At 64.8% G+C, this 115,343-nt stretch carries 101 protein-coding genes and 1 tRNA gene (1 of these 102 running past the window's edge); 42 read left to right on the top strand and 60 right to left on the bottom strand.

The features are described from left to right. Positions 1-466: the 3' portion of a ligase-associated DNA damage response endonuclease PdeM gene (pdeM, locus tag G3I74_RS12425; protein ID WP_164211929.1), read on the top strand. The gene continues 197 nt to the left of window position 1, outside the view; only the last 466 of its 663 coding nucleotides appear in the window; its start codon lies beyond the left edge, outside the window; it ends in the stop codon at positions 464-466. 96 nt (positions 467-562) lie between these two features. Here pdeM and G3I74_RS12420 read toward each other — a convergent pair whose 3' ends face one another. Further along, positions 563-1,729: a hypothetical protein gene (locus G3I74_RS12420; RefSeq protein ID WP_164211928.1), complete on the bottom strand. Its 1,167-nt coding sequence runs from the start codon at positions 1,727-1,729 to the stop codon at positions 563-565. Between the two features lie 154 nt (positions 1,730-1,883). After that, a complete protein-coding gene (locus G3I74_RS12415; protein ID WP_164211927.1) occupies positions 1,884-2,711 on the bottom strand; it encodes an alpha/beta hydrolase in 828 nt (275 codons plus the stop codon). A gap of 76 nt (positions 2,712-2,787) precedes the next feature. On the opposite strand from G3I74_RS12415, the gene G3I74_RS12410 reads away from it, so the two are divergent. Continuing rightward, positions 2,788-2,862 (top strand) — tRNA-Val (locus tag G3I74_RS12410). 14 nt (positions 2,863-2,876) lie between these two features. Here the strand turns inward: G3I74_RS12410 and G3I74_RS12405 are convergent. Continuing rightward, positions 2,877-4,427: a Fic family protein gene (locus G3I74_RS12405; protein ID WP_164211926.1), complete on the bottom strand. Its 1,551-nt coding sequence runs from the start codon at positions 4,425-4,427 to the stop codon at positions 2,877-2,879. Between the two features lie 323 nt (positions 4,428-4,750). Here G3I74_RS12405 and G3I74_RS12400 point away from each other — a divergent pair, with 323 nt between their 5' ends. Continuing rightward, a complete protein-coding gene (locus G3I74_RS12400; RefSeq protein WP_164211925.1) occupies positions 4,751-6,709 on the top strand; it encodes a diguanylate cyclase in 1,959 nt (652 codons plus the stop codon). A gap of 23 nt (positions 6,710-6,732) precedes the next feature. Beyond that, entirely contained in the window at positions 6,733-7,575 is an 843-nt protein-coding gene (locus G3I74_RS12395; protein WP_164211924.1) for a methyltransferase domain-containing protein, read from the top strand. 38 nt (positions 7,576-7,613) lie between these two features. On the opposite strand, the gene G3I74_RS12390 is transcribed toward G3I74_RS12395, so the two are convergent. The 6 genes from G3I74_RS12390 to G3I74_RS12365 form a co-directional block, all read right to left on the bottom strand. Beyond that, a complete protein-coding gene (locus G3I74_RS12390; protein ID WP_164211923.1) occupies positions 7,614-8,261 on the bottom strand; it encodes a hypothetical protein in 648 nt (215 codons plus the stop codon). Next, entirely contained in the window at positions 8,258-8,638 is a 381-nt protein-coding gene (locus tag G3I74_RS12385; RefSeq protein ID WP_164211922.1) for a DUF6768 family protein, read from the bottom strand. The genes G3I74_RS12390 and G3I74_RS12385 overlap by 4 nt, the downstream gene beginning before the upstream one ends. Beyond that, positions 8,628-8,831 carry a sigma factor-like helix-turn-helix DNA-binding protein gene (locus G3I74_RS12380; RefSeq protein ID WP_164211921.1) on the bottom strand — a complete coding sequence of 68 codons (204 nt, stop codon included), beginning with the start codon at positions 8,829-8,831 and terminating at the stop codon, positions 8,628-8,630. The genes G3I74_RS12385 and G3I74_RS12380 overlap by 11 nt, the downstream gene beginning before the upstream one ends. Positions 8,832-8,973: 142 nt before the next feature. Next, a complete protein-coding gene (arsB, locus tag G3I74_RS12375; protein ID WP_164211920.1) occupies positions 8,974-10,197 on the bottom strand; it encodes an ACR3 family arsenite efflux transporter in 1,224 nt (407 codons plus the stop codon). Between the two features lie 131 nt (positions 10,198-10,328). Beyond that, positions 10,329-10,856 (bottom strand): inosine/xanthosine triphosphatase, encoded by a 528-nt coding sequence (gene yjjX, locus G3I74_RS12370; protein WP_203594728.1) that lies wholly within the window; start codon positions 10,854-10,856, stop codon positions 10,329-10,331. 93 nt (positions 10,857-10,949) lie between these two features. After that, positions 10,950-12,377 (bottom strand): hypothetical protein, encoded by a 1,428-nt coding sequence (locus tag G3I74_RS12365; protein WP_203594727.1) that lies wholly within the window; start codon positions 12,375-12,377, stop codon positions 10,950-10,952. Positions 12,378-12,611: 234 nt separating this feature from the next. Here G3I74_RS12365 and G3I74_RS12360 point away from each other — a divergent pair, with 234 nt between their 5' ends. After that, complete coding sequence (locus tag G3I74_RS12360; protein WP_164211917.1) at positions 12,612-14,483, top strand: winged helix-turn-helix domain-containing tetratricopeptide repeat protein; 1,872 nt, start codon at positions 12,612-12,614, stop codon at positions 14,481-14,483. A 38-nt stretch (positions 14,484-14,521) separates the two neighbouring features. Here the strand turns inward: G3I74_RS12360 and G3I74_RS12355 are convergent, their stop codons facing one another. The 3 genes from G3I74_RS12355 to G3I74_RS12345 form a co-directional block, all read right to left on the bottom strand. Further along, entirely contained in the window at positions 14,522-17,818 is a 3,297-nt protein-coding gene (locus tag G3I74_RS12355; protein WP_164211916.1) for a VPS10 domain-containing protein, read from the bottom strand. Between the two features lie 137 nt (positions 17,819-17,955). After that, positions 17,956-20,751: a TonB-dependent receptor domain-containing protein gene (locus G3I74_RS12350; protein WP_164211915.1), complete on the bottom strand. Its 2,796-nt coding sequence runs from the start codon at positions 20,749-20,751 to the stop codon at positions 17,956-17,958. Positions 20,752-20,888: 137 nt separating this feature from the next. Continuing rightward, positions 20,889-21,365, bottom strand: a complete 477-nt coding sequence (locus G3I74_RS12345; protein WP_164211914.1) for an arginase family protein — start codon at positions 21,363-21,365, stop codon at positions 20,889-20,891. Positions 21,366-21,453: 88 nt separating this feature from the next. Between G3I74_RS12345 and G3I74_RS12340 the strand changes: the two genes are divergently transcribed. After that, positions 21,454-23,394 carry a diguanylate cyclase domain-containing protein gene (locus G3I74_RS12340; RefSeq protein ID WP_164211913.1) on the top strand — a complete coding sequence of 647 codons (1,941 nt, stop codon included), beginning with the start codon at positions 21,454-21,456 and terminating at the stop codon, positions 23,392-23,394. Positions 23,395-23,445: 51 nt separating this feature from the next. On the opposite strand, the gene G3I74_RS12335 is transcribed toward G3I74_RS12340, so the two are convergent. After that, positions 23,446-24,447 (bottom strand): serine/threonine protein kinase, encoded by a 1,002-nt coding sequence (locus G3I74_RS12335; protein WP_164211912.1) that lies wholly within the window; start codon positions 24,445-24,447, stop codon positions 23,446-23,448. Between the two features lie 230 nt (positions 24,448-24,677). Between G3I74_RS12335 and G3I74_RS12330 the strand changes: the two genes are divergently transcribed. From G3I74_RS12330 to G3I74_RS12320, 3 genes are all read left to right on the top strand, one after another. Then, on the top strand, positions 24,678-24,872 hold the full coding sequence (locus tag G3I74_RS12330; protein ID WP_164211911.1) for a CsbD family protein: 195 nt from the start codon (positions 24,678-24,680) through the stop codon (positions 24,870-24,872). Between the two features lie 6 nt (positions 24,873-24,878). Then, complete coding sequence (locus G3I74_RS12325) at positions 24,879-25,064, top strand: hypothetical protein (RefSeq protein WP_164211910.1); 186 nt, start codon at positions 24,879-24,881, stop codon at positions 25,062-25,064. Positions 25,065-25,144: 80 nt separating this feature from the next. Continuing rightward, positions 25,145-25,951: an alpha/beta hydrolase family protein gene (locus G3I74_RS12320; protein WP_203594726.1), complete on the top strand. Its 807-nt coding sequence runs from the start codon at positions 25,145-25,147 to the stop codon at positions 25,949-25,951. Here G3I74_RS12320 and G3I74_RS12315 read toward each other — a convergent pair. After that, positions 25,948-27,816 (bottom strand): acetyl-CoA hydrolase/transferase C-terminal domain-containing protein, encoded by a 1,869-nt coding sequence (locus tag G3I74_RS12315; RefSeq protein ID WP_338063116.1) that lies wholly within the window; start codon positions 27,814-27,816, stop codon positions 25,948-25,950. The two genes, G3I74_RS12320 and G3I74_RS12315, sit on opposite strands and share 4 nt — an antisense overlap. A 112-nt stretch (positions 27,817-27,928) precedes the next feature. Between G3I74_RS12315 and G3I74_RS12310 the strand changes: the two genes are divergently transcribed. Then, on the top strand, positions 27,929-28,294 hold the full coding sequence (locus tag G3I74_RS12310) for a SirB2 family protein (RefSeq protein ID WP_164211908.1): 366 nt from the start codon (positions 27,929-27,931) through the stop codon (positions 28,292-28,294). A gap of 5 nt (positions 28,295-28,299) precedes the next feature. Here G3I74_RS12310 and G3I74_RS12305 read toward each other — a convergent pair whose 3' ends face one another. Beyond that, complete coding sequence (locus G3I74_RS12305; RefSeq protein ID WP_164211907.1) at positions 28,300-29,070, bottom strand: SDR family NAD(P)-dependent oxidoreductase; 771 nt, start codon at positions 29,068-29,070, stop codon at positions 28,300-28,302. A gap of 23 nt (positions 29,071-29,093) precedes the next feature. On the opposite strand from G3I74_RS12305, the gene G3I74_RS12300 reads away from it, so the two are divergent. The 3 genes from G3I74_RS12300 (at position 29,094) to G3I74_RS12290 (ending at position 30,649) form a co-directional block, all read left to right on the top strand. Beyond that, complete coding sequence (locus tag G3I74_RS12300) at positions 29,094-29,597, top strand: hypothetical protein (protein WP_164211906.1); 504 nt, start codon at positions 29,094-29,096, stop codon at positions 29,595-29,597. A gap of 19 nt (positions 29,598-29,616) precedes the next feature. Further along, the gene (locus G3I74_RS12295) at positions 29,617-29,991 is read left to right on the top strand and encodes an MAPEG family protein (RefSeq protein ID WP_164211905.1); all 375 of its coding nucleotides are present in this window, start codon (positions 29,617-29,619) and stop codon (positions 29,989-29,991) included. A 94-nt stretch (positions 29,992-30,085) separates the two neighbouring features. Further along, positions 30,086-30,649, top strand: coding sequence for a YkvA family protein (locus G3I74_RS12290; protein WP_164211904.1), 564 nt, complete (start codon positions 30,086-30,088; stop codon positions 30,647-30,649). Here the strand turns inward: G3I74_RS12290 and G3I74_RS12285 are convergent. Further along, positions 30,638-31,156 carry a GNAT family N-acetyltransferase gene (locus G3I74_RS12285; RefSeq protein ID WP_164211903.1) on the bottom strand — a complete coding sequence of 173 codons (519 nt, stop codon included), beginning with the start codon at positions 31,154-31,156 and terminating at the stop codon, positions 30,638-30,640. The two genes, G3I74_RS12290 and G3I74_RS12285, sit on opposite strands and share 12 nt — an antisense overlap. Here G3I74_RS12285 and G3I74_RS12280 point away from each other — a divergent pair. From G3I74_RS12280 to xth, 3 genes are all read left to right on the top strand, one after another. After that, positions 31,139-32,233 (top strand): hypothetical protein, encoded by a 1,095-nt coding sequence (locus G3I74_RS12280; protein ID WP_164211902.1) that lies wholly within the window; start codon positions 31,139-31,141, stop codon positions 32,231-32,233. The two genes, G3I74_RS12285 and G3I74_RS12280, sit on opposite strands and share 18 nt — an antisense overlap. Further along, complete coding sequence (locus G3I74_RS12275) at positions 32,230-32,601, top strand: SET domain-containing protein (RefSeq protein WP_164211901.1); 372 nt, start codon at positions 32,230-32,232, stop codon at positions 32,599-32,601. Before G3I74_RS12280 ends, G3I74_RS12275 begins: the two co-directional genes overlap by 4 nt. 69 nt (positions 32,602-32,670) lie before the next feature. Beyond that, entirely contained in the window at positions 32,671-33,441 is a 771-nt protein-coding gene (xth, locus tag G3I74_RS12270) for an exodeoxyribonuclease III (RefSeq protein WP_164211900.1), read from the top strand. A 16-nt stretch (positions 33,442-33,457) separates the two neighbouring features. Here the strand turns inward: xth and grxD are convergent, their stop codons facing one another. Beyond that, complete coding sequence (gene grxD, locus G3I74_RS16365; RefSeq protein WP_164211899.1) at positions 33,458-34,378, bottom strand: Grx4 family monothiol glutaredoxin; 921 nt, start codon at positions 34,376-34,378, stop codon at positions 33,458-33,460. A gap of 147 nt (positions 34,379-34,525) precedes the next feature. Here grxD and G3I74_RS12260 point away from each other — a divergent pair, with 147 nt between their 5' ends. Both G3I74_RS12260 and G3I74_RS12255 read left to right on the top strand, forming a co-directional pair. After that, a complete protein-coding gene (locus G3I74_RS12260; protein WP_164211898.1) occupies positions 34,526-35,785 on the top strand; it encodes an aminotransferase class I/II-fold pyridoxal phosphate-dependent enzyme in 1,260 nt (419 codons plus the stop codon). After that, on the top strand, positions 35,782-37,824 hold the full coding sequence (locus G3I74_RS12255) for a M3 family metallopeptidase (protein ID WP_164211897.1): 2,043 nt from the start codon (positions 35,782-35,784) through the stop codon (positions 37,822-37,824). Before G3I74_RS12260 ends, G3I74_RS12255 begins: the two co-directional genes overlap by 4 nt. A 16-nt stretch (positions 37,825-37,840) precedes the next feature. Here G3I74_RS12255 and G3I74_RS12250 read toward each other — a convergent pair whose 3' ends face one another. The 4 genes from G3I74_RS12250 to G3I74_RS12235 form a co-directional block, all read right to left on the bottom strand. Then, on the bottom strand, positions 37,841-39,112 hold the full coding sequence (locus G3I74_RS12250; protein WP_164211896.1) for a glutamate-5-semialdehyde dehydrogenase: 1,272 nt from the start codon (positions 39,110-39,112) through the stop codon (positions 37,841-37,843). Then, the gene (gene proB, locus G3I74_RS12245; RefSeq protein ID WP_164211895.1) at positions 39,109-40,248 is read right to left on the bottom strand and encodes a glutamate 5-kinase; all 1,140 of its coding nucleotides are present in this window, start codon (positions 40,246-40,248) and stop codon (positions 39,109-39,111) included. Before proB ends, G3I74_RS12250 begins: the two co-directional genes overlap by 4 nt. A 17-nt stretch (positions 40,249-40,265) precedes the next feature. Then, entirely contained in the window at positions 40,266-41,318 is a 1,053-nt protein-coding gene (locus G3I74_RS12240; RefSeq protein WP_164211894.1) for an aminopeptidase, read from the bottom strand. 80 nt (positions 41,319-41,398) lie between these two features. After that, entirely contained in the window at positions 41,399-42,700 is a 1,302-nt protein-coding gene (locus tag G3I74_RS12235) for an MFS transporter (protein ID WP_164211893.1), read from the bottom strand. Positions 42,701-42,770: 70 nt separating this feature from the next. Here G3I74_RS12235 and G3I74_RS12230 point away from each other — a divergent pair, with 70 nt between their 5' ends. From G3I74_RS12230 to modC, 7 genes are all read left to right on the top strand, one after another. Then, positions 42,771-43,256, top strand: coding sequence for a YiiD C-terminal domain-containing protein (locus G3I74_RS12230; protein WP_203594724.1), 486 nt, complete (start codon positions 42,771-42,773; stop codon positions 43,254-43,256). Between the two features lie 40 nt (positions 43,257-43,296). Then, the gene (locus G3I74_RS12225; RefSeq protein WP_203594723.1) at positions 43,297-43,686 is read left to right on the top strand and encodes a hypothetical protein; all 390 of its coding nucleotides are present in this window, start codon (positions 43,297-43,299) and stop codon (positions 43,684-43,686) included. Positions 43,687-43,730: 44 nt separating this feature from the next. Next, positions 43,731-44,417, top strand: a complete 687-nt coding sequence (locus tag G3I74_RS12220) for a ParA family protein (RefSeq protein ID WP_164211890.1) — start codon at positions 43,731-43,733, stop codon at positions 44,415-44,417. Positions 44,418-44,536: 119 nt separating this feature from the next. Then, complete coding sequence (locus tag G3I74_RS12215) at positions 44,537-45,355, top strand: TOBE domain-containing protein (protein ID WP_338063108.1); 819 nt, start codon at positions 44,537-44,539, stop codon at positions 45,353-45,355. A 15-nt stretch (positions 45,356-45,370) separates the two neighbouring features. Next, the gene (gene modA, locus G3I74_RS12210) at positions 45,371-46,156 is read left to right on the top strand and encodes a molybdate ABC transporter substrate-binding protein (RefSeq protein WP_164211889.1); all 786 of its coding nucleotides are present in this window, start codon (positions 45,371-45,373) and stop codon (positions 46,154-46,156) included. A 12-nt stretch (positions 46,157-46,168) separates the two neighbouring features. After that, positions 46,169-46,849 (top strand): molybdate ABC transporter permease subunit, encoded by a 681-nt coding sequence (gene modB / locus G3I74_RS12205; RefSeq protein WP_164211888.1) that lies wholly within the window; start codon positions 46,169-46,171, stop codon positions 46,847-46,849. Positions 46,850-46,862: 13 nt separating this feature from the next. Then, on the top strand, positions 46,863-47,930 hold the full coding sequence (gene modC, locus G3I74_RS12200) for a molybdenum ABC transporter ATP-binding protein (RefSeq protein ID WP_164211887.1): 1,068 nt from the start codon (positions 46,863-46,865) through the stop codon (positions 47,928-47,930). Here modC and folK read toward each other — a convergent pair. After that, positions 47,908-48,423, bottom strand: coding sequence for a 2-amino-4-hydroxy-6-hydroxymethyldihydropteridine diphosphokinase (gene folK / locus G3I74_RS12195; protein WP_164211886.1), 516 nt, complete (start codon positions 48,421-48,423; stop codon positions 47,908-47,910). The genes modC and folK overlap by 23 nt on opposite strands. Then, positions 48,420-49,688: a polynucleotide adenylyltransferase PcnB gene (gene pcnB, locus G3I74_RS12190; RefSeq protein ID WP_239056895.1), complete on the bottom strand. Its 1,269-nt coding sequence runs from the start codon at positions 49,686-49,688 to the stop codon at positions 48,420-48,422. Before pcnB ends, folK begins: the two co-directional genes overlap by 4 nt. Before the next feature lie 149 nt (positions 49,689-49,837). On the opposite strand from pcnB, the gene fdxA reads away from it, so the two are divergent. Next, positions 49,838-50,161 (top strand): ferredoxin FdxA, encoded by a 324-nt coding sequence (gene fdxA / locus G3I74_RS12185; RefSeq protein WP_164211885.1) that lies wholly within the window; start codon positions 49,838-49,840, stop codon positions 50,159-50,161. Positions 50,162-50,179: 18 nt separating this feature from the next. Here fdxA and G3I74_RS12180 read toward each other — a convergent pair whose 3' ends face one another. Beyond that, on the bottom strand, positions 50,180-50,800 hold the full coding sequence (locus tag G3I74_RS12180) for an outer membrane protein assembly factor BamC (protein ID WP_164211884.1): 621 nt from the start codon (positions 50,798-50,800) through the stop codon (positions 50,180-50,182). 229 nt (positions 50,801-51,029) lie between these two features. Between G3I74_RS12180 and G3I74_RS12175 the strand changes: the two genes are divergently transcribed. Both G3I74_RS12175 and G3I74_RS12170 read left to right on the top strand, forming a co-directional pair. Continuing rightward, positions 51,030-51,494 carry a peroxiredoxin gene (locus tag G3I74_RS12175; RefSeq protein ID WP_164211883.1) on the top strand — a complete coding sequence of 155 codons (465 nt, stop codon included), beginning with the start codon at positions 51,030-51,032 and terminating at the stop codon, positions 51,492-51,494. Between the two features lie 28 nt (positions 51,495-51,522). Next, on the top strand, positions 51,523-52,914 hold the full coding sequence (locus tag G3I74_RS12170; protein WP_164211882.1) for a PhoH family protein: 1,392 nt from the start codon (positions 51,523-51,525) through the stop codon (positions 52,912-52,914). 6 nt (positions 52,915-52,920) lie between these two features. Here G3I74_RS12170 and pmbA read toward each other — a convergent pair whose 3' ends face one another. The 11 genes from pmbA to leuS form a co-directional block, all read right to left on the bottom strand. Beyond that, positions 52,921-54,306 carry a metalloprotease PmbA gene (pmbA, locus tag G3I74_RS12165; RefSeq protein WP_338063107.1) on the bottom strand — a complete coding sequence of 462 codons (1,386 nt, stop codon included), beginning with the start codon at positions 54,304-54,306 and terminating at the stop codon, positions 52,921-52,923. Then, a complete protein-coding gene (tldD, locus tag G3I74_RS12160; protein WP_164211881.1) occupies positions 54,303-55,733 on the bottom strand; it encodes a metalloprotease TldD in 1,431 nt (476 codons plus the stop codon). The genes pmbA and tldD overlap by 4 nt, the downstream gene beginning before the upstream one ends. A 55-nt stretch (positions 55,734-55,788) precedes the next feature. Next, a complete protein-coding gene (locus G3I74_RS12155; RefSeq protein ID WP_164211880.1) occupies positions 55,789-59,535 on the bottom strand; it encodes a YhdP family phospholipid transporter in 3,747 nt (1,248 codons plus the stop codon). After that, on the bottom strand, positions 59,532-61,004 hold the full coding sequence (gene rng, locus G3I74_RS12150; RefSeq protein ID WP_164211879.1) for a ribonuclease G: 1,473 nt from the start codon (positions 61,002-61,004) through the stop codon (positions 59,532-59,534). Before rng ends, G3I74_RS12155 begins: the two co-directional genes overlap by 4 nt. Positions 61,005-61,103: 99 nt before the next feature. Continuing rightward, the gene (locus G3I74_RS12145; protein ID WP_164211878.1) at positions 61,104-61,682 is read right to left on the bottom strand and encodes a Maf family nucleotide pyrophosphatase; all 579 of its coding nucleotides are present in this window, start codon (positions 61,680-61,682) and stop codon (positions 61,104-61,106) included. Continuing rightward, positions 61,675-62,136, bottom strand: a complete 462-nt coding sequence (rlmH, locus tag G3I74_RS12140; protein ID WP_164211877.1) for a 23S rRNA (pseudouridine(1915)-N(3))-methyltransferase RlmH — start codon at positions 62,134-62,136, stop codon at positions 61,675-61,677. Before rlmH ends, G3I74_RS12145 begins: the two co-directional genes overlap by 8 nt. A gap of 19 nt (positions 62,137-62,155) precedes the next feature. Next, on the bottom strand, positions 62,156-62,527 hold the full coding sequence (gene rsfS / locus G3I74_RS12135; protein WP_239056894.1) for a ribosome silencing factor: 372 nt from the start codon (positions 62,525-62,527) through the stop codon (positions 62,156-62,158). A 59-nt stretch (positions 62,528-62,586) separates the two neighbouring features. Then, positions 62,587-63,267 (bottom strand): nicotinate-nucleotide adenylyltransferase, encoded by a 681-nt coding sequence (gene nadD / locus G3I74_RS12130; protein WP_164211875.1) that lies wholly within the window; start codon positions 63,265-63,267, stop codon positions 62,587-62,589. Then, on the bottom strand, positions 63,257-64,279 hold the full coding sequence (gene holA / locus G3I74_RS12125; RefSeq protein ID WP_164211874.1) for a DNA polymerase III subunit delta: 1,023 nt from the start codon (positions 64,277-64,279) through the stop codon (positions 63,257-63,259). The genes nadD and holA overlap by 11 nt, the downstream gene beginning before the upstream one ends. Continuing rightward, a complete protein-coding gene (locus G3I74_RS12120) occupies positions 64,276-64,779 on the bottom strand; it encodes an LPS-assembly lipoprotein LptE (protein WP_164211873.1) in 504 nt (167 codons plus the stop codon). The genes holA and G3I74_RS12120 overlap by 4 nt, the downstream gene beginning before the upstream one ends. Continuing rightward, positions 64,779-67,382, bottom strand: coding sequence for a leucine--tRNA ligase (gene leuS / locus G3I74_RS12115; RefSeq protein WP_164211872.1), 2,604 nt, complete (start codon positions 67,380-67,382; stop codon positions 64,779-64,781). Before leuS ends, G3I74_RS12120 begins: the two co-directional genes overlap by 1 nt. Positions 67,383-67,462: 80 nt before the next feature. Here leuS and G3I74_RS12110 point away from each other — a divergent pair, with 80 nt between their 5' ends. Continuing rightward, positions 67,463-68,047 carry a hypothetical protein gene (locus G3I74_RS12110; RefSeq protein ID WP_164211871.1) on the top strand — a complete coding sequence of 195 codons (585 nt, stop codon included), beginning with the start codon at positions 67,463-67,465 and terminating at the stop codon, positions 68,045-68,047. Positions 68,048-68,069: 22 nt separating this feature from the next. On the opposite strand, the gene G3I74_RS12105 is transcribed toward G3I74_RS12110, so the two are convergent. The 6 genes from G3I74_RS12105 to G3I74_RS12080 form a co-directional block, all read right to left on the bottom strand. Continuing rightward, complete coding sequence (locus tag G3I74_RS12105) at positions 68,070-68,705, bottom strand: response regulator transcription factor (protein ID WP_164211870.1); 636 nt, start codon at positions 68,703-68,705, stop codon at positions 68,070-68,072. Positions 68,706-68,786: 81 nt separating this feature from the next. Continuing rightward, entirely contained in the window at positions 68,787-69,473 is a 687-nt protein-coding gene (locus tag G3I74_RS12100; protein ID WP_164211869.1) for an HvfX family Cu-binding RiPP maturation protein, read from the bottom strand. An 82-nt stretch (positions 69,474-69,555) separates the two neighbouring features. Then, positions 69,556-70,347, bottom strand: a complete 792-nt coding sequence (locus tag G3I74_RS12095) for an HvfC family RiPP maturation protein (protein ID WP_164211868.1) — start codon at positions 70,345-70,347, stop codon at positions 69,556-69,558. Then, positions 70,310-71,161 carry an HvfB family MNIO-type RiPP peptide maturase gene (locus G3I74_RS12090; RefSeq protein ID WP_164211867.1) on the bottom strand — a complete coding sequence of 284 codons (852 nt, stop codon included), beginning with the start codon at positions 71,159-71,161 and terminating at the stop codon, positions 70,310-70,312. Before G3I74_RS12090 ends, G3I74_RS12095 begins: the two co-directional genes overlap by 38 nt. 18 nt (positions 71,162-71,179) lie before the next feature. After that, positions 71,180-71,488: an HvfA family oxazolone/thioamide-modified RiPP metallophore gene (locus G3I74_RS12085; protein WP_164211833.1), complete on the bottom strand. Its 309-nt coding sequence runs from the start codon at positions 71,486-71,488 to the stop codon at positions 71,180-71,182. 148 nt (positions 71,489-71,636) lie between these two features. Further along, on the bottom strand, positions 71,637-73,127 hold the full coding sequence (locus G3I74_RS12080) for a glucose-6-phosphate isomerase (RefSeq protein WP_164211866.1): 1,491 nt from the start codon (positions 73,125-73,127) through the stop codon (positions 71,637-71,639). Positions 73,128-73,588: 461 nt separating this feature from the next. Between G3I74_RS12080 and G3I74_RS12075 the strand changes: the two genes are divergently transcribed. The 4 genes from G3I74_RS12075 to G3I74_RS12060 are packed head-to-tail and all read left to right on the top strand — an operon-like array spanning position 73,589 to position 78,240. Further along, entirely contained in the window at positions 73,589-74,023 is a 435-nt protein-coding gene (locus G3I74_RS12075) for a DUF3429 family protein (RefSeq protein ID WP_164211865.1), read from the top strand. Beyond that, positions 74,016-74,687, top strand: a complete 672-nt coding sequence (locus G3I74_RS12070) for an ABC transporter ATP-binding protein (RefSeq protein WP_338063106.1) — start codon at positions 74,016-74,018, stop codon at positions 74,685-74,687. Before G3I74_RS12075 ends, G3I74_RS12070 begins: the two co-directional genes overlap by 8 nt. Beyond that, positions 74,687-77,119, top strand: coding sequence for an FtsX-like permease family protein (locus G3I74_RS12065; protein WP_164211863.1), 2,433 nt, complete (start codon positions 74,687-74,689; stop codon positions 77,117-77,119). Before G3I74_RS12070 ends, G3I74_RS12065 begins: the two co-directional genes overlap by 1 nt. Continuing rightward, the gene (locus tag G3I74_RS12060; RefSeq protein WP_239056893.1) at positions 77,119-78,240 is read left to right on the top strand and encodes a lipocalin-like domain-containing protein; all 1,122 of its coding nucleotides are present in this window, start codon (positions 77,119-77,121) and stop codon (positions 78,238-78,240) included. Before G3I74_RS12065 ends, G3I74_RS12060 begins: the two co-directional genes overlap by 1 nt. Positions 78,241-78,280: 40 nt before the next feature. Here G3I74_RS12060 and G3I74_RS12055 read toward each other — a convergent pair whose 3' ends face one another. From G3I74_RS12055 to erpA, 3 genes are read right to left on the bottom strand one after another with little or no spacing between them, the layout of a single operon-like run. After that, a complete protein-coding gene (locus tag G3I74_RS12055; RefSeq protein ID WP_164211862.1) occupies positions 78,281-79,567 on the bottom strand; it encodes a metal-dependent hydrolase family protein in 1,287 nt (428 codons plus the stop codon). A 49-nt stretch (positions 79,568-79,616) separates the two neighbouring features. Continuing rightward, positions 79,617-80,429 (bottom strand): hypothetical protein, encoded by an 813-nt coding sequence (locus G3I74_RS12050; protein WP_164211861.1) that lies wholly within the window; start codon positions 80,427-80,429, stop codon positions 79,617-79,619. Between the two features lie 60 nt (positions 80,430-80,489). Further along, the gene (erpA, locus tag G3I74_RS12045) at positions 80,490-80,834 is read right to left on the bottom strand and encodes an iron-sulfur cluster insertion protein ErpA (RefSeq protein WP_164211860.1); all 345 of its coding nucleotides are present in this window, start codon (positions 80,832-80,834) and stop codon (positions 80,490-80,492) included. Positions 80,835-81,120: 286 nt separating this feature from the next. Between erpA and G3I74_RS12040 the strand changes: the two genes are divergently transcribed. Further along, positions 81,121-81,540: a CopD family protein gene (locus G3I74_RS12040; RefSeq protein WP_164211859.1), complete on the top strand. Its 420-nt coding sequence runs from the start codon at positions 81,121-81,123 to the stop codon at positions 81,538-81,540. A gap of 126 nt (positions 81,541-81,666) precedes the next feature. Here G3I74_RS12040 and nudE read toward each other — a convergent pair whose 3' ends face one another. From nudE to gspG, 10 genes are read right to left on the bottom strand one after another with little or no spacing between them, the layout of a single operon-like run. Continuing rightward, positions 81,667-82,233, bottom strand: a complete 567-nt coding sequence (gene nudE / locus G3I74_RS12035) for an ADP compounds hydrolase NudE (protein WP_164211858.1) — start codon at positions 82,231-82,233, stop codon at positions 81,667-81,669. After that, positions 82,223-83,017: an inositol monophosphatase family protein gene (locus G3I74_RS12030; protein ID WP_239056892.1), complete on the bottom strand. Its 795-nt coding sequence runs from the start codon at positions 83,015-83,017 to the stop codon at positions 82,223-82,225. Before G3I74_RS12030 ends, nudE begins: the two co-directional genes overlap by 11 nt. A gap of 41 nt (positions 83,018-83,058) precedes the next feature. Beyond that, on the bottom strand, positions 83,059-83,775 hold the full coding sequence (gspN, locus tag G3I74_RS12025; protein WP_164211857.1) for a type II secretion system protein N: 717 nt from the start codon (positions 83,773-83,775) through the stop codon (positions 83,059-83,061). Next, on the bottom strand, positions 83,768-84,253 hold the full coding sequence (gene gspM / locus G3I74_RS12020) for a type II secretion system protein GspM (RefSeq protein WP_164211856.1): 486 nt from the start codon (positions 84,251-84,253) through the stop codon (positions 83,768-83,770). Before gspM ends, gspN begins: the two co-directional genes overlap by 8 nt. Further along, the gene (gspL, locus tag G3I74_RS12015; protein ID WP_164211855.1) at positions 84,250-85,422 is read right to left on the bottom strand and encodes a type II secretion system protein GspL; all 1,173 of its coding nucleotides are present in this window, start codon (positions 85,420-85,422) and stop codon (positions 84,250-84,252) included. The genes gspM and gspL overlap by 4 nt, the downstream gene beginning before the upstream one ends. Before the next feature lie 35 nt (positions 85,423-85,457). After that, a complete protein-coding gene (gene gspK, locus G3I74_RS12010) occupies positions 85,458-86,378 on the bottom strand; it encodes a type II secretion system minor pseudopilin GspK (protein ID WP_164211854.1) in 921 nt (306 codons plus the stop codon). Continuing rightward, positions 86,378-86,962 carry a type II secretion system minor pseudopilin GspJ gene (gspJ, locus tag G3I74_RS12005; RefSeq protein WP_164211853.1) on the bottom strand — a complete coding sequence of 195 codons (585 nt, stop codon included), beginning with the start codon at positions 86,960-86,962 and terminating at the stop codon, positions 86,378-86,380. The genes gspK and gspJ overlap by 1 nt, the downstream gene beginning before the upstream one ends. After that, positions 86,959-87,351 carry a type II secretion system minor pseudopilin GspI gene (gene gspI, locus G3I74_RS12000; protein ID WP_164211852.1) on the bottom strand — a complete coding sequence of 131 codons (393 nt, stop codon included), beginning with the start codon at positions 87,349-87,351 and terminating at the stop codon, positions 86,959-86,961. The genes gspJ and gspI overlap by 4 nt, the downstream gene beginning before the upstream one ends. 8 nt (positions 87,352-87,359) lie before the next feature. After that, complete coding sequence (locus G3I74_RS11995) at positions 87,360-87,845, bottom strand: GspH/FimT family pseudopilin (protein WP_164212139.1); 486 nt, start codon at positions 87,843-87,845, stop codon at positions 87,360-87,362. After that, a complete protein-coding gene (gspG, locus tag G3I74_RS11990) occupies positions 87,842-88,294 on the bottom strand; it encodes a type II secretion system major pseudopilin GspG (RefSeq protein WP_164211851.1) in 453 nt (150 codons plus the stop codon). Before gspG ends, G3I74_RS11995 begins: the two co-directional genes overlap by 4 nt. Positions 88,295-88,392: 98 nt before the next feature. Here gspG and G3I74_RS11985 point away from each other — a divergent pair, with 98 nt between their 5' ends. The 3 genes from G3I74_RS11985 to G3I74_RS11975 all read left to right on the top strand — a co-directional run bounded on the left by G3I74_RS11985 (position 88,393) and on the right by G3I74_RS11975 (position 92,217). Further along, a complete protein-coding gene (locus G3I74_RS11985) occupies positions 88,393-89,124 on the top strand; it encodes a 16S rRNA (uracil(1498)-N(3))-methyltransferase (protein WP_164211850.1) in 732 nt (243 codons plus the stop codon). Then, the gene (gene prmA / locus G3I74_RS11980; RefSeq protein WP_164211849.1) at positions 89,121-90,056 is read left to right on the top strand and encodes a 50S ribosomal protein L11 methyltransferase; all 936 of its coding nucleotides are present in this window, start codon (positions 89,121-89,123) and stop codon (positions 90,054-90,056) included. The genes G3I74_RS11985 and prmA overlap by 4 nt, the downstream gene beginning before the upstream one ends. A 139-nt stretch (positions 90,057-90,195) precedes the next feature. Further along, complete coding sequence (locus tag G3I74_RS11975) at positions 90,196-92,217, top strand: sodium-translocating pyrophosphatase (RefSeq protein WP_164211848.1); 2,022 nt, start codon at positions 90,196-90,198, stop codon at positions 92,215-92,217. A gap of 79 nt (positions 92,218-92,296) precedes the next feature. Here G3I74_RS11975 and G3I74_RS11970 read toward each other — a convergent pair whose 3' ends face one another. Both G3I74_RS11970 and G3I74_RS11965 read right to left on the bottom strand, forming a co-directional pair. After that, positions 92,297-93,469, bottom strand: a complete 1,173-nt coding sequence (locus G3I74_RS11970; protein ID WP_164211847.1) for a dicarboxylate/amino acid:cation symporter — start codon at positions 93,467-93,469, stop codon at positions 92,297-92,299. Between the two features lie 31 nt (positions 93,470-93,500). Next, positions 93,501-94,238, bottom strand: a complete 738-nt coding sequence (locus tag G3I74_RS11965; RefSeq protein WP_164211846.1) for a YgjP-like metallopeptidase domain-containing protein — start codon at positions 94,236-94,238, stop codon at positions 93,501-93,503. Between the two features lie 48 nt (positions 94,239-94,286). On the opposite strand from G3I74_RS11965, the gene G3I74_RS11960 reads away from it, so the two are divergent. From G3I74_RS11960 to G3I74_RS11950, 3 genes are all read left to right on the top strand, one after another. Then, positions 94,287-96,179 carry an ATP-binding cassette domain-containing protein gene (locus G3I74_RS11960; protein ID WP_164211845.1) on the top strand — a complete coding sequence of 631 codons (1,893 nt, stop codon included), beginning with the start codon at positions 94,287-94,289 and terminating at the stop codon, positions 96,177-96,179. A gap of 125 nt (positions 96,180-96,304) precedes the next feature. Next, the gene (locus G3I74_RS11955; protein WP_164211844.1) at positions 96,305-97,561 is read left to right on the top strand and encodes a metallophosphoesterase family protein; all 1,257 of its coding nucleotides are present in this window, start codon (positions 96,305-96,307) and stop codon (positions 97,559-97,561) included. Beyond that, complete coding sequence (locus G3I74_RS11950; RefSeq protein WP_164211843.1) at positions 97,558-101,016, top strand: ATP-binding protein; 3,459 nt, start codon at positions 97,558-97,560, stop codon at positions 101,014-101,016. The genes G3I74_RS11955 and G3I74_RS11950 overlap by 4 nt, the downstream gene beginning before the upstream one ends. A gap of 19 nt (positions 101,017-101,035) precedes the next feature. Here G3I74_RS11950 and speD read toward each other — a convergent pair whose 3' ends face one another. Beyond that, positions 101,036-101,827, bottom strand: coding sequence for an adenosylmethionine decarboxylase (gene speD, locus G3I74_RS11945; RefSeq protein WP_164211842.1), 792 nt, complete (start codon positions 101,825-101,827; stop codon positions 101,036-101,038). Between the two features lie 191 nt (positions 101,828-102,018). Here speD and G3I74_RS11940 point away from each other — a divergent pair, with 191 nt between their 5' ends. Then, on the top strand, positions 102,019-102,693 hold the full coding sequence (locus G3I74_RS11940; protein ID WP_203594721.1) for a cyclic nucleotide-binding domain-containing protein: 675 nt from the start codon (positions 102,019-102,021) through the stop codon (positions 102,691-102,693). Positions 102,694-102,714: 21 nt separating this feature from the next. Here G3I74_RS11940 and G3I74_RS11935 read toward each other — a convergent pair whose 3' ends face one another. Continuing rightward, a complete protein-coding gene (locus tag G3I74_RS11935) occupies positions 102,715-103,503 on the bottom strand; it encodes a PP2C family protein-serine/threonine phosphatase (protein ID WP_203594720.1) in 789 nt (262 codons plus the stop codon). A gap of 124 nt (positions 103,504-103,627) precedes the next feature. On the opposite strand from G3I74_RS11935, the gene G3I74_RS11930 reads away from it, so the two are divergent. Beyond that, the gene (locus tag G3I74_RS11930) at positions 103,628-106,246 is read left to right on the top strand and encodes a bifunctional aspartate kinase/diaminopimelate decarboxylase (RefSeq protein ID WP_164211840.1); all 2,619 of its coding nucleotides are present in this window, start codon (positions 103,628-103,630) and stop codon (positions 106,244-106,246) included. 25 nt (positions 106,247-106,271) lie between these two features. On the opposite strand, the gene G3I74_RS11925 is transcribed toward G3I74_RS11930, so the two are convergent. Together G3I74_RS11925 and G3I74_RS11920 are read right to left on the bottom strand one after the other, a co-directional pair. After that, complete coding sequence (locus G3I74_RS11925; RefSeq protein ID WP_164211839.1) at positions 106,272-110,066, bottom strand: M64 family metallopeptidase; 3,795 nt, start codon at positions 110,064-110,066, stop codon at positions 106,272-106,274. An 85-nt stretch (positions 110,067-110,151) separates the two neighbouring features. Beyond that, a complete protein-coding gene (locus tag G3I74_RS11920) occupies positions 110,152-114,993 on the bottom strand; it encodes a delta-60 repeat domain-containing protein (RefSeq protein WP_164211838.1) in 4,842 nt (1,613 codons plus the stop codon). Positions 114,994-115,343 lie beyond the last annotated feature (350 nt).

Genomic DNA, 115,343 nt, shown 5'->3' with positions numbered 1-115,343 from the left:
CACGGGTGCGACGCGCCTGATCATCCTCGGCGACCTGGTCCACGCCCCGCCCCGGCCCGGCGACCTGTGGCCGATGGAAATCGGCGCCTGGCGAGCGCAGCATCCGGCGCTGAGCGTTGGACTGGTGCAGGGCAACCACGACCGCGCGCTCAGCGCCTGGCTGGCGCAGTGGGAGATCGTCGATCACGGGCAATTGCTGGACCTTGACGGCCTGGCCCTGGTCCACGAGTGGCAGCCGGACCGGGCCTGTCCGGGGATTTCCGGCCACCTGCACCCGGGCGTGGCCGTCCACGCCGGCCATGAACGCGTGCGGCTGCCGGCGTTTTTGCTCGGCGCGGGTCACCTGGTGCTGCCCGCCTTCGGGCGCTTTACCGGCCTGATGGACCGACCCGCATTCCCGACCGAGCAGCGCTGGGTCATCGCCGGGGATCGCGTTTTGCGCCTGCCCCTGCCGATTCGTGCTTAAATACCTTGCCTGCCCCACGAGACCGCCGCGCTGCACGTCGTTACCATTGCCGGCTTAGCCCCGCCGGCGCTTTCGCTGCTGGAATCCGAAGTCGCGCTAATCGTCGGGATCGTCAGGATCCTCGATGACCTCGGGTACACCGCTTTCGCCCGGCGCTTCGACCGGAATCGGCTCATCCAGCGGCTCCAGCTTGAGCTCCCCGGCGTCCTCTCCCCAGTAGTCGTGCAGGCGCCGCTCGCGCGAGCGCTGATTTTCGAACTGAATCTCCAGGGTAAAAGTCAGGCGCCAGTCGGATCCACGCTGACCGCTGACCGGATCCAGCGGCCAGGCGTGTTCGGGCTGAATTTCGTAAAACAACCAGGGGCGGGCAAACTGGCGCCGGAAGCGCACCGCAAAGAAGTACTCCTCGGAATCGAACTGCGGTTGGGTATAGCCAAAAGCCCCGACTTCGGTCCGAATCGCCGTGCGCAGGTCAAGCTGGCGGAAGTCGGTCACGGATGTGCGCCAATCCACGCCGTCGGATGCCTCGGAGAACGTACCTCGTCCTGACCATCGCAGCAGGCGGTTTCGGTTCGGCAGCCATTCCCAGTCCAGGCGAGACGTTGTCCCCAGACCGTCATCACGCTCCCAGAATACCGTCTGCGTTGCACGCACCAGCGTATTGGCCGACAGGGCGCGAACGTTCCGGTAACGGCCTCGCAATCGCGGGTTGAGTCCGCCGCTGGTCACCCGGACGGTCCCATCCAGATCCAGCTGCGAGCGCTCACGCTGACTGGCAATGAAGCGCAATCCCAGCCGGGTTCGATCATCGCCATCGTCGGCCTCCGGTCCGTCGCTCAATTCCCCGCTGAGGTCATCGTCGCGGCTGACCAGCAGCCGGACGCGATCGGAAACGCGCGGGACCTCGATATTGGCCCGCACGCGCACACCCAGACTCCAGCCATCCGACTGATCCCACTCCAGGGCGTTGCGCAGGCGAATGAAGGTGCCGACCGGGGTCTCTTCCAGCGCCCGCGGATCGCCGAAAAAACCGTCGAACCAGGCCGCCGGCTCGCACAGGCGCCGGCTCATGTAGGCATGCGAACGATCCAGCCAGCTTTGGGGGCGATCCAGGTCGTCTCGACAGTGCATCTCCATCAGGCGCTCCTGCCGCTCCTCACGGTCTGCGATGCGCGGCTCTTCCTCCTGCGATTCATCCACAGCTGCAGCAGCGACGGGCAATGACAGGCCGAAGATCATCAACGGCCCCAGGCATCTGTTCATCCACAACTCTCTTTGACGGGCAGAAACATTCTGCCTGATAGCCTCAGACCGCGTCGGGAGAAGAAGGGTCAAAAGTCGATGCGCGATCGCGCCGTCACCGCAGTCAATCGTCCAGCAAGCAGCCGCTGGTCCGCTAGCATTCCGACCCCATGCCTTACCGCGAAGGCGAGATTACCTCGGCCAGAAAGTCGTCGAGGCCGGCACGGTAGTCCTCGGCGGAGTCGAGGAAGCCGGTATTGTGCGATCCGGCCAGGACCAGCAAGCGGCTCGGCTCCGGCGCAGCTTCGTGCAGGCGCTGACCGTGGCTGAAAGGCACGATTTCATCGTCGCGGCTGTGCACAATGAGTGTCGGCTGGTCGCTGTCGGACACAAACTCAAGCGTCGGCAGCCGGATTCGACTCAGCCGGCGCGCCGGCAGCCACCAGTAGATGTCCGCGGCAAGATCCGGCACCGAGGTAAAAGACGATTCGACGATCAACGCCGCAACTGGCCACTCGCCGGCCAGCCGGGCGGCGACCGCGCCCCCCATGGATCGCCCGAACAGCACGATATCGGCCGGATCAACGTCTGCCTGATCGACCAGCCAGCGCAATGCCGCCTTCCCGTCGCGGTAAATCCCCGCCTCACTCGGACGGCCACTGCTTTGGCCGTAGCCGCGGTAGTCGTAGATCAGGACACTCAGACCAAGCTCGTGGAAGATGCGCAGGCTGTCGAGGCGATGGGAAACATTGCCGGCATTGCCGTGGCTGAACAGCAAGGTCGCACGCGGCGCCGGATGCGGCAGCCACCACGCGTGCAGGGTCTGGCCATCCTCGGTCTCGATCTGCACGTCGCGGTAGCTCAAACCCAGGCGCTCCGGCGTGGCCATCAGCGCCCGCCCGGCCACGTCGGGCAGAAAAACCAGCCGCGCCTGGAACACGAACAGCACCAGCAGCAGGGCGCAATACACCGCGACCAGCATCAGCAATCCACGAACCAACATCCAGACCTCCGGAATCAAACAGATCAGTTTGCCAGCCGTTGAATTCCGGATTATCATACCCGGCCGGATCAAAGTCGGGCGATTAGCTCAGCGGGAGAGCACTGTCTTCACACGGCAGGGGTCGCTGGTTCGAACCCAGCATCGCCCACCATCCGACTCAGCGGCTCAGCGTCCTCCAGAACCGGCCCCATCAATCGACCATTTCACCCGGTCGGCAATGAAGCGTGCAAACGCTGCCAGATCGCCGTCAACGCTCGCCGACTCCAGAGTTGAAAGGTACTGATCACGGTCTTCAACGCGTATGACTGTCCACGGGTAGCCGCCCGATGCCAGCATCACGTTCATGAGAAATCGAGCCATGCGTCCGTTTCCGTCGGGATAGGGATGAATGTAGCCGAACAGCCAGTGGCCAAGTACTGCGCGAACCGACGGCTCCGGTTCATGGGCGATCAGATCGAATAAAGCCGGCATGGCATCGCGAACCGCTTCCGATCGTGGCGGCACGTGGCGGGATGCACGAAGGAATACGGCATCGCTTCGATAGCCCGCCAGAGCCTGGGCATTGGTAATCCCACCGGCGACACAAGGTTGGAACAGCGCTCGGTACCAGTCGCGATGGGTGCGCTGGACAATGTCGCCGGCCGATTCTCCGTTGAGCACTCTCTCGACATCCGCCTTGACCCGCAGGAAAGCTAGCCAATATCCTCTGGCTGCGAGTGCATCACGGCTATCGCGATCCGCGTGATCATGGTCGGGGTTCCACGCTCCTGTTCGAACCCGATCAATCAGGTCAGGCGTGACGCGATATCCTTCGATGGACAGGGAGTGGTATGCATCGGTGATGTAGATATCATCGACGGTCTTTAGATAGCCATCCCGACTGGCAGGCAGGCCCGGCGGCGCCGGAAAGAGCGCCTTGACAATGGAGCGGTTCTGTTCCCATAGCACTCTTATACGAGCAACGATCGGGGGCATCACGTCCACGGCATCTGTAAATTTGCGGTTGTCATCAAACGGATCACTTTCGCGGATGCTGAAACCGGCAGACTTCATGCCGGCTGCAAGATCCTCCGCCATCTCGTTTTTTCCAACTCGACGTAACGCGCCCACAAGGCGACCGGCCACCACCGAATGGCCGCCCTCAAGCAGCCGGCGAAGTATCTCGGTCGAGTCCGATAGACCTGCAAGAACCACCCGGGCCTCAACCGGAAATCGCCGATAGAAGGATTCGGGTACTTTGACCAGCGCGGCGGGAACTGCAATGACCCGAAGACCGTCGATCACCGCAATATCCTGGCGTGGCGGCATCGCTTTGTGCTTCAGGTCGTAGAGCGACGTATCAAATAGCAAGTCGATCGTATTGTTGCTGCCCTTGGGACTGTAGACAATCGCCTGCCGTGGGATCACGGTATTCCCGGCATGGAGGAGCATTGATTGTTCTGGCGACAGATGCCAGTCGTCGCCGTAGCGCTCCCGACAATAGTGGGAACAGAACTCCCAGAAAGACGCAAACCACGGTGTGCTGTCGCCAGCCCGCGTACCCGGGCTGGTGGAAATCAGCCAGCCTTTGATGACGGGCTGCAGAAAGCCGTTCTGCAGCAGTCGTTCGCGATGCGTCCGCCCGAACTCCCTGGACCGGAACACACGCCGTCCGTCTTCCTGAAGGGCTCTCAGGACGTTGAGCGAGTCTGCCAGTTTCGCCTGCGGCTGCGCCAATTCACCCTCGGGAACAATATGTGATCAAAAGTTTAGCAGTCTGAACGATCACAAGTATATAGCGATGCGTCATTACAAGTAAATTATGTTACGCGAGTGCAAGTAAATTCTGTTGCGGAACAGCAGGCATGGGCGAGTCAGCGTGACTGCTCGGGCATCGGGCGACAAGGGCTCATTCACCAACTCACGAAGAAAACGCTCGCCGAGCGCTGCCATCCTTTTCTGTTGCAGCGACCAGGTGGCCGGTATGAAAATCGGCATTTTTATGGCGCTGAAAAAAACCTGTAGTATGGAGGGTTATCAGTAAAGAGGGTTTTCGGGTCATGTCTGTACATTCGCGTTCAGACGACCAGCAGCTGGAGGAGACCGTCGAAGAACTGCGTCGCGCCGAACGCGTTCAGAAAGCGCTCTTTCAGATTTCGGATCTTGCCGGTGCCGACCTCGACACCGACGAGATTCTCAAGCGCCTGCATCAGATCATTGCCGATTTGATGTTCGCCGAGAACTTCTACATTTTCCTCTACAACGCCGAACAGGATACGGTTCGTTTCCGCTACTTTTCCGACTCGGCAACTCAGACGCAAGATGTCTCGCCCTATCTCGACGTGCAGGGCCAGAGCAGCGATATCACTCAGCCCGATATCCCGCTGAACAAGCTTGAGCACAGTCTGACCTGGTACGTGATTCGGCTCGGCCGACCCCTGCGCGGCGCGCTGGACGATATCGCGACCACGCTTCCCGGCCCGCTCAAAAGTCTCGGTGCCGTGTCTCGTGACTGGCTCGGTGTTCCCATGCTCGACGGAACGGCGGTAAAGGGTCTGCTGGTCGTGCAGAGCTACGAGCAGGACAATCTCTACAGCGAGGAAGACCAGCACCTGCTGAGCTTCGTGGCCAGCCATGTGCTGACCATGCTGCAACGACGCCAGACCCGCATGGACCTGGAAAAGGCAGTCATTGCCCGCACAGAAGAACTGGCCCTGGCCAATCAGAGCCTCAAGCAAGAAGTGGCGCAGAGACGACAAAGCGAAAAACTGCAAAAGGCCCTGTACCACATTGCCGAGCAGGCCGGCGAAAGCGACGACGAGCGGACTTTCTTCGCCTTGGTCCATCGCGAAATCGGCGAGCTCATGTACGCCGAGAACTTTTTCGTCGCATTGCTGGTCGACGACGATACGGCCCTGGAATTCGGTTACTACGCCGACGAATTTCGGTCGTCGCAAAGCAAACGTCCCCTGGCCTCGGGGCTGACCGAATATGCGCTGAGATCCGAAAATGGTGTTCTGCTGACTCAGACCCGGATCGAGTCGCTGATCAACTCCGGCCAGGTGCAGATCAAGGGACCCAATGCAAAGGGCTGGATCGGGGTGCCGCTGCACTGCGAGGGCCGCACGCTGGGTCTGCTCGCGGTGCAGAGCTATCGCGCCGATCAGACCTACCAGCAGCGGGATCTGGAATTGCTGCGCTTCGTATCGCGCCAAATTGCCAGCACACTGGAACGCAAGCGAGCACTGTCATCACTGAAGGAAGCCAAGCTGACGCTGGAGCAACGCGTCGCCGAACGCACGCAGGAACTGTCGGAGGCAAACACCGCACTCGCCGAACAAAGCTTCACCGATCCGCTGACGGGATTGCGAAACCGCCGCTACCTGACCGAACAGATGCCGATCGACATTGCCCTGATCGACCGTCAGCGCCGCGCCAGTCAGGAAGGCACTGCGGACTCCCCGGCAACGCGCACCAGCCTGTTGTTCCTGATGCTGGATATCGATCACTTCAAGCAGGTCAATGATGTGTACGGACATGTCACCGGCGACCGCGTACTGACACAGGTCAGCTCAATCATCAACGAGTGCATCCGCAAGTCGGATGCTGCGGTGCGCTGGGGCGGCGAGGAGTTTCTCCTGGTGGCGCGTTTTACCGATGCAGACTTTGCACCGGACCTGTCGGAGCGATTACGGCGAATGATGGCAGAGCACGCCTTCGATCTTGGCGGAGGAAAACAGATGCATCTGACCTGCTCCATCGGTTTTTCCCAGTACCCGGCAATTCCGGTCACCCCCAACCGAATCGATTGGGAAGAAGTGATCAATATTGCCGACTTTTGCCTGTATGCCGCCAAGCAGAGCTGGCGCGACTCCTGGGTGGGCGTGCGCTGGAGTGATCAGGAAGTTCCCGAATCGCTGCCTGGGCGCATCTCACCGCTGATTCCGGAGCTGATCGACTCAGGCCATCTGCAGTTGCTCAGCTCGCGCTCCGACGATGCCGGCCTGGTCTGGCTGTAGCCTGAAGGCCAAGGATCGCCCTCATGAGCAACCGTACCGATTCCAACGCCGCCCAGATCGCGCGCGATTACTACAACAGCAATGACGCGGACCTCTTCTACCGTGAAGTCTGGGGTGGAGAAGACATCCATGTCGGCCTGTATGAATCCGTCCGTGAACCGATCGCTGCGGCCAGTCGCCGCACCGTCGAGCGCATGGCGCAACTGGCCGGCTCTCTGACCCCGGAAAGCCGCGTGATTGATCTTGGTGCCGGCTACGGCGGCGCGATGCGCTACATCGCCAGATCGTTCGGATCCCGCTGCGTCGCCTTGAACCTCAGCGAGGTCGAGAACGAGCGCACCCGGGAAATGAATCGCGCGGCCGGCCTGAATGGGCGCATCGACGTGGTCGAGGGCGACTTCGCGTCGCTGGACTTTCCCGACGCCAGTTTCGACCTGGTCTGGTCGCAGGAAGCCATCCTGCACACCGACGCCCGCGACAGGGTCTGCGCAGAAGCCGCGCGCGTCCTCAAGCCCGGCGGGCGGTTCATCTTCACCGACCCCATGCAGGCAGACGACGCATCGTCGAGCGCCCTGCAGGCCATCTACGATCGACTCCATCTCACCTCCCTGGCCTCACCGGCGTTCTATCGGGCCACGCTGTCAGCGGCAGGAATGCGCGAGATCGCCTTCGAAGAGCAACCCGAACAGCTGTCCCGGCACTACGCCCGGGTCCGCGAAGTCCTGGTAGAGAAGGCCGACAGTCTCTGCGAAACTGGCATGAGCGACGATTACATCCAGCGCATGAAGTCCGGCCTGAGCCATTGGGTCGAAGGTGGCCGCAACGGCGTGCTGACCTGGGGCATCTTCGTTTTCGAAAGGACGTAGAAGGTCAACAGCCCCGTTTGGCTGAGCCGGCACCCCGATCAAGTTTCCTCCGGGATGACGAGCCGCGGCTCTCCGCTATCTGCATCCAGAACGAAGCGGGCGGCATCTTCCGATACACGCGGGCGAGAGTCGATGCCGATATCGATACTTCGGTAGCCCTTGCTCAGACGCAGAAAAGGCGGCTTGCCCAACGGACCTGACACCCGCTCCTGGACCAGATCGTCGGGTAGCGCATCCAACCGCCGCAGCTGACCCGATGAATCGACAGCGTAAATCAGGCGTCGCGGATCCGACAGGTCATCGCCTCTGCGCGCATCGCCGCCATAGCCGAATAAGGAGAAATACAGGGCATCCTCCCGCCAGCCCTCGACTCGAACCGACTTTGGCTGCGGAATGTCGGCAAAATCGACTATTCGAGCAGCAAGGGTGACCGTCTGCCGTCCAACGTCCACAAGGTAAACCCTGGCCTCATGTTCAAGCACCTTCGGCACGCCGCCGTTCGGAAATGTGTTCAGAGCGCCTGTGGGTTCCCGGACACGCCTGAAAGTTACCGCGACCGCAAAGGAATGCGTTCCGGCTCGCGCGAGCGCATTGTCAATATGGGCGTTGGTTCTCACGTCGCTATACGAACAACCCACCAATGCCACAAGCGCCAGGATCAGACCCAACCTGATCAGGCCGATCATGACCGCTCCCGGCCCTGCTCGTCCAGCCGCGCCAGCGCAATTTCCACGCGCTTGACCTCACGGGTGACCGAATGTCGGTTCATCTCCATGAAAAACCACAGCTTGAACATGCTCAGGGCGTGGAAGGCAGCCAGCACCAGCACCCCCCAGAACACCCGCTCATCGACGCTTGCGGCGGTAAAAAACGCGTAGCCGGTCCAGAGCGTCAGGCCAAAGGCCACCAGCGTCAGCGCCATGGCAAAGCCGGCCCAGCGCGCCAGCCCGCCGGTAAACACCCGAAACAGCATCGGGAACAGGCCGGTCTCTTCGGCCTTCAGGTCTTCGACCGGGCCGCTCTGCTGCTGCAGTTCGCGGCGGATCTTTTCGTCAATGCTCATCGTCGTCTCCTTCGAAATGGTCTTTGAGTAAGCCTCGGGCACGATGCAGGCGCGACTTGACCGTGCCGGCGGGAATATCCAGCACCAGGGCGATTTCCGGAATCCGCAGGCCGCTGACGTAAAACAGCTGCAGCGCCCGCCGACTGCCGTCCTGGGCATCGATCACCAGCATGTCGTGTTCGGCCTGGTTCATGGAAAACACTCGGGATTTGCTTAAACGACGGCCGGTAAGCGCAAAAGGTTCGCGCCGTGCATGAGGGCGGCTTTGATCTACCCGTGGGCGCCGATGGCGTTGGCCCAAGCGTGCCAACGCGAACCCTGAAACAACCCTGTCGTCACCCCGATCTTTCGCCCGATTCGGCGGCGTGTTTTGCCGCCACCGCGCGCGCCTGGCGCAGGGCGCGGCAGCTTTCGCTCTCGAAGAATTCCCGATCGCGCCTGGACAGCTGCTCCACGCCCGCTGCCGTGGCCTCGTCGACGATGGACGCCGGGAAATACTTGCGCCGCAGCCACAGGGCCACGTGGACCAGCCCGATCAGCACCGGCACCTCGATCAGCGGGCCGACCACGGTGGCAAACGCCGTGCTTGAGGCAATCCCGAACACGGCGATGGCCACGGCAATGGCGAGCTCGAAGTTGTTGCCCGAGGCGGTGAAGGCCAGGGTGGCGCTGCGCGAGTAGTCGGCACCCACGTAGCGGCCCATGAAGAAGCTGACCACAAACATCAGGACGAAATACAGCGTCAGCGGCACGGCGATTCTGAGCACATCCAACGGCAAGCGCACGATGGCCTCGCCCTTGAACATGAACATCACCACGATGGTCAGCAGCAGCGCGACCAGCGTAATCGGCGAGATCCGTGGCACGAACACCCGGTCATACCAGTCGTGGCCCTTGAGCGGAATCAGGATCACGCGGCTCAAGATTCCGGCGGCAAACGGGATGCCCAGATAAATCATCACGCTCTTAAAGATTTCGCCGATGGTGACGTCGGCCAGGGTCTTGCCGCCGATGCCCTGGACGCCCGATAAGTCGATTCCGAGCAGCCCCGGCAGCCAGGTGATGAAGATCCAGGCGTAGACGCCGAAGAACAGGATCTGGAACACGCTGTTGAGCGCGACCAGCCCGGCGCAGTACTCGGCGCTGCCCTTGGCCAGCTGGTTCCAGACCAGGACCATGGCGATGCAGCGCGCGATGCCGACCAGGATCAGGCCGACCATGTACTCCGGATGGTTGTGCAGAAAGACCACCGCCAGGACGAACATCAGCACCGGCCCGACCAGCCAGTTCTGGATCAGCGACAGGGTCAGGATGCGCAGATTGGCGAAGACCTTCGGGATCTGCTCGTACTTCACCTTGGCCAGCGGCGGGTACATCATCAGGATCAGGCCGGCGGCGATCAGCAGGTTGGTGGTCCCGACCGTGACCGGCGCGAACAGGGCTTCCGGATCGCCGATCAGGAAATGGCCGATCGCCACCCCGAGGGCCATGGCGGTAAAGATCCAGACCGTCAGGAAGCGGTCGAGGACGGACATTTTCTTGCCGATGGCGTCGGTCATGGGGGCATCTTTTTAGGCGCAGGCGACGCGCGGCGGCCACTGCGGGCTCAACAAATATGGATACACCGATATTCTGGTTCACGGTATCACGCCGTCGGACTTGCTGTCTTCGGCAGTGCGGAATCCGGGGGTTATTCAGCAGGCGGATAAAAGCCGGGGTTGAGGAACGGAATCATCGCCGCCGTCACCGCCGGCGCATACAGTCCAGCCCGGTCCAGCGCGCCTTGGGTCAGCAGCCCGATGGCGCCGTCGTGGCGTTTTGAATCCCTGCGAGCGAACACTTCATCATCGGCGTGCCCCAGTTCCATGCCGTCGCGGACCCGGGCGGCGACGGCTTCCGGCAGCACGAAAGCGGCGCTGCGCGCACGGCCGACCCGGCCGTCGCAATCCAGCACCACGATCCAGGCGAACGTGAGCATGCCCCGCGGCGAGTCTTCGACCCCGCCTTCTAGGCCGAACCAGTAGTCGGCGCCCGGAGCCGCATCACGCGCGGCCCGGGCCCGGTTTTCTGCGCCCCGCAGCGTCTCGGCATCGCTCGAAGGCTGTTCGGCGACGCCGGAGTCGACCGCCGCGGCGACAAACTCCAGCTCAACGCCCGGCAAGACAGCCCGAACGCCGCGCTCTGCGGCGCGAAGCTTGACCGGGTTGGTCGACGACACGACCATCCGTGTAACGCCAGTCCTGGCCGAAGTCATTTGCGCTGGCCTTACTCCATAAGGTGCGCATCCGGCGATGCGGGAGATGCGACATCATTACAGCCGGCAGTCAGGCAAGCCGGCGGTTTGACTGATTTTAACCAGCTCGTGGGTATCGGTTCCATCGAGACCGGAGATTTCCGCGGTGGCTTCTTCGCAGCTATCGAATATCAAGGTGACTTCGCCCCAGTAGTCGAGATCTCCGGGGGCGACCGGATTGGAGAATGTGCCGCCCGTACCGTTCAATAGACCGTAGGTCACCGATTCACCGACCTCGATTTCCGGCTGGACCTCTTCGGTCATCAGCCACAGCGGGTCACCGGTGCTGTCATAACCGAAGTAGAACCCGTAAAGCCCCCACGGTGCAGCGATGAAGCTCCAGCCCTGGCCCGCTGTTTCCGGGTCGAACCAACCGCCGGTCAAGCTCGCGTAGGGCGTTACGCTGAATGTCTTCAGCATGCTCATCTCGGGATTGTCCGGGTCCGGCTGCATGGGATTGGGCACTTCGGCGACCAACGCGTAGCGGCCCGGCTTCAGATCGACGTGGAAATGGGCTGACTGGGGATACTCGGCGGCGAAGACATCCTGAACGCCACCGAGAAAGGTCTCGGGCTCGGGCTTGTCGCCACCGGAGATCAGCGCACCGCGGTCGGCGTATAACCCGTCGGCGCCCACATCCAGATAGTTCATCCAGACATTGACGTCCTCGACGGTGGTGCCGTCGTCAAGGCGGACCAGGTGCACGTCGTGCCCGAGGCCGTGGCCGTAGGCAAGATTGTCTTCGAAGATGACCTCGATGGTTTTCGCGCCTGGCTGGATGTTTTCGGCGTCGAACTCAATGCCGCCGGCGGCTGAAACGCGGACCTGCATGTCGGCCTCCGGTTCGCTCGCCTCGTTGGCCTGTTCGGTGACCACCAGTTTTTCGAGCATGCCGTGGGTGTTGTGAAATATGCCGTCGCCATCGAGCACATAGCATTCGACAAAATAGGTCCCCGGCGCCAGATTCATGGTTGTCGTTCCAGTCCGCCCGCCGCTGAGAAAGCCGGGACCACCACTGGGCACGGTGTCTCCCCACCATTCGGGCAAGGCCGAAACGAGATTGTCGAAGAAGGCATTGACGTCGTCGTCGCCGGCGAAATACGGATCCCAGGCGTCCTGGAACGCCTTCGGTGTCCCCTCTAGATATTCCTCGCGGGTCATGTCGGCCTGCGCCTCGGGCACCTTGATCATGTAGACAAAGTGCACGGTGTGCGAGGCATTGACCTGCCTGATGGTCGTCCAGCCGGCCGGAATTTCCTTGTCGGACAGGACGAATTCGTAGTGGTCGTCGGACTTGCCGCCCGGCGGATGCCGCGCGATGATCTCCAGCACATTATCCCGGTCGAGACCGGATCGGTCGCCATCGTGACCCGGAGAGGCCACGGCGCTGCCCGAAGCGCCGGCCAGAACCGCCACCAGAACAAGCGGCGCTGTCGTTGCCGTCAAGATATCTCTGATTGAAATTCCGTTCATTTGCGTATCCTCTTTTTTCAAGCCAAAACCCGCCAAACCGCGGACGTGAGGTTCAAGCTACAGAGAGGCCTGCAGGATGTCCTGTGATGCGTCTTGGCAAACCCTGAAATTTTTCTGTGAGAAACATGGGACCCGCGTTGAAGCCCGCCAACAGGGCGCAAACAGGCGCGCTACAATCGGGCTTCGCCCCCTGGAACTGGTTGTCGCATGGATCTCCGCGCCGGATTCCACCTAGCCGAGTGGACCGTGCATCCCGAGCAGAATCGTCTGAGCGGTTCCGGCGGTGACGTTCATCTGACGTCGCGGGCAATGGACGTGCTCGTACATCTAGCCGAGCACGCCGGTGCCGTGGTCAGCCGGGAAGACTTCAGCCGCTCGGTCTGGGGGGAAACGGTCGTCGGCGACGACGCGGTGACCTGGTGTATTTCCGAATTGCGCCGGCAACTGGGGGACCAGGCCTCCAGTCCGCGGTTTATCAAAACCATTCCCAAGCGCGGCTACCGACTGGTCGCCCCAGTACGGGCATTGGACGAAAACGCGCCGAACGCCGGTGCCGGCCGAGCCGAGCCCCGGCCTGTCGCTTCAGACCGCAGTGGCTGGGCCGTCAAACCCCGGTGGCTGCTTGCGCTACTGGCTCTCGCCGGCCTGGCGGTCGTTGGAGGCTGGCTTTGGCTGGGCCATCGACAACCCGCGGCACAGCCGGATCAGTCCATCGCGGTGTTACCGTTCTACAATTTCTCCACCAAACTGCACAACCCGTTTTCCGAAGGCATCCACCACGACCTGCTGACCCGGTTGTCGAATGTCGCCGATCTGCGGGTCATCTCTTCGACCTCGGTCAGGCAATACCGCGATTCCGACCAGCCGATTCCCGAAATTGCGCGCGAGCTGAACGTGGCATGGGTCATGGAGGGCGCCATTCAGCAAGTCGGTGACGAAATCCAGGTCAATGCCCAGCTGATTGATGCCGCTTCCGACACGCATGCCTGGGCCCGAACCTATCGGCGTGAACTCACCGCCGAGAACCTGTTTGCCATCCAGGCCGACATCGTCGACGACATCGCCAGTGCCATGCAGGCGCACCTGAGCCCCGACGAAGCGGATCGGGTCGTGCGCGTTCCCACCGAAAATCTCGAGGCCTATGCACTAATGATCCGTGGCGCCACCCTGCTCGGCCGGCGAACGGAACTCGCCATGCGCCGGGCGGCGGAACTTTTCCGCCAGGCCATCGACCAGGACCGGGACTACCCCGACGCCTGGGCCGAGCTGGCCGACGCGCAAACGCTGCTGGTCTATTACGGCCATGAAGACGCTGAACAGACATTGCCGCGGGCGCGGGCAAATGCCATGACGGCGCTGGAGCTGGAGCCCGATCTGCCCAGGGCACACATGGTGCTGGGCGTGGTTCACATGATTCTCGACCACAACGGACCCGCCGCCCTGGAGGCCCTGGGCAGGGCCCATGCGCTGTCTTCGGATCACATCGGCTGGCTGGCCTGGATGCAGGCGGTCGCAGGCAATCTGGACGAGGGGCTGGCGCTGACTCAGCAGCAGGTCCAGCGCGCACCTGCCTCACCCGCGGTCAACATGTCCCTGGCGTTTCTCACCCTCGCCGACGGCCAGCCGGGTCCAGCCCTCGACTACGCCCGCAAGGCCCGACAGCTTTCCCCCGGTTATGCGCTGGCGTGGCTACTGGAAGGGCAGGCTTTGCTGTTTGAAGGGCGTCACCGCGAGGCAATCACCGCCATGGAGACCGCGCTTGACCATGTCAGCGAAGACTCGATTCCCGAGTACCGGGCCTGGCTGGCAGCCGCCCACGCCCAGGCCGGCGAGACCCAAAGGGCGCGCCAGCTAACCGAAACCATCGCCGCCAGCGACGCTGGCTATGCCCTCGGCATTGCCCGGCTCGGCCTGGGCGAGCTTGACGCCGCCCTCGATGCCCTGGGTCGAAACGGATGGAACGACAACCAGACCATCGTGCTCCGCTACCACCCGTTCCTGGACCCGCTGCGGGACGATGAGCGATTTGCTGCCATCATCCGGCGACTGGATCGCCACTGGCGCCTGGCGGAAGGCTGAACGATAGGCTCTTGGCCATCCGCCGCCATGGCCAATCCTCAGGGAATCGGCGCCCCGGGCGTCCACGGCGCGCCGGCCTGTTCAAGCGCCCGTTCGAGCGCTGGAATCCGCTCGTCGATGAGCGCGTTGAGCTCGCGCTTGACGTCGGCGAATTCCTGTTCGGCGATATCCATGGTCATTTCGTGCGTCGGCGTCGGACCGTAGGTCGAACGTCCGGTGCCGATCATGGCCACGAACATGCGCTGGCCGATGGTCGGTCCCTGCGGTTCGTTGAGGCGCTCCATGCTCTGCTTGCCCTGCAGCTGTTCGGCCAGCGCGTGCAGTTGCTGGGAGATCGCGTAGAGTTCGCTGTCGAGGTCACCGGCGGGCGCGGTCGAGCGCTCGAGCGCGGTCGCCATGGCGTCGAGCTTGTCGTGCGCCATCTCGATCGCCCGGTTGGCCGCTGAAACCTGCCGCATCAGGCTGGAAAGACGTTTCCAGAATGCCACCGTTTCTGCCGGCTCAGCGCCGTCGAGCGCACCGCTTCGCATGCGCACCACCTCGAATTCGCGCGGACCGGCAAGCGCGGTCACTTCGCCGTCGATTCGTTTTGCCAGCTCGACCGAGTAGGTTCCGGGCACGACCATGAAGCCTTCCGGCTCGCCCCACCCGCCGGATGCGCCGACCGCATTAGGTGGCGGGTAGCGCAGGTCCCAGGCGACGCGATGGAGGCCGGCCGAAGCCGGTCCCTGCAGGCGGCGGACCACGTTGCCCTCGCCGTCGCGAACGGTCAGCAGCACGGCCGGATCAGGCTGACGCTGCTCGGCCTCGATGCGTTCCCAGTCCGGGAACTGGACGTCTGCGCGCGCGGCTATGGCCGCCTTCTCGCTTTCGCGCCGCTGTTCTTCCAGCGTCCGGTAACCGTCGCCGAGGTGATAGGTAAACACTGCGCCAAACGGCGGATTGTCGGCCAGATACAGCCCGTCGCCCTGCGAGCCGCGGCGGTTGTTGCCCAGCGGCGTGCGCTCGATATACCACCATGCATCGCGCGTATCGAACAGCGCGGCTTCCTGGACCAGGGTGTCGCTGTCGATCTCGCGCAGCACGCTGTAGTCGTCGAGAATCCAGAAGCCGCGCCCGAAGGTGGCACCCACCAGATCGTTCTCGCGCCGCTGGATCACCAGGTCCCGGAACGAGATCGTCGGGGCGTTGCCGCTGAGCTTCTTCCAGTTCTCGCCGCCGTCGACGGTCACGAACATGCCGAACTCGGTGCCGGCAAACATCAACTCCGGCTTGACGTGGTCCTGGACCACGCGCCAGACCAGGTGGCGCTCCGGAAGATCGCCGGCAATCGAAGTCCAGCGCCGTCCGCGGTCGGTGCTCTTGAGCAGATAGGGTTTGAAGTCGCCGTACTTGTGGTTGTCGAGCGCGACGTAGACGGTATCGGCGTCGAACAGGTCGGCCTTGATGTCGTTGACGAACGCCGTATCCGGCACCCCGGGCAGGTCCCCGACTTCGATTTCGCGCCAGCTTTCACCGCCGTTGCCGGAAACCTGAATCAGACCGTCATCGGTCCCGGCGTAGAGCAGACCTTCCTCGATCGGGGATTCGGCCAGCGAGGTGATGGTGTTGTAGTTGGACATCGCAAACGTGTCCCACGGCGAGTTCCAGCCCCACTGGCGACCCATGTGCTCGATGTCAAAGCGGTCCTGGTTGCGGGTCAGGTCATCGGAGATCATGGTCCAGGAATCGCCGCGGTTATCCGAGCGCCAGACCCGCTGCGAGGCGTGATAGATGCGCGCCGGATCGTGCGAGCTGACCAGGATGGGCGCATCCCAGTTGAAGCGATTGGGTGCTTCGTCCTGGCCCACCTGCGGCTGGATGTAGACGATCTCGCCGGTGGTGCGATCGTGGCGGACCAGGTTGCCCTGCTGCCAGTGGGCGTAGACGATATCGGGGTTGCCGGGCTCGGTGGCCGGCTGGTGGCCATCGCCGAACAGCACCACGAACCAGTCGGAGTTGCGGATACCGGAGACGTTGTCGGTGCGCGACGGGCCGCCCTGGGTGTTGTTGTCCTGGGTGCCACCATAGATCGTGTAGAACGGTTCGGCGTCATCGACTGCGACCTTGTAGAACTGGGTCACCGGCAGGTTGTCGATGTAGCGCCAGGTGCCGGCGTGGTCGAAGGTCTCGTAAAGCCCGCCGTCGGAGCCGATCAGCAGATAGTCGGGATCGTTGGGTCGAAACGCCAGCGCGTGATCGTCGACGTGCTTGGCCGCATCGGCGATGGACTCCCAGGTCGCGCCGCCGTCGTGGGAAACCGAGGACCGGACTTCGAGAAAATAGATGCGATCGAAGGCATGCGGGCTGGCGTAGATTTCCTGGTAGTAGTGGGGTCCGGTGCCGCCGGCGATCCGATCCGACATCTTGGTCCACGACGCGCCGCGGTCGTCACTGCGCCAGACCCCGCCTTCGCGCTGGTCGAGTTCAATGGCGGCATAGAGCACGTCCGGATCCTGCGGCGAGATGGCGATGCCGATCTTGCCCAGATTGGCGTTGTCGTCGCTGCTCGGCAGGCCGTTGGTCAGCTCGGTCCAGGTTTCACCGCCGTCGCTGGAGCGATGAATTCCGGAATTCGGTCCGCCGCCGACGTAGGCGGCAACCGTGCGATGGCGCTGCCAGGTGACCGCGTAAAGCACATCGGGATCGCGCGGGTCGATCTCGATGTCAGTGACGCCGGTCCAGCGATCGTCCTGTTCTTCTCCGACCAGCGTGCGCGTCCAGGTTTGGCCACCATCGGTGGTCTTGTACAGACCGCGCTCGCCGCCCGGGCTCCACAGCGGCCCTTCGGCGGCCACCCAGACCGTATTCGAGTCCTGCGGATGCACAATGATCTTGCCGACGTGTTCCGAGGCCTTCAGGCCGGCGTTGCTCCAGGTCGAGCCGCCGTCGTGACTGACGTACACCCCGTCGCCGTAACCGACGTGGCGTCCGCCGACGTTTTCTCCACTGCCGACCCAGACCGTGTCGGGATTGGATGGATCGAGCGTGATCGCGCCGATCGAGTAGCTGCCCTGTCCGTCAAAAATCGACGTCCAGGTGGTGCCGGAGTTGACCGTTTTCCACAGGCCACCGGAGCCCACGGCAACGTACCAGACGTTGTGAGTTTCCGGATGGATCACGATGTCGGCCAGGCGCCCGGACATGAAAGCCGGTCCGACCGTGCGCAGCTCGAGGCCGGCGACGGCCTGCTGCAGCGGGTCGTCTTCTTCCTGCGCAATCAGCGGAAGCGAGGCCGCGACAAGGCCAACAAACAGCAGGAAGTGGAGGAAACGCGCGTTCAACAGGGGTTTCATCAGGCAATCTCCAGGGGTCCGGGACAGGCTGGATAAGGTAGCAGAATGCCTGCGCCGGGTGGAACTCGGCGCGAGGCCGGGTCCACCAGCTTATGCGCAACCGGGTACGGACTACCCGAAGCCGCGCCCGTTTCGGATCAGGGCAGCGTGATCCCCAGCTGCAGCCAAAAGACGGTACCGAGCGCGCGGTAAGTGCCCAGATCGGTATTGCCCTCGTCGGCGTTGACCAGCAGCGGCGGCTGGACGTCGGTCAGGTTGTCGACGCCGACCGATGCCTGCCAGCCGCGCCGGCTGCGCCAGCCGAGGCGAAGATCGTGATAGAGCACGCTACCGACGCGGTTGACGGTGTCGGGGAAGACCTCGCCGCCGCGCTCGAGGATGGAATCGATCCATTGCCCGCGGTAGCCCGCCGACCATGCGCCCCGGCTCCAGTCCAGCGCGTAGTTCCCCTGCCAGGCGGGGATGGCACCGAAGTTGTCCGGGTCGTACTCGCCTTCTCCGAACAGCGGCTGGGCGCCGGGAAACGCGCGCAACTCGCGCTCGATGACGTGGCTGAGCAGCAGCCGATGATCAAGCTGCCCGCCGGCAAATGAAAGTCGCCAGGTGGCTTCCAGATCGATGCCTTGGGTGGTCTCCCGGGCGAGGTTGGACTGCTGTGCTTCGATGAATTCGATGCTTCCGTCCGCGCGCCGGCTGATCGCATCGCAGAACGGATCGGCGCCGGTGGCAAGGCACTGACCGAGCACGGTCTCGGCGCCGAGCGCGCCGATGCCGCTGTCGATCTCGATGTCGAAATAGTCCAGCCGAAAGCGAAGATCGGAGTGGCCCAGTGGCTCCCAGCTCAGCCCCAGGGTCAGAATCTTGCCCTGCTCCGGGTCCAGCAACGGGTTGCCGCCGGCCAGTTCGGGGGTCTCCTCTCCGCTCTGATCGAAGCTGCCGTCGGCCGGCACGCCCTGGGCAATGCAGCGCTCGATCTCGACGGCGCCGAGACCGGCGAAATCGCTGCACGGGTCGAGCACGACGGGATTGGCCTGCGAGGACCCGCCGAACAGCTCGCCGATGTTGGGGGCGCGAAACGCATCGGAATAACTGGCGCGCACCGCGAGATGTTCAGCCACCTGCCAGCCCACCCCGACCTCGCCCAGGTTCTTGGGACCGAAATTGTCAAAATCGACCCGCCGGGCGCCCAGGTCGAGGTCCAGGCGCCGGACCAGGAAGCGGTCGGCGAGCAGCGGCACGCCGAGCTCCAGATAGGCCTCGCGCGCCGTGAAGGCGCCGCGGGTGACGGTGCGCGCGTTTCCGGTGGTGTTGCCAATCCTCGATTGCCGGTCGGGCAGATCGGCGCCGCGCTCGTCGCGCGATTCGAAGCCCAGGGCAAGCGCCAGCGGACCGTTTTGAAGCTCGATCAGGTCGCCGGCCACGTTGGCGTTGAAAACGGTCTGCTCGTTGAAGCCGGTATCGTTCAATGTGGCCACCACGTAATCGAGCATCGCCTGGTCGATGCTTCTGGGCCCGCCGAACAGGTTGAGCGGCACGCAGCCGGCCACGGGGTCGGCGGCGGCGCCGCAGACCGGGGTGCCGTCGGCGAGGCGCTCGGATGGTCCCAGCGCGAGCCGGACCCGGTCGGCGAGCAGATCGCCGGTCTTGCGCTGGTCGGTTTCATTGCGGCCATGGGAAACGGCCGCATCCCAGAACCAGCCGTTCGATCCGCCCTCCACCCCGGCGACGATGCGCCAGGTTTCATTGTCCTGGCTGAACGTTCGCGGTCCGGCCTCGACCAGTCGGCGTCGCGCATCGAAAATCCGTTCGCCGAACGGGTTGAAGGTGTTGTCTGGCGCCACGCTGACGTCGGCCAGCCGGGTCGTGAACAACGGCAGCGGCGCCAGCTGCTGGCTCGACTCGCGCTGGTGGAAGAACAGTTCGCTGAACGCTGAAAATGACCCGGACGCTGACCAGCGCAAGGATCCAAACGCGGTCACCCGCTCGGCGTCCTGCTGAAGATCCTCGAACGGATTGAAGTTGAATCGGTCGGTGTTCGGGCCGCTGTCGATGAACGGGCGGAAATCGTCGACCGATGTGCCGGGCCGGCCGTCTATCAGCGTCAGGCGAGCGCGCGAGGTTCGGAACTGACCGCCGGGGGGCGCCGACGAGCCGTCGAAGACCAGCCGGTTTTCGGGACCCTCGAAGCTCAGGCGCGTGCTCGAAAAACCGCGATCGCCCTTGGAGAGCGCCGCCTGGTTGCTGTACTCCAGCCCGCCGTCCACGCTCAGGCGTCCCCACTGCCGACCCGCCAGTGCATGCAGCGCGAACGTTTCGCCGTCGCCGCGCCGGCTGATCCGCCCGCGGGTCGAAAGTTCGACGCCTTCGATGTGCTTGCGCGTGATGATATTGATGACGCCGGCAAGCGCGTCGGCGCCGTATTCCACCGAGGCGCCGGACTTGAAGATCTCGATGCGCTCGACCATGGCCAGCGGCAGCATGCCCAGGTCGACCAAACCGGACGCACCGTTGCCGCCGGGCACGAAACGGCGCCCATTGAGCAGCACCAGGGTCCGCTCGGGGCCCAATCCGCGCAGCTCCACGGCCTCGATGCCGCGCGACAGTCCACCGCCCTGCCCCCGCTGGCTGACTCGGGTATTGAGCGGCGAGCCGCTGGTGAACGGCATCTGCTGCAGCACGTCGCCGAGGCGGGTCTGGCCGGTCGCCTCCAAGGCAGCGCGCGAAATCGTCGTCAGCGGCCAGGCTTCACCGGCCTCGATGCCGCGCAGCCGGCTGCCGGTCACCACGATGACGTCGCGCACAGGCTCTGAGGCCTGATCCTCGTCCGGGTCCGCAGTCTGTGCCCAGGCCGGCGCACAGGCAAGCCAAAGAGTCGCGAAAGAACCGCCGAAGACAGCGCGCAGGCTTCCGGCAAAACGGCGCAGCGCATTCATCGTCATAAGCATGCCAGTCGTGGACTAAAAAGCGCCGGATTATACAGGCCTCGCCTGGCATGCCTGGCCTGGCAGGGCCTGATTGAACAGCAACAGGGCCAGTCGGAACGCAACGGCGTCTGCGCTGGCGGGCGTGATTATGAAGATTCGCTGACGAAGGCGCTACGGTGGAAGGCCGCCGCGGCTTCGACCTCGGCCAGGCCGCGCAGGCCGGGTTCCGGTGGTTCGTCGCCGGCCAGCACGCACAGCACCGACCGGACCCCGCGCGCCAGCGATATCAGGCTGTAGCCGCCTCCGAGCACGAACACCAGGCGTCCAGCGCACTGCGCTCGCGCCAGGCGCTGCACGATGCCCGTCATGGCGGCAAACCCGTCGAGACCCACCCCGACCTCCTCGATCTTGCCGGTGCCGGGCGAGACGGCCGTGGTGTCCACGTCCAGCCAGGCGCTCTGCCCGCGCAAGCGGTCGATGCTGTCGAGATAAGAGCTGGTGTGGACGCGCCAAAGCTGTTCGCGCGTCGCCGTCGCACCGGTCTCGAAGACCACCCCGGCACCGGTGCCAGATCCAGCATATGGCGGATGGCGGTCAGCCGGGGGATGTTCGGGATACTTCACCCGACTGCCTGCAAATCAACAAGCATAGAGATGCGCTAAACTTTTGCCAGCGCTCAGTCTGGCTGTGAGCACCGGGAGGACGCCGCCAGTGAGAATTGGTCTATTCAACACAAAAAGCCTGTTTATCAGGCTGTTGGCAGGCCTTTGCATTCTGTCCCTCACCCTGCTGGGCCTGGTGATCTTCAAGTCACAGATTGATACCGAACGGCTCATCGCTGAGAAAGAGGCAGAATTGATCCAGATGGGCGAGTCCATCGTACCGCGACGATTTTACGTTTCGCAGCAGATTCTGGATGCCTCAATAAGCCAGATCGTCCTGAATAGCGATCTGATTTCAGACTTCGCCCGACGCGACAGAGACGCTTTGGCAACCAAGGCACTGAAAGCTTTTGAAAGTTTGAAGCGATCGGATATTGATGTCTATCACTTTCATCTGCCGAACAACCGGACTTTTTTTCGCGCCCACCGGCCCGAGCGCTACAACGATGACCTGACCGAAATAAGACCAATGGTCAGCGAGATCAACCGCACCCGAGCCATGATCGCTGGCTGGGAAGACGGACGGCATGGCTTCGCACTGCGGCACCTGGAACCAGTATTTTACCGATCCGAATATATCGGCGCGATCGAAGTGGGTATGTTTCTGGAGGAGCGAATGCTCAATATCTGGAAGCGTGCGGTCATGGGAGAATGGATTTTATGCCGATTTACAGCCTCCGGCCCGACAAGGATTGCCGGTACGGTAGAGGCCAACTGCAATATTGACGCCTCGCCAACGGATACCTCTTCCATCAAGAACAAACAAAGCTTGGTGTTACGCGACGGCCAGTCAATAACACAGTTTTTGCCTCTAGAAAATTTTGACGGAAGCGTCAGTTTTTATATCAAGCGAATCATCGATAGCTCTCAAATTCGCGACTTGGCGCTCACCCAGAGGAACACGACGATTTTCTATGGCCTGGTGGTTCTGGCTATCGCCTCCCTGGTGTTCGCGTTTCTCATCAGACGCATATTGAGACCCGTCAACTATCTGGTCGGGAAAGCGCAAAAAATCAGTGAGGGTCGGCTGGATGAACCCATAGAAACCATGACTTCGGATGAGATTGGTCTGCTCGCGTCCACCATGGAGAGCATGCGCCAGTCGCTTGCGGCGAAAACACGCCAGCTGGAAGAAAGCAACGAGCTTTTCAGAACCCTCTCCGATACTGCCAGCGAATGGATTTTATGGCTCGACCCCAATGGGCAGATTATTTACACCTCGCCTTCGTGCCAACGCTTCACGGGTCATGACTCCGCCTATCTGAAGGCCAATCCTGACTTGATCATGGATTCAATTCATCCCGACGACCAAAGAAGATGGCTGCAGCAAATCTCCGACAGCCGGAAGCAACAAGGTGCACTAAAAAGAGAATACCGGATTATCAACCGGCATGGACAACAAAAGTGGATTGAGCATATATCCTCTCCAGTCTTCGATAACGACCAGCAATTGCTGGGCATCCGCTGCAGCATCATTGATATAACCACCCGAAAAACTTCTGAAGAAAGGCTTGAACATTTGAGCTTTTCCGATTCGCTAACCGGCTTATACAATCGTGCTTATCTGCAGGCGGCAGTCGAGAAATATCAGCATAGCAGTGCCTATCCGATCACTTTTATCGCAGCAGACCTTGATGGTTTGAAGTCAACCAATGACAGCTTTGGGCATAGTGCTGGGGATGAGTTAATTCAGCGGGCTGCCGAGATCATGCGCAGCTGCATGCGCAAGCATGATGTGCTTGCGCGCTTTGGCGGAGATGAGTTTGTGGCTCTCATGCCCGACACCACTCAGGAAGCTGGTGAAGCGGTCGTTGGAAGAATCCGAGAGGCCGTGAACGCATTCAATGATCCTCAAAGACCCGTTTGTCTTGAGATCTCCATGGGGGTTGCCTGCAGCATCGATGGCGAGACCGACCTGATGGAAACCATGCGAACCGCCGACTTATTGATGTATCAGGACAAACGAAGACGTAAGTCGCAATCGCAGTGATCCCGTGCAAAAACGGGTCAGTAGCCCCTTCTCCTGGCTGACAGCGTGCCTCTAACGGTGCCAGACCACGGGCTCGTCTTGCATCTCCGATAGCTGCTCGCGCAGCTGTCCGATCAGGTTCTCCCAGTGGCGTTCGTCTTCAAACCACGGGAAAGCCAGCGGGAAGGCGGGGTCGTCCCAGCGCTGGGCCAGCCAGCTCTGGTAGTGGATCATGCGCAGGGCCCGCAGCGCCTCGACCAGGTTGAGCTCGCGCGGGTCGAACTCGCAAAAGGTCGAATAGGCCTCCAGCAGCCAGCCCCACTGCTGTTCGCGTTCGCCGCGCTCGCCCGAGATCAGCATCCACAGATCCTGCACCGCCGGACCGGTGCGGCAGTCGTCGAGGTCGACGAAATGCGGGCCGTCGCGCCACAGGATGTTGCCGGGATGACAGTCGCCGTGCAGGCGGATGGGTCGATAATCACCGGCCCGCTCCCAGGCGCTGGCCACGTGCGCCAGCAGGTCGTCGGTCAGCGTCCGGAAGGCAGATTCCAGGTGGAACGGAATCCACTCGTTTTCCAGCAGCCAGTCGCGCGGGCCGCGGCCCAGGGCTTCGATGGAAATCGATCCTCGATACTCGAACGCCCCGGCCTGCCCGACGGCGTGCAGCCGACCCAGCGCGCGCCCGATGCGCTTGAGGGTGTCCCAGTCCTCCGGTTCCGGCGCATGGCCGCCCTGGCGCGGAAACAGGGCGTAGCGAAAGCCGGCGTGCTCGTGCAGCGTGCCGCCTTCGAAGGCCAAGGGTGCGACCACCGAAAGCCCGCTCGCGGCCAGCTCGGCGGTGAATGCGTGCTCTTCCAGAATCGCCTGGTCGGTCCAGCGAGCCGGGCGATAGAACTTGGCGATGACCGGCTCGGCCTCTTCCAGCCCAATCTGCCAGACCCGGTTCTCGTAACTGTTGAGCGCCAGCAGGCGCCCGTCGGTGATCAGCCCCAGAGCCTCGGCGGCCTCGAGCACGCGTTCGGGCTGCAGCAGCGCAAACGGACGTCCGACGTCATTTTTTTCTTCGCGATCCATGACGCTATTGTGCGCCCAATGACCGGCGCAACGCGAAATCACCGGAGCAATAATCGGCGACTGGGTACGCCAGCACCATCCCGAATGGTGGCCCGTCGACAGACTTGATCTTCACCGCGGCGAAAGCGCACCAGAATCCCGCTGATTAATGCGAGCTTAACGAAAGGTGTTGCACAGTAAGCCTTAACCGAGTTCGGTATTGACTCACCGCGTGACCTGGAAGGTGCGATATGAATAAAGATCAAGCCCACGGCCAATGGGACAAGATATCGGCCAAAGTCAAGCAGACTTGGGGCGATGTCACCGATGATGAAATCAAGCAGGCAGAAGGCAACATGGATGAACTGATCGCTCGAATCCGGGAAAAGTACGGTGACTCCAAAGAAGCCGTCGCCGAGAAGATCAACCAATTGATGAAGGATTGAGAAGTCATGAAGACGACTGCGCGAACGCTGTTTTTTCTTATGTTGCTGGCACTGTTCAGCGCCGGTGCACTGACCGGTTGCGAGGATCCCGGCCCCGCTGAAGAAGCCGGACAGGAAATCGACGAGGCCGTCGAAGAGGCCGGCGATGAGCTCGAAGAGATGGGCGATGAAGTCGAGGAAGACACCGACTGACAGTACCCGCGCTTTTTTAGTGCATGCTCCACGATCAACCGGTCGTTTCGCTAAACACGAGCGACCAGCATCGATTTGAGTTGATCCACGTTCCGGCCCCGCGGCCGGAACGCCTCCTGCTTTTCTTGCCCGGTATGGGCCTGTCGGCGCGTCAGTACATTCGGTTTGGCCAGGCCCTGGCCGCCTCGGGCATCGAGACGCTGATCCACGAATGGCGCGGCCTGGGCTCGTCGAGCCTGCGCGCCTCGCGCACGGTGGACTGGGGTTATCGCGAGTTGCTGGAGATGGACCTGGATCCGGTGATCGATAGAGCCCGCGAACTGGCCGCAGACCGTCCGCTGATTATCGGCGGCCATAGCCTGGGTTCGCAGCTGGCGCTGCTGGTCGCCGCCCGTCGTCCGGAGGACTGCCAGGGTCTGCTCATTGTCGCCGGCGGGGCGCCTTACTGGCGCTGTTTCAGCGGCTGGATGCGCCTGACCCTGCACGCCATTTTCTTCGGCATGCCAACCCTGGCCGGCTTGATCGGCCACTACCCGGGCCGCCGGCTGGGCTTTGCCGGCCGCGAGGCGCGCGGAGTAATCAGCGACTGGACCGCCAGCGGCCGCAGTGGCCTCTACCGACCGGCCGGCATGGATTTCGACTTCGAAGCCGCACTGGGCCAGCTGGACCGCCCACTGCTGAGCGTGCGGATGGCCGACGACTGGTTCGTGCCCCAGGCGTCGCTGGACTGGCTGGGCGACAAACTGGGTTCGGTCGTGAAACGGCAGGCCGACATCGACCGCACTGGCATGGACGGGCCGGCCGATCACTATCGCTGGATGAAAGCGCCAGCCAGCACCGCCGAAGCCGTGGCGAACTGGGCCCGCCTGCAGATTCAGCCGGCCTAATCGAGCATCGCCGCCAGCAAGCGCGCGTAGAGCTTTTCGGTCAGCGAACGCGGCTGATCCAGCCCGAGCCGGGCGAGCGCGTCCGGGTGCCGTTCCGGCCGACCGCGAAATGCGGCCGCCAGCAATCGAGGCTTGCTGCGCGAAAGCGCGCGCAGCCGCTTAAGCGCCGGCACCAGCTTACGCTCCAGTTCGGTGAAGTCGCTGCCGAAGGGATAGGCCGGGAAACGACCGCGATCAAAGTGTTGCGCCAGCTGCTGTCGGGTATTGCGCCGGGCCCGGGCCGGAATCTGCCAGTCGCGCGCCAGCTTGCCGGCCGACCGGGCCCGCGCGACGAATTCGTCCTGGAACTGCGCGTCCATGACGCCGACCAGGGTCTGGATACATTCCTCGTCGGTCTTGCCGCGCAGGTCGGCGATGCCGTACTCGGTGACGAACACATCGCGCAGGTGGCGGGGGATGGTGCACTGGGGATAGTCCCAGACGATGTTGGAGACGCGTTTGCCGCCGCTTTCCCGCGTCGAGCGCAGCATCAGGATCGAGCGCCCGCCCTCCATGGCGTGGGCCATGGCGACAAAGTTGTACTGCCCGCCCACGCCCGAGACTACCTGGTGGTCGGCGAGACCGTCGGAGACCGCCGCGCCGGTGGCGGTGACCATCATGCAGGTATTGATGAAGCGCGCGTTCTTGCGCTGGGCGATCTCCAGCGCCTCATCCCCGCCGTAGAGCTGGTTGATCCGACCCACCCCGTGCATGCGAAAGCGCGGACGTTCTTCGGCGGACAGGGCGTTGAGGAAATCGTAGAAGCCGAAGCTGCCAAGAAAGAAACCGCCGTCCATGACCGCACCGGTGCCGGCTTCCGCCAAAGTCTCGCCGGCGTTGGCCCGGCGCTGAAGGGCCTCGTCATCGAATACTTCGCGGCTGAGAATCCCGGCCCGGTACAGGTGCATGAAACCGTCCATGAACAGCTCGCTGGCCCCGTACAGGCCCTGCTCGAACGGGCGTCGGTCTTCCAGCGCGCAGGGCGCCGGGTCCATCGTTCCCAGCAACTCGCGATAGCCGGCGTTGTCGCGGTGGCGCAGAATCAGGCTGTGCACCAGCGCGTCGGCGAGCGAACCGATGCCGATCTGCAGCGTGCCTTCGTCGGCGACCAGGCGACTGGCGTGGAAACCTACCGCGTGGTCCTGCAATTCGACCGGTGTTCGCGGCAGGCCGAACAGCGGCTGGGCCGGATCAAGCTCGACAACGCGGTCGAAAAAGGCCGCATCGACGACCGCATCGCCGTGCATGAACGGCAGTTCCGGATGAACCTGACCGAGCGTGAGACGCTTTCGGTCGTCGAGCCGGTCGAGGCGCTTTTTCAGGTCCAGACTGACGTCAGGGTTGCACGACAGGCTGTAATACCCGCTTTGCGGCGGCGAAATCAACTGCAGGGTCAGGTTGACGCCGCGATCGGCCAGGTCGCGGGCGACGTGGGTATAGTTCGAAGAGATGTAGCGACGCTGGCGCAGGCGGTTGCCCAGGGCCGCGCCCGACTGAAAGTAGAACTCGGTCACGCTGACGTTATCGGGCATGCGCCCGTCACGCAGATCGGCCAGGTAGTCCAGGCGCGGATAGTCGGTGCCGAAATGACGGTCCAGAAAGGGTCGCAGAAATCGCTCCTGCAGCCAGTGATCGGGCTCGGGCAGGTCCAGCGACAGCGCGGTGATGATCTCCAGCTGGATCGAGGGGTCGGCGCAGGCGCGCGCGTAAAAGGCGTTGACCAGGCGGTTGGGCTTGCCCAGCGCCAGCGGCAGACCCATGACGATGTGGCCGTCCAGAAATTCGAGCGTGTCTTCAACCACCCCGTCCAGGGTGGGGGATTCCACCTTCAAAAAGTATCTCCGGTGCGGGCAACAAACCTCCACGCTACCTTAAAACACATCCCGCGGCCTGATAAAATCCCGACCCTTGGTCCCCGGCCGCCGGTCAACGCCCACCATGAGCGTCTACGAGCTCCTGAAAAACCTTCACATCGTGATTGCCCTGATCAGTCTGCTGGGGTTCGCGCTGCGCGGCTTCGTCCGGCTGGTCCAGCAGCGGCCGCTGGCCACACCCTTGCTGAGAATCGGACCGCACATCTCCGATACCCTGCTGCTGGCCACCGGCGTTGCCCTGTGGTTGCTCGGCGGCTGGCCGCTGTGGTCGTGGTTCGGCGCCAAGCTGCTGCTGATCGCCGCCTACGTCTACACCGGGGTGATGGCCTTCCGTACGCCGGAGCCGCAGCGGGCGGTCTCGCTCTATACCGGCGGCCTGGTGCTGTTTCTGGCCATCGTCGTAGTCAGCGTCTTCAAGCCGGTACTCTGACGCGCCTACCAAGGAATGGACTGACCGTCCCAGGCAAAGAAACCGCCGCTGTCGTCGTTGTCGAGCCCATCGATCACCTTCAGCAGGCGCTCGGCTACAAATTCAGGGCTAAACAGTTTGTCGTCGGGTACGTTGGCCTGAAACGGCGCCGAGAGTCCGGTGTCGGTGGTGCCGGGGTGCAAGGCGGCGATGATGACGTTGGCAAAGCGCCGGCGCGCCTCGATGGAGGCCGTCCGGAGCAGCTGGTTGAGCGCGGCCTTGCTCGATCGGTAGGCGTACCAGCCGCCGAGGCGATTGTCGCCGATTGAGCCCACCCGGGCCGACAGCGCTGCGAACACCGCCTTGCCGTCGCGGCTCATCAGCGGCAGAAAATGGCGCAGGCACAGGGCCGGTCCGAGCGCGTTGACCGCGAATACCCGATGCAGCGACTCAAGATCGAGATCTTCCAGCCGTTTTTCCGGTGCCAGGCCATCGTCATCATGCAGCAGGCCGGCCGCGTTGAGCACAAGCTGCGGGCGCAAGCGCGCTTGTTTCAGCCGCTCAGCGGTCGCGGCAATCGTCTGCGGACAGGTCACATCCAGCGCCACCAGATCCAAGCGCTGACCGTGGCGCTCACTCAAGGTATTCAGGCTCTCGGATCGATCGGGGCTGCGGGCACAGGCGACCACTTGCCCGACGCCGTCGCTGTCCAGCAGCTGGCGCACCAGGGCCAGGCCGATCCCGCCGCTGGCGCCGATGACCAGCGCGGTGCTTGGTTTGGGAAACGAATTGAGCATCCTCGTACCGTATGATAGAGGGCGTGAAAGCTATTCCCGTCCCGATCACGACCCTTGCCTGGGTGGCCATCATGCTGCTCGCGCTGAGCGCCTGCGGCTCCGGCGCGCGCGAGATTCGCGGTGAACTGCCGCTGATTCGCGTTGAAGGCCTGATCGTCGACGGCGAGCAAGTAACCCTGACCGTGGGCCTGCGCAACGTCAACGATCGCACCCTGGACCTGCGCCGGCTCAAGGTTCGAATGAAAGTCGAAGACCGGCTGCTCCTCGAAGCCGACGCGCAGCCGCAGATCGACATCAGCGCGCGCGGCCGCGACGTGGTCACGCTGCGCGGCCGCGGCCAGACGGCGGGCCTGGAACTGCTCGCTCAGCGCTTCGATCAACCAGCGGCTAACGACCTCCCCACCGCATCGCTCAACGCCCAGTGGAGCATGGAACTCACGCTGGTTGACGATCGCGATCGCGAGTCTGGGACTCGGGCCAGCGGCTTTCTCCACCCCGTGCCCGGCCGCCCGGGGCATTTTCGCTGACCGTTGGGAGGCTGGATTCATGACGATCGCATACTGGTGTGTTCTGGTGGCCGCGACCTTGCCCTACCTGATGATCGGCGTGGCCAAGATCGGCGTGCGCGGCTTCGACAATCGCCGGCCGCGCGACTGGTACGAAAAGTCCACCGGCTTTCGCCGGCGCGCCGTCTGGGCCCAGCAGAACAGCTTCGAGATCTTTCCGGTGTTTGCCGCCGCGGTGATCATTGCCCAGCTGGCAGGCGGCGACCAGGCCACGATCGACGGCCTGGCGATCGCCTTTATCGCCAGCCGGATCGCTTACGCCATCAGCTACCTGGCCGACCTGCATCTGCTGCGGTCGCTGGTCTGGACGGCGGGATTTGCGTGCTGCGTCGCGCTGTTCATCGTTGCAGCGTGAGCTTCGCCCGGACTTTCGGCACATTGACGCCAAGCCACCGAGACCATAGTCTAGCCATCTGAAATTCCGCCTGCCCGATTCGAGAGACAAGACCATGAGCCTGCGCATCACCCTGGATTTCACCGAGAAAGACCTTGAACGTTTCCGCAATCTGGCCAAGGCCGCGATGGAAAGTACGCGCGAGCTGGACGCTGAAAAAATCATCGAGGGCGCGCGCAGCCTGCTCGACGAGGTCAACGAAAAAGTCGACTCCGACTACATCCGCGGTCGCCTCAACCAGATCAACATTCTGATCAGCATGCTCGAGGACGAGGGCTGGGGCATGCAGGAGGTCGGTCGTGGTCGCGTTCTGGCCGCGCTGGCCTATTTCAACAACCCCGACGACCTGATCCCTGACGATGTGCCCGGCCTGGGCTATCTCGATGACGCCATCATGATCGAACTGCTGTGCCGGGAGCTCAAGCCGGAAATGGACGCCTACGAGGATTTCGTTTCCTATCGAGCCTCGGAGGCGAAACGGCGCGGCATGGACCCGGACGAGCTCAATCGCGGTGATTTCCTGAAAGCCCGCGAGCACGCGCTGCTGGCGCGGATGCGACGCCGCCGGCGCGGCGGTGGCGGCGGTGGCGGCCGGCGCTCACCGTTTTCACTGTTTTGATCTGAGCATCTCGACGTGCGGAATACCGTCCTCCGGGTACGGACCGTGCACGAAGCGAAAATCGAGGCTGGCGTAGAAACGTTCCAGGTGTTGCTGGGCTGAGATGCGCAGTTCCGCGGCCGGATACAAGCGCTCAGCAAAATCGATCGCACGCTCCATCAATACCCTTCCCAGCCCACTGCCCCGGTGGGCGATGGACGTCAGCACCCGCCCGATGGACGGCTCTTGAAAGCGCGTGCCAGGGGCGGTGATGCGGGCGTAGGCCGCGACCCGGCCGGCGGTGTCGGTGGCCCACAGGTGATGCGCCGACTGATCCAGCCCGTCCAGCTCCGGGTAGGGGCAATCCTGTTCGACGACGAAAACGGCCACCCGGGCCGCTAGAATGGCGTAGAGATCATCGCCGGAAAGGCCCGTGAAATCCGATTCGCGCCAGGACAAAGCCTTCGGCGATTGCTGCTTTTTGCCGTTCACACCAGCCAGGAATTCCAATTGAGTACCGACGTGCATGATATCCGCCTGGCGGCCGGATTCGAAATCCCCGGCGGCTCGACGGCCGCGCGCACGCTGAGCCGGCAACAGGCAGAAGAACTGGCCGCGGCGCTGGCGGCGGACCTGGCACGAACCGTCCCCGGGGTCGACCAGGCCATGCTGGTCGTTGCCGGCAGCCTGTTCGAGCCGGCCGAACTGCTTCGGCCCGGCCTGCCCGCGTGGTCTGCCCTGACCGACCTGGCCACCCCGATTGTCCGTGAGCAGGGCCTGTCCCCGCGCCTGCTGGCCATCGGCAGCCACGAGGGCCGGCTGCCGGATCGGCGGCTGACCCCGCAGCCCGAGCCGGTGCAGGGTCAGTTCGTCGCGCTGGCGCTGCTGCTGGTCAGCGACGCAGAACACGGCCCGGCGCTGGAGACGGCGCTGGAGCGCGAGTTGTTCGAGCGCGGCAGCATCGACCCGCCCGCCCGCGCCCTGCTCCACCAGGCCCTGGGCCTGGAGTCTGTCCACGGCCAGCTGCTGACCGCTACCGACCTGCTGGCGCTGCAGCACGTGCAGATGGACGCGGCCGGACTGGGCGGCTTCTGGCCGGTGGTCGAGCACGCCGTACTTGCCCCCGATGAGGCCAGCGAGTTCGAGCTCGCTGCCCGGCTGAGGGCGCGCTGGGTCGCGGACGAGCAGCGCCTGACGATCGAGTTCCTGCCATTCGATACCTTCACCGGAACGCCCGCGGCCTATCTGCTGTGGCTGCGCGCCCTAAGAACGCTCACTGCCCTGGCCGACGCCCACGGGCTGGCCTGGCAACCGAACGCGGCCGATGACTGCCAGATCGATGCGACCGGCCGACTGGTGACCCACGCGGCCGGGCCGTGTCGCGCCGCCGATGGCGTGACCGAACACCGCGACCCCGAAGCCGGCCTGATCGCCTGGTCGGTGGTCGACGACGGCCAGTTGAGCCATGTTTACCCGCTCGATACCGCGACCGCGCGCCGGCAGCACGAGCTGATGCGCGAGCGCGACCCCGACCTGCACCGGCCCGGCCAAATGCTGGTCTGCCCGGACAGCCAGACCCTGACCCCCTCGACCCGTCACCCATGAAAGCAAAAAGAAAGCGCAGCCAACAACGCTACGATGACAATCCGCTGGCCTACGTCGGTGACTCGCCCATCCACGGCCGCGGGCTGTTCGCGCGCCGCGCCATTGCCGTCGATGAGTACATCGGCAGCTACCGTGGACGCCGGACCCAGACCAACGGCATGCACGTGCTGTGGCTGTGGAACGAGGAGCGCGAGCGCTGGGAAGGCATCGATGGAAAAAATGAAATGCGCTTCCTCAACCACGCCGACGAGCCCAACGCCGACTGGTGGGGCGCCGACCTTTACGCCATCCGGCCCATCGCAAAAGATGAAGAGATTACCTTCGACTACGGCTGGAACGAAGACGACGAGACCGAAGACGAACAGTGAATCCACCTCCGCCCGGCGGGCGGGAGATTCGCGCTACCCTGAATCCCTTTGAAAAGGCCTGATGCCACGATGAAAATCGCCAGCTGGAACGTCAATTCGCTCAAGGTCCGACTGCCGCAGGTGCTCGACTGGCTCGACCATCAGCGCCCCGATGTCCTCGGCCTGCAGGAAACCAAGCTCACCGACGAAAAATTTCCGATCGACGCCTTCCGCGAGCTCGGCTACCAGGTCAGTTTCTCCGGCCAGCCCACCTACAACGGCGTTGCCCTGATCTCGACCGGTGCCCAGGCCGACCCGGTCAGCCAAATCCCCGACTTCGACGACATCCAGAAGCGGGTGATCGCGGCCACCATCGACGGGGTGCGGGTGATCAACCTCTACGTCGTCAACGGCCAGGAGGTCGGCAGCGAGAAATTCGACTACAAGCTGGCCTGGCTGGCGGCGGTGACGCGATGGGTCGAAGCCGAACGCGCCCGGCACGACAAGCTGGTGGTGATGGGGGACTTCAACATCGCCCCGGACGACCGCGATGTGCACGACCCGGCCGCCTGGCACGAGAAAATTCTGTGCTCGACACCGGAGCGCGAGTCGCTCAAACGCATGCTGGATCTCGGCCTGCACGACAGCTTCAGGCTGTTCGACCAGCCCGAGGCGGTGTACTCGTGGTGGGACTACCGGGCGGCGATGTTCCGGCGCGGGCTGGGGCTTCGAATCGACCTGGTGCTGTGCTCAGACGCACTCAAACAGGCTTGCACCACCAGCTACGTCGACAAGGAACCGCGCCGCCTGGAACGGCCCTCGGATCACGCCCCGGCGGTGGCCGAATTCGATCTGAAATGACCGGGCCGCCGGGCTTTCAGTTCAGCATGGCCTGGACGCCGCCCTCGAGATTGTAGACCTCGGCAAAACCCTGCTTGCGGTAGTGCTCGGCCACCGCCTGGCTGGACACGCCGACGTTGCACAAAAACACCAATGGCAGGTTCGGATCAGCCTCCTTGAGTTCGGCCATCAGGCCGGCGTCCAGCGCCCGGGCGAACTCCAGCGGATGGGCCTTGCGGTCGGCCTCGGAACGGGTGTCGACCACCAGCACGCGCTCGCCGGCGTTCATTTTCTGCTGCAGCTCGGCCGGGCTCATCTGGCGCACCGGCGGCGGCGCGCCGGGCAGGTCCAGCTTCAGCCCTTCGCCCTGCACGGTCTCGACCCAGTCGATCTTGGCGCCCTTGGCGCGCTGGGCTGAGGCCAGGTCCATCAAAATGGTGATGCCGGCCGCCTCGGTGGCGATCTCGTGGCCCTCGCGCGGCCCGATGTTGAAGTTGGCGTCCCAGTCCGAGGCAATCGAAAAATGCAGGAACTGGCCCGGATAGCCGGCCAGGAACTCGCGAATCTTGGCCGCCGCCTTTTCGCTGATCTCCATCTCCGGGGGCGTGCGGTCCGGCTTTTCCAGACCCAGCATCTCGTGCAGCTCGCCGGCGTTGAACATCTCGGTGATGATGTCGCAGCCGCCCAGCAGTTCGCCCTTGACGTAGAGCTGGGGGATGGTCGGCCAGTTGCCGTAGACCTTGATGCCCTCGCGGATGGCCTCGTCCTCGAGCACGTTGAAAGCGGCGAAGTTGCCGCCCAGCAGGCTGTCGAGCATGCCGGCGGTCTTGGCCGAAAAGCCGCACTGCGGCATCTTCGGCGTGCCCTTCATGTACAGCACGACATCGTGCGAGGCGATCTGCTGATCGATGCGTTCTTTCAGCGCGGGGTCGAGTCTTTCTTGGCTTACTGAAGTCATGGAAAATCAAATCCGGATTGAAGTGGTCCTGATTCAATATTGTCGGGCCTCGGGCACGCACAATCAAGCTTGACGCCGGCGCGGTGGTGGAGCCCGGCGGGGTTCTGCGATACTCTGCAGCCTTTACGGGCCACCAGCACAATGCGCATGTCCTCCATCAAAGCTCCTTTCCGGACCGCCAGCCGGGTCGAAGACGTCCGTTACGAGATCCGCGGCGCGCTCGCCCGGCGCGCCCGCGAGCTCGAACAGCAGGGTCACGACATCCTCCATCTCAACATCGGCAACCCCGGGGCATTCGGTCTGCGTACCCCCGAAACGATGCGTCGGGCGGTGGTGCGCAACCTCAAATACAGCGAAGCCTACGGCCCGCAGACCGGCATCTTTCCGGCGCGCGAGGCGGTGGCCATGCAGTTCCAGTCCCGCGGGCTGACCGAAACCCGCTACGACCAGGTCATGATTGGCAACGGCGTCTCTGAACTGGTCGATCTGGTCCTGCGATCCCTGCTCGAACCCGGTGAGGAAGTGCTGATACCGGCCCCGGACTACCCGCTGTGGACAGCCGCGGTGGTTCTGAACGGTGGCCGCGCGCGCCACTATCCCTGCCCGGCAGAAAACGGCTTTTTGCCCGATATCGACCGGATCCGGCAGTTGATCACGCCAAAAACCCGCGCACTGGTGGTCATCAACCCCAACAACCCCACCGGCGCGGTCTACCCGGAATCGGTCCTGCGCGAGCTGGCCGATCTGGCCGCCGAGCACGACCTGATCATCTTCAGCGATGAAATCTACGACTCGATTTGTTACGACGAAGCGCGCTTCGTGCCGATGGCGCCGCTGGCCGAAAAGACCCTGTGCGTGAGTTTCGGCGGACTGTCCAAGGTCTACCGGGCCTGCGGCTGGCGGGTGGGCTGGGCGGTCTTCACCGGCGCCCTGGACCGAGCCGACGACTACCGGCTGGCGGTCGAGAAACTGGCCGCCCTGCGCCTGTCAGCCAACGTGCCGGGCCAGTGGGCGGTGCAGACCGCGCTGGGTGGATACCAGTCGATCGCCGACCTGGTCGCCCCCGGCGGGCGCCTGCACGACTCGCGCCAGGCGGTGATCGAGGCCTGCCGGAAAAGCCGCTTCCTGGACCTGGTCGCGCCGATGGGAGCGATGTATGCCTTCCCGTCCGTGCGGCCCGACGTCATGCCCGACTTCGACGACCACCGCTTTGCCGCCGAGCTACTCGAACACAAACACATCCTGATCGTGCCGGGCTCGAGCTTCAACATACCTGACCGTCACCACTTCCGGATTACGCTGCTGCCGGAAGCCGAAGACCTGGCCGCCGCCTTCGGCCGCATCGACGAACTGCTCGAAGAGCTGGCCGAAACCCCGGAACGACTGCAGACCGCCCGAAGCGCATGAACCAGACCACCGAGCACACCAACCCGCTGCTGGCCGCGGGCCTGCCCCGCTTTGCCTCAGTTCGACCCGAGCATGCCCTGCCGGCCATCGAGCAGCGCCTGGCCGACTACCGCGCCCTGATCGAGCGCATCGAAGCCGGGACCGAAGCGCCGGACTATGCCGGCGTGGTCGAGGCCGAGACCCTGGCCGACAACGCGCTGGCGGCCGTCTGGTCGACCATTTCCCACCTCCACAGCGTGACCCAGACACCGGACTGGCGCGAGGTTTACCCGGCCTGCCTGGAGCAGCTGACCCGCTTTCATACCGAACGCAGCCTCAATCGCGTCCTGTTCGAGGTCTACCGGTCGCTGCGCGCGCGCGAAGACTTCGACCGCCAGCCGGCCGCGATGCGCGCCAGCATCGAGCATGAACTGGCCGGTTTCCGCCTCGGCGGCGTCGACCTGCCGACCGAGCAGCGGACCCGCTTCGCCGAGATCAGCCTGCGGCTGTCGGCCCTGGGTAATCGCTTCGGCAACCATGTACTCGATGCTACCGAAGCCTGGAGCGAACATTTCAGCGATGTCGAACAGCTGGCTGGACTGCCACCCGCCGAGCTCGAACTACTGGCGGACATGGCCGACCGCGCCGGTCAATCGGGCTGGCTGGCCAACCTCAGCTTCCCGGCCTACCGCGCCATCATCACCTACGCCGACGATCGCGACCTGCGCGAGCGCTTTCACCGCGCCCACGTCAGCCGGGCCGCCGACACCGGGCCGCAGGCCGGGCGTTTCGACAACACCCCGATCGTGGCCGAGATGCTCGCGCTGCGCCATGAGCAGGCGCGCCTGCTGGGCTTCGACTCGCACGCCCACATGCGCCTGTCGCGGCGCATGGCCGATACCCCCGAAGACGTCGAGACCTTCCTGCTCGGCCTGGCCAGACGCGCACGCGACCCCGCCCAGGGCCAGCTCGATGAGCTCGAGGCCTTTGCCGCCGGGCTGGGCGCCGAACACCCGCTCGCGCCCTGGGACCTGGCCTACTACAGCGAGAAGCTGCGCGAGCACGCGCTGGGCATCAATCAACAAAAGCTCAAGCCGTGGTTCGAGCTCGAGACCGTCTTCGACGGCCTGTTCACGGTCGCTGACGAGCTCTTCGGCCGGCGCTTCACGCTCCAGACCGACGTCGAGACCTGGCACCCGGACGTTCGCTACTACCGGGTCAGCGACGGCAGCGGCGAGACCGTGGCGGGCCTGTTTCTCGACCTCTACGCCCGAGAGCGAAAGTCCGGCGGTGCCTGGATGGATGTGTGCCGCTCGCGCATGGTGATCGCTGAGCGGACCCAGCTGCCGGTTGCCTATCTGACCTGCAATTTCGCCCCGCCCGCCAACGATCAGCCCAGCCTGCTGACCCACGACGACGTGGTCACCCTGTTCCACGAGTTCGGCCACTGCCTGCACCATCTGCTGACCCGGGTCGACCTGCCCGGCGTGGGCGGCATCAGCGGGGTGGAATGGGACGCGGTGGAGTTACCCAGCCAGCTGCTGGAGGGCTGGGCCTGGCACCAGACCGCGCTGGATCGCTATGCGCGCCACGTCGACAGCGGCGAGCCCCTGCCGCCCGCCTGGCTCAAGGCGCTGAAATCCGACCGCCAGTTCCACGGCGCCCTGGCGCTGCTGCGACAGATCGAGTTTGCGCTCACCGATTTACGCCTGCACGCGGGCCGGGCGCCCGATCCCGTGGTCGTGCACCGCGCGGTGCACGAGGAGCTCGCGGTCGTCCCCATGATCGACGACAACCGTTTCCTGATGAGTTTCTCGCACTTGTTCGACGGCGGCTACGCGGCCGGCTACTACAGCTACCTGTGGGCCGAGCGGCTGGCGCGCGATGCCTTCGACTGGTTCGGCGAGCAGGGCCTGTTCCGGCGCGAAGCCGGTGCGCACCTGGCGCGCGAGATCCTGTCGGTCGGCGCCAGCCGGCCCATGTCCGAGTCGTGGCAGGCCTTCCGCGGGCGCGAGGCGCGCCTGGAACCGCTGCTCGACGCCTACGGCATCGCCGCCTGAGTCAAGGCGCGAGCGCTCAGGGCCGGACCTGGCCGCGGCCCAGGACGCGGTACTGGAAGGTGGTCAACTGCTCCACCCCGACCGGCCCGCGGGCGTGCAGGCGCCCGGTGGCAATGCCGATCTCGGCGCCAAAGCCGAACTCGCCGCCGTCGGCGAACTGGGTCGAGGCATTGCGCACCGCAATCGCGCTGTCCAGGCCGGCCAGAAAGCGCTCGGCGACGGCGTCGTCGTCGCTGATGATGCCGTCGGTATGGCCCGATCCGTAGCGGGCGATGTGGGCCAGCGCCTCGTCGGGCCCGTCCACCGTCCGAATGGCCAGCACCGCATCCAGGTACTCGGTCTGCCAGTCGCTTTCCGCGGCCGGATGCAGCCGGTCATCCAGCGCGCACAGGGTTTGATCGGCGCGCAGTTCACAGCCCAGCCCCGCCAGGCGCTCGATCAGGGCCGGCAGCAGCTCCAGGCGCTGGCGATCCAGCAGCAGGGTCTCCAGCGCCCCGCAGATGCCGGGCCGGCGCATCTTGGCGTTAACCACGACCTCGACCGCCATTTCTTCATCGGCCGCTGAGTGGATATAGAGATGGTTGTTGCCGTCCAGGTGGGCCAGCACCGGCACCCGGGCATCGGCCTGGACCCGCGCCACCAGGCTCTTGCCGCCGCGCGGGACGACCATGTCCAGCCACTGGTGCGCGCTGAGGAGGGCGCCCACGGCAGCCCGATCCTGCGTCGGCACCAGCTGGACCGCGGCTGCGGGCAGACCGGCCTCGACCAGGCCTGCGACCAGGGCGGCGTGAATGGCCCGGTTGCTGTGCACGGCTTCGGACCCCCCGCGCAGGATCACCGCGTTGCCCGACTTCAGGCACAGCCCAGCGGCATCGGCGGTGACGTTGGGCCGGCTTTCGTAGATCACCCCGATCACGCCGATGGGCACGGCCACGCGCTGGATGCGCAGGCCGTTGGGCCGGGTCCAGTCGGCCAGCACCCGGCCGACGGGGTCGTCCAGACCGGCAATCGCTTCCAGCCCGGCCGCGATGCCCGCCAGGCGATCCGGGTCGAGGCGCAAGCGATCGAGCAGGGCTGCCGACAGGCCGTTTTCCCGGCCCGCGGCCAGGTCTTGTGCATTGGCGGCCAGAAGTTCGCCAGAGCGCGCGCGGATCGCGGCGGCGGCCGACTTCAGGGCCTGGGAGCGACGGCCGTCACCGGCAGCGTTCAGCGCGCGCGATGCGCCGCGGGCGGCCTGGCCCAGTTCGGCGATCAGCGATTCGTACGGGCGCGGGTCTGAAGGCGTCATGTCGTGGCAGTCCTTTCCTGAAACAGCACCAGGTCGTCGCGGTGAACCATGGGGCCGCGCCCGGCCTGGTCGAGGACCTCGGCGATACGCTCGCTGCCCAGCCCTGCGATGCGCGCGGCGTCGATCGAATCGTAGCCGCTCAGGCCCTGGCCGCAGGGGCCGTCCGGGCCGAGCAGGCGAACCAGATCGCCGCGCCCGAACCGGCCCCGCACTTCACTCACGCCAACGGCCAGCAGGCTGGCGCCGCCCTGCACCGCGCGCAGCGCGCCGGCGTCGAGGACCAGTTCGCCCTGCGGATGCTGCAGGCCGCGCAGCCAGCGCTTGCGCGCGGCCGGCGGCCGGGTCGCGGCCTGGAAAAACGTCGATGGCCCGCCACCGAACAGGTCGCCAATCGGATCCTCGGTGCGGCCCGAGCTCAGCACCACGCTGACCCCGGCCTCGACCGCGATGCGCACCGCCGCCAGCTTGCTGGCCATCCCGCCGGTGCCCAGGCCGGCCTGCCCGGCACCGCCGGCCAGCGCCTCGATCTCGGCCGTGATCGACTCGACCCGATCGATGCGGCGCGCGTTCGGGTCCACGGCCGGATCGCCCGTGTACAGACCGTCGACGTCGCTGAGCAGCAGCAGGCGCTCGGCGCCCAGCAGCTGGGCCACGCGCGCGGCCAGGCGATCGTTGTCGCCAAAGCGGATTTCCTCGGTGGCCACGGTGTCGTTCTCGTTGACCACCGGCACGATGCCCCGGCCCAGCAGCATCTCCAGGGTCGCACGCGCATTGAGATAGCGCGGGCGCTGCTCCAGGTCGCCCAGGGTCAGGAGCACCTGGGCGGCCGTGCAGCCCTGCTCGGCCCACACCTCCGACCAGGCCCCGGCCAGGTGAATCTGGCCCACGGCGGCCGCCGCCTGGGCCTCGGCCAGCGCGCGCGGGCGGCGCTGCAGGTCCAAAGCCCGGCGACCCAGGGCAATCGCGCCCGAAGAGACCAGTACAACCTCGCCGGCACGCGCGGTCAGGCGTCGGCACAGCCTCGCCATCCAGTCGCGGCGCAGCCGTCCCTGGTCGTCGACCAGCAGGCTGGACCCGACCTTGACCACCAGCCGACCTGTTCTGCCAAACGGTGCGGAATCTTCGTCACCCGTCATACGACCAAGCGTCTCCTTCAGTCCTGATCCGCGGCAGGCAGCCCCGAAAGCTGCTCGATCAACGGCAACAAGATGGCAACCACCTCGGCCGGACGCTGGCCGAGCCGACCCTCGGGCAGGTGAGTCTGCAGGTAATTCAGGCGATCCAGGCGCGCCTTGTGCCAGGTTTCCCCGGCCGGAAAAGCATCGCTGATTTCGGTCTGCTGGTAACCGTCCAGGTCCCCCAGGTTCCAGTTGGTCGCCTCGAGGTTGATCACCGGAATACCGGCCTCGTCGAACGCTGCCTGGTCCGAGCAGCAGCCTGTGCCTTCCGGGTAGTCGGCATTGCGCCCCGGGTTGGTGCGCAGCTCGATCCCCAGGCCGGCGGCAATGCCTAGCGCCTCGTCCCGGGTCGAGGCAGCGATCGGATGACTGTCGATGGTCGAGGGACCGGCATGCACGTACAGGCGGTCGCCGGTGATGATGCTGTCGATGTTGATCATCAGCACCACGCGCTCGCGTTCCTGCTCGTCCATCTCGGCGACGGCGTGGCGGGCCCCGAGCAGACCCACCTCTTCGGCCCCGAAAAAGATGAAGCGTATGCCGTGCTCCGGCTCGGCATCGGCCAGACGGCGGGCCAGTTCCAGCAGCGCGCCGGTGCCCGAGGCGTTGTCGTCCACGCCCTCAAGCGCCGGGCCGCCGATGCCGGCCTCGGCCTGGCCCGCGTTGCGCGCGACCGCGGTGTCGTAGTGGGCGCCGACGATGATCAGGCGCTCGCTCCGGCCCGCGACCTCGGCGACGACGTTGTGCGAAACCGCCTCGCGCTCGCGCGCATCGCCACCGCCCAGGGGATGAAAGCTGTAGGTCACGGGGAACGCCCGCAGTACAGGTTCGTAGCCGAAATCGGCGAGCCGGCCGGCCAGGTACTCGGCCGCGGCCCGCTCGCGCTCGCTGCCGGCCATGCGCCCGGGAAACTGCTCGGCCAGGGCGCGCATCTCGCGCTCGGCCAACGCACCATGGGGCTCGGCAAGCGCCGTCAGCGGCAGGACAAGGACCAGGAAGACAGCGAGGGGCGCGACCGGCGATCGCATCAGACAGCGCAGAGGGCGGGGCATGGGAATCCGTCGGCTGGTAGGCAGAAATTCATTTTGCCATGACTGTCGCTACCGGTTCACACGCCCGCCTCGCGTCTTCGCAGGCGCGCCAGGATCACGAAAGTCATTGCCCCGCCCAGGGTCAGCGCAAACGGAAACACCAACACGAAACGACCCAGCCCCGGAGCACGCGACTCCAGGGTCTGATAGACCAGCACCCCGGCCAGCGGCGCCAGCAGGCCGCGGATACCGGTCAGGGTGACGTGGATCCCCATGTAGAGCGTCGACTGGTCATCGCTGGCAAAGTCGTTATGGCCCAGGTTCCAACCCAGCTTGCCGCCGGCGAACGCCGCCCCCAGCGCCAGCGAACCGACCCAGAACAGCCAGTGCTGCCCCGCCGCGGCGCCGAGGGTAAAAAGGCCCAGCGCCAGGACAAAAGTCCAGGCCTGGCGGGCGCGGTAGTCGAGAATATGCACCGCATCCAGGCGCCGGGCCCAGATCGGGGTGAAGACGGCAAGCGTCAGCAGCGGCAGCGTGGTGGTGATCATCACCTGGCTGAGTCGGTCAAAGCCGAACTGCTCGGTCAGCAAAATGACCAGCAGGGCGATGACCATCAGGTTGCCGCTGCCGAAGGCAAACATGGTGAGCATGTAGCGTCGATACCAGCGATCGCGAGCCAGAATCTGCAGGCTGGCGCGCAGCTGACCGCCCCGGCGGTCAGCCCGCTGGCTGAGCTCCTGGCGCCGAAGCTGACCGCCGCGCCGGATCCGAACCCTGCGGTAGCGCCCCGCGGCAACCAGTCCAAGAGCACCGGCGAGCGGGAACACGACCCGCCAGGATTCCGGCCACCACGACATCAGCCCACCGATGGCTGCTGCGGTCACGGCAATGATCAGCGAATAGATCACGGTGATGCGCCCGGTGATCTGCCCGCGCACGTGGCGCGGAAAGTTGGCCCGCCAGATCGCCGCGCGCAGGGTGATCACGCCGGCCCAGGACAGCCGACTGGCCAGCATCGCCGCGGTCATCATCACCAGCCCGAGCGGGCTGATCGGCGCTGCGGCCATCAGGATAAGAAACAGCGCGGTCAGGGCCTTGAGCGCAGCCACCCAGCGCGTGCGGTCGCGACCTTCGGCCATCCCCGAGATCCACAGTGAGGCAATGTTGGCAAACGCCGGCGCACCCGCCACCAGGGCCACGGACAGATTGACCCAGACCGGATCCGCCACGCCATCGAACTGGGTCTTGACGATCACGCCGATCAGGCCGCCTTCCAGCGCCCCCAGGGCCACCGCCATCGCCGCATTGGCGCTGACCTCCCGCGGCATCAGCGTTCGGGCGATGAACGGCAGGCGAGAGGGATCGTTGGAGGCACGCATGGCAGAGATTGTACGGCCGACTCATGAGCAGTGCGGCCCGCCGAAAGACTGGAAGCGTTACCATTCGTCCATGATGCAGGAGTCAGAATCCATCGACCTGGAAGCCGAACGTGCCTGGCTGGAGCCCCTGCTCCGGGAAAAGATTCCGCTGGCCGGCACGATGGACCTGCGCATCAGCCGCCTCGACCCGACCGGCATTCAGCTCGACTTTCCGCTCGCACCGAGCGTCAACGACAAGGGCAGCGCCTTCGGCGGTGCGCTGGCCAGCGCCATGATCCTGGCCGGATGGTCGCTACCGAGACTGCTGCTGCGCCGGCAGGCACTTGCGGCCGAACTGGTGATCGGTCGCTGCGAGTTGCGCTTTCTCAAACCCGTCCATGGCGCCTACAGTGCCGTATGCGAATGGCCGGATCCGGCCGATCGACTGCACTTTCTGCAGGGCACCGCCGAACGAGGAAAAGGCCGCCTGGCGCTGGACGCGCGCATCCTGTGCGCCGGCGAAGTGGCGGCCGCGCTGCAGGCCCGGTATGCTGCACTGATCGTAAAGCACGGATAGCCATCAAGTCATGCGCCCTGCCGGAAGGCCTCTTGGACTCTTGCTGATCGCCTGCCTGTTCCTGGCGGCTTGTGCCGGCGGCTCGGTCAACAACGAGCAAACCGATACGCTGACCGCCTGGGAGAACCTGGTGCGCTGGAGCGAATACGACGCCTTGATCGATTTTGTCCACCCCGAGTATCTGGCGGCTCACCCGGTCACCTCGCTGGACATCGACCGCCTCCACCAGTTCCGGGTGACGGAGTACCGCGTCCGCCAGGTCATGGCCCAGCCGGACGGTCTGGGCCTGGAACGAACGGTCCGCATTCGCCTCTACCATATCCACAGCGCGCGCGAACGCGTGGTGGATCATCGCGAAGTCTGGCGCTACGATGAGGAACTGGAGGCCTGGCTGCTGCACAGCGGCCTGCCCGATCCGCGCCAGCGTTAGCGTTGCCGGGCCTCCAGGACCCGATTGCCGAGGAAAAGACCGACATGAGAACCATCGCCCTGATCAACGCCAAGGGCGGCTGCGGCAAGACCACCATCGCTACCTCGCTGGCCTCGGCGCTGGCCTGGGAAGGCCATAGTGTCGCCCTGGCTGACATGGACCCCCAGCGCTCGTCCGCCGACTGGCTGGCCCAGCGGCCGGAAAGCGCCCCGCCGGTAGCCGGTCTGGTCGACGTCGACAGCCGCCCGCCTGCCGGCACCGACACCTTGATTCTGGATACCCCGGCCGGCCTGGCCGGCAGCGAACTCGACCAGATCATCCGTCGCGCCCAGACCGTTCTCGTGCCGGTCATGCCCTCGCCAGTCGACATGCGCGCCGCCTGGCGTTTTCTCAGTCACCTGCAGGAACTCAAGGCCGTGCGCAGCGGCCAGACCGCCATCGGTCTGGTCGCCAACCGGGTCCGGCCGCAGACCATCATCTACCGGGAACTGACCGGGTTTCTCGACGGCTTCCGGGTGCCGGTCGTCGGGCAGCTGCGCGACACCATGAACTACGTACGCGCCTTCGAAAAAGGCCTGGCGGTGGCCGACCTGCCGCCGTATCTGGCCTGGCAGGACTGGGAAGAATGGGAGACCGTGCTGGCCTGGATTCGCAGCCGCCACTCGCAGGGTCGCGCCGGCAGCTCCGGCGGCCTGCTGGCCGCGGCCATGCAGCGGCTGACCGGCGGTTGACTATCGACCGATTAACGATTGCGTGACGCCTTTTCCAGCCCGGCTTGACGCACGTCAAACGCTCGCCAGGCGCACCGTTATATATTTCTGCATATAACGGAACCCGGCCCCAATTTCGCATGCTGCAAACCGACTTCGATGGACGATTCTGGCTCAACGTCGACGGCCGGGCCTTCGCCGGCAGCGGCCGGATCACGCTGCTCGAGCAGGTTCACGCATCCGGGTCGATCTCGGCGGCCGCGCGCGCCATGGGCATGAGCTACAAGGCGGCCTGGGACGCGATCGACGCCATGAACAACCTCGCCGATCAACCGCTGGTCGTGCGCCAGGCCGGTGGTCAGCGCGGTGGCGGCACCGTCCTGACCGACTACGGACAGCGCGTCATCAGCCATTACCGGGCAGCCCAGCGCGAGCACCGGCGGTTCATGAACCGGCTCGACGCGAAGCTGGCCCAGCTGGGGCTGAAAAACGCGCCGGACGGCTGGAACCTGATGCGGAGATTGGCCATGCGCACATCGGCTAGAAACCAGTTTCAAGGCACGGTCGTCGGCTTCAGCGAGGGCGCGGTCAACGATGTCGTCACCGTCGACATCGGCAACGGCATGGAAATCTCCACCGTGCTCACCCATGAAACCGCGCGGCTGCTGGATCTGCTGCACACCGGGCGCGAAGTGCAGGTTCTGATCAAGGCCTCGTTCGTCATCCTGTGCGAGGAGGCCGGGAACGTGCGCTACAGCGCCCGCAATCGCCTGTGCGGCAGGGTCAGCCGAATCCAGCGCGGCGCCATCAACGCAGAGGTCGTTCTCGAACTGGCCGCCGGGCGCACGCTGACGGCGATCGTGACCACAGACGCCCTGGACGAAGGCTGGCTGCACGAAGGCGCTCGCGCCTGCGCCCTGGTCAAGGCGCCGCACGTCGTTCTTGCCGTACCCGACTGAGTGGAGGACAGCCGAATGCAGCGCCTGCTCGCCGTCTTGCTGTTGCTGCTGGCCACCTCGCCAGCTACAGCCGCCGAACTGCGCGTTGCCGTCGCCGCCAACTTCAACGCCACGCTGGAGCGCCTTGCCGAAGCCTACGGCCCGACTCACGAAGTGGCCTTTTCGATCAGCAGCGGCTCATCGGGCAAGCACTTCGCCCAGATCCGCCAGGGCGCGCCGTTCGACCTGTTTTTCTCTGCCGATGATCGGCGCAGCGCCGATCTGGTCGCCAGCGGGCATGCCGTGGCCGACAGCCGGTTCGTTTATGCCGAAGGGCTCCTGGCGCTGTGGAGCCCGGATCCCGAACGCATCCCCGAAGATGCCGTGGCCTTTCTCAACAAGACCGATGCCCCCCGAATCGCGATCGCGAATCCGCGGGTCGCTCCTTACGGTGCAGCGGCCGAAGCCGTGATGGCAAGCTACGGCATCACGCCCGACCCGGGCCGTCTGGTGACCGGTCAGAGCATCGGCCAGGCCTTCAACTTCGTCACCACGGGCAATACCGAGGTCGGGTTCGTGGCCCTTTCCCAGCTCATCACCCACGAGCGCCAGTACGGCCCAGGCTCGCGCTGGATCCCGGCCGCCGAGAGCTATCCGCCCATCGTCCAGGAAGCCGTGCTCTTGCGCGCCGCCCGAGATCGGCAAGGCGCGCGCGCGTTTCTCGACTGGGTTCGCGAAAGCGAGGCCGCCCGCGCGATCATTCAGTCGGACGGCTACCGCCTGCCGAGCCCGGCAGCCAATCGCGATCATCGCGACCGCTAGGCCACAGACACGATGCTGCCAGACTGGATCGGACCTCAGGATCTCGCCGCGCTGTGGCTGACGCTGAAGCTGGCCGCGGTCACCACGGTCGTCCTCTTGATCCTCGGAACACCGCTGGCGCTTTGGCTGGCGCGCACGCGCTCGCGCTTCAAGCTGGCTGTGGAGTCGGTGGTGGCCCTGCCGCTGGTTTTGCCGCCGACCGTGCTCGGGTTTTACATGCTGATGCTGCTGGGCTCGCAGGGCCCGATCCAGGCCCTGGGGGGACCCGGCCTGGCCTTCACCTTCACCGGCCTGGTGATCGGCTCGGTTTTCTATTCGCTGCCGTTCGTGGTGCAACCCCTTCAGAATGCCTTCGCCAGCATCGGCGCCGGCACCATGGAGGCCGCCGCCTGCCTGCGCGCCGGCCCCTGGGATCGGTTTTTCACGGTCGTGCTGCCGCTGTCGCAGCGCGGCTTCCTGACCGCGATCACGCTGGGTTTCGCGCACACCGTCGGCGAGTTCGGGGTCGTGCTCATGATTGGCGGCAACATCCCTGGCGAGACCCAGGTCATCTCGATCGCCATCTATGATCACGTCGAGGCGGTCGACTATGCCTCCGCCCACGTGCTGTCCGGTCTGCTGCTGGGGCTGTCGTTCCTGATGCTGTTTTCGCTCTACGCCATCAACGGCCGCCTGAAGATGGTTCTGCCGTGAAGCGGAGGCGGCGTTGACGATCCAGCTAAAGTTCGACCTTGTTCGTCCGGACTTCCGGCTGACGGTGGATGTCGAAGTACCGGCCCATGGCGTGACTGCACTGTTCGGGCGCTCGGGCTGCGGCAAGACCACCCTGCTGCGCTGCGTGGCCGGGCTGGAACCGGCAGTCCAAGGTCGGCTGACGGTCAACGGAGCGTGCTGGCAGGACGAGGCGCGGTTCCTTCCCGCGCACCGGCGTCCGGTCGGGTACGTGTTCCAGGAAGGGCAGTTGTTCCCGCACCTGAGCGTGCTCGGCAACCTGATGTACGGCTACCGTCGAATTGCTCAGGACCGCCGGATCGTGCAGCCGCATGATGTCGCCGAGTTGCTCGGGCTGGAAGCGCTGCTGGAGCGCCGGATCACCGAGATTTCGGGCGGACAAAGGCAGCGCGTGGCCATGGGCCGGGCTTTGCTGACCAGCCCCCGCATCCTGCTGATGGACGAGCCGCTCGCGGCCCTGGACGAGATCAGCAAGGCCGAAATCCTGCCTTACTTCGAGCGCCTCCACGAAGACCTTTCCGTGCCGGTCCTCTATGTCAGCCACGCAATCGAGGAGGTGTCGCGGCTGGCCGACCATATGCTGTTCATGGAAGACGGCGTGATCCGCGCCGAGGGGCCCTTGCGCGAGCTGATCACCCGCGCCGACCTGCCGCTGGTGCACGGTGAGCAGGCCTCGGCCGTGCTCATCGGAAATGCGCTAAGCCACCTGGACGACGAACACCTGAGCTGCATCCACCTGCCCGGCGGAATGCTGTACGTACCCCGAATCCGCGAGCCGACCGGCGGCGTGCTACGGGTGCGGGTGCTGGCCAGAGACGTCTCCGTCGCCCGTCAGCCGCCCCTGCCGAGCAGCATCCTCAACTGCGTGGAATGCACGATCAAGGAAATTATCGACGACCCGCACCCGGGTCACTGCCTGCTCAAACTGCAGCTGGGTGACCAGTATCTGCTGTCCCGGATCACCCAGCGCTCGCGACGCCAGCTCGAACTGGCGCTCGGCGATCGGGTCTGGGCTTCGGTCAAGGGCGTGGCGCTGACCTGAGCACGCCCGCAGGCCGGACACCGTCGAGCTCCTCGTCGGGCAGAGACGCCAGCAGTTCCGAGACCTTGCCGCGGTCGGGAACATGCAAGTCGGGCGCGAGGTCGGCCAGTGGCACGAGCACAAAGGCGCGCTGATGCATGCGCGGATGCGGGAGGGTCAGTTCGGCCGAATCCAGCACTCGATCGTCGAACAGCAGCAAGTCCAGGTCGATCTCGCGCGGGCCCCAGCGCGGTCCGGTACGCGCTCGCCCCAGTCCCGACTCCAAGGCCAGCAAATCGCGCAGCAGCTCGATCGGGCCCTGATCGGTCTGCACACAGACGACGGCATTGAGAAACTCCGGCTGATCGGTCAGCCCCCACGGCGCCGTCCAGTAGGCCGGCGACGCCGCCAGCAGGCGCGTGGCCGGCAGCGCCTCCAGCGCGGACAGCGCCATTTCCAGGGTGTTTTTCGGCCGGCCCAGGTTGGCGCCCAGGCCGATCCAGGCCCGGCTCACGTCGATTGGGCAGGTTTCCGGCGACGCGGGCGGCGACGGCGCTTGGCGCCGCCGCCAGGCGCCGACTCGACCATGCTGGCGCGGTCGTCGGTTTCGACGGCCTGCACATCGGTCCACCACTGGGCCAGCTCAGCCAGCTCGGGCTCCTCGTCGACGCGCAGCAGCAGGAAATCATAGGCCGCCCGAAAACGCCGTTCGTTGATCAGGCGCAGCGCGCGCTTGCCGCGGCGCTTGCGAAAGCGCGGCTGCATGCACCAGATTTCCTTGGCGATGGTCGAAAACCGCCGGTGCAGTGCGACCTTTCTGGCCTGGGCCACGATGGCCTCCTCCCCGGCAGCGGCCAGCGCGTCGACCGGCGGCACCCCATCTTCGACCATCGCTTCTGCGGCGGCACGTACACGCTGCCACAAAAACGCGGCAAACAAAAATCCCGGGGTGACGGGCAGGCCCTCTGCCACCCGGCGATCCGTGCTCTTGAGGGCATTTTCGACCAGTTTCGGCGGGCTGGCGGGATCCTCGAACAGGCCCGGGAACAACTGCGGCCACAGCGCCTGGCGAACCAGGGCCTGGTAGGTCGGCCAGGCCTTGCCGGACATGAACAGTTTCAAAATCTCGTCGAACAGGCGCGCCGGCGGGATGCCGTCGAGCAGCGGCGCCATCGACACGATTGGTCCGGCGGTATCCGGCTCCATGTTCAGATCCAGCTTGACCATGAAACGGATTGCGCGCAGCAGGCGCACCGGGTCTTCACGGTAGCGGGTCACCGGATCGCCGATCAGGCGCAGGCGGCGCTCGAGCACATCGACGTAGCCACCCACGTGGTCGCGGATGGTCTCCGTAGCCGGGTCATACATCAGCGCATTGATGGTGAAATCACGCCGAATCGCGTCTTCTTCCTCGCTGCCGAATACGTTATCCCGGGTCAGACGGCCTTTCTCGACCACCCGGTCGGCATCGCCCACATCACTATCGCCCGGGCCGCGAAAGGTGGCCACTTCGATGATCTCGCGACCGAAGCGCACGTGGGCCAGGCGAAAGCGCCGACCGATCAGGCGGGCGTTGCGGAACAGTTCGCGGATTTCTTCCGGCGTGGCACTGGTCGCCACGTCGAAATCCTTCGGTTGAGCGCCCAGCAGGAGGTCTCGAATGCAACCACCCACGAGATAGGCCTTAAACCCGGCGTCCTGCAGGCGCTCGATGACTTTCAGGGCATTGGCGCTGACATGCCGCGGCTGGATGCCGTGTTCGGCGCGCTCGATTGTCATCAGGCCGGGCATTGAGCCGGGTAGCGTAGCGGGGCGGGTATTCAAGAGAGTGTTTTGATAAACTTTTAAGTCTGCCAGTTTATCATCTTCGGGCCATTTCAATCCGGGCCCGGCAACGGAATCCTGAATCCAGCGGAATTCTCATCGTCATGACATTCGTCGTTACCGAAAACTGCATCAAGTGCAAATACACCGACTGCGTCGAGGTTTGCCCTGTCGACTGCTTCCACGAAGGGCCGAACTTCCTCGTGATCGATCCTGAAGAGTGCATCGATTGCACCCTGTGCGAGCCCGAATGTCCGGTCGAAGCGATCTACCCGGAAGATGATTTGCCGGCCGACCAGCAGGAATTTCTCGAGCTCAACGCCGAGTTATCGCTGCAGTGGCCGGTCATCACCGAAATGAAAGCCGCCCCGGACGATGCCAAGCAGTGGGAAGACGTTCCCGACAAGCGCAAACTGCTGGAGCGCTGAAAGCGCCGATTTCGATCCTCAGCCCAGGCGCTCGCGCAGAATCGATAACACGTATTCGGCGCGAGCCATGTCGACCAGCTCGCCGTTTTCATCGAGCAGGTTGACCCGCGTGGAGGCCTCGCCGACCGGTTGCAGCTCGACGACAAAACGCCCGCTGTGATCGATGCGCTCACGGCTTTGCCAGAACGCCAGACGGGCAAAGCCTGTGCGATCGATCACGATTGGATCGTGCTGGAACCGGAACGCATACTCCCGGTCGTCGGCATCGGCCTGCTCGAGCTCCATGTCACCGCGGTTCAGAGTAAAGCCCAGCCGCCGCCAGACACTGTCCAATTCGTCCTCGACCTCAAGGTAGAGACCGCGCTCGCCGAAGCGGATGTGAGATCGCGAAGCTTCGGCCTCGGCGCTCGACAGAACGCGCGGCGGTCGATCCTCGCTCTGACCGGCCATTTGCGGCAAATAGACCCCGGCGACCCGGTAAGTGCCCCGGACCGGCGGCTCGTCCAGTTCAGGCGGTGTGCGAATCGGATCGACTTCCGCGCTGTCTAGATAAATCGGATCGCTATCACCAACGGCACATGCGGTCAGCAACACGGCGCCCGCGATCGGCAGCAAAATCTTCTCGATGGCTCGATTCAAATCCCAGGCTCCAAGTACACCGGTCGATGGTGTGTTGTTCAAAGGCCGTATTCTACCGGTAGCGCTTTGCGCTGGATGCTAAAAAGAACTTAAGTTCCGAGCGGGATCTGAGTCGAGCCGGACGCGCTTGCGGACAGATGGACAGGCCACTATGCTGCAGATCGAACCGATCGCTCGCTGACAACGTCCCTGCTACGATCGCTGCTGGTTTTCTCACGAATGGACCCCAATGACCGATTCCTACCGCGACTTGAATTCCCCCGCCCTGCCGGCCACCCCCGAGGGTGAACTCAGCCTCACCGAGCTGCGCGGAAAACCGGTGGTCATCTATTTCTATCCGCGCGACAACACGCCCGGCTGTACCCGCGAAGGCGAGGCCTTTCGCGACCACTACCAGGATTTCCGCAAGCACGACTGCCAGATCGTTGGCGTGTCGCGCGACACGCTGGCCAGCCATCAAAAGTTCAGCGCCAAGTTCGATTTTCCGTTCCCGCTGATCGCCGACACCGACGAGACGCTGTGCCGTCAGTTCGACGTCATCAAGGAAAAGAACATGTACGGCAAGAAAGTCATGGGGATCGAGCGCAGCAGCTTCCTGTTCGACGCCGACGGGAAGCTGGTCACCGAATGGCGAAAGGTCAAGGTGCCAGGCCACGTCGAGGCCGTGCTGGCGGAAGTGCAAAAGCTGGGCTGACCCTTTTTAAGATGGAGCTGCAACGACCATGAGCGAATGTCGGCGTCTGTACCTGCTCGACACCAATGTCCTGATGCACGATCCGACCGCCCTGTTCCGGTTCGCCGAACACGACGTGTTTTTGCCGATGATCGTGCTCGAGGAACTGGACCGGGCCAAGAAGGGCTTGTCCGAGGTCGCCAGAAACGTCCGCCAGGCCAGTCGTTTTATCGGCCACCTCATGGGGGAAGGCGCCGACCTTGAACAGGGCCTCGCCCTGACCGAGCCGGACGGGCTGAAGCTCAAGGTCGGCACGGGCCGACTGTTCTTCCAGACCGACCAGCTCGGCAGCGTCGACGAGCTGGTCGGTGACCAGTCGGTGGCCGACAACAAGATTCTTCTGGCCGCGCTGAGTCTGACCCGCAGGCACCCGGAAAAGCAGGTTGTGCTGGTCTCCAAGGACATTAACCTGCGCATCAAGGCCGCCATCCACGGCCTGCTGGCCGAGGACTATCACAACGATCGCGCGCTCGATGACCTGAGTCTGCTGTATACCGGCATGCGCGAGCTCGACCACAGTTTCTGGGATCTTCACCAACCCGAACATTCCTGGACCGAGGACGGTCGCACCTTCTACCGCATCCGGCGCGGTGACGAGGAGGACTGGCACCCCAACCAGTGCCTGCGCCTGGCCGGCGACAGCGGTATCGAGGCGCTGGTTCGTCGGGTCGAGGAACACCAGGTCATCCTGGAAGTAGCGCGCGATTACCGCCGCAGTCAGCACGATGTCTGGGGCATCCGGGCACGCAACCCCGAGCAGAACTTCGCCCTCAACCTGCTGATGGATCCGCAAATCGATTTCGTCACCCTGCTTGGCACTGCCGGCACCGGCAAAACCCTGCTGGCCCTGGCCGCTGGACTGGCCCAGACGCTGGACGACAAGCACTATCGCGAGATCATCATGACCCGGGCGACGGTTTCGGTCGGTGATGAAATCGGCTACCTGCCCGGTACCGAAGAAGAAAAGATGACGCCGTGGATGGGCGCGCTGACCGACAACCTGGAGGTGCTGACCGAGGCCGACGGCCACGGCGGTGAATGGGGCCGGGCCGCGACCAACGACCTGCTGGCCTCACGCATCAAGATCCGCTCGCTGAACTTCATGCGCGGACGGACCTTCCTCAACCGCTATCTGATCATCGACGAGGCCCAGAACATCACCCCCAAGCAGATGAAGACCCTGGTCACCCGCGCCGGTCCCGGAACCAAAATCATCTGCCTGGGCAACGTCGAGCAGATCGACACGCCCTACCTGACCGAGACCACATCCGGGCTGACATTTGCCGTCGACCGGTTCAAGCACTGGCCGCACGCCGGACACGTCACGCTCCGGCGCGGTGAGCGCTCGCGCCTGGCCGATTTCGCGTCCGAGGCTCTGTAAGAACCCTCAGGCGTCCTGCCCGGCGACGGTCATTTCATCGACCAGCAGCGACGGCACCTGGATACTCCGGCGCTCGTCGTGATCGATTCCGGCCGCGCGCAGGCCGGTCAGCATCTCGCGCAGGTGGCCGGCAATGGTGATTTCCTCGACCGGCCAGGCGATCTCGCCGTTTTCGACCCAGAAACCGGCCGCGCCGCGCGAGTAGTCGCCGGTGACCAGGTTGACCCCCTGGCCCATGACCTCGGTCACGATCAGACCGCGCCCCAATTCGGCCACCAGATCATCGTATGAGTGCCCGCCGCCGGAAAAGCGCAGGTTGCGCACGCCCCCGGCGTTGGCCGTGGTGGTCAGGCCCAGACGACGGGCCGAATAGCTGCCGAGCACGTAGCGCTCGAGGATGCCCTGAGCGACCAGCGCCGAGTCCTTCGTGGCCACACCGTCGCCGTCGAAAGCCGATGACGCCGGCCCGCCCGGAAGACGGGGCGACTCGATCAGCGACGCCCATTCGGGCAGCACCCGTGAGCCCAGCGAATCGAGCAGAAAGCTGGCGCGGCGATAAAGCTGACCGCCGGAAACCGCGCCCACCAGGTGCCCGATCAAGCCGCGCGCCACCTCGGGCACGAACAGCACCGGAAAGCGTCCGGTCGGCATGCGCCGCACGCCCAGGCGGGCCGCCGTCCGGCGCGCGGCCTCGCGCCCGGTCGTAGCCGGATCGGCCAGCTGGTCGAAGCGCCGACGGGCGTCCCAGTCGTAGTCACGCTGCATCCCGGAATCGTCGGCGGCGATCAGGATGCAGTGCTGCGAGTAGCGGGTTCCGCGCTGGCTGCCAAGAAAGCCATGGCTGTTGGCGTACACGCTCAGTGCGGCCTCGGCCGACACGCTGGCACCCTCGGAGTTGGAAATCCGCTTATCACCCCCGCGGCCTGCCTGCTCGATCTCCTGGGCCCGCCGGATGAGCGTGTCCATGCTGACATCCAGGGGATGCCAGAGATCCAGGTCCGGCAGCGAAGTGGCCATGAGTTCGGCCTCGGCCAGGCCGGAGGCCGGATCAAGCTGGGTATGGCGCGCGATCGCAAGCGCGCGGTCCACGGTCTGGTCAAGAATCTCCGGGCGCAGATCACCGGTGCTGGCAGAGCCCGAGCAGCCGTCGCGGTACACGGTTACCCGCACGCCGCGATCGCGCGCCTCTTCAAGCACCTCGACCTCACCGAGCCGCACGCCGGCTTCGCGGTTGAGACCGGAACTGACCCCGACCTCGGCCTGGTCGGCGCCCCGCCGGGCGGCGCGATCCAGCATTCGGCGGGCAATGCCGGTCAACAGCTCATTTTCTCGCTCAGGATCGTCCAGCAGCCCGGTCACGCCACCTTCGGCGAGCAGGTCAACGCGGCTCACGAAGTGCCCCCCACCGTCAGGCCGTCGACCCGCAGGGTGGGCTGACCAACGCCGACCGGCAGACTCTGGCCCTCCTTGCCGCACACGCCGACCCCGGTGTCCAGCGCCAGGTCGTTGCCGACCATGCCGACCCGGGTCAGAACGTCGGGGCCATTGCCGATCAGGGTCGCGCCCTTGATCGCCGGGCCGACCTTGCCGTTGCGGATGCGGTAGGCCTCGGAAGCGGCAAAAACGAACTTGCCCGAAGTGATGTCGACCTGGCCACCGTTGAAGTTGACCGCGTAGATACCGTCGTCGACCGAAGCGATGATCTCGCCCGGATCGTGCTGCCCGGGCAGCATGTAGGTATTGGTCATGCGCGGCATCGGCAGGTGGGCAAAGGATTCGCGGCGACCATTGCCGGTGGATTCAACGCCCATCAACCGGGCATTGAGCTTGTCTTGCATGTAGCCGACCAGTCGGCCCTTCTCGATCAGCGTGGTGCAGCCGCTGGGCGTGCCTTCATCATCGATGCTCAGCGAACCGCGCCGGCTGTCCAGGGTGCCGTCATCGACCACCGTGCATTCCGATGTCGCCACCTGTTCGCCCATGCGGCCGCTGAAGGCCGAGATGCCCTTGCGGTTGAAATCACCCTCCAGACCATGGCCGACCGCCTCGTGCAGCAGCACGCCCGGCCAGCCGGCACCCAGCACCACCGTCATGTGGCCGGCCGGGGCCGGTTCGGCGCCCAGGTTGATCGTGGCCTGCCGCACCGCTTCGCGGGCGTATTCCTGCCAAACTTCGGGATCGGTCAGATCCGCCAGACCGTAGCGCCCGCCGCCGCCGCTGAAGCCCTGCTCGCGCCGGTCGCCCTGTTCCATCAGCACCCGGATATCAAGCCGCACCAGCGGGCGCTGGTCGCCGGCCAGCGTGCCGTCGGTGGCGGCCACCACGATCTGGTCCTGGCTGGCCGACAGCGAGACCGTCGCCTGGCTGACGCGGCTGTCGAGTGAGCGCACATAGGCATCAATGGTGCGCAGCAGTTCGACCCGCTCGGCCGAGTTGCCTTCGGCGGTCGGATCGGCTGCCAGGTAGCGGGCCGGACCGTTCTGGACCCTGATCGCCCGGACCCGACCGTCGCCGGCCTTCCGGCTGATCGCGCGGGCGCTGTCGGCGGCATCCAGCAGCGCCGGCAGGGCCAGGCTGTCGGCGTAGGCAAAGCCGGTACCGGTGCCGGCGACGGCGCGCACGCCCACTCCCTGGTCCACGTCCCAGCTGCCGTTCTTGACGCTGCCGTCCTCGAGCACCCAGCCCTCACGGACCCGGCGCTGGAAATACAGCTCACCGAAGTCGATGCCGCGCGCCAGCAAACGCCCCAGCGCCAGATCGATTTCGGAATGGCCGAGCCCGGCCGGTGCGAGGAGCTGATCGCGGACTTGTTCGTACATGAACGTTTCCAAGTGGAAGGTGGACCCGACTATATCCGGTCGCCGGGCTGGGGATTCAATCCTGAGCGGCGGATGGATCGGTTTGGTCGTGTTCGATGACCCGGGCATCGACCAGTTCGATCTGGGGCGAATCCCAGGAACCGGTGATGCGGTAGCGGACCTCGGCAACATCTCGCAGCGGGCCGTCGAACAACTGGCGCAGGACCAGGCCGGCGGCAGCGCCGACCGGCCCGCCGGCCAGCCCGCCGATCACCGGCAGCGATGCACCCAGGCCCGGCTCGACGCGCAGGGTCTGATCGTACTCGCGCGCAACCATGTCAGTCTGACCGATGATGGTCATCACCGCGGCGGTGGAGCGAAGCACGAGGCCGTCCGTCCGGGCTTTCCCGCCGGCCAGATCGAAGGATCCCTCAATCTCATCGAAGCGCATCCCGGGGCTGAACACGTCGCGAAAATCCAGCATCAGGCGCCGCGGAATGGCGTTGAAACTGACCAGGCCCAGCAGACGGCCGGCACCGGGGCGGGCTTCCGGAATCTGCCCGTCGTCGATCCACAACGCCAAGCTTCCGAGCAGCCGGCTCATGGAGAAATCACTGGGCGCGCCCGGCCACCGCACATCCAGATCGACCTGGGCCCGGCTGGCCTGAATGCCGGGATCGTAGCCGGCGGCAGTCAACAGCGCGCTGAGGCTCGGGGTACTGATCCGGCCCGCGAACTGCGAGTCTGGACCGGCACCGGTATCCAGCCAGCGCCCGGTTCCCTGCAGCCGCAGGTCCGGCCCGCTGATATCCAGCAGTTCCACTTCAAGCCCATCCGCGACCGGGTGGGCTTCGAGACGCAGGCGGCCGAGCTCAAGATCTCCCCGACGCAACTCCTCGACCACCACCGAAAACGGTGGCAGGCCCACCGGGCTGAAGCGGCTGGTCTGCCCGGCCGGCAACTGCGCCTCCCAGTTCCGCGCAAGCCTCTGATCAACGCCCGGCGGCAGGTGCATCCAAGCCAGGTCGGCGACGATGGCCCGACCGGCCGCCGCTCGAATCGGCACGCTCAGGGTGCCAGCCAGCTCGGGACTTTCCATCGCCATGGTCAGGAGGTCGTCCGCCCGGCTCATCGACAGCCGCGCTGGCCCTGTCCTGATGCCGGCCAGACCGACCCGTTCAGCCGCCAGGTCGACCTCCAGCCGCGACGGCCCGACCAGTCGCGCGCCTTCTGCCGGGACTTCCAGCAAGGCGAACCAGTCATCCAGCGCCAGCGCATCGACCTGCCCCGACACCGTCAGTCCGGGCGGCGCGGGCAGCGTTGCAGTCTGTCCTCCAAACGCCAGCGCCGTCGACCAGTGGTTCTCGCCCACGGCCACCTGACCCGAGACGAGATCATCCAGCCGGAAGCCCAGATCAAGCGCATCACCCGCGACCATCAGTTCGGCCTCGAGCGGCCAGGCGACCGACGCCGGTTTGGCAAAGGGCGCAGGCCAGTCCAGGGCGAGACCGTCCAGGTCGCCGGCGAGGGTCATCCGGAGACCTCCACCGTCATTGCCCTCGAGCCGGTATCGCCAATCGCTTGCCCCCGTCATGCGTTGTGCAAGGGCGCCCGGCAAACCGGTTCGCGGCATCAGACCGGCAGGATTGAGCGAGCCCGACAGCGCCAGCCAGGCCGGCGCCTCGAAACCGGCCGACAAGTTCAGTTCCTGCCGCTGCCCGGCCAGCTCGGCCTCGAGCCGGACCGGATCGATCCCGGCCTGGTCGAAGTCGATGGCTGCCGCGATCGAGTCCAGCCGAGCGTCGATCACGGGCAGCTCCAGGTTGGCATCGTCCAGTCGGGCCGAGCCGGCGATCGTCCAGTCACGCATGCGCCGGAAAGGCAAGTTGAGCGCCACCTCCAGATCCATCGGTCCGGACCAGCGCATGGGCTCAAGCACGGCCTGCCAGCCGGTGACAGGAATCTCGGACAGCGTCGTCGCAAGATCACCGGCATCGGTCTGGTTCGAGGTCAGTTGCAGACTCAGTTCAGGTGCCACCAGATCGGCAATCTGGACCTCGCGGGCTGCCACATCAATCTCTCCCAGGCGGCCCTGCTCGACCCGCCCCGACAAGCGCCTGCCAACAAAGTCGACCTGCCCGCCCAGCTTGCGCGCATTTGGCCAGTCAGGCCAGTAATCGAGATCAACATCGCGAAAGTCGATATGCGCCTGGTAAGAGCCCGGGTGCAAAGCGCGCGTGCGGGTACCGGCGCGCAAATGCAGGTTGACGTGACCGTGGGCATCTCCGACCCCGACCAGCGCCTGGTCCAGCCAGCGCATGGCCGGTGGCGGGATGATGCGGTGGGGCAGATAGGGGCGCGGGTCCACGGGACCGACGCGATCGGCGCGGATGAACAGGTCCAGAAACGGTCGTGGCTGCTCGAGGTAGATCCAGCCGTCGGCCGATGCAGCCGCGACCGCGCTGTCGAGGCTCAGACCGCGCAGTTCGACGCTGTCGCGACCCAGCACGACGCGTCCGGCAATATCGTCGAGCGCAACCTCGCCGCGGAGAAGATGGGGCCAGCGGATGACCGGCTGTCCGGAAGGTGCGACGACCAGCCGATCACCGAGCCGATCGAAGCGCAGGTCGACCGAATCGACACTGGGAAACGGATCCGGAAGGGCAAACGACAGCTGATCAATCCGTCCCTGTGCCGCATGCAGGCTCCATGGACTATCCAGACCCAAGATCAGATCATGAACTCGACCGTCCACGGCTTCAGGCCAGCCATCGAGGAACCCGAGCCAGGGATCCAGAACCTCGTACAGCCCGCCCAGATCCAGCGCATCGGCCGCCAGCGCCCAACGGCGCTGATCGCGAGCCAGCGCCAACCCTTCGGCAACCGGCTCGCCGGACCGCGTCAGGCGATCGATTTGCGCCTGCAGAACCTGACCGTTTCGCACCACCATCGCCTGACCGGCGAGCGGGGCCGCATCTTCGCCAGGACGCAGGTCGAAGTCCAGGTCCACCCGGAGTTCATCGTCGGCCGCCGACCAGTGCAGCCAGCTCTCCAGATCCACGCGGACCGACGCCAGCTCCGATCCGGCATCGATCCCCGGCAACCAGTCAGCCAGGGCCAGACCCTCAATGCCCAGCCAGCCATCGGCCGCCCGCCACTGGCCGTCCGGATGGTGCAGCCGCAACCGGATGCCATCGCGCCGACTCCGATCCGGACCGGCCTGCAAACTGCCGTAGAGCAGAGTCTGCTCCCCGTCGCGTCGAATCCCCCCCTCGGGTACGAGCAGCGCAAACTCCGGCCCGATCCGGGGCCTGGCACGAAGCCGGGCATCGCGGAGGAGAACGTCCAGGCCGGGCAGGCCGGGCTCGCTCATTCCGCCGCGCATCATCACGCCGGTGGCAAGCTCAAGCCCCCATTGCCCGTCTGCGTCCTGCGCGAAAAGCACCTCCGGTCCCAGCACCACCAGACGCATCAGGTTGGCCCCGGGATCGAACAGGTTGGGCAGATGGAATTCCAGCCGCGCAGCGTCGATCCCCAGGCCCTGTGCCTGGTCGGCGCCGACCTGCAAACCGATTAGCGTCAGGCTGGGCGTCAGTCGCGGCCACTGGGCCTGCACCTGCTCCAGCTCTACGGTCTGGCCGAAGCGCTCACTCAACTGTCGCTCCAGCCACGGCCGCAGCTGATCGGCATGGGGAAGCAGGGTCCGGCCGATGCCGACCAGCACCGCCGTCGCAATGATGATGACGGCCAGCGTGGTCAGCCCCAGGGCGCGAAGGCGTCTTGCCAGGCGCGCAAGGCGAGATGGCGACGAGCTTTCAGTCAAAGCAAAACGACGTCGAACTGTTCCTGGCCGTACTGTTCTTCAGGCTGAAAACAGATGGTGGTGCGCAGCTGCTCGGTCAACTCGGCGATGGTGCGGTGCTGGTCTTCCATGATCCGCTCCACCACCGACGGGCTGGCCATGACGCGCAGCTCACCAGTCTCGAACTGGCGCACCGCCCGGAGAATCTCGCGGAAAATTTCCGAGCAAACGGTGTCAACGCTCTTGACCCGGCCCAATCCCCCGCAGGCTGGACAAGGCTGGCACAGACGGTGTTCGAGACTTTCTGTGGTGCGCTTTCGGGTCATTTCCACCAGACCGAGCGCGGAGATCTCGGAAACGGAAGTGCGCGCATGATCGCGCTCCAACGCCCGCTGCAGGGTGCGCAGAACCTGCCGCCGGTGGTCATCTTCTTCCATGTCGATGAAGTCGATGATGATGATGCCGCCGAGGTTGCGCAAACGCAGCTGCCGAGCGATCGCCTGGGCCGCCTCGAGGTTAGTCTTGTAGATTGTGTCTTCGAGGTTGCGGAAGCCGACATAGCCGCCCGTGTTGACGTCGACGGTCGTCATTGCCTCGGTCTGGTCGATGGTCAGGTGGCCACCCGATTTCAGCGGCACGGTGCGGCTCAAGGCACGCTCGATCTCGTCTTCGACGCCGTACAGATCGAACAGCGGCCCCTCCCCCTCGTACAGTTCGATTCGATCGACCCAGTCGGGGAAGAACTCGCCGGCAAACGTCTGCGCCTCGCGCACGCTGGCGGCAACGTCGATGCGCACCTTCTCCACGCCGGCATGCATCAGATCGCGCAGCGACCGAAACGGCAGGGAAAGATCCTCGTAAACGCACTGGCCGGCTTCGGCGCCCTGCATGCCGGCGTCGATCCGCTTCCACAGCCGGCGCAGATACTCCAGGTCGCGCGCCAAAGACCCCTCGTCGACGTCTTCGGCGTTGGTCCGCAGGATGAAGCCGGCTTTGCTGTCCTCGCCGACCAGCTTGCGAACGAGCCCGCGCAGACGCTCGCGCTCGGCCTCGGCCTCGATGCGCACCGACACGCCAATATTGTCCACCCCCGGCAGCAGGACGAGGTAGCGCGAGGGAATGCTTAACTGGGTGGTCAGCCGGGCGCCCTTGCTGCCCAGCGGATCCTTGATGACCTGGACCAGCACGTTCTCGCCCTGGCGAATCAGGTCTGTAATCGGCGGGATCTCCACGGGCTCACCGGCTTCGGTCAGCTCGGGCTGGCGCGGCATGATGTCGTTGGCGTGCAGAAACGCGGTGCGTTCCAGACCGATATTGACGAAAGCCGCCTGCATGCCGGGCAACACCCGCTCGATTCGACCCATGTAGATGTTGCCGACGTAGCCGCCGTCGCCGCAACGCTCCAGGTAGAGCTCCTGGAGCAGGCCATTTTCCACCACCGCGACCCGGCTTTCGGTCGGGGTAACGTTGATCAGGATTTCATCGCTCACTGGCTTGTTCGGCGGCCGCTGTCCAACCGCCTTTCCTCATGCTGGGCAGGTCGAAGCATAGCACCGGGGCGGGCGAGGGAACGCGCACGCTCATCGCTTTCAGAACTCCACCAGACCGGCCTCGCGCAGCAGTTGCGCGGTTTCGAACAGCGGCAACCCCACGACGCCGGTATAGCTGCCCGTCAGCCGACGAATCCACAGTCCGGCCTGATTCTGAATGCCGTAGGCGCCCGCCTTGTCCATGCAGTCGCCGGTCGCCACATAAGCATCAATCCAGGCCTCGTGCACAAGACCGAACTCGACCTGCGTGATGCTCAGCCGCTCCGTTTTGCGGCCGTCGGGACTCAGCAGCACCACCGCCGAAATCACCTCGTGGCATCGCCCGGAAAGCTGGCGCAGCATGTCCCGCGCCTGGTCGGCGTCGGCAGGCTTGCCGAGGATCCGGCCCGCCGCCACCACGCTGGTGTCCGCGCCAAGCACGAAACTGCCGGCATGCCGGCGATGCACGGCAACCGCCTTGGCACGGGCCACACGAAGCACATAATCGGCAGGCGCTTCATCGCCCTCCACGCTCTCATCGATTGCCGACGCCACCACCGTGAAAGGCACGCCGCAGCGATCGAGCAACTCGCGCCGACGGGGCGAAGCCGAGGCCAGAATCAGAGAACGCTCAACCACGGTGGTAGGGATGACCGCTGAGCAGGCTATTGGCCCGGTACAGTTGCTCGGCCACGATGACCCGCACCAGCATGTGCGGATAGACCGCCGGGCCCAGCGACCAGCGAACGCGACAGGTGCTGCGCAAGTCCGGCGCCAGCCCTTCTGCGCCGCCGATAAAAAACCAGACCGGATCACCTTCCTGCAGCCAGCCGGCCAGGCGCTCGGCCAGTTCCTCGGTCGACCAGCCCTGACGTGACCCGTGGAGCGCCACCCGCGCGGCCTGTGCCGGCACCCGGGCCCCGAGCCTTTCGGATTCCAGCTCGCGCGCGCGCCCGGCCCCGGCACGGCCGGCTGCCGGCACTTCAACCAGTTCCAGCGCCAGATGCGGCGGGAATCGCCGAGCGTATTCGTTCCATCCGGCCTTGATCCAGTCCGGCATGCGCTGGCCGACGGCTGCCACCACCAGCTTCATGGCGACCGCCCAGGCTTCATCAGGCCTGAGCGGAAGACGAGTGCGCCGGCAGCGCCGTAGACCAAAGCTTCTCGAGATTGTAGAACGCGCGGGTCTGCGGCAGCATCAGGTGAACCACGACATCGGCCAGGTCCACCAGCACCCACTCGGCCTCGCGGTCGCCTTCGACCCCGAGCGGGGCCTGGTCTGCGGCCTTGGCGCGCTGGACGAGCCGGTCGGCCATCGCCTTGACCTGGCGGGTGGAGCTGCCGCTGGCAACAATCATGTAGTCGGCGAAGGTGGAGCGATCGGTCAGGTCGATGACCTGAATGGCTTCAGCCTTGCTGTCTTCCAGGGAAGCGACGGCCAGGTCGCAAAGCTGACGGGAGTCCGAAACGGGATGTGACTTCAAGGAGGATGATCGGTAGTGGTTGAGTTGAAGTCTCAGTTTACCCCGTTGCGAGCAACGTTTCATCCACCGCCCGCCGGACCGGCCCCGTAGAGTTCGTGCTTGCGGATGTAGGACAGCACGGTCGCCGGCAGCAGGAAGCGCGGATTCCAGCCATGCCTGAGCTGGTTGCGGATATCGGTCGACGAGATTGCCAGCTGGGTTACCTCGACGTGACAGACCAGCCCGCATGGCGAGTCCATCAGGTCGCGCGCCCGACCCACCCGGCGCTGCTCGAGCAGTTCGGCCAGTTGGTCGGGATAGGCCGGTTCGCTGCGGGGACGGGTCATGACCACCAGATGGGCCAGATCGAGCAGGCGCTGCCAGCGATCCCAGCGGTCGAGATGATTGGCCGCGTCCTGGCCGACGCACAGCAGAAGCGGCACATCGGGGACTTCCGTACGCACGCTGGCCAGCGTATCGACCATGAACGACGGCCCGGTGCGCAGCACCTCGCGGGCGTCGACATGCAGGTCTGGGTAGGACGCGACCGCCAGTTCCAGCATGGCCAGTCGATGGAAAGCTTCGGCCCAGGTGCCCTCACGATGCGGCGGACGACCGGCCGGCACCAGGCGGAAATCGCTGACCTTGAGTCGCTCGGAAATCTCGGCGGCCGCGCGCAGGTGTCCGTAGTGAACGGGGTCGAAGGTACCGCCGAAAATGGCGACCGCGCGGTTGCGTATGCGCTTTCGGCTAGGCGGCATGCCGTCCTGGCTCCGTGCCGGCCACTTCCACGCACAGCCTTTCCAGGGCAACCCAGAAAGCGTGGCTCTCGTTGGACTTGGCCATCCGGTCCAGATCCGACAGCCGGGCGACCGCTGAGCGAACCGCAGCCGGATCCAGCCGGCGCGCCGCCGCGGCCATCGGCGCCTGCCGGGCGCGCCAGACCTCCAGCTCTTTGAACGCGGCGGCCTCGCCTATCGCCGGGCGACGCTGCTGAAAGGCGGCCAGATTTTGCAGTTCGCGCGCCAGCGCAGACAGAATCATCGGCATCGGTGTGTCGGTTTCACGCAGGCCGCGCACGCAGCGAACCGCTGACCCGGCCTGCCCGGTCAGCACCAGCTCGACCAGGCGAAAGCTGTCGAAGCGCGCGCTGTCGGCGACCGCTGCGCGCAGCTCGTCCAGACCCAGGTGGCTACCCTCACCGTAGAGCAGCGCCAGGCGCTCGATTTCCTGGGCCGCGGCGAGCAGGTTGCCTTCCAGACGCTCGGCCAGAAAGCGGCAGGCCGCGCGGTCGGCGCGCAGGCCGCGCGAAGCCAGCCGACGGCTGATCCAGTCCGGTAACTGGCCGGCCTTGACCGCCCAGCACGGGAGGTAAACCCCGGCACCTTCCAGCGCCTTCGCCCAGGCACTCCTCTCCTGACTCATGTCCCAGGCGTTGCACTTGACCAGCAACACATCGTCGCCGTCCTGCCCGATCCATTCCCGCAAAGCCGCGCCACCCTCGCGGCCCGGCTTGCCGGAGGCTAAGCGCACCTCGACCAGACGCCGGCTGGCAAACAGAGACAGGGTCTCGGTGGCGGCACTCAAGCGTCCCCAGTCAAAGCGCGCATCGGCTTCGAGAACCACTCGCTCGTCGATACCGGCGACACGGGCAGCGGCCCGCACGGCATCGCAGGCCTCTTCGACCAAAAGGTGTTCGGGCCCGGCAATCAGGTAGACCCGATCCAGCCCCCGTGTCAGGCGATCAGGCAGACGATCGGGGAAGAGCTTCATGGCGCGGGCACAGCTTCCAGGCGGCGGATCACCTGCGCGGCCATGGACCGGCGCAGATCGGCGCGCAAAAACTCTTCCTCGCGCGAGGCGGCCAGGATGGCCTGCTCATCGAAGCTGTATTCGCGGCTCAGGCGCAGGGTCTCGCGCCCGATCAGCGGTTCGTCGTCGGCGTTGCGCAACTCGAAGTCAAGCTCGAAAACCAGCAGGAACTCGCGCACCCGGGCCTGGCCGGAAATCGTCAGTGGTTCGCTGCGCATTCGCTCCGAATGAATACGCAGAACCGCGCTGGCGCTGTCCTGTCCCTCGCTCAATTCCACGCCATCTGCCTGCAGGCGCAGCGCCAGCTCGCGCGCGAACGCGCTGTTGGCGTCGGGCACGACAAGCCAGGTGCGGGCCATGGCCTCGGGCAGGCGAGCCTCTCCGCGCAGCTGAAAGCCGCATCCTGCCAGCAGCAGGATCGCCAGACCGGCCGAACTCCAGGCGAATGCAGCCCTGCGCATCAGCCGACCACGATGTTGACGAGCTTGTCCGGCACCACGATCACCTTGCGCACGGTCTTGGAGTCGATGAAACGCGCAACGTTGTCCTCGGCCCGGGCCTGGGCCTCGACCTCCTCGCGGGCGCTGCCCGGGACCACCTCGATGCGGCCGCGCACCTTGCCGTTGACCTGCACGACCATGGTCACGGTCTGGCGCGCCAGCGCCGACTCGTCGACCCCGGGCCAGCCGGCCTCGAACACCGACTCAGCCCCGCCCAGCTTGCGCCACAACGCCTCGGCCACGTGCGGGGTCACCGGCGCAATCAGGCGCACCAGGCTGGTCCAGCACTCCTGGACCAGGGCGCGGTCGTTGTCATCGGAAGGCTCGAAGCGCGCCAGCCGGTTGCAGCACTCCATGACCGCGGCGATGGCGGTGTTGAAGGTCAGGCGGCGGGCATAGTCATCGCTGACCTTGGCGATGGTTTCGTGGAGCACGCGGCGCAGCTCACGGCCCGGGTCGCCGAGCGCTTGCGCATCAAGCGCCGAGCGGGGCAGGCCGCCGGCGACGTGGCGATGGACGCCGCTCCAGAGGCGGCGAAGAAAGCGCCAGGCGCCCTCGACACCGGCGTCCGACCATTCCAGCGACTGCTCCGGCGGCGCGGCGAACATCGAAAACAGGCGCACCGTATCGGCCCCGTACTGGTCGACCAGCGCCTGCGGATCGACGCCGTTGTTTTTCGACTTGGCCATCTTCTCGACCCCGCCCGGCGTCACCGGCTCGCCGTCGGCGATCAGAACAGCGGAGTCCACACCCCCCTTGGCGTCGCGGCGGACTTCAACCTCTGAAGGGTTGAACCAGGTCCGGCGACCGGCGGCGTCCTCGCGGTAATAGGTCTCGGCCAGCACCATGCCCTGGGTCAGCAGGCGCCGGAACGGCTCGTCGATATCGATCAGCCCCTCGTCGCGCATCAGCTTGGTCCAGAAGCGCGCGTAGAGCAGGTGCAGGATGGCGTGCTCGATGCCGCCGACGTACTGATCGACCGGCATCCACTCCGAGGTGCGCTCATCGACCATGGCCTGGTCGTTGTCGGGACAGGTGTAGCGCAGGAAATACCAGGACGAGTCGACGAAGGTGTCCATGGTGTCGGTCTCGCGCCGGGCCGGCTGACCGCATTTCGGGCACGGCACGTTCAGGAACGCCTCGCAGCGATTGAGCGGATTGCCGGAGCCATCCGGCACCAGGTCCTCGGGCAGCCGGACCGGCAGGTCCTGCTCCGGCACCGGCACCGCACCGCAGGCCTTGCAATGGATGATTGGAATCGGACAACCCCAGTAGCGCTGGCGCGAAATGCCCCAGTCGCGCAGGCGAAACTGCACCCGCGCCTGGCCGGCGCCTTTGGCTTCGAGATCGCCGACGATGGCGGCAAAGCCGTCGCTGCAAGACAGCCCGGTGTAGTTGCCCGAGTTGACCAGCTCGCCATCTTTGGCCGCATAGGCCTCGTGCCAGTGGCGGTCATCGTAGACCTGGCCGTCGGGCAGGCTGATGACCTGGCGGATCGGCAGATCGTATTTCAGGGCGAACTCGAAGTCGCGCTCGTCGTGGGCGGGCACGGCCATGATCGCGCCCTCGCCGTAACCCATCAGCACGTAGTTGGCGATCCAAACGGGCAACTCGTCCCCGGTCAGCGGGTGGATGGCCTTTAAGCCGGTATCCATGCCGCGCTTTTCCTGGGTGGCGATGTCGGCCTCCGACACGCCGCCTTGCTGGCACTCGCGAATGAACTCGGCCAAATCCGGGTTCGATTCGGCCGCCCGCCGGGCCAGCGGATGCTCGGCGGCCACGGCCATGAAGGTCGCGCCCATCAGGGTATCGGGTCGCGTGGTAAAGACCCGGATCACCTGATCGGCACAGGCAAAGGCGATCTCGGCGCCTTCACTGCGCCCGATCCAGTTGGCCTGCATGGCCTTGACCCGCTCCGGCCAGCCGTCGAGCTGGGCCAGACTGTCGAGCAGCTCCTGGGCGTAGTCGGTAATGCGCAGGTAATACATGGGAATTTCGCGCTTTTCGACCAGCGCGCCGGTGCGCCAGCCGCGGCCGTCGACCACCTGCTCGTTGGCCAGCACGGTCTGGTCGACCGGATCCCAGTTGACCGTGCCGGTCTTCTGGTAGGCGATCCCGCGCTCGAGCAGCCGCAGGAAAAACCACTGGTTCCAGCGGTAGTAGTCGGCATTGCAGGTCGCGATCTCCCGGTCCCAGTCGATCGCAAAGCCCAGGCTCTTGAGCTGGCCGCGCATGTGGGCGATGTTGGAGCGGGTCCACTCGGCCGGCGGCACGCCGTTGGCCATGGCCGCGTTTTCGGCCGGCAGACCGAAGGCGTCCCAGCCCATGGGCTGCAGCACCCGCCTGCCCTGCATGAGCTGGAAGCGCGACATCACGTCGCAGATGGTGTAGTTGCGCATATGCCCCATGTGCAACCTGCCCGAGGGATAGGGGAACATGCTCAGGCAGTAGTAGCTTTCGCCGGTGCCGCGCTCGGCCCGATGCAGCCGCGCCGACGACCAGAGCGCCTGCATCGCCGGCTCCAGCGCTGCCGGATGATAGGTTTCCGAGTTCGTCTCCGTCATGAGAGCATCAATTGCGTCATTGAGCACAAATGATAAGTGTAAACGGCCGGGGCCCGGCCTGCTCTGCTAGCATGCCGGGCATGACCTTCAAGCCTGAACCTCTGCCCGTCACGCTGGCGCGGATTCTGTTGCTGCTGCTGGCCCTCGCGCTGCTGGCCGGCTGTGGATCACGCCAGGCGCAGGACTCTCTGGTCGGCTCCACCGCCCAGCGCCTGGTCAGCTATGCCGTCGACGATCTGGCCGGCGCCCTGCCGACAAGCGACTTCACCCCACTGTCCGGAAAGCGTTTGCGGATCGACTCGCATTTCCTCGGCGATGAGGAACTGCAAAGCTACGCCGATCAGCGTCTGGCCATGGAACTTCGCGCGCGTTTCGACATTGAAGTGGTTCCGGCGCTCGTGCCAGCCGATCATGTGCTGACGGTGTTTTACACCTCGCTGGGGACCGACCAGGGCCACCGGGGCTTTTTCCTCCCGCTGGGCTTCGTTCCCGGCCTGGACGAGGCGACCCGGCTCAACCTGGTCACGCTCGAGCAGTTCCACGGCGTGGCCGAGCTGTACTACTACCTGGACCGGGTCCGCGCCGACGAGACCCTGCGCGCGCGCCGGCGAACCGACGCGCTTGGGCTGCCCATTATCACCATCCCGTTGAGCACGCTACCGTAAGCGAGCAAGGCGTCGGACGACCTCAGAGCAACCAGTCGCGGTAGCTTTGGCTGGAAAGTACCACGCGCACCAGGTCTGATCCGTTGCGGGCCTCCAGCTTGTCGAGCACGTTGGCGCGATGGATCTCCACGGTGCGCACGCTGATATCGAGATCCGCCGCGATCAGCTTATTGAGCTTGCCTTCCAGCATGCCTTCCATGACTTCCCGCTCGCGCGGTGTCAGTCTGGCCAGGCGCTGCTCGACGTCGGCAAGCGCCGCCAGCTCGGCCTGCCCGGCGCGATCGATCTCCAGGGCGTTGTCAAGCTTTTCAAGCAGCAGTTCGGCATCGAACGGTTTTTCAAGAAAGTCCAGTGCCCCGGCCTGAACGGCGCGCACGGCGGTTCGGATATCTCCGTGCCCGGAAATGAACACCACCGGCATCGTGATACCCGCTTCGTGCAGGCGCGTCTGCAGCGCCAGTCCGTCCATGCCGGGCATTTTCACGTCCAGCAGCAGACAACCCCGATCGGCGGGCTTGAGTGCTGCAAGCATGGCTTCGGCCGAATCGAACAACCGGTAGTCGATCTGGTGACTGTCGAGCATGAAACCGATCGCCTCGCGCACCGCGTGGTCGTCGTCAACGACCCAGATCCGGGCTCTGGCGGATTCGCTGGACATGACCTGCTCTCCTCTACGGCGATCCGACCCCAGCAAACAGGCCGGGACGGTGCCGCTACTGGCGGACTCCCTCATCACGGCTCAGGCCCTCTGCGCGGCATACCAGCCATATCCGGTATACCCCAGCAGTCCGGCGCTGAGCAACAGCAGCACGATACCCCAGGCCGGGATCAGGAAAATGGCCATCAAACCAAAAATCAGCGTCGCCAGCCCGAAGGCCACCCGATCCGGCTCGCGTTCAAGAAACTGGCCCTGGCGTCCCGAAAGCGAGACCAGCAGATGATCGAGGCTGAGCTTGCCAGCACCCCAGAACACCAGCGGCAGGATCATGGCCAGAAAGAGGAAGGGAATGCGGAAATTGCCGCGAAACTCGCCGTCGTCCATCACCCGCGAGACCGAATAGCCTTCCCAGAGCTGGCCGAGGCTGTCCCAGGAAGCAGGCCAGTGCATGGCCGCGATGGCCACCACGGTAATCACCAGCAGCGAAAAGGCGAAAAACCGGGTAAACAGGCCCAGCAGCACGGCCAGTGCGGCCAGCATTTCACCCCAGGTCACCATCACCCAGTTCATGTTCGCCGACAGCAGACCGAACGGAAACACGAAGTCCTGGTTGGCAAACCAGGTGGGGGCTTCGGTGCCGACTTTGAATTTGCCGTAGCCGGCAGTCCAGAATTCGTAGGCCAGCAGCAACCGCAGGCCCAGGGGGGCAACCCAGTCGCCGCTGGCGCGCAGGCGCCGGGTCAGGGCGTCGTAAAAGTTCACAATCATAAGGCTCACTCCTTTCAGTCGTTCGGTACGTCCAGTCAGTCCATGCATCTGCGCTGCAAGGCCGACGGACGAAAGGAGTGATTCAGCCAGGGCTTGTCAATATGATCACTTCTCGATCGCCGAGCTGCTTCAGCATCCCGCGCCCGGCTTCGATCACCGGATCCGGCGGGCTGATGCCCGATTCCTCGGCCAGCGCTTGCAGTAAAACCAGACCGGTCGAGCCGGCATTGGATTGCGCCAACAGAAGAAATCGCAGCGTGAAATCGTTGACGCGCTCAAAGGCGACCCGATCATCGTGACGGCGGTAAACCAGCAGATTGATCGGCTGTTCCAGAGCCTCGCTGGGAACGAACTCGGGGCGTATCCGGTGGACCGGCCAGGCGAAGCGCCCCATCTGCACGGTCGGGTTAAGCGTCACCTCATCGTGGCCGGGATCGGCCGACACCACCACCGTTTGTTCGGGCACATCGGCTTCGTGCAGCCGGGCCAGGGTTTCCAGATACTCCCACTGAATCAGTTCAGCCATCCAGGGCCGATCCGACAGCCAGTGTTGGCCCGGACCGTCAATGAATTCGAGCATTTCGCTGCCGATTTCGGGGAACAGCGGGGTGGTGGCGCGATGCTCGACCATCAGTTCTCGGATCAGGCGATCCCACTCGGCATCATCGAGCATGCGCCGAAGCACGGGAAAGTTTTTCGCCATGAGGTTGCGCAGGTTGCCGAAAAACAGCCGCCGGTAAATGGCCAGGCGCCGGTCCTCGATACCGGCCGGCGGCGGATTGTGCTCGGGGTCACGCAGGTGCGCGGCAAACTCGGCCTGGAGCCGAAGCTGGCGCTCAGGCGGCGTGCTGGCCGCGTTTCGAGTCTTGGTCATGCTGAAGGCGAGCGATGGTAGCCACTTCCGCCAGCAGGTCCGGCACCGGCGGAAAATTGAAATCTCTTTCCAGCACAGTGGGCGCAGCGCCAAGAATGCCGTAGGCGTGACGCAACAATCCCCACACCGGGTCGGCCACGGGAGCGCCGTGGGTATCGACAATCAGATCGTCGGCCTCATGATGATGGCCGGCCACGTGCAGGTAGGCCACCCGATCATGCGGCAGCCCGGCCAGGAAGTCGTCGGGGTCGTAACCGTGGTTGACGCTGTTGACGTGCACGTTGTTAACGTCCAGCAGCAACAGGCAGTCGGCCCGGGTGCAGACTTCGTTGATGAATTCCAGCTCTGACATTTCGGTCGCTACCGGCGCGTAATAGGAAATATTCTCCACGGCAATTTGCCGGCCGAGTGCATCCTGTACCTGGGCAATGCGGTCGGCCACCCACGCCACCGTTTCGGGCAGGAAGGGCAGCGGCATCAGGTCGTACAGGTGTCCATGCTCGGAGCAGTAACTCAGATGCTCGGAAAAACAGCGCACTTCGTGTTCGTCCAGAAACGATCTCAGGCGCTTGAGATAGGACGAATCGAGCGGTTCCGGCGCGCCGATGGAAAGCGACAGGCCGTGGCAGACCAGCGGAAAGCGCTCCGTATACCAGGCCAGCTGGCGGCGGAGACGCCCACCGACGCCGATCCAGTTTTCCGGCGCGAGCTCCAGGAATCCCACTTTCTCCAGATCCGCGTCCTGCAGCGGACCCAGCAGGGCCCGCCGCAGTCCGAGCCCGGCGCCGTGCACCGGACGATCATTCGAAGACATGATCAAAGCCCAAAGGCCTCAGGCTTCGCCGCAACTGCCTTCGCCGCAGCTGCCTTCGCCGCAGGAACCTTCTTCGTCCTTGTCGTCTTCGTCCTTGTCCTCGTCTTCGTCTTCACCGCACGCGCCTTCGCCACACTGACCTTCACCGCACCGACCTTCGCCGCAGGATCCTTCTTCGAAACCGGCCTGCTGCGACATGAAGCCACGTTCCAGGGATTCGGCCTCGAACAGGTTGTCGGTCGATGGCTCGGCGGCAATGGCGCCCAGCGAGAACGACAGGGCCGACAGTGTACCGATTGCGGAAGTCAGAATTTTCTTGTCACTCATAATCATTTCTCCAAATGTGTCGTTTACGTGGCATTGCTGGCCCCTATCAGGGACTATTGGCAGGTCTCTTTATGCCCGCTTGCTGAAGTGGACCGACCAGACGATCGGTTGCTTTCATAATTGGCAACTTGCAGTCCTTCCTACGCTATCAGAAAAAGCCGGCCAGTTTTTCCAGGCTGAGCGCGTCGTTCGCAAGCCTCTGCCGAATCCCGGCCGCCAGCCGCTTGCCTTCCTCGACGCCCCATTGATCATACGCGTTGATCTGCCACAGCACGGATAACACGTAAACCGCGTGCTCGAAGCTTGCCAGAAGAAAACCCAGCGCCTCTGGCGTGAGGCGCTCGGCCAGCAGCACACCGACCGGTCGATTGCCGGGCAGGCGACGATGCGGCGCGCCATCGTGGCGTCCGCGCGCAAAAGCCGCTGCCTGCGCCAGCAGATGCGCCAGCTGCGCCTGCTGCCATTCAACATGACCATGACTGTCGGCCAGGCTGCCGACCAGCAATAACGGGTGGGTATCCGTGCCCTGGTGAAGGGCCTGAAAGATCGAATGCTGCAGATCCGTTCCCCGTCCGCCGTAAACCAGTGGCACGCTCGGCTGAGCGAGCGGCTGGTCAGTCAGATCCACGCCCTTGCCGAGGCTTTCCATGACCAGCTGCTGCAGGTAATCGCCGAGCAGCGCCAATCGCGGCTCGTATGCCACCACACCCAGGGTCGGCAGCGCCAGCTCGCGCCGAAAATAGTGAATCATCAACCCCAGCATCACCGCCAGGCTGGAAGCATCCGGCGCGCGCTGCATTGCCTGATCGGCCACCGCGGCTCCAGCCAGCAGCTCCTCGAATCGACTCGACCCGATCTGCGCGCCCGCGCTGACACCCACCGAGGACCACAGTGAATAGCGTCCGCCGGTCCAGACCGGAAACGGCAAAACGTGCTCCGGCCGTATGCCGAAGGCGACGGCGCGATCGACATTGGCTGTGCTGGCCCACGAGCCGGCCTCAAAGTCTTTTCCCATCCAGACCCGCATGGCCTCGGCCTGGGTCATGGTCTCTTCGGTCGAAAAAGATTTCGAAGCAATGACGACGCCGGTTCGGGCAGGGTCGAGCTGGCGCAGCAGACGCTCGAACCGGCGCCCATCCAGGGTCGACAACCAATGGACGCGCACGGCGCTGTCGTCTTCGTCCAGGGCATCAGCCACCAATCGCGGACCGAGATCCGATCCACCGATCCCGATGTGGACCAGATCGGTGAGACCCGCCCGGCCGGAATGCAGTCGATCAGCCAGCGCCAGCATTTGCCGGCGCTCCGCCAGACGCTCGGGGCTGGCGTCCTGGCCACGCAGCTGCATGTGCAGCGCGGGCTGCGCTTCGGACGGGTTGACAATGGCGCCATCAAACAAGCGGTCGACCGCCGGGCGCAGCTGAACCCGCCGAGGCAGGTCCAGCAACAGGTCTCGCTGGGGTCGATCCAGTGGTATTCGCGAATAATCGAGCATCCAGCCTTGCTGCAGGACCGAGAATGCTGCGCCTCGATCCGGGTCACGCCGGAAAAGATCCGCTACTTCGGGCGGGCTGTTGTTTTCTCGCAACACTCGACAGACCTCCTTGTAATCGTCCCTTGCCGCGGACAACAGCGCCATTCTAGCGTGCCCGCCTGAAACGTCACACACCGTGTCGACGGACAAAAAAACCCCTCCCGGTGACGGGAGGGGCAAACAATATCGGAGTGATGTACCTCGCTTCGCGCCCTGCAACCTTGCCCAACCGTTGTGGTTTTGCCAAGGTTGGTCTCAATCCTACCACATTGCCGAGCCTCAAGCCAAGTGAAACTTTCGGCAAGGGGCGGGAACACGCGCATTTTTGGGATCTTTCGCGGCGGTCAAAGTTCCCGAATCCGGTGTTCACGGTGATTTCACCGCCGCCGGGCCAAGCTTCACTCGTGTTCGGAGCGGTCCCTCCAAGGCCCTGACTCCCTCCCTCCGTTCCGAATGCACGTTGAAGACCCCGACCACGGCTCCCGGTCGGGGTCTTCTTTTACCCGCCGTGGAAAGGTGGGCGCTACACTTTGACTACGACTTGTCACGAAAAGGGCCTGTCACCCGTGGATTCCGTCACTGTCACGACCACTCGAACGCTGACCTGGAGTGGCGTCATTCCCTTTGCCGCCCTGGCGCTGGTCAGCATGATCGAAACCCCGCCCTGGCTGGAGTTGCTGCTGGTTGGCTACGCCACGCTGATTCTGTCGTTTCTGGCCGGAACACTGTGGGCCCGGCACCTGCTCGGGGAGCGAACCCGCCCCCGGTTGCTGGTCGCCAGCAACGCGCTCGTGCTTCTGGCCTGGCCGGCCTTGCTGATGCCGATCGCCTGGGCCAGCCTGTGGTTGGCGGCGCTGTTCGGCATCCATTTGCTGCTTGACGAACCCTGGAAAGGCTACCGCATGCCGGGCTGGTATCGCCGCCTGCGGCTTGCGGTGAGCGCCGTGGCGATTGCGCTGCTGGTCATCGGCGGCCTCATCGGAGTCGGTTTCAGTGGGTGAACCAGTCCTGCTCATTCAGGGTCTGCAGCGCCGCTTCGGGACGAGCGGACCGGTGCAGGTGCTCGATGATCTGACCCTGGAGCTGAGCGCGGGCGAACGCGTTGCGGTCATGGGCTCATCCGGCTCGGGCAAGACCACGCTGCTCCACCTGGCTGCCGGCATGGACACGCCCGACGCCGGCGAGGTAAGGGTCGGCGGCCACCGCCTCTCCAGACTGGCCGAGCCCGAGCGCACCCGCTTCCGAGCGCGCTACATCGGCCTGGTGTTCCAGGACTTCAACCTGATCGACAGTCTGACCGTGCGCGAAAACATCGAGCTGCCGCTGTGGCTGAACAACCGGCTGGATCAGCGTCAGCGCATCACCGAACTGGCCGAGGAGCTGGGCATCGCGGACCTGCTGGAACGACTGCCGGAAAAACTCTCCGGCGGCGAAAAGCAGCGCGTGGCGATTGCCCGGGCCCTGGTCCACCGGCCCGCCCTCCTGCTCGCCGACGAGCCCACCGGCAGTCTTGATCAGACCACCGCAGAAGGGGTGCTGGCGCTGTTTGACCGGGTCACGCGGGAGCATGGCGTCACCTTGCTCATGGTGACCCACAACGACGATGCGGCCGCGTTGTGCGACCGGGTGCTTCAGCTGCGCCACGGTCGCCTGAGCCAGGACTGATGCGGCTGCTGCTGGAGTCCTCGCGGCGGTTTTTTTACCGCCACCCCGGGCAGTTGCTGCTGGCCCTGATCGGCATCGCCGCCGGCGTCGCGGTCGTGACCGGCGTGGCGCTGATGCGCGATGTTCTCATCGACGCGCTCGACAGCGCGACCGAATCCCTGAGCGGCAGCGAGACCATACGCATCACCGATCCGCGCGGTCCGCTGGATGAGAGTCTGTACCGCCAACTGGCCACCACGCCCGGCGCCCCGGCGCTGCTGCCGGTCTTGAGTTCGCGGCTTCGGTACGGGGACCGGATGCTGGAACTGCTGGCCGTCGATCCGCTGTCGCTGGACCGCGACAGCGCCGTTCGCCCGACCGGTTCGGCCACCGGCCAGCTGCTCACGCAGGCCAATGCGGCCGTGGTCAGCGAAACCACGCTGCAGCGCCTCGGCCTAGGCCCGGAAGGCGTGCTTGAGGTCAGCCATTCGGGCGAAACGCTGAAGCTCGAAATCGTTGCCACCGTCAGCGCCCGACGCGAGCTGGACGATCGGGTCATCATGGACCTGGCCGCGGCCCAGCACCTGACCGGGCGCCGGGGGGAGCTGAGCTTCATCGAAACCTCGTCGCAGCACCGCGACTGGCTAATCGAGCATCTGCCCGAGGGCCTGGAACTGGTCGACGCCCAACAGCGGCGCGAATCGGCCGCCGCGCTGACCGCCGGCATGCGCGCCAACCTGACGGCGATGAGCCTGCTCAGCCTGGCGGTGGGACTGTTCGTGATCTACAGCGTGCTCGCCTTCCTGCTGGTTCAGCGCCGCCGCACCATCGGCATGCTGCGCGCCGTCGGCGTCACCCAGGGTCGCATCCAGGCGCTGCTGGCCCTGGAGACCGTGATCCTGGCCGGACTCGGAGCGCTGGCCGGACTCGCCCTGGGCACCCTGATGGCGAGCGCATTGCTGGACCTGGTTCGTCAGCCGGTGGCCGAGTTGTACCGGATGGTCGCTTCGGCCGGCATTCGGCCCAGCCTGGGGCTGTACGCAACCGTCTGGGTCATGGCCGTGATCATGGCGCTGGCCAGCGTGTACGGCGTGTTGCGCGAGGCCCAGCGCATTCCGCCGGGGCAGCTTGCCCGAACCGTCCACGAGACCCGCCCCGCTGGACTACAGTTGTCGCGCTGGCTGCCCGGCCTGCTGCTGGTGTCGGGCGCAGCGCTGATCGTGACCACCCGCGGCCTGCCGCCGGTCATGGCCGGACTGTTCCTGATGCTGTCGGGCTGTGCCCTGCTGGCGCCGGCGATCGGAATGCAGCTGCTGCGGCTGTTCAGCGTCCGCGGCAGCGGCCTGATGCCGCGCGCGATCAAGATGCTGATGAGTTCGCGTCAGCGCCTGGCGCCTGCGGTCTCGGCGCTTAGCCTGGCGCTGGCGCTGAGCGCCGGAGTCGGCATGATGGTGCTGGGGTTCCGCGCCACCGTGGACGACTGGGTCAGCCGCCTGATCAGTGCCGACGTCTATCTCACCGTCAGCCAGGGGCAGCTCGACTCGCAAGACGTCGAGGACCTGCGTGCCTGGCCGGAGATCGAAATGCTGACCAGCTCGCGCCAGATCCGGATGGATGACGGCAGTATGGTGGTTGGATACGACCTCAACCGGAAAGCCTGGGCGGCCTTCGAATGGGTCAGCGGCGACCGCGAAAGCGCGCAGCCGGCGGTCGAGGCCGGAACCGCCGTCCTGCTGACCGAGCCCATGGCCCGGCGCAAGGGGCTTGAGCCCGGAGACCGGATCGAGCTGGCCACGCCGTCCGGGGCCGCCAGCTTCGACGTCGCCGCCGTCTACCGCGATTTCAGCAACGACCGCGGCCTGGTCGGTTTGATCGGCTGGCGCTTCCGCGAGCTGTGGCAGGACGAACAGCGCGACAGCATCGGCCTGTACCTGCAGGCCGGAACCGGTCTGGAGGAACTCGAGAGCAAGATCGCGGACGCCTATCCGGCCGGCAACCTGACCACGCGCGAGCAGGTGCGCGAGCAGACCCTGGCCGTTTTCGACCGCACGTTCAGGATCTCCTGGGCGCTGGCCATTCTGGTCGGCATGATCGCCGCCATCGCCCTGATCAGCGCCCTGCTGGCGCTGGGGCTGGAGCGCGGCCGCGAATACGCCACGCTGCGCGCCCTGGGCCTGCCGCGGCGCGGGCTGGCCGGCGTGGTGCTGACCCAGACCACCAGCCTGGCGGCCATCGCCGTGGTGATGGCGGTCCCGTTCAGCATGCTCATCCACGCCGTGCTGTCGCTGGCCGTGCAGCCGCGGGCTTTCGGCTGGAGCCTGGCCCTGACCTGGCCGTGGCAGCCGCTGGCCGTGATCATCCCGCTGGCCCTGCTGCTGGGCACGGCCGCCGGGGCCTACCCGGCCTGGAAGATTGCCAGCCGTGATCCCGCCCCGTTACTGAGAGCAAGCTGATGCGTCTGGATACCGTCATCGTCCTGGTACTCGTGCTGCTGACCGGCAGCTGGCTGGCCTGGCAGACGCGCCCGCCGGAGCCGCCCGCGACCGAGCGCCTGCGGGTCCAGAACCTGATGAGCGGGGAGAGCGAGGACTTCCGCCGCGTCACCGGGCCGGAACCGCTGTCTTTCCCCGAAGACCACGCCCAGCATCCGGACTACCAGAACGAATGGTGGTATTTCACCGGCAACCTGGAAACCGCCGAGGGTGAGCGCCTGGGCTACCAGTTCACCCTGTTCCGCTTCGCCCTGCCGCCGGGAGAGGGTCTGGATTCCGCCTGGGCCACCGAGGCCATGTGGATGGCGCATCTGGCCTTAAGCGACGGCCGCAGCGAGCGCTTCTACCAGGCCGAGCGCTTTGCCCGCGGCGCCATGGGCCTGGCCGGCGCCGACGAGCAGCGCTGGTGGTTGCGCGACTGGGAAGTCCGGCTGGACGACCCGGCCTGGCGGCTGGTCGCCGAGGCCGATGATTTCGCCCTGGAGCTGGAGCTCACCCCGCAGCGCCCGCTGGTGCTGCAGGGCGATGCCGGCTACAGCCGCAAGGGACCCGACCCGGGCAACGCCTCGCGCTACTACTCGATCACCCGGCTGGCGACGGGCGGCGAGGTCAGGATCGGCGACGAAGTCCTGTCGGTCGAGGGCCTGTCCTGGCTCGATCGCGAATGGGGCTCCAGCCAGCTGGCCGAGGGTCAGGCGGGCTGGGACTGGTTCGCGATCCAGCTCGATGACGGCCGTGACCTGATGCTGGCCCGGCTGCGCAACGAGGACGGCAGCGACTCCGAGTGGTCCTACGGCCTGCTGGTCGAGCCCGATGGCCGCAGCCGGTATTTGAACGCCGAAGACTACCGAGCCGTTGTTGAGCGTCGCTGGCGTGACGCCAACGGCAACCGCTGGCCGGTGGAGTGGCGCATCGAGATTCCCTCAGCCGGCCTGAACATCCGCACCCGCGCCGTGTTCGACGATCAGCACTGGCAGCAGTCGGTCGACTACTGGGAAGGCATGATCGACATCCACGACCAGGGCAGCGGCGAGGCCATCGGCCGCGGCTACCTGGAGCTCAGCGGCTACGGCGAGGGCTGAAAAAACCACCGTCCCCGGCCGCGCGAAGCCTAACAGAGCGTTATGGGGTCTTGTAGACGCCGCCCTCGCGCATGACGAAACGAACGTCCATCAGCGCCGCGACGTCGGCCAGCGGGTCACTGGGCACGGCAATCACGTCGGCCAGGTAGCCGGGGCGCAAACGTCCCAGATCGTCGGTCCGGCCCAGCAACTCGGCGGCCCGCAGCGTGGCCGAGCGCAGCGCATCGGCCGGCGACATGCCGGCCTCGACCATGTACTGAAACTCCAGCGCGTTGTCGCCGTGCGGGCACACGCCGCAGTCGGTGCCAAAGGCGATGCGCACGCCAGCGGCGTGGGCCCGGCCGAAGGTTTCCTGGATCAGGGGGCCGATCTCGGCCGCCTTGGCCGCCACCACCGGCGGGAAATAGCCGTCCACGACCGCCATGTTGGCCACGAAGCGACCGGCCGAGACGGTGGGCACGTACCAGGTCTGGTGCTCGATCATCAGATCAATGGTCTCATCGTCCATGTAGGTGCCGTGCTCGATGGAATGCACGCCGCCGCGAATGGCGCGCTGCATGCCCTCGGTGCCGTGGGCGTGGGCGGCCACGTGCATCTCGTAGTCGGCGGCAATCCGGACGATCTCGGCCACTTCGGCTTCGGTGAACTGCGGGTTCTGGCCGCTGCGGGCAACGCTCAAGACCCCGCCGGTGGCGGTGATCTTGATCAGGTCGGCGCCGTCCTTGTAGCGCTGGCGCACGGCCTTGCGCGCGTCGGCCGCGCCGTTGACCACGCCTTCGCGCGGGCCGGGATCGCCCATCAGGTCGCGGCGGTGGCCGTTGGTCGGATCGGCATGGCCGCCGGTGGTCGCCAGTGACTTGGCCGCCGTCACGATGCGCGGCCCCGGCACCATCCCTTCATCGATGGCGTCGCGCAGGGCGATGCTGGCGTTGTAGGCATCGCCCAGGTCGCGGATGGTGGTGAATCCGGCCTCCAGCGTGAGCTTCGCGTAGTGCGCCCCGCGCAGGGCGACGTCGGCCTCGTTGGCGGTAAAGCGGCGAAGATAGCTGTCGGGCGAGGACTGGCTGGTGATGTGGGTATGCATGTCCATCAAGCCCGGCAAACAAGTCAGCACCGACAGATCCAGGACCTCGGCGTCGTTCGGAGCTTCCGGCGAGCCGGTCCGGACCGACTCGATCTTGCCGTCCTCCACCACAATGGTGTGAGCGCCCAGCGTTCGACCCTCGTCGACATCGACCAGCGCCCCGCAGCGCAGCCAGGTCTGGTCGGCCAGCACCGGGCCGGCCGGCACGATGATCATCGCGAGCATCACCAGTTTCTTCAGCATCAGACGTTCCTTCGATCAACAACGAATCAGGGGACAAAAGCTTAGCGCATCATGATAGCCAGCCGGCAATCAGCAGCAGGCTCAGCACCACCAGCCAGATCAGCAGCATGCGCCAGACCAGGTGGTGACCAGCGGTGACACCGTCCTCGAAAGATGCCGCCGGGTCGATCATGACCGCAGCGACCTCATCAAGCACACCGTCCTGGAGCGACCAGGCAGAACGCCCGCTGACATGCATCCGCCAGGCCTGGCGGACCCGATCGAGATCGCCGCCCAGGCCGGCGCTGATCAGCATCAGGGCCAGTACCGGCCAATCCAGGATTGCCCGCAGGCGCAGCAGCCAGGAGGCCTGCCCGGGGGACAAACCCGGCAGATTCAGGCTGAGCCGTGTCAGCCGATACAGCAAGGCCCCGGCGATGCCGAGTACAACGAACCACAACAGGGTCCCGAACCACCGTGCCTGGGCCGCGTGGAAGACACCGGCTGCCGCCTCCCGGGGACCGGCTTCAGGCTGAATTCGCATCAGCCGGCGGGCCTTGAGATGGCGCGGATCGCTCCTGGCGGCCAACAGCGACTGGACGTCGCGGTCCAGATCGCGCGGCCCGAGGGTGTAGACGAACACGCAAAGGGCCAGCAGGAACCAGCCCGGCGATCCCAGTAACGCGACGGCCAGGGCACCTGCCCCGAGCGACAGGCCCAGTGAAAGCACGATGACGGCAAGCGCGGGTTCCCACTCGCGCCCACCCGGCCGGCTCCGGATCGGGCCCATCAAGCCGGTGAACCAGTCGAAGCTGCGCCAGCGGGCGATCGGATAAACCAGATGGCTGAGCAGCATGCCCAGCAGAACGATCAGGATGGTCACGGAGCGGACTTTGACGCCGCCGGTGGAAATGGCGGCATCCAGCGCCGGCCGCGCATGGGATCAGGCGATCCCGAAAGAAGAACCGCAGCCGCAGGTGGTCGCCGCATTCGGATTGCGAATGACAAAGCGCGCGCCCTGGAGACTTTCGCTGTAGTCGATTTCAGCCCCTTCCAGGTATTGGAAGCTGAGTGGATCGACAACCAGCGTGACATCGTTACGGGTGACCGACACGTCGCCTTCATCGACGGCTTCATCGAAGCTGAAGCCGTACTGGAAGCCGGAGCAGCCGCCCCCGGTGATGTAGACCCGAAGCTTGAGCGCCGGATTGGCTTCTTCGAGAATCAGTTCGCGGACCTTGGTCGCAGCGGCCTCGGTGAACACAAGCGGTGGTGCTTCGGAGTTCATGCTGATGATGGGTGCCTATTGAGTACCGAATTCGTCCTCAATATACCATCGCGGACCCATCAAAAAAAAGCGGCCGCTTACTGGCCGCTTCAATCGTGATGCCCCAAACCGGATGAGTCGCGCACTTGTGAATATGAGCAATCCGTGATGTTGGATTTTCATGAATTTTTTGTAACGTGCGAGTCTGTTATACCGCGCCGGATCCGCGATCGTCAAGTTGTATTCCCCTCGCGCTTGCCGGAGAATGCCGGCCTGACAATGAACCTGTCGATCCAAGGGAGCTGCCATGCGCTGGCTTGAAGCGTTCCATATCATCTTCGTCGTGACCTGGTTTGCCGGCCTGTTTTATCTTCCGCGGCTGTTCGTCTATGCCGCCGAAAATCCGCGTCCGCCGACCATCGATCTGCTCAAGATCATGCAGCGGCGGCTGCTCATGATCACTCACATCGGCGGGGCGCTCGCCGTCATTCTCGGGCTGAGTCTGCTGATTGCCCAGCCCTGGCACCTGGCGTCCGGCGGCTGGATGCACGTAAAGCTGGCCCTGGTTGCCGGCCTGGTCGCTTACCACCTGTGGTGCTGGCGCCTGGTCGGGGTTTTTGTGCGCGACGCCAACCCGCACAGTTCGCACTGGTATCGCCTGTTCAACGAAGTACCCGCGCTGTTCCTTGTGCTGGTTGTCATCCTTGTAGTGGTCAAACCGTTCTAGGGAACCTCTGAACAAGTCTACGAGGGCGCGACGGCGCCTTTGCGGGAGCCTCCGGCTCGGCTTGGGTGCGCGCAGTTTGGTTATTCCAAATAAGCGCGCGCAAACGAGGCGCAGCCCCGGCCGGCTTCAAATCCGGTCGCGCTCGATCAGGTCACGCGCCATGTACAGCGCCGCAATGCTGCGCCCCTCGCTGCAGTCCTCGCGCTGGATGAGGGTCACCAGGTCATCCATGGGCCAGGTCAGCACCTGCAGCTCCTCGGGTTCGTCGCCGGGCAGACGTGAGGGATATAAATCACGCGCCAGCACAACCTGGGTCGCGTGGGTCATATAGCCCGGGGCCATGGTCAGCTCGCCGAGGCTGACGAGTTCGCGCGCGCCGAAACCGCATTCTTCCTGCAGTTCGCGGTTGGCGCCTTCGACAGCGCTTTCTCCGGCTTCCAGTCGTCCCTTGGGCAGGCACAGCTCGAAGCGATGGAATCCGCAGGCGTACTCCCGAATCAGGAGCACGTTCGCCGGATCCGGCATAGCCACCACGATGACGCCGCCGAGGCCCCGGCTGACCAGGCGCTCGTAGGTGCGGCACTCACCGTTGGAAAACTCCAGGTCGAGCTGCTCAACCTTGAACAACTTGGCCGGCCGGCGCTCGCGCCGAGCGTGAATGACCGGCAACGGACGATCGGGTTCAAGCGTCATGAAACAAGGATAGCAGCTGGTCATGCAGGTTCGGGCCGGCCGCCAGGATCGAGGTGGTCGCCAGATCAATCGACCGACCCTTCAGATCCGTGACCCGCGCCCCGGCCTCGCGGCAGATCACGGTCAGCGCGGCAATGTCGAGGATGTTGACGTCGCTTTCGATGACCGCGTCCTGGCCGCCGTCAGCGAGACGATGATAGGAATAGAAATCGCCGTAGCCCCGGCTGCGGGCAGCCCGGGCCACCAGTTGTCCGGCCACGCCCCAGCCCTCGCCGCCGGCCAGGCTGCGCAGGTTGCCGAAAGACAGATCGGCTTCCTCGATGCGCGCCACCTCCCGAACCCGGGCGGGTCGGTCATTGACGAATGCCGCACCGCCCGACAGCGCCCAGGCCGTCTCGCCGAAGGCCGGTGCGGAAGAAACGCCGAGCATCAGTTCGCCATCGATCATGAGGCCAATTTGCACCGACCAGAACGGCAGACCGCGAATGAAGCTGCGCGTACCGTCGATCGGATCGACCAGCCAAAGGCAACGGCTTTCGCCTTCGTGGCCGTACTCCTCGCCGAACACGGCATGCTCGGGAAAGGCTTGCCGCAGGGTCTCCCGGATGGCCTCTTCGCAGTGACGATCCGCGACCGTGACCGGGCTGGCATCGGACTTGCGCTCGACCGCCAGGTTGGCGGTCTGGAAATAACTCATGGCGATGCCGTCGGCGCGGGCTGCGGCCTGCCGCGCCACGCTCAGGGCACGTTCCAGGTCAACCATCTGGGTCGGCGTCTCGGACATTGGGTTCAGTTTAACGGATGGCCACAACAACGCGGGTTGAACTACAGTCCGGTGCGACCGCCGATGCGCAGGCGGACCTGGCCATCGGGCTGGAGCTCACCGATATCGGCCAGCGCCGCCGTCAGCTCGGGCCGGCCAGCGGCCGCGCGCAACCACAGGTCCGCATCGTAGCGGGAGGCCTGAAAGCTGATCGAGCCGCGAACCTGCACCGAGGCCGGCTGAAGCGAACGGATCTCAAGCCGCAACGCCTCGTCAACGTTTTCGGCCAGGATCTCGATCTCACCCAGGGGTTCCTGGATCGAGCCGGCCAGGCCGGCCTGACGCCACACGACTTTTCCCGCGGCCTGCGGTGCGCGGCCTGCGGCAAGCACCGCGTCGGTCAGCGCCAGGTCCAGCCAGCCGACCGGCCGGGCAATCTGCAGCCAGTGGATCAGGTCCAGTCGATCCAGATCCAGACGACCATGAATCTCCGGCAGGCGCGCTTTTGATCCCGGCTGCCAGCGACCCTCCAGCGCCGTTTGACCCCCGCTGGCCTGCCAGTGCCAGTGGCGGCCGCCGCGCCAGCGCCATTTCAGCGCCAGCGGCTGCCGGCCGGTCTGTCGCCACTGGGCGGTGCCCGACCAGACCGTGCCCCGTATCTGCGTCAATCCGGGCGGCAGGTCCAGCCGTGGCGCCAGCAGTGCGGCCGGCAGGGTCACGGCCACCAGCACCAGAAGGACCAGAAATCCCGGCAGCAGCAGCCAGATGCGTTTACCCATCTGCAGCCAGGGTGGCCCGAACGTTGACCTGGCCGGCGCCGCTCCCGCGCTCGAGATCCAGTTGATCGACCACGACCGGATGCCCGGCCGCAAGCTGTTCCAGCCACTGCATGGTCGCCAGAAACTCGGCGCCATCCAGCCAGACCCTGACCCGGTCATCTCCGGCCGGCTCGATTCGCGACAGCGAGCCGGCCAGCCCGGCCGCGCGCGCGGTTTCATCGGCCAGGCCGAGCAGCGAGCGCGGCGATTCCTCACGGCCACGGTCGGCGCGGCGGCGAAGCTCGGCGGCCATGGGCGCGACCGCATCCAGCCAGCTCAAAAGCGCCTGCTGGGCGGCGACGCGATCGCGCCGCTGTTCACGCGCCTCGGCCAGCGGCTCCCACAGGCCGACGAACAGCAGCGCCGCGACCAGGGTTGCTACGGCCAGCAGTATCAGCCCCCGCTGACGGGCATTGAGACGATCCCAGGATTCCCTCATCGGCCAGCACCTGCAACGCGGATGCGGCCGCTGGCGCCGTCGTCGTCGAGACTGGCTGATTGCACGCTGGCGACCAGGTCAAGCGCCCGCAATCGTTGCTCGAACTCATCCAGCGCCGCCACGTCGGGCGCCCGCACGTCGAGCTCCAGGCGGTCATCCCGATAGCTCAGACCGCGCAGCGAAACCCCGGACTGGCCGGACAGCACCGGACCGACGCGATACATCAGCTCCAGCAACCCGGCGGACTGACCGAAGCGCAGTCGGGCCAGTTCGCGTTCGGCCAGCTCGCGATGACGGCCGGCCGCGCGCACGCCCGGAAAAGCCTCGGCAAAGCGTTCCTCGATCGCCCCTTGCAGTTGCGTGCTGCGTGCTTCGAGCAATTGGTTTTCCAGGCCCAGCGCCGCCAGGGCAAGAACCACGACCCCGCCGGCCAGCGCGGCGGCGGTGCGCCAGTGACGGCTGGCTGTTCGGCTCGAGCTCGGCGTCCAGCGTCCGGCCAGCAGATTGACCGGCGCCGCCCGCAGCCCGTCGGCAAGAACCGCCATCAAACCGTGGTCAATTTCAGGTGCGGCACGCACTCTATCGGCCAGAACGCCCGGAATTTCGCCGCCGTACCACCGCCACTCGGCATCCGGCTCGGCCACCGGTTCGAGCAGATCCGCTGCCAGGCCGGCATCCAGCCGCCCGAACGCCCATTCGCCCCAGCGGGCCATCACCTGCTCATCCTGGCCCGCCAGGCTGACCTGTCCCGGCGTCCAGGGCAGGCAGAGCGCGTCAGGGCAGAGCTGTTCGACGGCCTGACCGGACAGCGGCTGCAGCACCGATTCCATATCTGCATGCGAGATGACCACGCAGCGCAAACGACCCTCGGCATCGCGGCCGGCAGCCACCACGTGCTCTTCCTCTGCCGATCCGGCCAGATGCTCTTCGGCCGCCCAGCGCAGCGCCTGCTGCAGCCGGGTCGCCGACATCTCGGGCAGATCCAGCGCCAGGGCGGTACAGCGGCCGGCATCGCACAGCACGTGCACCGGCAGCCCCGCCGGCCAGTCCGGTTGGTCCGGCGCACAGACTCCGCTGGACGTCAGGCCGGCGGACGCATCCGCCACCGCCCAGCGCCAGCGCTCGCCGGCAGCGTGGATGAGCAACCTGGATTGACCGCTACCGGCCATGCGCCTACCCCGTTGAAGGTCGAATGAATCGCCAGTCAGAGCAGCCCCTGACTGGCGTAGCGGAAATCATAACCCGCGCCGTCCAGCGTCATCAGCCGGAAGAAATCGCGCTCGATCTCCTCCAGCACCACCCGCGCCTGGGCAAGGTACCACTCGCTGGAGACGAGCAGCTCGCGCTCGACGTCCGGCGTCAGCAATCCGGCCAGAAGCGGATGCGCGCTCAACTGGGCCGGATCGGTAAAAGGGCCGTCGGCCAGCACGCGCCGCGCCGACTCGACGTCCAGGCCCTCGACCAGAACCGACAACACTTCTGCTGAAGTGCTATTGACGTTGACCCGCAGCCGGGGGTCGGGCAAGGCCGTCACGTGCGGCAAGAGGACCTCATAGACGCCTGAATCGACGCTGCGCAGCCAGCGCAGCTCGCTGACATGGGCCAGCGGCAGCCCGGACATCCGGTAGGCTGGCTGCTGGGCGGCATACCAGAAATCGCCGACGCTGCCGGAGCGGATCGCGGCATCCCCCTCGATCCAGTCGGCCAGCTCGGCAGCCACGGCCGGCGGCTGGCCAAGCACCTCGAGCAGACGCTCCAGCCGGCGCTCGGCGCGCCTGGCCAGGGCGCCATCCGGGCTGGCCAGGGCATTGAGATTGAAGCGCCCCTGCTGGTCCAGCAAACGGCCCCGGACCTGCCCGCCGGGGACGTCGTACGGCGGTGTCCAGGCCCCGTCGGCCAGCGCGGCATCCAGGCCCTCGGCGCGAGCGCGGGTCATCATCCGCGCCACCAGCGCTTCCATCGCCAGCGCGTACTGGTATGAGCGCTCGCCGCTGATCAGCGCCTCGGTCCGCGCCATCGCGCGCTGGGCGCGCTCGAGCAGCCCCACCGCCAGCACGGTGGCCAGCGCCACCGCCACCAGGGCGATGAGCAAAGCGCTGCCGCGCTGCCGAAACCGCTGAACCATCACAACACCACGATCCGCTCGATGACCCCGAAGCGTGCCGTGCGGAGGCGATATCGAACCGCCGACGGCAGTGCTTCCAGGGCTGCCTCAGGCGGCCACTGATCCAGCCAGCGATCGTCCTCGCTGCGGTATTCCAGCTCGAAGCCGTCGACCGCGTCCAGCACCGTCTCGGTCTGCCGGGCGCCGGCGCCGGCCGGGTCGGTGACCGGGTGGAACTGTCGTACCAGCCCTTCACCCTGCCGCTGCCATCCGAATCGCTGCAGCTGGCTGCGGCGCTGGTCGCCAAGATTGGCCCAGCCGGCGCGCGTGGCTTCGAAGCGGTCGCGCTGCCCGTCCAAGGCCGGGGCCAGCCCTTCGTCGAACCGGCGCACCGGTCGGCTGACCAGCTGGCGCAGATCGGCTTCCAGGCGCGTCACGGACAACTGCAGTGCCGCCAGCTCCTGGCTACGCTCGCGCTGCACGAACGCAGCCTCCGATAGCGCGGACAGCGCCAGGTAGACGCTGCCGGCGAGAACGGCGAACACGCTGACCGCGATCAGCACCTCAATCAGCGTGTAACCGCGAGGAAGCGAGGAAGGTGTCATCGCGGCACAAACCCGGTGTGGGTCAGGATGGGCGTCGATCGGTTCGATTCGCGATACACCGCAACGTCAACGCGCATGAGTTCGTCACCGGGCGCGGGCTGAATCAGCGCCTGCCAGCTCCAGTCCCGCTCGCCCATGCGGCGCTGGCCCTGGCGCCGCCCCGCCGTGCTCACCCCTTCCAGGCGAATCTCGGCCAGCACGTTGTCGGCCACCCAAAGCGCAAGGGTGCGTTGTTCGAGGCTGGCCTGGGCCGTAAGCGCCTGGGAGCCGGCGCGCGCCAGGGCCGCCAGCGCCACGGCCACGATCACCAGCGCCACCAGCACCTCCAGCAGGGTGAAACCGCTGCAAAAGGGCTGCTTGCGGCCGCGGATTGCACGGAAGACAGACACGCGCGAACTCAGCCAGTTCGCAGCTGCTGTTGTCCGCGGCCGGAAACCGTCAGCCGGGCCCGTTCCTGGCCCGAACGCAGCTCCAGCTCAAACGGCGTCACCTCGCCCAGGGGCTGGCACAGGATCTGGGGCAGATCGATCGCGTCTTCCAGCGCCCGGCGCCGGCCTTCGACGAACAACCTGGGCTCGACCTCGCCGTGCCAGGCGCGCTGCCGGTTAATCCCCGACGACGACAACTCGACCCAGCCGGCCGATCCGGCCTGCCAGAAATCGAAGCCGGACGGGGTCACCCGGATGCCGCGCGGGCGCGATTGAAACAGGGCCTGCTCGCACTGCAGTTCCAGCAGCGCCGCCATGCGGGCCAGCTGCCGCTCGGGATCATCCGGCGAAGACCAGCGCCCCAGGCCCAGCACCACCAGGCTGGCCAGGACCGCGCCGATGGTGACCACCACCAGCAATTCGATCAGGGTAAATCCCCGGATCCCCGCTTTCATTCATCGCCCCAGTTACCGATCTCCGCGTTGATGCCGTCGCCGCCCGACATGCCGTTGGCGCCGAAGGTCCAGACGTCGAACTCGCCGCGCACGCCCGGATACAGGTACTGGTAGTCGCGACCCCAGGGATCGCGCGGTACCCGGTCGAGGTAGCCGCCGGGGCGCCAGTTGGGCGCTTCCGGCTGGCCGGCCGGCTGGCGGACCAGCGCCTCCAGACCCTGCTCGGTCGACGGATAGACGAAGTTGTCGAGGCGGTACATGTTCAGTGCGGTCACCAGCGCCTGGATATCCTGCTTGGCCTTGGTCACCCGGGCCCGATCCGGCTCGTCCATCACCCGCGGGACCACGACGGCGGCGAGGATGCCGATGATGACCACCACCACCAGGATTTCGATCAGGGAAAAGCCCCGCACCGGGGCCGGACTGCGGACTGCGGACTCAGACTGCATTGACGTACACTCCGGGCTCGAACGCGTTCATTCAGACAGGCTCTACATCATACGCGCATGAAGAATCCGGGCAATCGCCGCCAGACACGGCCGCGCTGATGCGAACCATCCGCGTCCATCTCGATCAGTCGCTCGCCGAAGAGACGGAAATAACCTTGCCGGCGGCCGCCGCACGCCACCTGACTCGCGTCCTGCGGCTGCGCGCCGGCGCCCGAATCCAGGTCTTCAACGGAGACGGGCGCGAGTTCCCGGCCGAGATCGTCGACACGGGCACGCGCCAGCACTGCCGGATTCGCCTCGACCAGGCCGAGCGACCAGACGTGGAGTCTGCGATCGAGGTCACCCTGGTTCAGGCCATCGGCCGCGGCGAGCGCATGGACTGGTGCATTCAGAAATCGACCGAGCTGGGCGTCGCCCGCATACAGCCGGTCTTTTCCGAACGCACCGAGGTCCGACTCGACGGCCAGCGCGCCGAGCGCCGGCAGGCGCACTGGCAACAGGTCGCGGTTTCGGCGGCCGAGCAGAGCGGGCGGGTCCGTATTCCGCGCATCGATGCGCCGGTCTCGCTGCAAGACATCTCTAACGCGCCCGGCCTGAACCTGGTGCTGGATCCACAGGGATCGCATAGCCCAGCCGACCTCCTCGCGCCGCCATCGCCAAGCTTCAGCGTCGTCATCGGGCCGGAGGGTGGGCTGAGCGCAGACGAACTGCGCGGCCTCGAGCAGCGCGGATACAAAAGGCTTCGCCTGGGCGCGCGCATTCTGCGCACCGAGACCGCCGGCCCGGCCATTCTCGCCCTGCTGCAGACGCGCTTCGGGGACTGGTCATGACGGAAGAGCCATCGCAAAGCTGGCTGAACCTCCAGGTCACTGTCGGTGCCGAGGAAATCGATGAGGCCGAACAGACGCTGTTCGATCTGGGCGCGGTGTCGATCAGCCTGCTGGATGCCGCCGACCACCCGCTGCACGAGCCGGGGCCGGGCGAAATGCCGGTCTGGCCAAAGGTTGTGGTCCAGGCCCTGCTGCCGGGCTCGGTTTCGCGGGCCTTGGTCACCGATGCTTTGCTGAAAACCGGCCTGATCGATGCCGCTACCGCGCTGGCGTGGTCCGATCTGGTTGATCGCGACTGGACCCGGGCGTGGATGGACCGCTACCGGCCGATGCAGTTTGGTCACGGCCTGTGGATCTGCCCCAGCCACGTCGATCCCGACCCCGCATGGCCGCTGGTGATCAAGCTCGACCCCGGCCTGGCCTTCGGCAGCGGCACCCATCCGACCACCGCGCTGTGCCTGGAGTGGATCGCCGCGCTGGAACCAGACATCGAGCGGGTGATCGACTTCGGCTGCGGCTCGGGCGTGCTGGCGATCGCCGCGGCGCTAAAGGGCGCGCGCGAGGTGATCGCGATCGATCACGACCCGCAGGCCTTGAGCGCCACCCTGGAAAACGCCCGCCGCAACGCTGTGGCCGACCGGATCACGGCGATCGCTCCGCTGGCTCTGAACGATCGCATGGCTCGCGGCGAGACCGCGCAGCTGGTTGTAGCCAACATCCTCGCCCGTCCTTTAATCGACCTGGCACCCACGCTGGCCCACCGGGTTGAGCCCGGCGGCGCGCTGGTCCTGTCGGGCATCCTCCCCGAGCAGGCCGAGGCGGTGGCCGAGGCCTACCGTTCGCTGGATCCGCAGCCCACGATCACCCAGCGCGACGGCTGGGTCCGGATCGTTTGCCGGGCATACAGCCGGCCCCATCCGCGGACGGTTTGAGGCCGACCGCTCAAAAAGCCGATTTGCCCTCGGCTCGCAATGTTTCTACAATTGGGCGGCTATGCGGCCCTCGAACCGAGACAGCCGCCCGGGGTTCCACCACACAATCCAACTACCTGCCTGATTTCTGGGAGAAAAAATGAATCAGTTAATGATCCCCCCCATCCTCGGGGTTGTCGGCCTGATCGTCGCCTTCATCCTCTATCGCATCGTCATGAGCTACCCGGTCATGGAGGGCAAGCCGGCCAAGATCGCCAAGCTGATTCAGCAGGGCGCCCTGGCCTTCATGCGGCGCGAGCTGATCCTGATCGGACTTTCCGTCGCCGTCATCTTCGTCGCCCTGTCGTTTTCCGGGCTGGGCATCCAGACGGGTATCTCCTTCCTGGTCGGCGCGATCGCTTCGGCCCTGGCCGGGTTCCTGGGCATGATCGCCGCGACCCGCGCCAACGTGCGCACCACCTCGGCAGCGCATGAGTTCGGCCAGGCCAAGGCGCTTACAGTCGCCTTCTACGGCGGCTCGGTCATGGGCATGGTGCTGGCCTCGCTGGGGCTGGTCGGGCTGGGATCGCTCTACCTGATCTTCGGCACCGACCCGGAGACCGCGCACAACATCCACGGCTTCGGCATGGGCGCCGGCGTGGTCGCCCTGTTCTACCGTGTCGGCGGCGGCATCTTCACCAAGGCCGCCGACGTCGGCGCCGACCTGGTCGGCAAGGTCGAGGCCGGCATCCCGGAAGACGACCCGCGCAACCCCGGCGTGATCGCCGACAACGTCGGTGACAACGTCGGCGACGTCGCCGGCATGGGCTCGGACATTTTCGAGTCGTACTGCGGCGCGATGATCGCGACGGTCGCGCTGGCCACCGTCATGGTCCAGCAGTCGGCCACCGGTTTCGTCGAAGGCCTGGGCGAAGGCTCGGCGCTGATGAGCCTGCCCCTGCTGCTGTCTTCGCTGGGCCTGGTGTGCTCCATCCTCGCCATCCTGGTGGTGCGCTCCTCGTCGAGCAAGAGCCCGGAAGTGGCACTGCGCCTGGGCACCATGTCGGCCGCCATCGGCTTCGTCATCCTGGCCTTCTTCCTGATCCGCTTCGTCGGTGTGGACACCGGGGTCTGGTTTGCCGCCCTGGCCGGCGCCGTCGGCGGCGTCATCATCGGACTGTCGACCGAGTACTACACCGCCGGCAAGCCGGTGCGCGAGATCGCCCGCGCCGGCGAGACCGGCTCGGCCACGGTCATCATCGCCGGCCTGGCCACCGGCATGCAGTCGGTGGTCATCCCGATCCTGACCATCTGCACCATGATCTTCATCGCCAACGCCAACGCCGAGCTCTACGGGGTCGGTATCGCGGCGGTGTCCATGCTCGCCACGGTTGGCATGACCATGGCCATCGACGCCTATGGCCCGGTCGCCGACAACGCCGGCGGCATTGCCGAAATGGCCGGCCTGGGCGAAGACACCCGCAAGATCACCGACTCGCTCGACGAGCTGGGCAACACCACCGCCGCGATCGGCAAGGGCTTTGCGATCGGTGCTGCCGCACTGGCCGCCCTGACCATCATCTCGGCCTACATCGCCGAAGTTGCCCATCGCATTCCCGATTTTACCCTGGAAATCTCGGACCCGAACGTACTGATCGGCATGTTCATCGGCGGGGTGTTCCCGTTCCTGGTGGCCGCTATCACCATGACCGCGGTCGGTAACGCCGCGTTCGAAATGATTCAGGAAATCCGGCGCCAGTTCCGCGAAATCCCCGGTCTGCTCGAAGGCACGGCCGAACCCGATGCCGCGCGCTGCGTCGATATCGCCACCACCTCGGCGATCAAGCGCATGATGCTGCCGGCCTCGCTGGCCGTGCTCGGCCCGGTCGTGGTCGGCTTCGGCATGGGCGCCGAGGCGCTGGGCGGTATGCTCGGCGGCGCCCTGCTCGGCTGCGTGCTGCTGGCCCTGACCATGGCCAACGCCGGCGGTGCCTGGGACAACGCCAAAAAGCACGTCGAGAAAGGCAACTTCGGCGGCAAGGGCTCGGAAGCCCACAAGGCCAACGTGGTCGGCGACACCGTGGGCGACCCGCTCAAGGACACCTCGGGCCCGTCGATGAACATCCTCATCAACGTCATGGCCATCGTCAGCCTGGTGATTGCGCCGCTGCTGGGTCAGTAACCCCGATAAACCAAAGCACCACGAAAAACGCGGCCCTCAGTGGCCGCGTTTTTCGTTTCAGCCAAAGAAAAACCCGGGTTCAGGAAGGACCTTGGCTCGCAGCGCTGTCGGCCGGCGCTACCGAATCGACCATCAGCGCAATCGCGCCATCGCCGGTCACGTTGCAGGCCGTGCCGAAGCTGTCCTGGGCCATGTACAGCGCAATCATCAGGGCAATCGCTGTCTCGCCGAAACCGAGCATCGAGCCCAGCAGCCCCACCGCCGCCATCACCGCCCCGCCCGGCACCCCGGGGGCGGCCAGCATCACCACGCCCAGGGTCAGGATGAACGGAATCATGCTCAGCAGCGACGGCACCGCGAGCCCGTCCTGCAGCACCATCACCGCCACCGCGCAGGAGACGATGGTGATGGTCGAGCCGGCCAGGTGGGTGGTCGCGCACAGCGGCACGGTAAACGCCGCCACCGATTCGCGCACGCCGTTGGACCGGGCCGCCTGCAGGGTCACCGGAATGGTCGCGGCACTCGACATCGTGCCCAGGGCGGTAAAGTAGGCCGGCAGCATCCCGCCGATCAGCTTGAACGGAGAGGCGCCGGCGCGCAGGCCGGCGATGACGAACAGGACCACGATCCAGACCCAGTGCAGGGCAATCGACATGGCCAGCACGACGCCGAAGGTGCGCAGGGTCGCGAAAACCGTGCCGGCAGCGGCCAGTTCGGCGAACACGCCGGCGATGTAGAACGGCAGCAGCGGAATGATGACACCGACCAGCAGCGCGCGGATGACGTCGCGGCCTTCATCGAACAGCCGTCTGAGATTTTCCGCGCGGCTGGCGGCGATACCCAGGCCGAAGATGAAGGCCGCGGCCAACGCGCTCATGATCCCGAACAAGGGCGGAATCTCCACGCTGATAAACGCCGCCGGCGCCGTGCCCTCGGCCTCTGCCGCCGACAGCGCGCCGCCGGTCAGCAGCGGCACCAGCGCCGTGGCCGCCAGAAAGGCCAGCACGCCGGCAACCAGGGTCGAGCCATAGGCCAGCCCCAGCGTGGTCCCGAGCAAGCGTCCCGAATCGCGCGGCAGGCCGGCGATGCCGCTGGTGATGTAGAACAGGATCAGCAGCGGGATGGTGAAAAACAGCAGCTGGCCGAACAAGCCCTTGAAGGTCAGCAAAACCCGGGTGACCCACTCCGGCGCGAACAGCCCGACCAGGATGCCGAGCACGATGCCGGAGATCAGCTTGACAATCAATTTCATGCCTGTTCCCTCTTTTTATGTTGGAGATTATTCAAATCCAGTCCGGCAGGCGCAGCCAGACCTCCTTGAGGCTATCCTGCTGACGCCGATAGTCGGGCATCAGCTCGGCCACCCGACCCCAGAATGCCGGTGAGTGATCAGGATGCACCGTGTGCACCAGCTCGTGCAGCAGCACGTAATCGCAGGCCGCCGGTGAGCAGAACAATAGCCGCGCGTTGAGCGACAGGTTACCGCGCGACGAGCAGCTGCCCCAGCGCGCGTGCTGGTTGCGGATCTGAACGTTGCGATAGCGAAAGCCGTGCTCGGCCGCAAGCTCGGCGACTTTCTCGGGCAGGTAGCTGCGCGCGCGCTCCATCAGCCAGCGCCGCAGGCGGCTGGCCACGCGCTCGTCGATCTGTTCTGGATCCAGCGCGGGCAGCTGGAGGATCAGTCGATCAGGTTCTTCCCGAAACCCGAGACGGGCCCTTGATCCGGGTTCGTAAACCACCTGCCAGCTTCGAGCCACGGCTGCCAGTTCAACCCTCTGCGGTCGCCGACCCAACAGCCCCGGCTCGAGTTCGGCCCGGGCCGAAGCCTGGCGCCGGCGCGCTTGATGAATCCATTCGGCCCGCTGCTCGAGCAGCGCCGGGAGTCGCCGGCGATCAAAGCGGGCGGGCACGGTCACGACCAGCCCGTCGCGCGGATCCATGCGCAGCCGAACGTGCCGGGCACGCGGGTGCACCCGAACGCGGTAGGACGTATCGATGGCCGCAGAGACGTCGTCAGACACAGATCGAGGAGGCAAATCAGGCGGGTTGAGCTACCATTATGCATTCGCATGATCCAGCTTTCCGACATTACCCTGCGCCACGGTCCCGAAGCCCTGCTGGAGTCGACCTCGGCCACCCTGTATCCGGGCCACAAGGTCGGGCTGATCGGCGCCAACGGCAGCGGCAAGACCAGCCTGTTCCGCCTGCTGCTCGGCGAAATCGACCTCGATGCCGGCGAGCTTTCCCTGCCGTCAGATTGGAGGCTGGCGCACATGGCCCAGGAAATCGACGACCTGGACCGCCCGGCGATCGATTACGTCACCGACGGCGATGACCGTTTGCGCGCAGCCGAGCGCAGGGTCGCCACCGCCGAAGCCGACAGCGACGGACACGCCATCGCCGAAGCCCATGCCGAACTTGGTGAAGCCGGCGGCTACGATGCCCATGCCCGGGCCGGCGCGCTGCTCAACGGTCTCGGTTTCGCCACCGCGGAGCACCAGAAGCCGGTCTCGGACTTCTCCGGCGGCTGGCGGATTCGCTTAAGCCTGGCCCGCGCCCTGATGTGTCCCTCCGACCTGCTGCTGCTCGACGAGCCGACCAACCACCTCGATATGGAAACCGTGGTCTGGCTGGAGGACTGGCTACGCCGCTACGAGGGCACGCTGCTGCTGATCTCCCACGACCGGGACTTTCTCGACCAGGTGGTCGACTCGGTCCTGCACATCGAGCACCGTCGGCTCAACGCCTACAGCGGCGGTTACTCAAGCTTCGAGCGCCAGCGCGCCGAGCGCCTGGCCGGCGAGCAGGCCGCGCGCGAGAAACAGCAGCGCGAAATCGCCCATATCCAGAAATTCATCGACCGCTTCCGCGCCAAGGCCACCAAGGCACGGGCTGCCCAGAGCCGCATCAAGGCGCTGGAGCGCATGGAAGTGCTGGCCCCGGCTCACGTCGATTCGCCGTTCGATTTCGCGTTTCCGACGCCGCCGCCGGCAACCAACCCGGTGCTGCACCTGGATCAGGTCGACCTGGGCTACGGCGAGACCCGGGTGCTCGAACAGGTCTCGCTCAGCCTGTCACCGGGTGACCGAATCGGCCTGCTGGGCCTCAACGGCGCCGGGAAGTCGACCCTGGTGCGCGCCCTGGCCGGAGACCTTGAACCGCTATCGGGCCGAATCACCGCGAGCCCCAAACTGCAGGTCGGGTATTTCGCCCAGCACCAGCTCGAGCAGCTCGACCCCGAGGCCAGTCCGGTTACCCACCTGGCCCGGCTGACCCCGGAAGTCCCCGAGCAGCGCCTGCGCAACTTCCTCGGCGGCTTTGATTTTCGCGGTGACATGGCGACCGGCCCGGTCGCGCATTTCTCCGGGGGCGAAAAAGCCAGGCTGGTCCTGGCCATGCTGGTCTGGCAGGCGCCCAACCTGCTGCTGCTCGACGAGCCCAGCAACCACCTTGATCTGGATATGCGCCACGCCCTGACCGTCGCGCTGCAGGGCTTTGACGGCGCGGTCATCACGGTCTCCCACGACCGCCACCTGCTCGGCAACACGGTCGAGGACTTCTGGCTGATCGACCACGGCACGGTGGAGCGCTTCGACGGCGACCTGGACGACTACCGGCGCTGGCTGCGAGATCGACCTGCCGAAACCGGGCCGGAATCCGGCGACGACAAAGCCATCAAGCCGAAATCCCGGCCGCCATCGAAAGCGACCCGGGCGACCCTCAAGCCGCTCAGAAATCGCGTCGACCGCCTGGCCCAGGCCGTCGATCAGGCCGCCGAGCGACTGCATGCACTCGAACGCGCCCTGGCCGATCCCGAGCTGTATGCCGAAACCGGAGCACCGCGGCTGAAGGCGCTGCTGAGCGAGCGCGCCACGCTGCAGCAAAAACAATCCGACCTGGAAGCCGAATGGCTCCAGGCCGAAACAGAGCTTGAGCAGGCGCGGGACCCGCAGGGCGCATGACCCGGCCGTATCCGGCGACGGCGCCTTGCCGCCCCGCAGTCAATCGGCTATCGTCACGGGCTGACTGCCAAAGGCGATCGGATCCGGCCGCATGATCTCAAGCCCACGATGACGAACACTTCGGCATGACCACCCTGCTCGCCATCGGCGACATCCACCTGGGCCGAAGTCCGGCCGCTCTGCATCCGGATCTTCAGACACAGCGCCCCGGGCTGGGTCCGGAGGCGGCCTGGAGACGCTGCGTCAACGAAGCCCTGGAGCGCGGCGTCGACGGGGTCCTGCTGGCCGGTGACGTGGTCGAGCGCAGCCGCGACCTGCTGGTCGCTTACGGCGACCTGAAACAGGGCATCGACCAACTGGCCGCAGCCGGCATCCCGGTCCTGGCCGTAGCCGGCAATCACGATACCCTGGTACTACCGCGGCTGGCGGCCGAAATCGATGCCCTGCACCTGCTCGGCGCTGGCGGTCGCTGGCAGAAAAAAAGCCTCGGCAAACTGAGCGTCCTCGGCTGGTCTTTCCCGCGCCCGCACGTCCGCCACAATCCGCTCCACGAGCTGCCGCGTATCGAACGGCCCGAGCGCGTCATCGGTCTGCTGCACTGCGACCGGGACCAGAGCGACAGCCCCTATGCCCCCGTCACCAGCCAGGATCTCGAAGCGGCCGGCACGGCCGCCTGGCTGCTCGGCCATATCCATCAGCCCGATCGCCTCGACGGGGAACGCCCGATCGGCTACCTGGGCTCAGCCACCGCGCTCAGGGCGTCCGACACCGGCCCACGGGGGCCGTGGCTGATCGAGTTTAACGACGGCCAGCTTGCCGCGACCCAGCTGCCGCTGGCGCCGCTGCGCTTCGACACCGTCCAGATCGACGTCAGCCCACTGGAGGCGCCCGAAGATCTGGCCGAAGCCACCCTGGCCGCCGGGCGGGCGCATATCGAAACGCTCCAAAACGAGCGCTTTGTACCCGACGTCATCGGCCTGCGTCTGACGCTGACCGGACGCTGCCGATTCGAGTCCGCCCTCACCCAGGCCGCCGACGACCTGATCGCCGGGTCCCGACCCTGGAAAGAGGGCTCCATCCGGCTGTTTGTGCAAAAAGTGGTGGTTGCGACCGGCGCGGCGGCCGATCTCGAGCGCCTGGCGCGCCAGGAAGACCCCTGCGGTCTTCTTGCCCGGCGCATTCTTGTGCTTCAAGACAGCGCCCACCCGGAACACCAAGACCTCATTGCACGCGCCCGGCCTCATCTGGCCGAAGCGGCCGGCCAGAAAGAATTCCGAGAACTTGCGGCAGACCTTGATGATGAAGGCGTACGCTACTGGCTGCTGCAGGCTGCGCGGACAACGCTGAATGATCTCCTGGCGCAAAAACCGGGCGCGCCATGAAACTGCTCACGCTCGACATTCGCCATCTGCCGGGGATTGACGCGCCGTTCTCCGTCAACCTCGAGCCGGAGACCGTAAACCTGGTCACCGGGCCGAACGGATCAGGCAAATCCAGCCTGGTGCGCGCGGTTCGCGCCGTGCTCTATCCCGACCCGAACGGGGAATACTGCGAGATCCTGGCGCGCTGGCAGGACGGCCAGGGCACGCTGGTCGCGCACCGCCTCGGCGCCCGGGTGAGCTGGACCCGTGACGGTCGGAAAATGGCTCCCCCGAACCTGCCCGGGGCCGAATCCATCGACGCTTTCTTGGTCAGCACCGAAGACCTCAGCGCGCCCGGCCGCACCGATGCCCATATCGCGGCCGAACTGAAGACCCTGCTCACGGGGGGCTACGATCTTGATGCCCTGCTCGCAAAGCCTCCGCTGCTTGCGCCCCCGCGTCCCCAGAAACTGGCCCGCGAGATCGATCGATGCCACCGCGCCATCGATGACAAGGAGCGTGAATACGCCCGCCTGCACGAAGATATCGACCGGCTCAACGAGCTGGAAGACAGGCTGCGTGCTGCGACCGAGGCGGCCGCGCGAATCGGGGCAGTCGAGGATGCGCAGGCACTGGCCGAGGCCGCGGCACGGCGCACCGCACTGGAGTCCACCCTGATCGAAGAGTTCCCGGGCGGCATGGACCGGCTGCGCGGTGATGAGCTCGAACGCATCGACGAGACACAGCAACAGCTGGAACGCAAGCAGCAGGCCATTGTTCTGGAGCATACCGCGCTGAAGAAAGAGCAGTCGCGGCTGGCCGAAACCGGCGTCGAAGATCCGGAAGCCCTGGAAAGCCTGCAGGCCGAACTGGCCGATACACGCGACCGGCTGGCTGTCAGCGAGCAGCGAATCGAAGCCGAAACCGACCGGCTCAGTGAGGCCGAGCACGCGGTGGCCGAAGCCGCGGCCCGGCTTGGCGGAAACGTCCCCGACGAAGTCCAGAAACTGGACCAGGACGCGCTCGAACGGCTGGAAAAGCAGGTCGACAAGGTCCTCGGCCTGCGCGAGCGCATTCGCGCGCTCAGCGGCCAGCTGGGGCTGGCCCAGGCATCGCGCAACCTGACCGGACGTCCGCGCGACGATCTGCGAACGGCGCGTTCAGCGCTGCAGGACTGGCTTGCGCTGGCCCGCCTGAGCCCGCTGGAAGGATGGCTTTGGGGCACACTGTTTATCGCCGCCCTGGTGGGCGGAGCCCGGCTGCTGGTCGACCCGGGGCTGTCCGGCCAACCCGAGTTGCTGCTGCTGGTCGCCCTGTCGGCGGGACTGCCCGGCGCCATGCTCGGGCGCTTCGCGCTGCGCCTGCGTGACCGCAGCCAGGCGCGAAAAGATTTCGAGGCCAGCGCCATAGAGCCGCCTCTGGGCTGGAACGAACCCGAAGTCCGGGCGCGACTCAAGCGCCTGGAACTCGAGCTTGAGGCCGCCACCCAGCACGAGATCAGCCAGCTTCGCGCAAGCGATCTGCGCGCCGAGCTCAACAGCCAGCGCGGCGCCCTCGACCGGGCCCGCCAGCAGCTGTCGGAACTGGCCTCGGGCCTGGGTCTGTCGGCCGAACAGCGCCTGGAAACCACCTTCCTGATGTGGTCACGCCATCTCCAGGACTGGCAGCTGGGCCAGCAGCGCTGCGATCACCACCGACATCGCCTGCGGCAACTGAACGAACGCTATCAGCCCGAACGCGCACAGGCTGCCGCCCTGCTCGAACGACACGCACTGTCGCTCGACCAGGTCTCGTCGCAGACGCTGGCCAGCCTGGTCAACCAGCTGATCCCGAGAATTCGACGCCACGCCGAGCTGTACAACTCGGTCCAGGCGCGCAACCGCCGCATCGGCGAACTGCATGCCGACATCAGCCAGCTGCGCCAGCGCATCCTCGGCATCTTCGAAACCGCCGGCGTGCGCCCGGACGAACTGGCTACGCTGCGCCACAAAGCCGAGCAGTTCCCCTTGTGGCAGAAGCTGGAGGGCGAGCGAATCGATCTCGGGCGCGAAATCACGCGCCTGGAGCAGCGCCTGGCCGAGGCACCGGAACTGCTCGCACTGGCCCGCAAGCAGGGCCACCAGGAACTGATGGCGCTGCACGAAGAACTGACCGAACGCGCCGGGCAGCGCGATCACCTCAACCGTCAAATCGCCGAGATCCAGACTCGCCATGCCGACGCCCTGCAACGGCGCGAACTCGAACAGCTGGGAGTCGAGCTGGAGGGCGGAAAAGACGCGCTGCAGACCGAGCTCGAACGTCACCTGCTGGCCGCCGCCGGCCGCTTTCTGATCGACGACGTCGCAGCCACCCACCGGGCCGAGCAGGAACCGGCGCTGCTGGCCATCGCCGATCGATGGCTCAATCGCTTCACCGGCCATCGCTACCGGCTCGAGTTCAGCGCCGGTGAGTTCCTGGCGCTGGATACGCGAAGCGGACAGCCGCAGCCGGCAACCCGCCTTTCGACTGGTACCCGCGCCCAACTCATGCTGGCCGTGCGCCTGGCCTGGATCGAGCAGCTCGAGGCCAGTTTCGAGCCGCTGCCGCTGTTCATGGACGAAGCCCTGACCACCAGTGATCCGGACCGCTATCGCTCCATTGTCCAGGCGGCAGGCGAGCTCATCGCCGCCGGCCGCCAGGTGTTCTACCTGACCGCCCAAAGCGATGACGCCGAAGCCTGGCGCGAATGGCTGGGCCGGGATTTTTCACCGCACGAAATCAGCATGGCCGAGCTCCGCCAGAATCAGGTCCGGCAGCTTGAGTTCCGCATGCCGGAGGTGGCGGCCAGCGGGCCGGCAATTCCGGACCCGGCCGGCCAATCGGCCGAAGAGTGGGCCCGTGCCGCTGGCGTCGAGGCCATCGATCCCTGGCAGGATCCGGGACGGATCAGCGTATTCCACGTGCTGCGCGATGATCTCTCGATGGCCGCCGCCCTGATGCGCGCCGGCCTGTTCAGCCTGGGACCACTGGCACGATTTCTGGATCTCGTGGACCAGTCCTCCGACTCGTCGCCGGACTGGCTTGACGAGCACCAGTCGCGGATGCTGCGCGGCCGGATTCGTGCCGCCCGGCTGATCCTGAAGCACTGGCGCTCGACGCACGCGCGACCGGTCGATCACGCCACGCTGGCGCAGACGGGCCTGCTCAGCGATCGCTTTCTGCCGCGGGTGGCCAGCCTGGCCGAACAGCTGGCGGGCGACCCGGTCGAATTGATTGAATCGCTTCGGGAGGGCAAGGTCTCGCGGTTTCGCAACGACACCCTGGAGCAGCTTCAGGGCTGGCTGGACCAGCACGGCTATCTACCCGACGCCGACCCCGGCGAGACGCTGACCGGCGCCGAAATCGCCATCGCCGGCGATCTGGCGCCGGACGCGGCCGAGACCTTGAAGCACTGGCTGAACGACGCGATCGTCGACCCGCTGGCGCCGAGGAGCTGAACAGCCCGCCCGGATCAGCCTACAGGTTGCGACCGTAGAACAGCTCCTGGATCTCGGTGCGCAGACGACGCTCGATACGCGCGCGCTCGCGCTTTTCCAGGTCGGCGGCATTGATGCCGAACAGGTAGTTGTCGAGATCGAAATCTTTCAGCCGCATCTTGGTGTGGAACAGGTTTTCCTGGTAGACGTTGACGTCGATCATTTCGTAGGCGTTCTTGGTGTCACGGCTGAAAAAGTTCTGGATCGAATTGATCTTGTGGTCGATGTAATGTTTGCGCCCACGCACGTCGCGGGTAAAACCGCGCACCCGGTAGTCCACCGTCACGATGTCCGACTCGAAGCTGTGAAGCAGGTAATTGAGCGCCTTGAGCGGCGAGATGACGCCGCAGGTAGCCACGTCGATGTCGGCGCGGAACGTGCAGATGCCGTCGTGCGGGTGGCTTTCGGGATAGGTATGCACCGTAATGTGGCTTTTGTCGAGATGGGCGACGACCGCTTCCGGCAGCGGGCCCGGTGCGGCCGAGCCGACATCTTCATCGCTGACGACGGGCTCTTCGGCGATCAGCATGGTCACGCTGGCGCCCTGGGGCTCGTAGTCCTGACGGGCCACGTTGAGCACGTTGGCGCCGATGATGTTGGACACGTCGGTCAGTATCTGGGTGAGCCGCTCGGCGTTGTAGGCTTCATCGATATAGGCGATATATTCCTTGCGCTGCGCCTCGCTGGTGGCATAGCAAAGGTCATAGATATTGAAGCTCAAGGCCTTGGTCAGATTATTGAAGCCGTGAAGCTTGATTCTGCTCGAGGACATGGCGCATTCCTCCGGATCATGGATGGCCGAACGTAACCTTTCATTATCGGTCATTCAGAGCCAGTCGTTCCACTTTTGATCGGATTGAACCCGCTTGCCCGGCCGGCCAGGGACTCGCCAACAGGTTGACTCCCGACGCCCGAACAGGCAATATAAACTGTTGAGAAAGGGGTCTTGGCCTGAAAACAAAAATGCTTAATGAACCACAGTTCTATCCGATAGACCGGGAAGCGATCGGTCGCCTGCTCTCGATCTGCGAGCGCCTGCATTTCGAGCCCAAGCAGGTCGTCATGCGTCCGGGCGAAGAGGGCCACAGCCTGCTGTACGTGATTGATGGCTCACTGTCGGTTTCTACCGAGGGTGAAGACGGACGCGAACTCATCCTGAGCTACCTCAACCCCGGCGATTTCCTCGGCGAACTGGGTCTGTTCATGAAACCCCGCGAGCGCGAGGTCATGGTGCGGACGCGATCGATCTGCCAGCTGGCCGAAATTTCCTATGATCGACTGCGCGAGGCGCTCGATAAAGAACTGTCGGACTGCGCGGTCGAAATCATGACCGCGATCGGGTCCAAGCTCTCGCAGCGCCTGCTTCAGGCCCGGCGCAAGGTCTTGCAGCTGGCCTTTCTCGATACCCAGGGACGGGTCGCCAAGGCCTTGATCGACCTTTGTGACGAGCCCGACGCGGTTTCCCACCCCGAAGGCACCATGATCCGTATCACCCGTCAGGAGCTCAGCCGCATCGTGGGCTGCTCGCGGGAAATGGCCGGCCGGGTGATGAAAGCGCTGGAAGAAGACGGCATGCTGAAGGCTTCCGGCAAGACGGTCGTCGTCCTCGGCAAATACAAGGGTGCCGCGATCAGCTGACCTTCCGCGCCGCGCAATGGATCAGGCGCGGCCGAGCCAGCGCCGCCGTGCGCCGGAAGATCCGGCCGGTTTTCCATCCAGGGGCGAACGCACCAGAATCAGCGAAACATTGTCCTTCGCCCCGGCTTCCAGGGCCGCGGACATCAAGCGCTCTCCGAGAGCGGCCAGCGACTGATCCAGCGCCAGCATCGTCGCCATGGTCTGATCGCTCAGCTCTCCGCTCAGGCCATCTGAACACAGCAGCAGGATTTGGTTGGCCTGCCACCGTTCTTTGACCATATCGACCCGGGGCTCACCGTCCGAATGCAGCCCCAGGCAATCGGTCAACACGTGGCGCTTGGGATGGTGAGCGGCTTCGGACGCGCTGATCGCGCCGGCCTCGACCATCAGTCCGGCCAGATTATGGTCCCGGGTCAGCAGGCAGAGTTGTTGCGTGGAGAGGTCGAATAAATAGGCGCGGCTGTCTCCGACCCAGCCGATCTCGTAATGGTCGTCCTGCTCAAGCGCGGCCACGATCGTGGTTCCCATGTCGGTCAGTTCCGGGCGGAGCGCCTGTTCGGCCCGAATCGCGGCATGGGCGGCGAGAATGGCCGAGCGTAGCGACGATCCCTGGTTCAGGGCCGCACGGACCGTCGTTCGGGCCAGGTGACTGGCTTCGGCACCGCCGGCGTGCCCACCCATGCCGTCGGCCACCAGCCACAGGCCCGCCGCTTCATCGACCAGGATGGCATCCTGGTTGTTGGCGCGGACCTGACCGGTCTCGGTCTGGCCGAAGGAGCGCGAATGGATCGGCGGATCAGAAATCATCATTTCATACCAGCGTAAAATGCTGTCCGAACAGGTCAGCGAGTTCGTTTGGCCCCCCGACATTGTTACACGAGCGATTACCGGCTCCCTTCTACTCTGACCTTTTTTGACAAACTGCGAAAACAGCATGCAAAACTCTGATTCAAACCGCGCGGTCCGCTGGCGTGTCCTGAAATTCGGCGGCAGCGCCGTGGCGCGGTCAGAGCACTGGCCGCTCATCGCGCAATGCGCACGAAACGCGCTGGCAGAGGGTGCGCATCTGGTCATTGTGGTGTCCGCATTGCGTGGCATGACCGACCTGTTGCAGGCACAAACCCGGTCGGAAACGGCCCAGCCGGTCGAAGAGCTGATCGACCAGATCAAAGACCGACACCTCGCGCTTGCGCGCGCACTGGCGGTGCCGGAACCGAACCTGGCCGAGGACCTTGAGCACCTTCGCTCGCTGCTCGAACACCCCGAGCTTGGCGACAGCCCCGCTGTCCAGGCCGAGCTTCTGGCCCAGGGCGAGCAGCTCAGCAGCCGCCTGGCCGTCGCCATCCTCGCGGCGCAGGGAATCGACGGCGGGTGGCTTGATGCCAGGCACGTGCTGACCTGCCCCGGCGACGCCGGCCGCACAGCGACCAGCGAATACCTCTCGGCACACTGCCCGGCCGAGCCGGATCGAAGACTGCAGGCGCAGCTGGCTGCTCGCGGCCGTTTCCACATCATGCCGGGTTTTCTGGCCGCCAACGCGCGCGGCGAAACCGTGCTGCTCGGGCGCGGCGGCTCGGACACCTCGGCCACCTGCACCGCCGCCCTGCTTGAGGCCGAGCGGGTCGAGATCCATTCCGACGTGCCCGGCCTGTTCAGCGCCGATCCGCGCCGGATTCCGGCCGCCCGCCTGCTCAAGCTGGTCAGCTACCGCGAGGCCCAGGAGCTGGCCGCCATGGGGGCCAAGGCCCTGCATCCGCGTTCGCTGATCCCGGTGGCGCGCGACCGCATCCCGCTGTGGCTGTGTCAGGTCGACCGGCCCGACATCACCGGCACCCGCATCACGCCGGATGCGCGCGATCACGGGGCCCAGGTCAAGGCCATCGTCCAGCGCAAGGGCATGACCCTGATCGCGCTGGAGGGTCTGGGCATGTGGCAGCAGGTCGGTTTCCTCGCCGATATCTTTGCCGAATTCAAAGCGCTGGGACTCTCGGTCGACCAGGTCTCGACCTCTGAATCCAACGTCACCGTCACCCTGGATCCAGGCGCCAACCTCACCGACCAGGCAGCCTTGCGCGAGCTCAGCCGCCGTCTGGAAAAGCACTGCAAGGTCGAAATCCTGACCGATTGCGCCACCGTCAGCCTGGTGGGGCTGGGCATCCGCACCATCCTGCATCGGCTCGGGCCGGCGCTGGAAGTCTTCGAGCAGCGCCGCATCTTCCAGGTCAGCCAGGCCGCCAACGATCTCAACCTGACCTTCGTGGTCGAGTCGCGCCACGCCGATCGCCTCGTCCAGCAGCTGCACCAGCAGGTCATCCCCGGCGGTGTGGGCGGCGATTCGGTCTTCGGCCCGACCTGGGAACAACTGTTTCGCGAGGACGACCCGGTACGCGCCCGGCCAGCCTGGTGGCGAAGACACGCCGGCGATCTGATTGAACTGCTCGGCCAGCGCGAGTGCGCCTACGTCTACAACCTGACCGAGGTTCGCCGCGCTGCCTCGCGACTGCTGGCGCTGCGCTCGGTCGACCGGGTGCTGTATTCGATGAAGGCCAATCCCCACCCGGCCATCCTCGCCACCCTGGTCGACCAGGGCCTGGGCATCGAGTGCGTGTCGGTCAACGAAGCGCGCCACGCCCTGGCCTGCGCACCTGGACTGCGAACCGACGACCTGCTGCTGACCACCAACTTTGCCGGCCGCGAAGAGTTCCGCCAGGCCCTGGCCATGGGTCTGCAGACCACCGTCGACAACCTCTACATCCTGGAGCACTGGGGCCACGACCTGGCCGGGCGCGAGATCTTCCTGCGCCTGGACCCCGGATCGGGGCTGGGTCATCACAAGATGGTTCGAACGGCCGGCAGTCACGCGAAATTCGGTATCCCGCTGTACGAACTCGAGCGCGCGCAGCGGCTGGCCGAAGCCCACGACATCCGCATCACCGGTCTGCACGCCCATACCGGCTCCGGCATCCTGCATCCCGACAACTGGCAGCGTACTTTGCAGACCCTGGGCGAGGCAGCGCGCGAACTCGATGAGGTCAGGGTCATCAACCTCGGCGGTGGCCTGGGCGTTCCCGACCGCGCCGACCAGCAACCGCTGGATCTGGCCGCGCTGGACGCCGGCCTGCAGCAGCTCAAGCACGATCTGATCCGCCCGGTCCAGGTCTGGCTGGAGCCGGGTCGCTATCTGGTCAGCGAGGCCGGCGTCCTGCTGGCCCGGATCAACCAGACCAAGGGCAAGGGCGAGGTTCGCTACGTCGGCATCGCCACCGGCATGAACTCGCTGATTCGCCCGGCCCTGTACGGGGCCTGGCACGAAATCGTCAACCTGACCCGCTTAGACGAGCCGGGCGAACACGTCTACAACGTGGTCGGCCCGATCTGCGAGACCGGCGACATCCTCGGCCTGGACCGGCTGCTCCCCGACTGCCGCGAGGGCGATGTGGTGCTGATCGCCAATACCGGTGCCTACGGCGCCGCCATGGCCTCGCGCTACAACCTGCGCGAACCGGCCGAGGAGCTGACCATGGCAAGCGGGGGTAACGCTACCGGCATTTAGACAGCTGATACCGCCTTGAAAAACACTACTTAAAGCTGTCCTGGAATATCTCATCCTCAAGAATGCCCAAGTTTTCCCTCAATATATCTCTCGTCGCCTTCTCAGAAATTGAATTGAACTTTGGTGTATTGTTTCTCATCGTGGATTGCTCAGAAGGGCGAAAAACACCGCCCTGATGGTAAAGGCCTCCTGTAAAGAGCCCCATACCCTTAGATTTTCTAGGAGTCGGCAAGACAATATCATCATCAAGAAAACTTGCCCAGGGAATCGCAGTACTTGAAGAGAAGGTCGTGACATTCAAAGCTTGAGGCTCGGCGCCCTCATAGGAGCGAGGAAACTCCTGATACTCATCTGCAAGAAATGAAAATGCATGACCCATCTCATGGTGTGGAACCCGTGAAACCGGGCTACCTGCCTTCATTCCACCGTAATATACGATAAACGAATTGGCACGCCCCATTGGAACTGGCTGGTTAAGCAAAACCACAATGAGATCATACTCCGGAAGCACCTCAGTCGCCAAGGCTCGTGCTTTTGTATAATCTATACTCAGTGTTCGCCGCGGAAACGTCATGTTTGATGAAAAATAGGTGTCCCTGCTAATCACCTGCTGACCACTATCATCAATGATCCCAGTACCAGATTCCAACGACGGCGTGAAAAGACCAAAAGCGTTGAAAATTTCTGGGTTCTCACTCCATACATGGGATCCGAGAAGTGCTCGCATAAAATTCTGTATGTTAACGACGAACACTTGCTGATCATTGAAGTTCGGAAACCCATCTCCATTCAGATCATCAAAAGGTTCGTTGCGCGCTGACAAGTCCGTCCCCTCATCTGACTCCCAGTCAAAGCCAGCTTCACCGTAAACGGCAACTGGCTCACCACGATCCCAAACACCGTTACTGTTGGTGTCAACGAAAAGAACCCCGTCCCAAATGCCATTGTCGTTGAGGTCTGTAAATGTCTCGCGTACGGTGGTATAGCCATCACCCAGAAAAAGAATATTGAACCCATTTTCGATCCTGCGTGTGCCGAAGACACGCGCAGGTTCTCCCTGGGAGAGCACCTCCCCAGCGAACTCCACCGAATCAAGGTAAATATCACCTGTTCGCGCGACAAGACCGTCCAAATCAACAAGTTTCTTAATGACGTTGCCTTCGAAGGGAAATCCAGGTCCGCCAGAAACCTCTGCAAATAGCCCTGCCCCCAGCGGAAGAGCGAATGCGCCCGACGTATCCGTCTGGATGTATGCTCTTATCCACTGGGCTTTGTCATATACCGTAATTTCTACATCAGGTAGTGGACGGCCGTCGGCGTCTCGGAGTATGCCTCTCCACAGAGTTTGGGGACCTACGAAGTAGTCGGCAAAATCAAGGGATTGGTCTCCAGAAATCAAGACGTCTTTTAGCGTCACACTTTGAAAGCCCGGGTAATCTAGCGTCAAGTCATATCGCCCTTCCATTACGCTGATCTCTTCTCCCGACCAAGAATAGAGATGACCTTCTCGCTCACCATCTTGGCGCAAGCTCAACCGAGCACGCATGAACTCAGTACCTGGCCTGAATCGCTCAAGGGTGAGTTGATGCATAGGCCCTCTTAAACTGAGGTCGGAAACCTGCTCGGGGGAATCAATCAAAATACTTTTGGGGTCAATCCTACCTATAGCCGCCGGCCGGTCCGGCGAATAACTTCGCTCCGCAGAAATGGAGGCACTAATTTCGTACTCGCCGTAGGGCAGCAATAACTCGTAACTGCCATCGCGAAGAGTCTCAGTTGATTTGAAAAATTCCCCGTCTTTTTTCAGCAGCACTTCCGCGACCCCGATTGGTTCGCCGTCTATGTCGCGAACAACACCGGAAAGGCGCCCGCCCTGCGCAAGAGAGATATCGAGATCAAAATCTGACACTTTAGGCTCCAGCGCAATGTTCCGGACCATTAAACTCTGGCCATCAAAAGGTGAGACTGAAATCGTGGAAGCCAACTGTGGTTCAAGCAAGACAGGGAATCGCCCGACATCCTCGGGAAGGAAACGTTCTGAACGATCTTCTTGAGAAACACGAATCTCCTTCGCTTGTATTGGCTGACCGGACTCATTGAATACACCGACGCTGGCGACTACCGCACGCAAGGCTTCGAAAACGAGAGACGTATCACTGTCAATTCGGACCTGCTTTGACATCTCAAGATAGGGCACTGGAGGTCTAATAGCTAAGCGATAAATCGTTGCGGCCTCTAGAGCGATACTGAAGTTTCCGTCAATATCAGCGCGAGCAGAGGTGTAAAAATCATAGCCTGACCCTCGATACACGGTAATCCAGAACCCATCTTCGAAGTTGGCCCCATCACTGGTTATTATTTTTCCATCCAAAACAACGCCTCGTTCAACCTCGAAGCTTCGTGCTGTATTTTGTGATATGGATAAAGACTCCGACGAAGGCAGGTACGGCACGGGAGGAAGAAAATCAAGCCGATACTCAACTCCCGATTCAAGCGCTATTTCAAACTGGCTTGACTGTACCCGATGAGACGAAAGGAACCGATCATCGAGATATAAATAAACCCAGAAATCCTCAGTAAACGCCTCTCCGCTGGCAGTGCTGACTGACCCCGATAGCACCTTTCCAGCGTCCAGTGTGTAAGTCCGTGTGACGTTTTCGCTGATCTTTATCGGGAAGGTTGCATGAAGGTAAGGCACCGGTGGCGTGACCACCAACTCAAACTGTCGATTGATTGGAAGCTCTACCTGAAAACCACCATCGATATCAACCCAGACATGGTCAAAAGTGCCATTACCATCCCTTACCCTGATCCAGAAGCCAGTGCTTAAGTCACCATTATCGGACAACTCAATATCGCCCGTTAATAATGCTGTTTTCGACTGTTGTGTTGAGGACATCGGATCTTTGAGCGGTCGGCCGACTGACACATCGGTTTGATCTTTTTCTTCCAATCCACCTTGCCCGCCCCGACGTAGTCTTTGAAGTTCGAGATTGCGGCTGAGCTCGATTTCATTTAAATCCGTGTAAGAAATGCGAGACTCCCCGAAATACTTCAGGACAGACTTCGAGGTATCGATATCCTGATGGTGAATATCGTGCCGGAAATCTCCAGCCGCTAACTCCGGATTGACGCTCCGCTCCAACCAGTCATGCGGCAGCTCACCCGTACCTTGCCACAATCCAGGGTTGGTCGGTTTACTCCCCACCTCATGAGTGGTGCGAAGCTCTCCTAACTCGTAGCCAATCTGGGCAGAAATAGTTGATCGACTCTGGCTTTCTGTCTTTTGATCCCTAATCTCCATCGATCGGGGTGCGTTTCGCATCGTCTGCACTTCAGCCCTCAAAGCATTTCCCGACAACTTCGCCAAGTTGACGAGAGTTTCAGTGATAGGAAACTCGAAAACAACACGGTCATATTCATCTAATAGTCGGACATTGCCGAATTTATAGCGCTGGGGGATCAGAAGAGCAAACTCCCTTGTCCCTGCTTCGCTGCGCGGCACATGGGGCAATAGCGGTGATGCGATCGGTGAGCTCCATAGAACTTTACCTTCGGCATCATCAATGATGACTTGCCATTCAGACGGAGCGCCGGATCGATGTCGGTTGACATACCTTGAAACCTCGGTGGCGTCTTTTATCAAGAACTGCCCTTCCGGTGTCCTCTCGATGTGAATCAGCAATGCACCACCGGATTCGATTCCTTGCCGCCCGTCGCTTAAATCGCTGGCAGCAGCAGGCAACGCAAAGACACATAGCAAAAGGCCAAGAACAATCCTGCCAATCACACACGAGAGCGCTTCATTCTTCTTTCGCATGAGGACCTCATTTCCTATCGAACTGTAGCTGTTGGCGAGCGCTCCAGAGCCCGCTTGCCGGTTCAGGATCAAAAACTCAATACGCTCAGGGCACCGGCACGCAGGCCGTGGCCTCAAAGCGGTCGCAGAATATGCCGTCGGTTGTCGGCCTGCCCTCCCTCGGCACCGCGACGAAGCCCGGCATTGGCGCCGCCCCCTGGAACTCGAATGAGCCGCCGATGGCGATGTTCTGCTCGATCTGTTCCTGACGGAACGAAGCCGGCGTGTTGCCGTAGCCGGCGAGAATGGCGAATACAGGACCATCCAGACTGGGGTTCCAGAGCGGGTCGGCGATGCCGGATACGGGATCGATCTTAGCCGCGTTGCTGCGGAAGGCCCCGCCCATTCTTCGGAAGGAACCGCCGACCAGAATATCGCCGTCTTGGGCCCGGGTCAGCGCGTAGACCGATGCAAAGGAGTTGGGATCGCCCGGCGCCCAATCGGCCAGGGCACCATCGGCTGCAGCGAGTCTGGCGATCCCGCGCCGGATGATACCGTCGATTCTGAAGAAAAAGCCGCCAACGTAAACGTCGGGGCCGTCAACCAGCAGGGCGCGAACAGTCGAACTGGCCTGGGGCTGCCAATTACCATTCAGGCTGCCATCAACGCTCAGCTTGGCCAGGCGTTGACGAGATTCACCGCCGATCTCCGTAAAACTGCCGCCCAGGTACACCGCGTCATCGGGTCCGATGGCTATCGCCTCCACCGTTCCGTTCGAATCAGGATCCCATCCGGCAATCGCTGCACCTGTGTCGTAGTCCAGCTTGGCGATGCGGTTGCGCGGAGTTGCGGATGGACCGACTTCCGTGAACCATCCGCCCGCGATCAGTCCATCGCCGGCATCGGCCAAGGCCAGCACCCAGTCATTCGGACTGATGAAGGCTGAATCTATACTGCCGTCCACCCCCACCTTGCTCAGACCCCCAAGGCCACCTGCGTAGATATCGCCATTTCCGCGCACGGCAAGCGCTCGAACCGAATTATCCTCATCAAGCGCAGGCGAGAAAGCCGTGTCGTACTGACCTTCTGCCGAAACCCTCACCAGGTTGCGCTGGCTGCTGCCGAAGCGGGCAAAAGACCCGCCGATCAACGTCGCGCCATCCGGCTGCCGCGCCAGCGCATAAATTTGCGCCGGCCGGGTGATCGGCGCGGTGGGCAGCAACTCGCCGGTACCTGGGTCTCTGCGCACAGCACCCATCCAAAGCACATCCGACGCGCCCATTTCAAATCCGAAGTTGGAACTCCAGAGCGCATCACCCAGACGCTCGAACAGACCGAAAGCCAAACTTGGATTTTGGAATGCCGGGTCGGCGATGCCGGTGGTGGCATTAATCTTCGCCGCATTGTCACGCGTCAGTCCCCCGATCTGGTCGAAGAACCCGCCAACATAAAGCGAGGACCCCTCGAGGAACAGATTGTCTACCGTACCATCCGGCGCCGGGTTGAAGGCTGTAACCAGCGTCCCGCTTGAACTCAGGCGCACGAGCCGGCTCAGCGTGGTCTGACCAGCGATTTCATCGAACTGTCCGGCCACGTAAATACCGCCGGCAGCATCAGGCACCACGTCCCCCACGAAACTATCCGGCGACGGATTCCAGTCCAGATCAACCTCGCCGCTCAGGCTGAGTCGCGCCAGGTTGCGTCTGGGCACGCCGTTGACCTCTTCAAAGACCCCATACACGTAGAGGTGGGTGTCGTCACCTGCGACTTGTACGTTCAAAGAACCTGAACTCGTCACTGTGACGTCAAAACCGGCGCGCTCCTCGCCGTCAGCGCCGGAGAGCTTGAGCAACCGCGTGACCCCTACACCTCCGCTAAAGAACGTGAACCCCCTGACGATCAGATCTCCATCGGGATCAACGTAAGCGACGTCCCTATTGACATCTGTCCGGGCTGGTATCCAGTCGGGCACCACATTGCCCTCGGTATCCAGCTTGGCCAGACGCGGCCGGAAGACGCCGTTGATAAGGTCAAAGAAACCAACCGCAAAAACATGGTCTGAGGCATCGCGCGCCACTGCCCGAACCGAGCCACCCAGCGCGTCGGCGCGGAAGGCGGGATCGGCCGTGCCATCCGGCAACAGCCGCGCCAGACCGCGGCGCGCCTGATCGCCGATGCGGTTGAAGCCGCCGGCCACCACCAGCTTATCGTCGGAGGTGCGAACCATGCCAGAGACAAAGCCCGGCGAGCGCAGGTCGAACGCCGGGTTGGCCGGCGGCGTCGCAACGATGGTGGCTACGTTGTGCGGCCGGGTGGCGGTCGCCGAGGAGAAAAATGGCGAGCCGGCGTAGCTGGCGGTCAGCGTGCGCGTGCCCGGGGTGCGGCTGGCGATCTCGCAGGCGCCGTTGCCCTGGCTGTCCAGCGTCATTGCGCAGGAAGCCCCCGAATCACAAACGACCGTCACCCGCTGGTTGGCAAGCGGGGCCTCCCCGCCAACCCCGTTGACCTCCACCCGATAGAACTGATGGGGCTGGGTGTTTCCGGGCAGGGCGGAGGTGATGGTCAGCGTCGAGGCAACCGGCGTGGCATCGACCGGGAACGCGGCAAGACCGCGACGAATGCCGGCGGCGGTCTCAGACCAGTTAATCCAGCCACCAAGGGTGACTTCGCTGCCCTGCTCTAACGCCGCCTCAATTCGACCAGAGAATCCACCGGGCGCGAAAAGCGGCGCCACCTCGCCTTGATGTGACACGCGCGCGACTCGCGACCGGGCAACGCCGCCGATTTCAAAAAAATCGCCACCCACGTAGAAGCCTTCGGTCGAAGGATTGAGACTGTAAACACGGCTGTTTGGAAACGTGTCCCAGGCCGGGTCCGGCGCGCCGGAGTCCCGAAGCAGACGAACGAGCCCCCGGCGGCCCAGGCCGCTGATATTGGAGAACCACCCGCCGACGTAAAGCGTGCCGCCGGGCCCGGGCAGCAGAGCCCTCACGCTATCGTCTGCGTCGGCCACAAACGATGGGTCAACGATACCCGTGCGGCTCAACTTGGCCAGTCGCTGGCGAGGCTCGCCCCCGATTTCCGTAAATCTACCACCGACGTAAATATCGTTACCGTCTAGAGCAATCGCATAAACGGCGCTGTTGGCATCCGGATTGAACGCTGTGGGCTGACCGGTCACCAGATCCACCTCGGCCAGACGGCGTCTACTTTCACCGCCTAAGAAGTCGAACCAGCCTCCCAAAAATAGCGAATTGCTGGTTTCGTCGATCGCTAGGGTGTGCACCGTGCCGTTGGGCTCAGGCGTCCAACTGGAATCGACCAAGCCGCTATGGGACAGGCGAACCAGATTGTTCAAGCCCGTGGAATCGTATGTTCTAAAACGGCCTCCGACGTAGAGGTGATCGACGTCCGCGACCAGGGTCTCTACCCTGGCGCCACCGGCCAACGGAGACGCCCAGGTCGCGTCAAGCTCGCCCGAGGGCGTCAGGCGCAGGAGACCGCGGCGCAGCAAGCCGGTTCCAACGAGCCGGTGGAAATTTCCACCGACGTAGACTCCGCCATCAGGCGCGGCGGCCAGAGCTTGGACGATTCCACTGCTTTCGACGTAAATTTCGGGCCCCAGGAGTGTGCCGCTATTGCGATCAAGGCGCGCGAGGCCAGGATGATAAGTATCGTTGACGTCATGGAAAGATCCCGCGATGAGAACGGCACCGCCCGGTAGCGTGATGATTGACGCAACCCGATCATCAACACTCACACCCCAGGTAGCGTCAATCGCCCCGGCTCCCGTCTTGGCGACGCGTCCGAACCGGAAAGCATCCACGCCACCGAGCTGCTCAAAGAAGCCGCTTATGTAGGCGTGGGTGTCGTCCACATAGACAGTTTGCAGGCAACCGCGATTTGGTGAAGGGTCCCACGTTGCGTCAAGATCGCCGGCACCTGCCGTTGCAACACGGGCGACAAACCGCCGATTCGTTCCATTAACCTGGGTGAAACAGCCAACCGCATAGAGCCAGCCGCCATCGATGTGCAGTTCTGAAATGCTTGAGCTGAAATCGGGATTCCAGGTCGGATCAACGCTTCCGTCGTCCAAGGAGAGCTTGGCCGCAAAACTGCGGGGATCGCCGTTGACTTCGGTGAAACTCCCGCCAATAAACAGCGCCACGCCATCGCTACCCATAGTCCTGATGGGCGAAAACGACCCGGGCACGACGGGGCTGAAGGCCTCATCAACAACCCCGGTAATGCGGTCAATCTTCGCAAAGCCGTCGCTCGGGGTAGTTCCGACCTGAGTAAAGCCACCCGCCACATACACCGAGTCGCCAACCACTTCCAGCACGCGGAAGTCCCGCGACGAGTTTCCGCTGTTCGGGTCCCAGTTCGACAGAGCTCCTGTGGCCAGCGACACACTTGCCAGTCCCTGGCGACTCACACCGTTCACGGTAGAAAAGGAACCGGCCAGATAAAGATCATCGTCAACGAGCGCCATATCCGAAACACCAATGGCCGAAACGTTCCAGTCCGGATCAATGGTTCCGTCCGGTCGCAGGCGGTAGAGAAAAGCATGGCCTGGCTCACCACCGACGAAGCGCCCGTTGTGCGAGACGATGGCGCCGCCGTCCGGCAAGGCCAATAGGACTTTCCCGGACGTTGCCGCGCGCAAATCGAGATCCGGCTGGTCCAGCGGCAGTTGGGCCTCGCTGGAAGCGGGCGCCAAGATCCCGAACAGCAGGATCACAGACACCAGACGACGGAACATCACAGCAATCATAGCCTTACCTTCTTTGAGTAACATGTCGTCAAGACAGCCCCCAGAGCAGCCCAAATGCAGAGCCATTGCCTGCACCGGCGCGCCGACAAAGCACGCGCAGCGGAGCGCCTCTGCTCTGAAATCAGTCGAGCGGTTAGAAATCATCATCACCCGGGTGGGCTGAGCTTTCTTCATGCGTCCCCCTGTACGAACTGTTGCTGTCAGGCAGGCTCTTCCAACGCGAACCGCCCTTATTGCCTTAAGGGCGGAAACCATGCCTGAAAAGGGTCATGCAAAAAACGTGATTTCCAGCACACCCTAAAACGCCACAGGGAATAAGCTAGCAAATCCAGCGCGAGATTTCAAAGTTTTTCGTAAAAATCCGATCGGATACGTTCAGTTGTAAGTTGTTGGGGCGGGATCGTTAAACGTCCTATTCTCACTGTACTCATGGAACTCGGCCGCTTGGCAGTAAGCGCTAGGTGCCGGTGGCATTAAAGACTGTATGCCCCACCATTTCACTGATGTCTATGGGTCGCGGGTGG

The sequence above is a fragment of the Wenzhouxiangella limi genome (assembly GCF_010499265.1).
Classification (GTDB): Bacteria; Pseudomonadota; Gammaproteobacteria; order Xanthomonadales; family Wenzhouxiangellaceae; genus Wenzhouxiangella; species Wenzhouxiangella limi.
This window is presented reverse-complemented; position numbering and strand designations above follow the sequence as displayed.

What these genes read in the sequence shown, in the direction of transcription:
- G3I74_RS12420 (WP_164211928.1), bottom strand. Translation starts at nt 1,729, where the DNA reads ATGAACAGATGCCTGGGGCCGTTGATGATCTTCGGCCTGTCATTGCCC.
- G3I74_RS12415 (WP_164211927.1), bottom strand. Translation starts at nt 2,711, where the DNA reads ATGTTGGTTCGTGGATTGCTGATGCTGGTCGCGGTGTATTGCGCCCTG.
- G3I74_RS12400 (WP_164211925.1), top strand. Translation starts at nt 4,751, where the DNA reads ATGTCTGTACATTCGCGTTCAGACGACCAGCAGCTGGAGGAGACCGTC.
- G3I74_RS12395 (WP_164211924.1), top strand. Translation starts at nt 6,733, where the DNA reads ATGAGCAACCGTACCGATTCCAACGCCGCCCAGATCGCGCGCGATTAC.
- G3I74_RS12390 (WP_164211923.1), bottom strand. Translation starts at nt 8,261, where the DNA reads ATGATCGGCCTGATCAGGTTGGGTCTGATCCTGGCGCTTGTGGCATTG.
- G3I74_RS12385 (WP_164211922.1), bottom strand. Translation starts at nt 8,638, where the DNA reads ATGAGCATTGACGAAAAGATCCGCCGCGAACTGCAGCAGCAGAGCGGC.
- G3I74_RS12380 (WP_164211921.1), bottom strand. Translation starts at nt 8,831, where the DNA reads ATGAACCAGGCCGAACACGACATGCTGGTGATCGATGCCCAGGACGGC.
- arsB (WP_164211920.1), bottom strand. Translation starts at nt 10,197, where the DNA reads ATGACCGACGCCATCGGCAAGAAAATGTCCGTCCTCGACCGCTTCCTG.
- G3I74_RS12360 (WP_164211917.1), top strand. Translation starts at nt 12,612, where the DNA reads ATGGATCTCCGCGCCGGATTCCACCTAGCCGAGTGGACCGTGCATCCC.
- G3I74_RS12355 (WP_164211916.1), bottom strand. Translation starts at nt 17,818, where the DNA reads ATGAAACCCCTGTTGAACGCGCGTTTCCTCCACTTCCTGCTGTTTGTT.
- G3I74_RS12350 (WP_164211915.1), bottom strand. Translation starts at nt 20,751, where the DNA reads ATGAATGCGCTGCGCCGTTTTGCCGGAAGCCTGCGCGCTGTCTTCGGC.
- G3I74_RS12335 (WP_164211912.1), bottom strand. Translation starts at nt 24,447, where the DNA reads ATGGATCGCGAAGAAAAAAATGACGTCGGACGTCCGTTTGCGCTGCTG.
- G3I74_RS12330 (WP_164211911.1), top strand. Translation starts at nt 24,678, where the DNA reads ATGAATAAAGATCAAGCCCACGGCCAATGGGACAAGATATCGGCCAAA.
- G3I74_RS12325 (WP_164211910.1), top strand. Translation starts at nt 24,879, where the DNA reads ATGAAGACGACTGCGCGAACGCTGTTTTTTCTTATGTTGCTGGCACTG.
- G3I74_RS12310 (WP_164211908.1), top strand. Translation starts at nt 27,929, where the DNA reads ATGAGCGTCTACGAGCTCCTGAAAAACCTTCACATCGTGATTGCCCTG.
- G3I74_RS12305 (WP_164211907.1), bottom strand. Translation starts at nt 29,070, where the DNA reads ATGCTCAATTCGTTTCCCAAACCAAGCACCGCGCTGGTCATCGGCGCC.
- G3I74_RS12295 (WP_164211905.1), top strand. Translation starts at nt 29,617, where the DNA reads ATGACGATCGCATACTGGTGTGTTCTGGTGGCCGCGACCTTGCCCTAC.
- G3I74_RS12290 (WP_164211904.1), top strand. Translation starts at nt 30,086, where the DNA reads ATGAGCCTGCGCATCACCCTGGATTTCACCGAGAAAGACCTTGAACGT.
- G3I74_RS12285 (WP_164211903.1), bottom strand. Translation starts at nt 31,156, where the DNA reads ATGCACGTCGGTACTCAATTGGAATTCCTGGCTGGTGTGAACGGCAAA.
- G3I74_RS12275 (WP_164211901.1), top strand. Translation starts at nt 32,230, where the DNA reads ATGAAAGCAAAAAGAAAGCGCAGCCAACAACGCTACGATGACAATCCG.
- xth (WP_164211900.1), top strand. Translation starts at nt 32,671, where the DNA reads ATGAAAATCGCCAGCTGGAACGTCAATTCGCTCAAGGTCCGACTGCCG.
- grxD (WP_164211899.1), bottom strand. Translation starts at nt 34,378, where the DNA reads ATGACTTCAGTAAGCCAAGAAAGACTCGACCCCGCGCTGAAAGAACGC.
- G3I74_RS12260 (WP_164211898.1), top strand. Translation starts at nt 34,526, where the DNA reads ATGTCCTCCATCAAAGCTCCTTTCCGGACCGCCAGCCGGGTCGAAGAC.
- G3I74_RS12255 (WP_164211897.1), top strand. Translation starts at nt 35,782, where the DNA reads ATGAACCAGACCACCGAGCACACCAACCCGCTGCTGGCCGCGGGCCTG.
- G3I74_RS12250 (WP_164211896.1), bottom strand. Translation starts at nt 39,112, where the DNA reads ATGACGCCTTCAGACCCGCGCCCGTACGAATCGCTGATCGCCGAACTG.
- proB (WP_164211895.1), bottom strand. Translation starts at nt 40,248, where the DNA reads ATGACGGGTGACGAAGATTCCGCACCGTTTGGCAGAACAGGTCGGCTG.
- G3I74_RS12240 (WP_164211894.1), bottom strand. Translation starts at nt 41,318, where the DNA reads ATGCGATCGCCGGTCGCGCCCCTCGCTGTCTTCCTGGTCCTTGTCCTG.
- G3I74_RS12235 (WP_164211893.1), bottom strand. Translation starts at nt 42,700, where the DNA reads ATGCGTGCCTCCAACGATCCCTCTCGCCTGCCGTTCATCGCCCGAACG.
- G3I74_RS12230 (WP_203594724.1), top strand. Translation starts at nt 42,771, where the DNA reads ATGATGCAGGAGTCAGAATCCATCGACCTGGAAGCCGAACGTGCCTGG.
- G3I74_RS12220 (WP_164211890.1), top strand. Translation starts at nt 43,731, where the DNA reads ATGAGAACCATCGCCCTGATCAACGCCAAGGGCGGCTGCGGCAAGACC.
- G3I74_RS12215 (WP_338063108.1), top strand. Translation starts at nt 44,537, where the DNA reads ATGCTGCAAACCGACTTCGATGGACGATTCTGGCTCAACGTCGACGGC.
- modA (WP_164211889.1), top strand. Translation starts at nt 45,371, where the DNA reads ATGCAGCGCCTGCTCGCCGTCTTGCTGTTGCTGCTGGCCACCTCGCCA.
- modB (WP_164211888.1), top strand. Translation starts at nt 46,169, where the DNA reads ATGCTGCCAGACTGGATCGGACCTCAGGATCTCGCCGCGCTGTGGCTG.
- pcnB (WP_239056895.1), bottom strand. Translation starts at nt 49,688, where the DNA reads ATGACAATCGAGCGCGCCGAACACGGCATCCAGCCGCGGCATGTCAGC.
- fdxA (WP_164211885.1), top strand. Translation starts at nt 49,838, where the DNA reads ATGACATTCGTCGTTACCGAAAACTGCATCAAGTGCAAATACACCGAC.
- G3I74_RS12175 (WP_164211883.1), top strand. Translation starts at nt 51,030, where the DNA reads ATGACCGATTCCTACCGCGACTTGAATTCCCCCGCCCTGCCGGCCACC.
- G3I74_RS12170 (WP_164211882.1), top strand. Translation starts at nt 51,523, where the DNA reads ATGAGCGAATGTCGGCGTCTGTACCTGCTCGACACCAATGTCCTGATG.
- tldD (WP_164211881.1), bottom strand. Translation starts at nt 55,733, where the DNA reads ATGTACGAACAAGTCCGCGATCAGCTCCTCGCACCGGCCGGGCTCGGC.
- rlmH (WP_164211877.1), bottom strand. Translation starts at nt 62,136, where the DNA reads ATGAAGCTGGTGGTGGCAGCCGTCGGCCAGCGCATGCCGGACTGGATC.
- nadD (WP_164211875.1), bottom strand. Translation starts at nt 63,267, where the DNA reads ATGCCGCCTAGCCGAAAGCGCATACGCAACCGCGCGGTCGCCATTTTC.
- holA (WP_164211874.1), bottom strand. Translation starts at nt 64,279, where the DNA reads ATGAAGCTCTTCCCCGATCGTCTGCCTGATCGCCTGACACGGGGGCTG.
- G3I74_RS12120 (WP_164211873.1), bottom strand. Translation starts at nt 64,779, where the DNA reads ATGCGCAGGGCTGCATTCGCCTGGAGTTCGGCCGGTCTGGCGATCCTG.
- leuS (WP_164211872.1), bottom strand. Translation starts at nt 67,382, where the DNA reads ATGACGGAGACGAACTCGGAAACCTATCATCCGGCAGCGCTGGAGCCG.
- G3I74_RS12110 (WP_164211871.1), top strand. Translation starts at nt 67,463, where the DNA reads ATGACCTTCAAGCCTGAACCTCTGCCCGTCACGCTGGCGCGGATTCTG.
- G3I74_RS12105 (WP_164211870.1), bottom strand. Translation starts at nt 68,705, where the DNA reads ATGTCCAGCGAATCCGCCAGAGCCCGGATCTGGGTCGTTGACGACGAC.
- G3I74_RS12100 (WP_164211869.1), bottom strand. Translation starts at nt 69,473, where the DNA reads ATGATTGTGAACTTTTACGACGCCCTGACCCGGCGCCTGCGCGCCAGC.
- G3I74_RS12095 (WP_164211868.1), bottom strand. Translation starts at nt 70,347, where the DNA reads ATGACCAAGACTCGAAACGCGGCCAGCACGCCGCCTGAGCGCCAGCTT.
- G3I74_RS12090 (WP_164211867.1), bottom strand. Translation starts at nt 71,161, where the DNA reads ATGTCTTCGAATGATCGTCCGGTGCACGGCGCCGGGCTCGGACTGCGG.
- G3I74_RS12085 (WP_164211833.1), bottom strand. Translation starts at nt 71,488, where the DNA reads ATGAGTGACAAGAAAATTCTGACTTCCGCAATCGGTACACTGTCGGCC.
- G3I74_RS12080 (WP_164211866.1), bottom strand. Translation starts at nt 73,127, where the DNA reads ATGGCGCTGTTGTCCGCGGCAAGGGACGATTACAAGGAGGTCTGTCGA.
- G3I74_RS12065 (WP_164211863.1), top strand. Translation starts at nt 74,687, where the DNA reads ATGCGGCTGCTGCTGGAGTCCTCGCGGCGGTTTTTTTACCGCCACCCC.
- G3I74_RS12060 (WP_239056893.1), top strand. Translation starts at nt 77,119, where the DNA reads ATGCGTCTGGATACCGTCATCGTCCTGGTACTCGTGCTGCTGACCGGC.
- G3I74_RS12055 (WP_164211862.1), bottom strand. Translation starts at nt 79,567, where the DNA reads ATGCTGAAGAAACTGGTGATGCTCGCGATGATCATCGTGCCGGCCGGC.
- erpA (WP_164211860.1), bottom strand. Translation starts at nt 80,834, where the DNA reads ATGAACTCCGAAGCACCACCGCTTGTGTTCACCGAGGCCGCTGCGACC.
- G3I74_RS12040 (WP_164211859.1), top strand. Translation starts at nt 81,121, where the DNA reads ATGCGCTGGCTTGAAGCGTTCCATATCATCTTCGTCGTGACCTGGTTT.
- nudE (WP_164211858.1), bottom strand. Translation starts at nt 82,233, where the DNA reads ATGACGCTTGAACCCGATCGTCCGTTGCCGGTCATTCACGCTCGGCGC.
- G3I74_RS12030 (WP_239056892.1), bottom strand. Translation starts at nt 83,017, where the DNA reads ATGTCCGAGACGCCGACCCAGATGGTTGACCTGGAACGTGCCCTGAGC.
- gspN (WP_164211857.1), bottom strand. Translation starts at nt 83,775, where the DNA reads ATGGGTAAACGCATCTGGCTGCTGCTGCCGGGATTTCTGGTCCTTCTG.
- gspM (WP_164211856.1), bottom strand. Translation starts at nt 84,253, where the DNA reads ATGAGGGAATCCTGGGATCGTCTCAATGCCCGTCAGCGGGGGCTGATA.
- gspL (WP_164211855.1), bottom strand. Translation starts at nt 85,422, where the DNA reads ATGGCCGGTAGCGGTCAATCCAGGTTGCTCATCCACGCTGCCGGCGAG.
- gspK (WP_164211854.1), bottom strand. Translation starts at nt 86,378, where the DNA reads ATGGTTCAGCGGTTTCGGCAGCGCGGCAGCGCTTTGCTCATCGCCCTG.
- gspJ (WP_164211853.1), bottom strand. Translation starts at nt 86,962, where the DNA reads ATGACACCTTCCTCGCTTCCTCGCGGTTACACGCTGATTGAGGTGCTG.
- G3I74_RS11995 (WP_164212139.1), bottom strand. Translation starts at nt 87,845, where the DNA reads ATGAAAGCGGGGATCCGGGGATTTACCCTGATCGAATTGCTGGTGGTG.
- gspG (WP_164211851.1), bottom strand. Translation starts at nt 88,294, where the DNA reads ATGCAGTCTGAGTCCGCAGTCCGCAGTCCGGCCCCGGTGCGGGGCTTT.
- G3I74_RS11985 (WP_164211850.1), top strand. Translation starts at nt 88,393, where the DNA reads ATGCGAACCATCCGCGTCCATCTCGATCAGTCGCTCGCCGAAGAGACG.
- prmA (WP_164211849.1), top strand. Translation starts at nt 89,121, where the DNA reads ATGACGGAAGAGCCATCGCAAAGCTGGCTGAACCTCCAGGTCACTGTC.
- G3I74_RS11975 (WP_164211848.1), top strand. Translation starts at nt 90,196, where the DNA reads ATGAATCAGTTAATGATCCCCCCCATCCTCGGGGTTGTCGGCCTGATC.
- G3I74_RS11970 (WP_164211847.1), bottom strand. Translation starts at nt 93,469, where the DNA reads ATGAAATTGATTGTCAAGCTGATCTCCGGCATCGTGCTCGGCATCCTG.
- G3I74_RS11960 (WP_164211845.1), top strand. Translation starts at nt 94,287, where the DNA reads ATGATCCAGCTTTCCGACATTACCCTGCGCCACGGTCCCGAAGCCCTG.
- G3I74_RS11955 (WP_164211844.1), top strand. Translation starts at nt 96,305, where the DNA reads ATGACCACCCTGCTCGCCATCGGCGACATCCACCTGGGCCGAAGTCCG.
- G3I74_RS11950 (WP_164211843.1), top strand. Translation starts at nt 97,558, where the DNA reads ATGAAACTGCTCACGCTCGACATTCGCCATCTGCCGGGGATTGACGCG.
- speD (WP_164211842.1), bottom strand. Translation starts at nt 101,827, where the DNA reads ATGTCCTCGAGCAGAATCAAGCTTCACGGCTTCAATAATCTGACCAAG.
- G3I74_RS11940 (WP_203594721.1), top strand. Translation starts at nt 102,019, where the DNA reads ATGCTTAATGAACCACAGTTCTATCCGATAGACCGGGAAGCGATCGGT.
- G3I74_RS11935 (WP_203594720.1), bottom strand. Translation starts at nt 103,503, where the DNA reads ATGATGATTTCTGATCCGCCGATCCATTCGCGCTCCTTCGGCCAGACC.
- G3I74_RS11930 (WP_164211840.1), top strand. Translation starts at nt 103,628, where the DNA reads ATGCAAAACTCTGATTCAAACCGCGCGGTCCGCTGGCGTGTCCTGAAA.
- G3I74_RS11925 (WP_164211839.1), bottom strand. Translation starts at nt 110,066, where the DNA reads ATGCGAAAGAAGAATGAAGCGCTCTCGTGTGTGATTGGCAGGATTGTT.
- G3I74_RS11920 (WP_164211838.1), bottom strand. Translation starts at nt 114,993, where the DNA reads ATGAAGAAAGCTCAGCCCACCCGGGTGATGATGATTTCTAACCGCTCG.